Annotated in this window: 96 protein-coding genes, 1 tRNA gene and 5 pseudogenes (1 of these 102 running past the window's edge); 34 read left to right on the top strand and 68 right to left on the bottom strand. The window is 73.7% G+C overall.

All coding sequences use genetic code 11. The features are described from left to right. The 5 genes and pseudogenes from ACTMTB_RS11900 to rsgA all read right to left on the bottom strand — a co-directional run. Window positions 1-248, bottom strand: a pseudogene (locus ACTMTB_RS11900) (C39 family peptidase); the annotation flags it as partial. A gap of 746 nt (window positions 249-994) precedes the next feature. Beyond that, window positions 995-2929: an excinuclease ABC subunit UvrC gene (gene uvrC, locus ACTMTB_RS11905; protein WP_280840764.1), complete on the bottom strand. Its 1935-nt coding sequence runs from the start codon at window positions 2927-2929 to the stop codon at window positions 995-997. Between the two features lie 134 nt (window positions 2930-3063). Then, window positions 3064-3546 carry a Rieske (2Fe-2S) protein gene (locus ACTMTB_RS11910; protein ID WP_350797697.1) on the bottom strand — a complete coding sequence of 161 codons (483 nt, stop codon included), beginning with the start codon at window positions 3544-3546 and terminating at the stop codon, window positions 3064-3066. 160 nt (window positions 3547-3706) lie between these two features. Next, window positions 3707-6652, bottom strand: coding sequence for an excinuclease ABC subunit UvrA (gene uvrA, locus ACTMTB_RS11915; protein WP_441145018.1), 2946 nt, complete (start codon window positions 6650-6652; stop codon window positions 3707-3709). Window positions 6653-6837: 185 nt separating this feature from the next. After that, window positions 6838-7917: a ribosome small subunit-dependent GTPase A gene (gene rsgA / locus ACTMTB_RS11920; protein ID WP_441145020.1), complete on the bottom strand. Its 1080-nt coding sequence runs from the start codon at window positions 7915-7917 to the stop codon at window positions 6838-6840. A gap of 181 nt (window positions 7918-8098) precedes the next feature. Here rsgA and ACTMTB_RS11925 point away from each other — a divergent pair, with 181 nt between their 5' ends. Together ACTMTB_RS11925 and ACTMTB_RS11930 are read left to right on the top strand one after the other, a co-directional pair. Continuing rightward, window positions 8099-8815, top strand: a complete 717-nt coding sequence (locus tag ACTMTB_RS11925; RefSeq protein ID WP_441145022.1) for a maleylpyruvate isomerase family mycothiol-dependent enzyme — start codon at window positions 8099-8101, stop codon at window positions 8813-8815. Between the two features lie 7 nt (window positions 8816-8822). Further along, the gene (locus tag ACTMTB_RS11930; RefSeq protein WP_441145024.1) at window positions 8823-9476 is read left to right on the top strand and encodes an MBL fold metallo-hydrolase; all 654 of its coding nucleotides are present in this window, start codon (window positions 8823-8825) and stop codon (window positions 9474-9476) included. Window positions 9477-9491: 15 nt separating this feature from the next. On the opposite strand, the gene ACTMTB_RS11935 is transcribed toward ACTMTB_RS11930, so the two are convergent. Together ACTMTB_RS11935 and ACTMTB_RS11940 are read right to left on the bottom strand one after the other, a co-directional pair. Then, window positions 9492-10115, bottom strand: a complete 624-nt coding sequence (locus tag ACTMTB_RS11935) for a DedA family protein (protein ID WP_441145026.1) — start codon at window positions 10113-10115, stop codon at window positions 9492-9494. A 100-nt stretch (window positions 10116-10215) separates the two neighbouring features. Next, window positions 10216-10929 carry a class I SAM-dependent methyltransferase gene (locus ACTMTB_RS11940; protein WP_210776698.1) on the bottom strand — a complete coding sequence of 238 codons (714 nt, stop codon included), beginning with the start codon at window positions 10927-10929 and terminating at the stop codon, window positions 10216-10218. Between the two features lie 155 nt (window positions 10930-11084). Between ACTMTB_RS11940 and ACTMTB_RS11945 the strand changes: the two genes are divergently transcribed. After that, window positions 11085-11288, top strand: a complete 204-nt coding sequence (locus ACTMTB_RS11945) for a cold-shock protein (RefSeq protein WP_088961229.1) — start codon at window positions 11085-11087, stop codon at window positions 11286-11288. Between the two features lie 89 nt (window positions 11289-11377). Here ACTMTB_RS11945 and ACTMTB_RS11950 read toward each other — a convergent pair whose 3' ends face one another. Beyond that, window positions 11378-12262, bottom strand: a complete 885-nt coding sequence (locus ACTMTB_RS11950) for a hypothetical protein (RefSeq protein WP_441145029.1) — start codon at window positions 12260-12262, stop codon at window positions 11378-11380. Between the two features lie 324 nt (window positions 12263-12586). Then, window positions 12587-13094 (bottom strand): annotated as a pseudogene (locus ACTMTB_RS11955) (MarR family winged helix-turn-helix transcriptional regulator); the annotation flags it as partial. A 229-nt stretch (window positions 13095-13323) separates the two neighbouring features. On the opposite strand from ACTMTB_RS11955, the pseudogene ACTMTB_RS11960 reads away from it, so the two are divergent. Further along, window positions 13324-13800: pseudogene (locus ACTMTB_RS11960) on the top strand (MMPL family transporter); the annotation flags it as partial. Between the two features lie 50 nt (window positions 13801-13850). On the opposite strand, the gene ACTMTB_RS11965 reads toward ACTMTB_RS11960, so the two are convergent. Next, window positions 13851-15236, bottom strand: coding sequence for a DedA family protein (locus tag ACTMTB_RS11965; protein ID WP_441145031.1), 1386 nt, complete (start codon window positions 15234-15236; stop codon window positions 13851-13853). A gap of 134 nt (window positions 15237-15370) precedes the next feature. Between ACTMTB_RS11965 and typA the strand changes: the two genes are divergently transcribed. Beyond that, window positions 15371-17239 carry a translational GTPase TypA gene (typA, locus tag ACTMTB_RS11970; protein WP_441145033.1) on the top strand — a complete coding sequence of 623 codons (1869 nt, stop codon included), beginning with the start codon at window positions 15371-15373 and terminating at the stop codon, window positions 17237-17239. Between the two features lie 82 nt (window positions 17240-17321). Here typA and ACTMTB_RS11975 read toward each other — a convergent pair whose 3' ends face one another. Continuing rightward, complete coding sequence (locus tag ACTMTB_RS11975) at window positions 17322-17993, bottom strand: class I SAM-dependent methyltransferase (protein ID WP_441145035.1); 672 nt, start codon at window positions 17991-17993, stop codon at window positions 17322-17324. 71 nt (window positions 17994-18064) lie between these two features. On the opposite strand from ACTMTB_RS11975, the gene ACTMTB_RS11980 reads away from it, so the two are divergent. Next, entirely contained in the window at window positions 18065-18931 is an 867-nt protein-coding gene (locus ACTMTB_RS11980) for a serine hydrolase (protein ID WP_441145037.1), read from the top strand. Between the two features lie 11 nt (window positions 18932-18942). Here the strand turns inward: ACTMTB_RS11980 and ACTMTB_RS11985 are convergent, their stop codons facing one another. Continuing rightward, window positions 18943-19740, bottom strand: coding sequence for a tyrosine-protein phosphatase (locus tag ACTMTB_RS11985; RefSeq protein WP_441145039.1), 798 nt, complete (start codon window positions 19738-19740; stop codon window positions 18943-18945). 44 nt (window positions 19741-19784) lie between these two features. On the opposite strand from ACTMTB_RS11985, the gene ACTMTB_RS11990 reads away from it, so the two are divergent. Both ACTMTB_RS11990 and ACTMTB_RS11995 read left to right on the top strand, forming a co-directional pair. Beyond that, the gene (locus ACTMTB_RS11990; RefSeq protein WP_441145041.1) at window positions 19785-20882 is read left to right on the top strand and encodes a mandelate racemase/muconate lactonizing enzyme family protein; all 1098 of its coding nucleotides are present in this window, start codon (window positions 19785-19787) and stop codon (window positions 20880-20882) included. 57 nt (window positions 20883-20939) lie between these two features. Beyond that, window positions 20940-21854: a C40 family peptidase gene (locus ACTMTB_RS11995; RefSeq protein ID WP_441145043.1), complete on the top strand. Its 915-nt coding sequence runs from the start codon at window positions 20940-20942 to the stop codon at window positions 21852-21854. A gap of 62 nt (window positions 21855-21916) precedes the next feature. Here ACTMTB_RS11995 and ACTMTB_RS12000 read toward each other — a convergent pair whose 3' ends face one another. The 3 genes from ACTMTB_RS12000 to pnuC form a co-directional block, all read right to left on the bottom strand. Beyond that, entirely contained in the window at window positions 21917-22915 is a 999-nt protein-coding gene (locus ACTMTB_RS12000; protein ID WP_441145045.1) for a TerC family protein, read from the bottom strand. Window positions 22916-23284: 369 nt separating this feature from the next. Continuing rightward, the gene (locus ACTMTB_RS12005; protein WP_441145047.1) at window positions 23285-24361 is read right to left on the bottom strand and encodes an AAA family ATPase; all 1077 of its coding nucleotides are present in this window, start codon (window positions 24359-24361) and stop codon (window positions 23285-23287) included. Further along, on the bottom strand, window positions 24358-25011 hold the full coding sequence (pnuC, locus tag ACTMTB_RS12010) for a nicotinamide riboside transporter PnuC (RefSeq protein WP_441145049.1): 654 nt from the start codon (window positions 25009-25011) through the stop codon (window positions 24358-24360). Before pnuC ends, ACTMTB_RS12005 begins: the two co-directional genes overlap by 4 nt. 269 nt (window positions 25012-25280) lie before the next feature. On the opposite strand from pnuC, the gene ACTMTB_RS12015 reads away from it, so the two are divergent. Then, window positions 25281-25574 carry an antibiotic biosynthesis monooxygenase family protein gene (locus ACTMTB_RS12015; RefSeq protein ID WP_441145051.1) on the top strand — a complete coding sequence of 98 codons (294 nt, stop codon included), beginning with the start codon at window positions 25281-25283 and terminating at the stop codon, window positions 25572-25574. 186 nt (window positions 25575-25760) lie between these two features. Here the strand turns inward: ACTMTB_RS12015 and ACTMTB_RS12020 are convergent, their stop codons facing one another. From ACTMTB_RS12020 to uvrB, 4 genes are all read right to left on the bottom strand, one after another. After that, on the bottom strand, window positions 25761-26684 hold the full coding sequence (locus ACTMTB_RS12020; protein WP_441145052.1) for a helix-turn-helix domain-containing protein: 924 nt from the start codon (window positions 26682-26684) through the stop codon (window positions 25761-25763). 125 nt (window positions 26685-26809) lie between these two features. Next, a complete protein-coding gene (locus ACTMTB_RS12025) occupies window positions 26810-27178 on the bottom strand; it encodes a VOC family protein (RefSeq protein WP_441145054.1) in 369 nt (122 codons plus the stop codon). A 24-nt stretch (window positions 27179-27202) separates the two neighbouring features. Continuing rightward, window positions 27203-28051 carry a helix-turn-helix domain-containing protein gene (locus ACTMTB_RS12030; RefSeq protein WP_441145056.1) on the bottom strand — a complete coding sequence of 283 codons (849 nt, stop codon included), beginning with the start codon at window positions 28049-28051 and terminating at the stop codon, window positions 27203-27205. 12 nt (window positions 28052-28063) lie between these two features. Beyond that, window positions 28064-30172 (bottom strand): excinuclease ABC subunit UvrB, encoded by a 2109-nt coding sequence (gene uvrB / locus ACTMTB_RS12035; RefSeq protein ID WP_441145058.1) that lies wholly within the window; start codon window positions 30170-30172, stop codon window positions 28064-28066. Between the two features lie 318 nt (window positions 30173-30490). Between uvrB and ACTMTB_RS12040 the strand changes: the two genes are divergently transcribed. Beyond that, the gene (locus ACTMTB_RS12040; RefSeq protein WP_441145060.1) at window positions 30491-32167 is read left to right on the top strand and encodes a hypothetical protein; all 1677 of its coding nucleotides are present in this window, start codon (window positions 30491-30493) and stop codon (window positions 32165-32167) included. A gap of 4 nt (window positions 32168-32171) precedes the next feature. Here the strand turns inward: ACTMTB_RS12040 and coaE are convergent, their stop codons facing one another. Next, window positions 32172-33353: a dephospho-CoA kinase gene (gene coaE, locus ACTMTB_RS12045; RefSeq protein ID WP_441145062.1), complete on the bottom strand. Its 1182-nt coding sequence runs from the start codon at window positions 33351-33353 to the stop codon at window positions 32172-32174. Window positions 33354-33940: 587 nt separating this feature from the next. Further along, the gene (rpsA, locus tag ACTMTB_RS12050) at window positions 33941-35431 is read right to left on the bottom strand and encodes a 30S ribosomal protein S1 (protein WP_088961211.1); all 1491 of its coding nucleotides are present in this window, start codon (window positions 35429-35431) and stop codon (window positions 33941-33943) included. Between the two features lie 427 nt (window positions 35432-35858). Here rpsA and ACTMTB_RS12055 point away from each other — a divergent pair, with 427 nt between their 5' ends. The 3 genes from ACTMTB_RS12055 to ACTMTB_RS12065 are packed head-to-tail and all read left to right on the top strand — an operon-like array spanning window position 35859 to window position 37363. After that, on the top strand, window positions 35859-36662 hold the full coding sequence (locus ACTMTB_RS12055) for a class I SAM-dependent methyltransferase (RefSeq protein ID WP_280840791.1): 804 nt from the start codon (window positions 35859-35861) through the stop codon (window positions 36660-36662). A gap of 58 nt (window positions 36663-36720) precedes the next feature. Then, window positions 36721-36942, top strand: coding sequence for a DUF2945 domain-containing protein (locus ACTMTB_RS12060; RefSeq protein ID WP_441145065.1), 222 nt, complete (start codon window positions 36721-36723; stop codon window positions 36940-36942). After that, window positions 36929-37363: a DUF3140 domain-containing protein gene (locus ACTMTB_RS12065; protein WP_179805808.1), complete on the top strand. Its 435-nt coding sequence runs from the start codon at window positions 36929-36931 to the stop codon at window positions 37361-37363. The genes ACTMTB_RS12060 and ACTMTB_RS12065 overlap by 14 nt, the downstream gene beginning before the upstream one ends. 145 nt (window positions 37364-37508) lie before the next feature. Here the strand turns inward: ACTMTB_RS12065 and polA are convergent, their stop codons facing one another. From polA to ACTMTB_RS12105, 8 genes are all read right to left on the bottom strand, one after another. After that, window positions 37509-40208, bottom strand: a complete 2700-nt coding sequence (gene polA / locus ACTMTB_RS12070) for a DNA polymerase I (RefSeq protein WP_441145067.1) — start codon at window positions 40206-40208, stop codon at window positions 37509-37511. A gap of 138 nt (window positions 40209-40346) precedes the next feature. Beyond that, window positions 40347-41060: an ABC transporter ATP-binding protein gene (locus tag ACTMTB_RS12075; RefSeq protein WP_357614141.1), complete on the bottom strand. Its 714-nt coding sequence runs from the start codon at window positions 41058-41060 to the stop codon at window positions 40347-40349. Continuing rightward, entirely contained in the window at window positions 41047-41988 is a 942-nt protein-coding gene (locus ACTMTB_RS12080) for an ABC transporter ATP-binding protein (RefSeq protein ID WP_357614144.1), read from the bottom strand. The genes ACTMTB_RS12075 and ACTMTB_RS12080 overlap by 14 nt, the downstream gene beginning before the upstream one ends. Then, a complete protein-coding gene (locus ACTMTB_RS12085) occupies window positions 41981-43138 on the bottom strand; it encodes a branched-chain amino acid ABC transporter permease (protein ID WP_357614147.1) in 1158 nt (385 codons plus the stop codon). Before ACTMTB_RS12085 ends, ACTMTB_RS12080 begins: the two co-directional genes overlap by 8 nt. Then, window positions 43135-44118, bottom strand: a complete 984-nt coding sequence (locus tag ACTMTB_RS12090; RefSeq protein ID WP_357913188.1) for a branched-chain amino acid ABC transporter permease — start codon at window positions 44116-44118, stop codon at window positions 43135-43137. The genes ACTMTB_RS12085 and ACTMTB_RS12090 overlap by 4 nt, the downstream gene beginning before the upstream one ends. Window positions 44119-44182: 64 nt before the next feature. Continuing rightward, window positions 44183-45325 (bottom strand): branched-chain amino acid ABC transporter substrate-binding protein, encoded by a 1143-nt coding sequence (locus ACTMTB_RS12095; protein WP_441145071.1) that lies wholly within the window; start codon window positions 45323-45325, stop codon window positions 44183-44185. 252 nt (window positions 45326-45577) lie between these two features. After that, window positions 45578-46741: a hypothetical protein gene (locus ACTMTB_RS12100; RefSeq protein WP_441145073.1), complete on the bottom strand. Its 1164-nt coding sequence runs from the start codon at window positions 46739-46741 to the stop codon at window positions 45578-45580. 55 nt (window positions 46742-46796) lie between these two features. Continuing rightward, entirely contained in the window at window positions 46797-47417 is a 621-nt protein-coding gene (locus tag ACTMTB_RS12105; protein ID WP_154943735.1) for an ANTAR domain-containing response regulator, read from the bottom strand. A gap of 95 nt (window positions 47418-47512) precedes the next feature. Between ACTMTB_RS12105 and ACTMTB_RS12110 the strand changes: the two genes are divergently transcribed. Further along, window positions 47513-47596: transfer RNA gene (locus ACTMTB_RS12110), tRNA-Leu, on the top strand. An 89-nt stretch (window positions 47597-47685) separates the two neighbouring features. Next, complete coding sequence (locus tag ACTMTB_RS12115; RefSeq protein WP_441145075.1) at window positions 47686-48378, top strand: transcriptional regulator; 693 nt, start codon at window positions 47686-47688, stop codon at window positions 48376-48378. Between the two features lie 71 nt (window positions 48379-48449). Here the strand turns inward: ACTMTB_RS12115 and ACTMTB_RS12120 are convergent, their stop codons facing one another. After that, the gene (locus ACTMTB_RS12120) at window positions 48450-49625 is read right to left on the bottom strand and encodes a trans-sulfuration enzyme family protein (protein WP_441145077.1); all 1176 of its coding nucleotides are present in this window, start codon (window positions 49623-49625) and stop codon (window positions 48450-48452) included. Window positions 49626-49708: 83 nt separating this feature from the next. Here ACTMTB_RS12120 and ACTMTB_RS12125 point away from each other — a divergent pair, with 83 nt between their 5' ends. Both ACTMTB_RS12125 and ACTMTB_RS12130 read left to right on the top strand, forming a co-directional pair. Beyond that, window positions 49709-50188 carry an Lrp/AsnC family transcriptional regulator gene (locus ACTMTB_RS12125; protein ID WP_441145079.1) on the top strand — a complete coding sequence of 160 codons (480 nt, stop codon included), beginning with the start codon at window positions 49709-49711 and terminating at the stop codon, window positions 50186-50188. A 98-nt stretch (window positions 50189-50286) separates the two neighbouring features. Then, window positions 50287-51282: an LLM class flavin-dependent oxidoreductase gene (locus ACTMTB_RS12130; RefSeq protein WP_441145081.1), complete on the top strand. Its 996-nt coding sequence runs from the start codon at window positions 50287-50289 to the stop codon at window positions 51280-51282. 181 nt (window positions 51283-51463) lie between these two features. On the opposite strand, the pseudogene ACTMTB_RS12135 reads toward ACTMTB_RS12130, so the two are convergent. Beyond that, window positions 51464-51811 (bottom strand): annotated as a pseudogene (locus tag ACTMTB_RS12135) (rhamnogalacturonan lyase); the annotation flags it as partial. Window positions 51812-51945: 134 nt separating this feature from the next. On the opposite strand from ACTMTB_RS12135, the gene ACTMTB_RS12140 reads away from it, so the two are divergent. After that, window positions 51946-53379: a pyridoxal-dependent decarboxylase gene (locus ACTMTB_RS12140; RefSeq protein WP_441145083.1), complete on the top strand. Its 1434-nt coding sequence runs from the start codon at window positions 51946-51948 to the stop codon at window positions 53377-53379. 13 nt (window positions 53380-53392) lie between these two features. On the opposite strand, the gene ACTMTB_RS12145 is transcribed toward ACTMTB_RS12140, so the two are convergent. From ACTMTB_RS12145 to pyk, 4 genes are all read right to left on the bottom strand, one after another. Further along, window positions 53393-54403 carry a sulfite exporter TauE/SafE family protein gene (locus tag ACTMTB_RS12145; RefSeq protein WP_441145085.1) on the bottom strand — a complete coding sequence of 337 codons (1011 nt, stop codon included), beginning with the start codon at window positions 54401-54403 and terminating at the stop codon, window positions 53393-53395. A gap of 118 nt (window positions 54404-54521) precedes the next feature. Further along, window positions 54522-54992, bottom strand: coding sequence for an RrF2 family transcriptional regulator (locus ACTMTB_RS12150; RefSeq protein ID WP_346539392.1), 471 nt, complete (start codon window positions 54990-54992; stop codon window positions 54522-54524). A 57-nt stretch (window positions 54993-55049) separates the two neighbouring features. After that, complete coding sequence (locus ACTMTB_RS12155; protein ID WP_441145088.1) at window positions 55050-55931, bottom strand: acyl-CoA thioesterase; 882 nt, start codon at window positions 55929-55931, stop codon at window positions 55050-55052. After that, window positions 55928-57376: a pyruvate kinase gene (gene pyk, locus ACTMTB_RS12160; protein WP_357913207.1), complete on the bottom strand. Its 1449-nt coding sequence runs from the start codon at window positions 57374-57376 to the stop codon at window positions 55928-55930. The genes ACTMTB_RS12155 and pyk overlap by 4 nt, the downstream gene beginning before the upstream one ends. 243 nt (window positions 57377-57619) lie before the next feature. Between pyk and ACTMTB_RS12165 the strand changes: the two genes are divergently transcribed. After that, window positions 57620-57787 carry a hypothetical protein gene (locus ACTMTB_RS12165; RefSeq protein WP_441145090.1) on the top strand — a complete coding sequence of 56 codons (168 nt, stop codon included), beginning with the start codon at window positions 57620-57622 and terminating at the stop codon, window positions 57785-57787. On the opposite strand, the gene ACTMTB_RS12170 is transcribed toward ACTMTB_RS12165, so the two are convergent. From ACTMTB_RS12170 to ACTMTB_RS12195, 6 genes are all read right to left on the bottom strand, one after another. Beyond that, window positions 57771-58136, bottom strand: a complete 366-nt coding sequence (locus tag ACTMTB_RS12170) for a YciI family protein (RefSeq protein WP_441145092.1) — start codon at window positions 58134-58136, stop codon at window positions 57771-57773. The two genes, ACTMTB_RS12165 and ACTMTB_RS12170, sit on opposite strands and share 17 nt — an antisense overlap. 229 nt (window positions 58137-58365) lie before the next feature. Further along, window positions 58366-59178: a lipase family alpha/beta hydrolase gene (locus ACTMTB_RS12175; RefSeq protein WP_441145094.1), complete on the bottom strand. Its 813-nt coding sequence runs from the start codon at window positions 59176-59178 to the stop codon at window positions 58366-58368. A gap of 215 nt (window positions 59179-59393) precedes the next feature. Further along, window positions 59394-59789 (bottom strand): effector-associated constant component EACC1, encoded by a 396-nt coding sequence (locus ACTMTB_RS12180; protein ID WP_441145096.1) that lies wholly within the window; start codon window positions 59787-59789, stop codon window positions 59394-59396. Window positions 59790-59801: 12 nt separating this feature from the next. Beyond that, a complete protein-coding gene (locus ACTMTB_RS12185) occupies window positions 59802-62015 on the bottom strand; it encodes a M48 family metalloprotease (RefSeq protein ID WP_441145098.1) in 2214 nt (737 codons plus the stop codon). Window positions 62016-62478: 463 nt separating this feature from the next. Continuing rightward, complete coding sequence (locus tag ACTMTB_RS12190) at window positions 62479-62742, bottom strand: DUF6244 family protein (RefSeq protein ID WP_441145100.1); 264 nt, start codon at window positions 62740-62742, stop codon at window positions 62479-62481. A 101-nt stretch (window positions 62743-62843) separates the two neighbouring features. Beyond that, window positions 62844-63089, bottom strand: a complete 246-nt coding sequence (locus ACTMTB_RS12195) for a winged helix-turn-helix domain-containing protein (RefSeq protein ID WP_441145102.1) — start codon at window positions 63087-63089, stop codon at window positions 62844-62846. A 448-nt stretch (window positions 63090-63537) separates the two neighbouring features. Between ACTMTB_RS12195 and ACTMTB_RS12200 the strand changes: the two genes are divergently transcribed. After that, the gene (locus ACTMTB_RS12200) at window positions 63538-63711 is read left to right on the top strand and encodes a hypothetical protein (RefSeq protein WP_441145104.1); all 174 of its coding nucleotides are present in this window, start codon (window positions 63538-63540) and stop codon (window positions 63709-63711) included. 111 nt (window positions 63712-63822) lie between these two features. Here the strand turns inward: ACTMTB_RS12200 and ACTMTB_RS12205 are convergent, their stop codons facing one another. After that, window positions 63823-64557, bottom strand: a complete 735-nt coding sequence (locus tag ACTMTB_RS12205; protein WP_441145106.1) for a hypothetical protein — start codon at window positions 64555-64557, stop codon at window positions 63823-63825. Next, window positions 64558-67095: an FtsK/SpoIIIE domain-containing protein gene (locus ACTMTB_RS12210; protein ID WP_441145108.1), complete on the bottom strand. Its 2538-nt coding sequence runs from the start codon at window positions 67093-67095 to the stop codon at window positions 64558-64560. Between the two features lie 191 nt (window positions 67096-67286). Here ACTMTB_RS12210 and ACTMTB_RS12215 point away from each other — a divergent pair, with 191 nt between their 5' ends. Continuing rightward, the gene (locus ACTMTB_RS12215; protein ID WP_441145110.1) at window positions 67287-68699 is read left to right on the top strand and encodes an alkaline phosphatase PhoX; all 1413 of its coding nucleotides are present in this window, start codon (window positions 67287-67289) and stop codon (window positions 68697-68699) included. 54 nt (window positions 68700-68753) lie between these two features. Here the strand turns inward: ACTMTB_RS12215 and ACTMTB_RS12220 are convergent, their stop codons facing one another. Next, the gene (locus tag ACTMTB_RS12220; protein WP_441145112.1) at window positions 68754-71432 is read right to left on the bottom strand and encodes a hypothetical protein; all 2679 of its coding nucleotides are present in this window, start codon (window positions 71430-71432) and stop codon (window positions 68754-68756) included. Window positions 71433-71541: 109 nt separating this feature from the next. Continuing rightward, window positions 71542-72339, bottom strand: a complete 798-nt coding sequence (locus tag ACTMTB_RS12225; protein ID WP_441145114.1) for an SGNH/GDSL hydrolase family protein — start codon at window positions 72337-72339, stop codon at window positions 71542-71544. A 198-nt stretch (window positions 72340-72537) separates the two neighbouring features. On the opposite strand from ACTMTB_RS12225, the gene ACTMTB_RS12230 reads away from it, so the two are divergent. Next, window positions 72538-74079, top strand: a complete 1542-nt coding sequence (locus ACTMTB_RS12230) for a M1 family metallopeptidase (protein ID WP_441145116.1) — start codon at window positions 72538-72540, stop codon at window positions 74077-74079. Between the two features lie 274 nt (window positions 74080-74353). On the opposite strand, the gene ACTMTB_RS12235 is transcribed toward ACTMTB_RS12230, so the two are convergent. The 4 genes from ACTMTB_RS12235 to gltB form a co-directional block, all read right to left on the bottom strand. Further along, window positions 74354-74866: a hypothetical protein gene (locus ACTMTB_RS12235; RefSeq protein ID WP_441145118.1), complete on the bottom strand. Its 513-nt coding sequence runs from the start codon at window positions 74864-74866 to the stop codon at window positions 74354-74356. Between the two features lie 302 nt (window positions 74867-75168). After that, window positions 75169-76719, bottom strand: a complete 1551-nt coding sequence (locus ACTMTB_RS12240; RefSeq protein ID WP_441145120.1) for an MFS transporter — start codon at window positions 76717-76719, stop codon at window positions 75169-75171. 254 nt (window positions 76720-76973) lie between these two features. Further along, window positions 76974-78482 carry a glutamate synthase subunit beta gene (locus ACTMTB_RS12245; protein WP_441145122.1) on the bottom strand — a complete coding sequence of 503 codons (1509 nt, stop codon included), beginning with the start codon at window positions 78480-78482 and terminating at the stop codon, window positions 76974-76976. Beyond that, window positions 78475-83130 carry a glutamate synthase large subunit gene (gene gltB, locus ACTMTB_RS12250; RefSeq protein ID WP_441145124.1) on the bottom strand — a complete coding sequence of 1552 codons (4656 nt, stop codon included), beginning with the start codon at window positions 83128-83130 and terminating at the stop codon, window positions 78475-78477. Before gltB ends, ACTMTB_RS12245 begins: the two co-directional genes overlap by 8 nt. A 146-nt stretch (window positions 83131-83276) precedes the next feature. Here gltB and ACTMTB_RS12255 point away from each other — a divergent pair, with 146 nt between their 5' ends. After that, on the top strand, window positions 83277-84119 hold the full coding sequence (locus tag ACTMTB_RS12255; protein WP_441145126.1) for a GNAT family N-acetyltransferase: 843 nt from the start codon (window positions 83277-83279) through the stop codon (window positions 84117-84119). Between the two features lie 117 nt (window positions 84120-84236). On the opposite strand, the gene ACTMTB_RS12260 is transcribed toward ACTMTB_RS12255, so the two are convergent. Then, the gene (locus ACTMTB_RS12260; protein WP_441145128.1) at window positions 84237-85427 is read right to left on the bottom strand and encodes an FAD-dependent oxidoreductase; all 1191 of its coding nucleotides are present in this window, start codon (window positions 85425-85427) and stop codon (window positions 84237-84239) included. A gap of 11 nt (window positions 85428-85438) precedes the next feature. After that, complete coding sequence (gene lgt, locus ACTMTB_RS12265) at window positions 85439-86629, bottom strand: prolipoprotein diacylglyceryl transferase (RefSeq protein ID WP_441145130.1); 1191 nt, start codon at window positions 86627-86629, stop codon at window positions 85439-85441. 103 nt (window positions 86630-86732) lie between these two features. Here lgt and ACTMTB_RS12270 point away from each other — a divergent pair, with 103 nt between their 5' ends. Then, window positions 86733-87269, top strand: a complete 537-nt coding sequence (locus tag ACTMTB_RS12270) for an NUDIX hydrolase (RefSeq protein WP_441145132.1) — start codon at window positions 86733-86735, stop codon at window positions 87267-87269. A gap of 305 nt (window positions 87270-87574) precedes the next feature. On the opposite strand, the gene trpA is transcribed toward ACTMTB_RS12270, so the two are convergent. From trpA to trpC, 3 genes are all read right to left on the bottom strand, one after another. Continuing rightward, window positions 87575-88378: a tryptophan synthase subunit alpha gene (gene trpA / locus ACTMTB_RS12275; protein WP_154943786.1), complete on the bottom strand. Its 804-nt coding sequence runs from the start codon at window positions 88376-88378 to the stop codon at window positions 87575-87577. 4 nt (window positions 88379-88382) lie between these two features. Further along, window positions 88383-89615 carry a tryptophan synthase subunit beta gene (gene trpB / locus ACTMTB_RS12280; RefSeq protein WP_441145134.1) on the bottom strand — a complete coding sequence of 411 codons (1233 nt, stop codon included), beginning with the start codon at window positions 89613-89615 and terminating at the stop codon, window positions 88383-88385. A gap of 120 nt (window positions 89616-89735) precedes the next feature. After that, complete coding sequence (gene trpC, locus ACTMTB_RS12285; protein WP_238451801.1) at window positions 89736-90539, bottom strand: indole-3-glycerol phosphate synthase TrpC; 804 nt, start codon at window positions 90537-90539, stop codon at window positions 89736-89738. Between the two features lie 487 nt (window positions 90540-91026). On the opposite strand from trpC, the gene ACTMTB_RS12290 reads away from it, so the two are divergent. Then, window positions 91027-91305: a hypothetical protein gene (locus ACTMTB_RS12290; RefSeq protein ID WP_154943793.1), complete on the top strand. Its 279-nt coding sequence runs from the start codon at window positions 91027-91029 to the stop codon at window positions 91303-91305. Here ACTMTB_RS12290 and ACTMTB_RS12295 read toward each other — a convergent pair. From ACTMTB_RS12295 to ACTMTB_RS12320, 6 genes and pseudogenes are all read right to left on the bottom strand, one after another. Beyond that, window positions 91298-91885 carry a Trp biosynthesis-associated membrane protein gene (locus tag ACTMTB_RS12295; RefSeq protein ID WP_441145136.1) on the bottom strand — a complete coding sequence of 196 codons (588 nt, stop codon included), beginning with the start codon at window positions 91883-91885 and terminating at the stop codon, window positions 91298-91300. The two genes, ACTMTB_RS12290 and ACTMTB_RS12295, sit on opposite strands and share 8 nt — an antisense overlap. A gap of 20 nt (window positions 91886-91905) precedes the next feature. Then, window positions 91906-93459 (bottom strand): anthranilate synthase component I, encoded by a 1554-nt coding sequence (locus ACTMTB_RS12300; RefSeq protein ID WP_441145138.1) that lies wholly within the window; start codon window positions 93457-93459, stop codon window positions 91906-91908. A 58-nt stretch (window positions 93460-93517) separates the two neighbouring features. Beyond that, the gene (hisI, locus tag ACTMTB_RS12305; RefSeq protein WP_441145899.1) at window positions 93518-93928 is read right to left on the bottom strand and encodes a phosphoribosyl-AMP cyclohydrolase; all 411 of its coding nucleotides are present in this window, start codon (window positions 93926-93928) and stop codon (window positions 93518-93520) included. Between the two features lie 168 nt (window positions 93929-94096). After that, a pseudogene (locus ACTMTB_RS12310) lies at window positions 94097-94915 on the bottom strand (phosphoribosyl-AMP cyclohydrolase); the annotation flags it as partial. Window positions 94916-94932: 17 nt separating this feature from the next. Next, on the bottom strand, window positions 94933-95937 hold the full coding sequence (locus ACTMTB_RS12315) for an aldo/keto reductase (RefSeq protein WP_441145141.1): 1005 nt from the start codon (window positions 95935-95937) through the stop codon (window positions 94933-94935). Then, entirely contained in the window at window positions 95934-96320 is a 387-nt protein-coding gene (locus ACTMTB_RS12320) for a MerR family transcriptional regulator (RefSeq protein WP_088961162.1), read from the bottom strand. Before ACTMTB_RS12320 ends, ACTMTB_RS12315 begins: the two co-directional genes overlap by 4 nt. A 106-nt stretch (window positions 96321-96426) precedes the next feature. On the opposite strand from ACTMTB_RS12320, the gene ACTMTB_RS12325 reads away from it, so the two are divergent. The 3 genes from ACTMTB_RS12325 to ACTMTB_RS12335 are packed head-to-tail and all read left to right on the top strand — an operon-like array spanning window position 96427 to window position 98515. Beyond that, complete coding sequence (locus ACTMTB_RS12325; protein ID WP_441145144.1) at window positions 96427-97167, top strand: ABC transporter ATP-binding protein; 741 nt, start codon at window positions 96427-96429, stop codon at window positions 97165-97167. After that, entirely contained in the window at window positions 97167-97922 is a 756-nt protein-coding gene (locus tag ACTMTB_RS12330) for an ABC transporter permease (RefSeq protein ID WP_441145146.1), read from the top strand. The genes ACTMTB_RS12325 and ACTMTB_RS12330 overlap by 1 nt, the downstream gene beginning before the upstream one ends. Continuing rightward, a complete protein-coding gene (locus tag ACTMTB_RS12335) occupies window positions 97919-98515 on the top strand; it encodes a TetR/AcrR family transcriptional regulator (RefSeq protein ID WP_441145148.1) in 597 nt (198 codons plus the stop codon). The genes ACTMTB_RS12330 and ACTMTB_RS12335 overlap by 4 nt, the downstream gene beginning before the upstream one ends. Window positions 98516-98519: 4 nt before the next feature. Here ACTMTB_RS12335 and ACTMTB_RS12340 read toward each other — a convergent pair whose 3' ends face one another. Next, window positions 98520-99269 carry a DUF2470 domain-containing protein gene (locus ACTMTB_RS12340; protein WP_441145149.1) on the bottom strand — a complete coding sequence of 250 codons (750 nt, stop codon included), beginning with the start codon at window positions 99267-99269 and terminating at the stop codon, window positions 98520-98522. Between the two features lie 69 nt (window positions 99270-99338). Between ACTMTB_RS12340 and rpsD the strand changes: the two genes are divergently transcribed. After that, window positions 99339-99950 carry a 30S ribosomal protein S4 gene (gene rpsD / locus ACTMTB_RS12345; protein WP_357614690.1) on the top strand — a complete coding sequence of 204 codons (612 nt, stop codon included), beginning with the start codon at window positions 99339-99341 and terminating at the stop codon, window positions 99948-99950. Between the two features lie 45 nt (window positions 99951-99995). Here the strand turns inward: rpsD and ACTMTB_RS12350 are convergent, their stop codons facing one another. Next, a complete protein-coding gene (locus ACTMTB_RS12350; protein ID WP_441145152.1) occupies window positions 99996-101801 on the bottom strand; it encodes an ABC transporter ATP-binding protein in 1806 nt (601 codons plus the stop codon). Between the two features lie 55 nt (window positions 101802-101856). Continuing rightward, a complete protein-coding gene (locus tag ACTMTB_RS12355) occupies window positions 101857-103734 on the bottom strand; it encodes an ABC transporter ATP-binding protein (RefSeq protein WP_441145154.1) in 1878 nt (625 codons plus the stop codon). 180 nt (window positions 103735-103914) lie between these two features. On the opposite strand from ACTMTB_RS12355, the gene ACTMTB_RS12360 reads away from it, so the two are divergent. From ACTMTB_RS12360 to ACTMTB_RS12370, 3 genes are all read left to right on the top strand, one after another. Further along, window positions 103915-104544, top strand: coding sequence for a TIGR03085 family metal-binding protein (locus ACTMTB_RS12360; protein WP_441145156.1), 630 nt, complete (start codon window positions 103915-103917; stop codon window positions 104542-104544). A 127-nt stretch (window positions 104545-104671) separates the two neighbouring features. Next, window positions 104672-105613 (top strand): terpene synthase family protein, encoded by a 942-nt coding sequence (locus ACTMTB_RS12365; protein WP_441145158.1) that lies wholly within the window; start codon window positions 104672-104674, stop codon window positions 105611-105613. Window positions 105614-105751: 138 nt separating this feature from the next. Next, a complete protein-coding gene (locus ACTMTB_RS12370; protein ID WP_441145160.1) occupies window positions 105752-107578 on the top strand; it encodes an AMP-dependent synthetase/ligase in 1827 nt (608 codons plus the stop codon). A 58-nt stretch (window positions 107579-107636) separates the two neighbouring features. Here the strand turns inward: ACTMTB_RS12370 and ACTMTB_RS12375 are convergent, their stop codons facing one another. The 3 genes from ACTMTB_RS12375 to yczR form a co-directional block, all read right to left on the bottom strand. Beyond that, window positions 107637-108974 carry a low temperature requirement protein A gene (locus ACTMTB_RS12375; protein ID WP_441145162.1) on the bottom strand — a complete coding sequence of 446 codons (1338 nt, stop codon included), beginning with the start codon at window positions 108972-108974 and terminating at the stop codon, window positions 107637-107639. 72 nt (window positions 108975-109046) lie between these two features. After that, complete coding sequence (locus ACTMTB_RS12380; protein WP_441145164.1) at window positions 109047-110336, bottom strand: low temperature requirement protein A; 1290 nt, start codon at window positions 110334-110336, stop codon at window positions 109047-109049. A 62-nt stretch (window positions 110337-110398) separates the two neighbouring features. Continuing rightward, window positions 110399-111856 (bottom strand): MocR-like transcription factor YczR, encoded by a 1458-nt coding sequence (gene yczR / locus ACTMTB_RS12385; RefSeq protein WP_441145166.1) that lies wholly within the window; start codon window positions 111854-111856, stop codon window positions 110399-110401. Between the two features lie 58 nt (window positions 111857-111914). Here yczR and yczE point away from each other — a divergent pair, with 58 nt between their 5' ends. Then, complete coding sequence (yczE, locus tag ACTMTB_RS12390) at window positions 111915-112568, top strand: membrane protein YczE (protein WP_441145168.1); 654 nt, start codon at window positions 111915-111917, stop codon at window positions 112566-112568. Between the two features lie 57 nt (window positions 112569-112625). After that, window positions 112626-113084 (top strand): hypothetical protein, encoded by a 459-nt coding sequence (locus ACTMTB_RS12395; RefSeq protein WP_154943830.1) that lies wholly within the window; start codon window positions 112626-112628, stop codon window positions 113082-113084. 96 nt (window positions 113085-113180) lie between these two features. On the opposite strand, the gene hisF is transcribed toward ACTMTB_RS12395, so the two are convergent. Together hisF and ACTMTB_RS12405 are read right to left on the bottom strand one after the other, a co-directional pair. Next, on the bottom strand, window positions 113181-113948 hold the full coding sequence (gene hisF, locus ACTMTB_RS12400; protein ID WP_441145170.1) for an imidazole glycerol phosphate synthase subunit HisF: 768 nt from the start codon (window positions 113946-113948) through the stop codon (window positions 113181-113183). A 76-nt stretch (window positions 113949-114024) separates the two neighbouring features. After that, window positions 114025-114152, bottom strand: partial view of an NADP-dependent oxidoreductase gene (locus ACTMTB_RS12405; RefSeq protein ID WP_441145172.1) — the 3' end only. 871 nt of this gene lie beyond the right edge of the window; only the last 128 of its 999 coding nucleotides appear in the window; its start codon lies off the right edge, out of view; the stop codon is at window positions 114025-114027.

Consider the following 114152-nt stretch of genomic DNA (forward strand, 5'->3'; position numbering starts at 1 on the left):
TGTACGGAGAGGGCGTTGCGGGTGGCGGCGGGGCCGCAGTAGTAGAAGTTCGGCTGGGCCTCGTAGCGCACGTTGAGCTCCCGCTCGCCGTGCGACTTACGGTCGCTGCCACGGTCGGCCTGCATGGAGGCGGTGGTGGCGTGGGTGGGGGCGGCGTGCGCGGCGAGGGCCGGGCCGGCGATCCCACCGGCGGTAGCGGCGACACCAGCGACGGTCAGGGCGGTCTTGCGGATCAGATCGGTACGCATGAGGGTGCACCTTTCGATCAGGGGGATACGCGCACACCGCCGGGGGACGGCAGCGCGTGAAAGGAAAAGTCAAAGAAGGGGGATGCCCGGCGGCCGCACAAGGGGGCTCTGCTCGGGTGTGCCGGGGGATGTAACCAACCGGGGCGGGCCGGCATTCCGCCGGGCCTGACTCTCCGGTTCACCCGTCCGGGCCGGGGGGCCACGGCGGTCTGCCATGTACAACGACCCCACCCGGCCGACCATTCCACCGGCCCGGTGACCTCCGAACCTGACGTCGCGGGTCGAACCGGACAGCTGGCCGGCGAACACCCGAGGTAACCCGGACATTTGCGTCGAACAGGCAAAGCGGGGACGGCATCCCGAGGCATATGACGATCGAGCGATATGCCTGTGAGGCATAAATATGACTCACAGGCATATCGCTCACTGTGGCAATTGAGGGGCGGGCACCGACTGTAGCCCCGGCCCCCCGCGCCGACCGGACCCCGCGCCCAGCCGGCCACGCAGGCGGCCCGGTCGCCCGCCAAGCCCCCAGACCGCCCGGCTTCTGCTGGCCGACCGCGCGAGCGCAACGTTTCCACCAATCAACGGCGTTGCTGCCGGTGGTGGAAACTCACGCGCGCCGCGAGTCCGGCAGCCACCGGTGGCCGGGACGGCACGCTCAGCCGGCGAACAGCCGACCTGCAGCCCACCGGTCGGGGTGGCGCGCTCAGCCGGCGAGCGGCCGGCAGGAAGCTGACCGGGGGTCAGCGACCCGCCTTCGTGCCCTCGTCCAGGGCGGCCAGGATCGCCTCGGCGGTCCGCTTCCCCACCCCGGGCACCTCGGTGATCTCCTCCACGCTCGCGGCGGAGAGCCGCTTGAGCGAGCCGAAGTGCCGCAGCAGCGCCTTGCGGCGTACCTCGCCGAGGCCGGGGACGTTGTCCAGCGCGGATTCGGTCATCCGCTTGGAGCGACGCTGCCGGTGGAAGGTGATGGCGAAGCGGTGCGCCTCGTCGCGGACGCGTTGCAGCAGGTAGAGCCCCTCAGAGGTGCGCGGGAGAATGACCGGGAACTCGTCGTCGGGCAGCCAGACCTCCTCCAGCCGCTTGGCCAGGCCGCAGAGCGCCACGTCGTCGATGCCCAGCTCGGCCAGCGCCTGGGCGGCCGCCGCCACCTGCGGTGCGCCGCCGTCGACCACCACCAGCTGCGGCGGGTACGCGAACCGGCGCGGCCGCCCGGTGGTCGGGTCGATGCCGGGCCGGTCCGGGTCGGAAGCGGTCTCCTCGCCGATCTCGCCGCTCTCGGCCCGGGCGTCGAGGTAGCGGGCGAAGCGGCGGCGCAGCACCTCGGACATCGCGGAGAGGTCGTCGGTGGCGCCCCGGACGATGAAGTGGCGGTACTCGCTCTTGCGGGGCAGCCCGTCCTCGAAGACGACCATGCTGGCCACCACGTCGGTGCCCTGGATCTGCGAGACGTCGAAGCACTCGATGCGCAGCGGGGACGTCCGCATGCCGAGCGCCTCGCTGATCTCGTCGAGCGCCTTGCCGCGGGTGGTCAGGTCGCCGGCCCGGCGCAGCTTGTGCCGGGCGAGCGCGTCCTTCGCGTTGCGCTCGACCGTCTCCATGAGCGACTTCTTGTCGCCGCGCTGGGGCACCCGCAGCGACACCCGGCTGCCCCGGTGGCTGGAGAGCCAGTCGGCCAGCGCGTCGGCGTCGGCCGGCAGCTCGGGGACCAGCAACTCGCGGGGCACGTCCGCCTCGCCGTGCTCGCCGCCGTACACCTGGGTGCAGAAGTGGTGCACCAGGTCGCCGGTGCTCAGCTCCTCGGTCTTCTCCACCACCCAGCCGCGCTGGCCGCGCACCCGCCCGTCGCGGACGTGGAAGACCTGCACGGCGGCTTCCAGCGGGTCGTCGGCGAAGGCCACCACGTCGGCGTCGGTGCCGTCGCCGAGCACCACGGTCTGCTTCTCCATGGCCCGGCGCAGCGCGGCGACGTCGTCGCGCAGCCGCGCGGCCCGCTCGAACTCCAGCTGTTCGCTGGCCTCGGTCATCTCCCGTTCCAGCTTGCGGACCATCGTGTCGGTGCGGCCAGCCATGAAGTCGCAGAAGCCGTTGACGATGTCGCGGTGCTCGTCGGCGGAGACGCTGCCGACGCAGGGCGCGGAGCACTTGCCGATGTAGCCCAGCAGGCAGGGCCGACCCACCTGGCCGGCCCGCTTGAACACCCCCGAGGAGCAGGTCCGCGCCGGGAAGACGCGCAGCAGCAGGTCGAGGGTCTCGCGGATCGCCCAGGCATGCGAGTACGGCCCGAAGTAGCGCACCCCCTTGCGCTTGGCGCCGCGCATCACCTGCAGGCGGGGGTACTCCTCGTCGAGGGTGACCGCCAGGTACGGGTACGACTTGTCGTCGCGGTAGCGGACGTTGAACCGGGGGTCGTACTGCTTGATCCAGGTGAACTCCTGCTGGAGCGCCTCGACCTCGGTGGCGACGGTGATCCAGTCCACCGACTCGGCGGTGAAGACCATCTGCCGGGTGCGCTGGTGCAGGTTGACCGGGTCGGCGAAGTACGAGTTGAGCCGGCTGCGCAGGTTCCTCGCCTTGCCGACGTAGATCACCCGGCCGGTGCCGTCACGGAAGCGGTAGACCCCCGGTGACTCCGGGATGGTGCCGGGTGCGGGACGGTAGGTCGAGGGGTCAGCCACCCGTCAAGACTAATCCGCACCCCCGACACGCTCCCCCGACCCGCGGAGGCGCTCCCCCGCCGCCCGGCCGGTGGATCATGAGGCCGGCATCGCCGACCTCATGATCACGCAGGCCCGCTGCCGGCACCGGCGGTTCAGGCCAGGCTGATCTGGTCGCCCTGGACCTTGAGCGGCTTCGGCGCGAGCGGCTTGGTGGCCGGGCCCTGCTTGACCGAGCCGTCGGTGATGGAGAACTTGCTGTTGTGGCAGGTGCAGTTGATGGTGCCGCCGTCGACGTTCGACACCGGGCAGCCCTGGTGGGTGCAGATCGGGTCGAAGCCCTTGAACTGCCCCGGCTCCGGCTGGGTGATCACCACGCCCTGGGCGGCGTAGACCTGCCCCCCACCGACGGGGATGTCGCCGGTGGTCGCCAGCGAGGACGAGCCCTCGCGGTCGCCGCCCTCCGCGTCGCCGGCGGTGGCGCCCGGTCCGCCGCTGGTCGGCGCGGTCGTCCCGTCCCCGGAGTCGTCGCCTCCGCAGGCGGTCAGGAGGACCGACGCCCCCACCGCGCCGGCGCCCGCGAGCAGGGCTCGCCGCGTCTGCGTACCGGGTCCGGTCAACACCTGGTCGTCACTCATCTCCGGCCTTTCTCTCGACTGCCGCCGCCGGTCGTCGACCTCGCGGCCTCACCTCGGCACACGCAACACTGTGCCGGACGGTTCAATCCGGTCGACCCGCGGCTCGCCGGGGAACGGGACGGGCGGGCCGGTTTCCCGACCCGCCCCGCCGTACCGTCGCTCAGTGCGCCGCGGCCGGCACCTTCCGGGTACGCGACTTCGTGGCGCTGCCGTTGGCCTTGGCCGCCCGGCTGGTCGCCGCCTTGGCGCCCTTGGCCTCGCCGTCGAGCTTGAGCACCTGGCGCAGGAACTGACCGGTGTGGCTCTCGGCCACCTCGGCGACCTCCTCCGGGGTGCCGGTGGCCAGCACCGTGCCGCCCCGGTGGCCGCCCTCCGGACCCATGTCGATCAGCCAGTCGGCCGTCTTGATCACGTCGAGGTTGTGCTCGATGGTGATCACGGTGTTGCCCTTGTCGACCAGGCCCTCCAGCACCATCAGCAGCTTGCGGATGTCCTCGAAGTGCAGGCCGGTGGTCGGCTCGTCGAGCACGTAGACCGTCCGCCCGGTGGAGCGCTTCTGCAGCTCGGAGGCGAGCTTGACCCGCTGCGCCTCACCGCCGGAGAGCGTCGGCGCCGGCTGGCCGAGCCGGACGTAGCCCAGGCCGACGTCGACCAGCGTCTTGAGGTGCCGGTGGATGGCCGGGATCGCGGAGAAGAACTCCGCCGCCTCCTCGATCGGCATCTCCAGCACGTCGGAGACGGTCTTGCCCTTGTAGTGCACCTCCAGCGTCTCCCGGTTGTACCGGGCGCCCTTGCAGACCTCGCAGGGGACGTAGACGTCCGGCAGGAAGTTCATCTCGATCTTGATCGTGCCGTCGCCGGAGCACGCCTCGCAGCGGCCGCCCTTGACGTTGAACGAGAACCGGCCCGGGCCGTACCCCCGGACCTTGGCCTCGGTGGTCTCGGCGAAGAGCTTGCGGACGTGGTCCCAGACGCCGGTGTAGGTGGCCGGGTTGGAGCGCGGCGTCCGGCCGATCGGCGACTGGTCGACGCCGACGACCTTGTCCACGTGCTCCAGGCCGCTGACCCGGGTGTGCCGGCCCGGCACCAGTCGGGCGCCGTTGATCTGGTTGGCCAGCACCGCGTAGAGGATGTCGTTGACCAGCGTCGACTTGCCGGAGCCGCTGACCCCGGTGACCGCGATGAGCTGGCCCAGCGGGAAGGAGACGGTGAGGTTGCGCAGGTTGTGCTCGCGCGCGCCGTGCACCACCAGCTCCCGCTCCGGCGTCTGCGGGCGGCGCTGCCGGGGCGTCGGGATCGACCTGCGCCCCGACAGGTACGCCCCGGTGACCGACTCCGGGTTCTCCAGCAGCGCCGGCACCGAGCCGCTGTGCACGATCTCGCCGCCGTGCTCGCCGGCGCCCGGGCCGATGTCGACGATCCAGTCGGCGACCCGGATGGTGTCCTCGTCGTGCTCCACCACGATCAGCGTGTTGCCCAGCCCGCGCAGCCGCAGCAGCGTCTCGATCAGCCGGTGGTTGTCCCGCTGGTGCAGGCCGATGGAGGGCTCGTCGAGCACGTAGAGCACGCCGACCAGGCCGGAGCCGATCTGGGTGGCGAGCCGGATGCGCTGCGCCTCGCCGCCGGAGAGGGTGCCGGCCGGGCGGTCCAGGGAGAGGTAGTCCAGACCGACGTCGAGCAGGAACTTCAGCCGGGCGTTGATCTCCTTGAGCACCCGCTCGGCGATCATCTTCTGCCGGTCGGCCAGCTCGATGCCGGCGAGCAGCTCGGCCGCCTCGCCGACGGACAGGTTGCAGACCTCGGCGATGCTCTTGCCGGCCAGGGTGACCGCGAGCACCTCGGGCTTGAGCCGGGCGCCGCCGCAGGCCGCGCAGGGCACGTCCCGCATGTAGCCCTCGTACTTGTCCCGCGACCACTCCGACTCGGTGTCGGTGTGCCGGCGCTCGATCCACTGCACCACGCCCTCGAAGCCGGTGTAGTAGGAGCGCTCGCGGCCGTACTTGTTGCGGTAGCGCACGTGCACCTGGTCGTCGGAGCCGTGCAGGATCGTCTTCTGCGCCCGCGACGGCAGCGCCCGCCAGGGCGTGTCGATGTCGAAGTGCTGGCTCTCGCCGAGCGCCTCCAGCAGGCGGAGGAAGTATTCGAGGTTGTGCCCGGTGGCCCAGGGCTGGATCGCGCCCTCGCGCAGGGTGCGCTCCGGGTCGGGGACGACCAGCTCGGGGTCGACCTCCTTCTTGGTGCCCAGGCCGGTGCACTCCGGGCAGGCACCGTACGGCGCGTTGAAGGAGAAGACCCGGGGCTCCAGGTCCTCGATCGCCAGCGGGTGGTCGTTGGGGCAGGCCAGGTGCTCGGAGTAGCGGCGCTCCCGGCCGGGGTCGTCCTCGGCCAGGTCGACGAAGTCGAGCAGCACCAGGCCGCCGGAGAGGCCCAGCGCGGCCTCCACCGAGTCGGTGAGCCGCTGCTTGGCGCCGGCCTTGACGCTGAGCCGGTCGATCACCACCTCGATGGTGTGCTTCTCCTGCTTCTTGAGCTTGGGCGGCTCGGTCAGCGGGTGCACCACGCCGTCCACCCGGGCCCGGGCGTAGCCCTTGGCCTGGAGCTCGGCGAAGAGGTCGACGTACTCGCCCTTGCGCCCGCGCACCACCGGCGCGAGCACCATGAAGCGGGTGCCCTCGGCCATGCCGAGGACCCGGTCGACGATCTGCTGCGGGGTCTGCCGGGAGATCCGCTCCCCGCAGACCGGGCAGTGCGGCTCGCCGATGCGGGCGAAGAGCAGCCGGAGGTAGTCGTAGACCTCGGTGATGGTGCCGACGGTGGAGCGGGGGTTGCGCGAGGTCGACTTCTGGTCGATGGAGACCGCGGGGCTCAGGCCCTCGATGAAGTCGACGTCGGGCTTGTCCATCTGGCCGAGGAACTGCCGGGCGTACGACGACAGCGACTCGACGTACCGGCGCTGGCCCTCGGCGAAGATGGTGTCGAAGGCCAGGCTCGACTTGCCGGAGCCGGAGAGCCCGGTGAAGACGATCAGGGCGTCCCGGGGCAGGTCGAGACTGACGTCACGCAGATTGTGCTCGCGCGCGCCACGGATGATCAGTCGGTCGGCCACTGTCCGTGTACTCCCGGGTGAAGAAAGTGAGGCGGATCTGTCCGCTCGGAGCGTGATCTGAGCGGTTTACGGGCGCAGAAATGACGCCTCGGCAACTCTAGCCCCGAGGTACGACAACTTTCCGCGCCCGCACATTCCCCCAGGTCACACCGGTCGGGCCGGGGTAACCCACGCAGGTACGGGGTTCAGAATCCGCCCGGTGACGCCGGCGGTGCCGGACGCGCCGTCCGCCGGCGGCCACCCCGCCACCCGCCGCGCCGCTCGGCCGCCAGCCGGGTCTCCCGGCGGCGGCTCTCGTATGCCACCTCCCGCTGCAACCGGCTCCAGCTCTCCCAGCGCCGCGGGGGCAGCTCCCCGGTCTCCAGCGCCTCCCGCACCGCGCAGGCCGGCTCGGCCTCGTGCGCGCAGTCGGCGTACCGGCAGCCGGTGGCCAGCTCGGCGATGTCGGAGAAGGCACGGTCCAGCCCGGCGGAGCCGTCCAGCAGGCCCACCGCCCGTACCCCCGGGGTGTCCAGCACCGCGCCGCCGCCCGGAACCGGCACCAGCGCCCGCCAGGTGGTGGTGTGCCGGCCCTTGCCGTCCACCCGGCGGATCGCCTGGGTCGGCATGACCGCGGCCCCGGCCAGCGCGTTGACCAGGCTCGACTTGCCGGCCCCGGAGGGACCGAGCAGGCCGAGCGTCAGCCCGGGGGCGACGAGCGGACGCAGCGGCTCCAGCCCGGTGCCCCGCTCGGCGCTGACCGGCAGCACCGGCACCCCCGGTGCCACCGAGGCGAGCTGCCGGGCCACGGCCGCCGGATCGGCGGCCAGGTCGACCTTGGTGAGCACGACCACGGGCCGCGCCCCGGACTCGTGGGCCAGGGAGAGCAGCCGCTCGATGCGGGCGACGTCCGGTTCCGGGTGCACCGGCTCGACGACCGCGGCGGCGTCGAGGTTGGCGGCGAGCACCTGCCCGCTGGCGTCCTTGCCGGCGGTCCGGCGCACCAGCGCGGTGCGGCGCGGCAGCACCGTCTCGACGGTGACCGGGCCGTCCGGCCAGGTGGCGAGGAGCACCCAGTCGCCGGCGCAGGGCAGGGCGGTCAGGTCGCGGGCCGCGGCGGCGAGCACCGCCGGGCCGAGGCTGGCGCGGACGGGTCCGTCCGCGCAGAGCACGGTGCAGACCCCGCGGTCGACCCGGGCCACCCGGCCCGGTCGGCGGTCGGGGCGCCGTCGTGCGTACGCCGCCCGGTCGGCGTCGAGGCCGAGGGCGGTCAGATCGATGGTCATGGCATCCTCATCGGAGTCGGAACTGGTCGTGGTGGTACACGCGTGCTGCTGCTACCGGCATGGCCACCACCTCTCCTCCGATGTCCGGGTGCGCGTTCGATGCCGACGGTAGGTGCCGCGGCGACGCGCCGAAAGCGATTTCCCCGGCGACGGGCCGGCCCGGTACCGCTAGGGTCGGTGCGTGACCACTGATCCGCTTCTGCTGACCGGTGAGGTGGACGACGCCACGACCCGGCTCCTGCGCGCCGCGGCCGCTCTCGACGACGCGGACGTCGCGGCGCCCTCGCTGCTGCCCGGCTGGACCCGCGGGCACGTCCTGGCGCACCTCGCCCGCAACGCCGACGGCTTCGTCAACCTGCTGACCGCCGCCCGTACCGGCGAGCCCATCCCGATGTACGCCAGCCCGGAGGCCCGCGCGGCCGACATCGAGGCCGGCTCGTCCCGGCCGCCGACGGCCCACCTGGACGACCTACGCCACTCCGCCGAGCGGTTCGCCGAGGCGGTCGCGGCCATGCCCGTCGAGGCGTGGTCGGCCACGGTGCAGACCCGGCGCGGCCCCTGGAAGGCCGCGATGCTGGTCTGGGGGCGGCTGCGCGAGATCGAGGTGCACCACGTGGACCTCGACGTGGGTTACCGGGCGGCCGACTGGCCGGCGGCGTTCGCCCACCACCTGCTGCACGAGGTGGGTGCCGGCCTGGCCGCCCGCACCGACGTCCCGGCGATGGTGCTGCGCTTCGACGGCAGCCGACACGAGCTGGTCGTCGGTGAACGTGAGGCCGCGCCGCTGGTCAGCGGCCCGGTAGCCGAGCTGGCCGCGTGGTTGATCGGGCGCAGCCGCGGCGAGGCGCTGACCGTCACCCCCGACGGACCCCTGCCGACTCCACCGGAATGGATATAGCCACGTCATGAGCTACACCGGAGACGTCACCGCCGGCGGCCCGCCCGCCGTGCGGGAGCTGGACCGGCTCACCGTCACGAAGCTGTCGGTGGGCCCGATGGACAACAACGCGTACCTGCTGCGCTGCAAGGGCACCGGCGAGCAGGTGCTCGTCGACGCGGCGAACGAGGCCCCGCGGCTGCTCGACCTGGTCGGCGACGGCGGGTTGGCCGCGGTGGTCACCACGCACCGGCACATGGACCACTGGGTCGCGCTGGAGGAGGTCGTCGCGAAGACCGGCGCCCGCGCCCTGGTGCACGCCGACGACGCCGAGGGCCTGCCGATCGAGGCGGAACGGCTCGCCGACGGCGACACCGTGCCGGTCGGCGACTGCGCCCTGGAGGTGATCCACGTCCGGGGGCACACGCCGGGCTCCATCGCCCTGCTCTACCGCGACCCGGCCGGCACCCCGCACCTGTTCACCGGGGACAGTCTCTTCCCGGGTGGGGTCGGCAACACCGACCAGGATCCGGAGCGCTTCGGCCAGCTCATCGACGACGTGCAGCAGAAGCTCTTCGACCGGCTGCCGGACGAGACCTGGTTCTACCCGGGGCACGGCAAGGACAGCACGCTCGGGGCGGAGCGCCCGTCGCTGCCGCAGTGGCGGGCCCGCGGCTGGTGAGGTGTCCGGCGTCGGTCAGCCCGGCTGGCCAGCGCCGGTCAGGGCGCGCAGCCGGCGCCGGGTGCCCAGCAGCACCACGCCGGCCAGCGCCAGGCCGACCGCCATGGTGACCAGCATCGGGCTGCCCTCCCCCGGCAGCAGCCCGGCCAGCGACCGGGACGCGGTGCCCAGCGCCAGGTAGAGGCCGGCCCAGAGCGCGGCGCCCGCCGTCGCGCAGGCCACGAACCTCCGGTACGACATCCGCAGCCCGCCCGCGGCCAGCGGTAGCAGCGCGTTGAACACCGGCAGGAAGGGCGCGACCAGCACCATCCGCCCGCCGCCGGAGCGCAGGATCCCCTCGGCCGCGGCCCAGCGGGCCTCGCCGATCCAGCCGCCGACCCGGCTGTGCCGCAGCCGCTCGCCGTACACCCGGCCGGCGAGGAAGCTCAGCGACCAGCCGGCGACGCAGCCCACCACCACCGCGGCGACGGTGGCCGCGCCGGTCGCCGGGCGGCCCACCCCCACCGCCGCGAGAACCGCGACGTCGCCGGGGACCAGCACCCCGAGCAGCGGTACGGCGTCGGCGAGCATGACCAGCCCCAGCGCCCCCATCAGCAGGGTGGTGGGCAACTCCCCGACCTGGGCCAACGTGTCCAGCATGGCCATGACGCTATGGGCCGCGGGCGATCCGCACATCGGGTCCGGTCCCCCACCCCGCCCTGAACCCCGGCTCGGGGTCACCCCTGAGCCGGCCGTCGGGTCAGCGCGGCCGGAGCACCTGCACCCGGCGTACCGGCGAGTCGACGTACGGCTCGGTGGTGGGCACCGGATAGCTGGCCACGACCTCCAGGGCCCCGGCCGGCAGGTGCCCCCGGTCGGGGTCGCCGACCAGCACCACCGCCCCGGCGGCGGCGGCCCGACGCAGGAACGGCAGCACCCGTCCGGCCAGCCCCGCGTCGTAGAGCACGTCGCCGGCGAGCAGCAGGTCCACCCCGGTACCGTCGCCGTCGAGCAGGTCGCCCTCGGTGGCCGTGACCGCCACCCCGTTGGCCCGGGCGTTGACCGTCACCGCCGCCACCGCCCACGGGTCGACGTCGTTGGCGACGACCTCGGACGCGCCGGCCAGCGCGGCGGCGATGGCCACCAGACCGGAGCCGGCGGCCAGGTCGAGCACCCGACGTCCGGCGGCCAGCTCGGGGTGGTCGAGCAGGTACCGGGCGAGCCCCTGCCCGCCGGGCCAGGCCGACGCCCAGTACGGCGGCGGGAGGGTACGGCCGGCCGCCGCCTCCATCCGGGCCCACCAGACGATGGCGTCCTCGGCGAGGTGCAGCCACACCTCCGGCACGAACGGGGTGGGCACCAGCCGCAGCCGGTCCAGCCCGTCGCCCGGCGCGCCGATTTCGCGCGTCAGGACGCTCAACGCCGCCGTGCTCGGTCCGCCCACCGGTCGAGCATGCCGGAGCCGGCCGGGCATCGCGCGGCTTTCGCGTCCGACTCGCGATTTTTCCGTTTGCCGCCATGCGGCACTTCAGCCAGCGAACGGGGGGTTCGCCGGTTACGCTCGGGGGAGTACAGGGCGATCATCCGCCGACGCGCGGGTGCTCACCCGTCTTGAACAGGGAGAGATGCATGGCAACCGGCACGGTCAAGTGGTTCAACTCGGAAAAGGGCTTCGGCTTCATCGAGCAGGACGGCGGAGGCCCGGACGTCTTCGTCCACTACTCGGCCATCGCCTCCAGCGGCTACCGCGAACTGAACGAGGGCCAGAAGGTCGAGTTCGAGGTGACCCAGGGGCAGAAGGGTCCGCAGGCGGACAACGTTCGTCCGCTGTAGTTCCGTGCCGGTGGCGGCGGTCGGGGTCGGCCGCCGCCACTGCGCGTCCCCCGGACCGGTCCGACACGGCCGGCCGGTGTCCGGCCTGCTCAAGCGACCATGCGTCGGGCGAGTTCGTCGGCGACCTGTTTGGCGATGGTCGGCGGGATCGCCGCGGCGATCTTCTCCGGCGTGAGGCCGGCCAGGACACCCTGGACGATCGCCGCCTCGTCGGTGAAGTCCTTGTTGGCGAGCGCGGTCAGCGCCGTCTGCAGCGCGGTGAGTTGCGCGCCGAGCGACTTCAGGGTCGGGTGCTGGACGACGAACGCGGGGTCCGTGTGGTCCTCGCCCAGCGCCATCCGGGTGTAGATCTGGCCGACCGGGTTACGTCCGTCCAGCACGGTCAGGTTGCGGTGGACGGTCTGCAGCCAGTTGTGCTCTTCGGGGGTCATGTCGTCGTCCTCCAGGAGTCCGATGGTGGTGAGATAGCGCCGGAACAGCGGTCGCTGGTCCCGGTTCGCCTTCGTGGAGTCGCGGAAGTAGCTGAAGTGGGTGTGGTAGAGGTGCGAATCGTCGCCGCTGCTGCGCCTGCCCAGCCGGTCCCACCGGCGGACGACCGTCCCGTCCGGTGAGTAGATGATTTCGCGCAGGTCGCGGCTGTCCGGCGTGTTCGCCACGCACTGGGCGACACACCAGGTGGAGAACGTGCGCAGGTTGTGCGTCCGGCCGCCGGAGCGGACCTCGAAGATGCCGACGTCCATCGCGGAGGCGTACAGGGTGAGCCCGGTGGAGTCCCGGGTGGACTCGACCACCGAGTAGTCGTTGGTCACCACCCGGTCGGAGCCGCAGTGGTAGCCGCCACGATGTGCGGGATCGCCGACGATGCCGACCTCACCGGGTTCGAGGTCGTCGTCGCGAGACGTGTCGGGGTCGATGTTGAGGTTGTCGAGCAACAGGCGGCGGGCGGCCAGCAGGTTGGCCGGAGCCGTTGTCATGGGATCCCCCTTCCGTAGGGTCAGGGGCCGGGCACGACAGTGACACCGCGTGGCGGTGTCCGGATGCGGGAGCGAGCCCGACCAGGAGATGCACTTCGTCGGGCGTTGGCTGAACGATAACCGGACGAACGGACAACGCCCAGCTCAAATGGCTTCTCTTCAGATGAGACGAAGCTGTGAGCCGGCTGGGACCACCGGCCGTAGGACAGCGCGCCACCCGCGCCGCCGCCCCCGGATGATCCATAGTCCACAACGGAGAGTGACCGGAACGCCGGACGGCGGGTGCGCGGAACCCTTGGCTGAAAAACCTCGCCCCGGCGGCGGGTCAGCTCGTCGGGCGGCGGGCCGACTCGGCCCGGACGGCGTCCCGGTGCGCCCGCATCGAGTCGACCATCGTCGCCATGAAACGGTGCACGATCTCCAGTTCCTCGTCGCTGAAGCGGGCCATCACCTCGTCGGTGCGCCGGCCGAGCGGGCCGAAGAAACTCATCGCCAGCGCGGCGCCCTGGTCGGCGTAGTGCAGGAAGACCTTGCGCCGATCGGCCGTGTCCCGGTCGCGGCGGATGTGCCCGGCCCGCTCCAGCCGGTCGATCAGTGCGGTCACCGAGCCGGAGGAGAGGTTGAGCTGCTCTCCCAGCCGCCCGGGGGTGATCGGGTCGCCGGTCAGTTCCGCGTCCATGACGGCGATCAGGGCGTGCAGGTCGGTGGGGTTGAGCCCGTGCAGGCCGGCGAAGGCGTGCCCGATGTGCTGCGCGTCCACCGAGTACCGCCGCAGGTCGTTGGTGATCTCGGCGACCAGCTGACTGCGTCGGTCGTCCCGCCGTCGATACATGCCCTGCGCTGCCACGTCTGGTCGTTCCCCCTGTCGGACCGCCGCCCGGGTGCAGCATAGAGCAGCCCTCGACAATCTCGCTTGTCAAGATACTCGACAACTTGCACCAGTGCTCTCGCCCGACAAGACTCTTGACAGTCGAGATTTCAAGTTGACGGACCGTGAGGGCATCCGATGTCTGTGTTCACCCGCGTCGCCCGCGGCCGGCTGACCGCCTGGCTCACCGTGCACCGTCATCGCGTCGTTCTTCGCCAGCCTCGGCGCGGCGTGGCTGCTCTTCGACCACGTCCTCGGGTTCCCGGCGCTGGACAGCGGGGTCCTGCTGATCGCGTTCGTGTTCCTGGTGGCGCTCGGCGTGGACTACAACATCTTCCTGGTCACCCGGGCCCAGGAGGACGCCCGCAGCGCGGGCACCCGGGACGGCATGCTCTCCGCGCTCCGGGTCACCGGCGGGGTCATCACCAGCGCCGGCATCCTGCTCGCCGCGGTCTTCGCCGTCCTCGGCGTCCTGCCGCTGATCACGCTGACCCAGGTCGGGATCATCGTCTGCATCGGTGTGCTCCTCGACACCCTGCTGGTGCGCACGGTCCTCGTCCCGGCACTGGCCTTCCTGCTGGGCGACCGGTTCTGGGCGCCGGGCCGTATCCACCGCGATCCCACGCCCGACGCGCCGGTGGAGCCGGAGCCCGTCACCGCACGGCACTGACCGTTTCCGGGGCCGGGGCGCGTCGCGCCCCGGCCCCCGCCGCGCCCCCGCTAACGCCGGCTCGGCTTCTCGCGACGCTGTTGGGGCGGTGGGGCGCCGGTGGCGCGTACCGCCCGGTCCCGGGTGGCCCAGGCGACCACGAACACCGCCGTCCAGGCCACCCCGAGCAGCACCGAGGTGACGGTCCCGCTGGCCGTGCTCCAGCCCAGGTAGAGGCGGGCCCCGCCGAGCACGGCGATGCCGGCCGCCGCCGCCGTCCAGGCGGCCACCGCCACCGGCCAGCGGGCGTCGCGGGAGACCAGCCAGGCGAGCGTGCAGAGGCTCGCGGCGACCACCGCGTTCTGCGTCGGGAACATGACAGCCGCCCGGGCCGACGGGGTGGCGTCGGCGACCACCGCCAGCACCACCAGCGGCAGGAAGGCCCCGACCGTGCCGAAGACGCTGAGCAGGTCCGCCCGCCAGGGCCGGTGCCGCCAGGCGAGCACCCCGGCCACCACCGCCACCAGCACGATCAGGAACGACCCCCGCAGCACGGAGACCGTGGTCAGGGCGGCCTGCATCGCGCCCGGGGTGCGGCGGTGGGCGAACCAGTCCGCGATCGCGCCGTCGACCACGGCCAGCCCGCTGAAGCGCACCACCGCCTCCAGCAGCCAGGCGACGGCGAACCCCGCCGCCGACAGCAGCAGCAGGCCGGCGCCGAGGTTGAGCAGCAGCGCCCAGCCCGGCCCGAGGTGCATGGCGATCAGGAAGAAGAGGATGCCGTACCGGCCGGTGACCCAACGCACAGGCGGCAGGGCGGCGGCCCGGGTCAGCAGCGCCCGCGCCGGGTCGGGATGGCGTCCCAGCCACCGCCCGGCCAGCACGATCGCGGCCAGCACGGCCAGCAGCACCAGCACCACCCCGGTGGCCCGGCCCAGCAGCCGGGAGACCGTCTCGTACGACTCGCCGGCCAGGTAGCCCAGCAGCACCGAGCCGCCCACCCAGGTCGTCACCCCGGCCAGGTTCCACGGCGCGAACCGCCGGTACGGCAGGCCGGCCGCACCCGCCAGCCGGGGCACCAGGGTCCGGGCGAAGGCGATCCACCGGGCCGCGAACACCCCCCGCCCGCCCAGCCGGCCCAGCAGCGCGTCGGCCCGGGCCCACCGCTCGGGTCCCACCCGGGTGCCCAGCCCGCTGGCCCGCAGCCGGGGGCCGTACCGGCGGCCGGACCGGAAGGCGAGTGTGTCTCCCATCACCGCCGCACCTGTCATGACGAGCAGCGCGGGAACAAGCCGAAGCGTCCCCGCGTAGGCTAAGAAGCCGACCAGCAACAGGGTCGCCTCGCCCGGCACCAGCAGACCGAAGATCACCGCGGTCTCCCCCGCGACGATTGTCGCGGCGATCACATAGATCAGCAGGGACGGCAGGCCCTGCAGCGAGGTCAGCAGGTCATGCATCCGGTCCCCATGAACACGGGGGCCAGCATGCCAGCCGCGCGAACGGTCGGAACAGCAGTTCCGGCACAGATCCGGGCCATCTGGGGGTTACCCCGACACGTGCCCCGGCAACCGTAGACAGGAGTATGGAGGGTATGCAGCTTCGCACCGACCTCCGCAACGTCGCCATCATCGCCCACGTCGACCACGGCAAGACGACCTTGGTCGACGCCATGTTGCGGCAGGCCGGCGCCTACGGCGCCCGCGGCGAGGTAACCGAGCGGGTCATGGACTCGATGGACCTCGAACGGGAAAAGGGCATCACCATCCTCGCCAAGAACACCGGCGTGCGGTACATGCCGGCGGACGGTTCCGACCCGGTCACCATCAACATCATCGACACCCCCGGCCACGCCGACTTCGGTGGCGAGGTGGAGCGCGGCCTCACCATGGTCGACGGGGTCGTCCTGCTGGTCGACGCCAGCGAGGGCCCGCTGCCGCAGACCCGGTTCGTGCTCCGCAAGGCGCTCAAGGCCCGCATGCCGATCATCCTGGTGATCAACAAGGTGGACCGCCCGGACGCCCGGATCAAGGAGGTCGTGGACGACACCTACGAGCTCTTCCTGGACCTGGACGCCGACGAGGAGCAGATCGACTTCCCGATCGTCTACGCCTGCGCCCGCGACGGCATCGCCTCGCTGACCCAGCCGGCCGACGGCTCGGTGCCGGACGACAGCAGCTCCCTGGAGCCGCTGTTCCGCACCCTGCTGGACACCATCCCGGCGCCCGCGTACGAGGACGGTGCACCGCTGCAGGCGCACGTCACCAACCTCGACGCCTCGCCGTTCCTCGGCCGGCTGGCGCTGTGCCGGGTCCGGCAGGGCACCATCAGCAAGGGCCAGTCGGTCTCCTGGTGCCGCACCGACGGCAGCACCCAGCGGGTGCGCATCTCGGAGCTGCTGATGACCGAGGGGCTGGAGCGCAAGCCGGCCGACTCGGCGGGCCCGGGCGACATCATCGCGGTCGCCGGCATCCCGGAGATCATGATCGGTGAGACCCTCGCCGACGCGGAGAACCCGATCCCGCTGCCGCTGATCACCGTCGACGAGCCGGCCATCTCGATGACCATCGGCACCAACACCTCGCCGCTGGTCGGCCGGGTCAAGGGCGCCAAGGTCACCGCCCGGATGGTCAAGGACCGGCTCGACAAGGAGCTGGTCGGCAACGTCTCGCTGCGGATCCTGCCGACCGAGCGGCCGGACGCCTGGGAGGTGCAGGGCCGTGGTGAGCTGGCGCTGGCCATCCTGGTCGAGCAGATGCGCCGGGAGAACTACGAGCTGACCGTCGGCAAGCCGCAGGTGGTCACCCGGGAGATCGACGGCAAGATCTGTGAGCCGGTCGAGCGGCTGACCATCGACGCCCCGGAGGAGTACCTGGGTGCGATCACCCAGCTGCTGGCCACCCGGAAGGGTCGGATGGAGCAGCTGGTCAACCACGGCACCGGCTGGATCCGGATGGAGTGGCTGGTCCCGGCGCGCGGCCTGATCGGCTTCCGCACCGAGTTCCTCACCGACACCCGGGGCACCGGCATCCTGCACCACGTGTTCGAGTCGTACGAGCCGTGGTTCGGCGAGCTGCGGACCCGGCAGAACGGTTCGCTGGTCGCGGACCGGGCCGGCGCCGTCACCTCGTTCGCCATGATCAACCTTCAGGAGCGCGGACAGCTCTTCGTCGAGCCGACCACCGAGGTGTACGAGGGCATGATCGTCGGGGAGAACTCCCGCTCCGACGACATGGACGTCAACATCACCAAGGAGAAGAAGCTCACCAACATGCGGGCGTCGACCTCCGACGAGACCGAGAAGCTGATTCCGCCGCGCAAGCTCTCCCTGGAGCAGGCGCTGGAGTTCTGCCGCGAGGACGAGTGCGTCGAGGTCACTCCGAGCGCGGTCCGGATCCGCAAGGTCGTGCTGGACCAGCAGCTGCGCGGCCGGGCCGCCGCCCGCCGCAAGCACGCCGGCTGACCCACCGCACGGCACACCACCGGAGCCCGGACCGCCCCTGCGGTCCGGGCTCCGCCCGTTCCCGCTCCGCACCGGCCGTCGGTCACGACCGGCGGTGTTTGACGGCGAGCAGGGCGAAGAGGTCCGGCACCGGGCCGGACCCGGACTCGGTGGTCCGGGTCAGCGTGAGGCCGGCGGCGGTGACCGCGTTGAGCAGGTCGGCCAGGGGTACGTGCCAGGCGCCGACCCGGGCCCGCACCCCGTGCGTCGACCAGACCCGGAAGCTGCGTTCCCGCTCGGCGTAGCCGCCGTCGACGACGATCCGCCCGGGGTCGGACCGGTCGGCGAACGGGCCGATGAAGCACGGGTGCACGCCGACGTGGACGAAGCGCCCGCCGGGTGCCAGCACCCGGGCCGCCTCGGCGATCACCGCCGGGTAGTCGGGCACGTCGGTGTGGGCGAGCACGCAGGCCACCGCCGGCAGCGCCGAGTCGGCGACCGGCAGCGCGGCGGCGTCGCCCCGGGTCACCGGCAGCCGGGCGCGGGCGTGCCGGAGCTGCCCGCCGGAGAGGTCGACGCCGACCGGCTCCCAGCCCGACCGGCGCAGCTCGGCGGCGTGCGCGCCGGTGCCGCAGCACAGGTCGAGGCAGCGGCCCGGGCCGGGGCCGATCAGGTCGGCGAGCTGCCGGCGGACCCGGGTCATGTAGTCGGCGGCGGTGTCGGAGGCGAACTGTTCGTACCAGTCGGCGTGGGCGTCGTACGCGGCAACCGTCATGTCGGCACGGTAGGTGCCCGGGCCGGGGTCGCGCTGTCCCGCGCCGGGGATGATCGGCTACGGTCACCGGCATGACCTGGGATGATCTCGACGCGCGGCTGGAGCGGGTGCCCGGCACCGTCTCGGCGTACGTGGGGCGGCTGGGCGCGGAGCCGACCTGGACCCGCCGGCCCGACGCCACCCACTACGCGGCCAGCACGATGAAGGTCGCGGTGCTGCTCGCGCTGCACCGGGCCGCCGAGGCGGGCGAGCTGGACCTGGACGCGCCGATCCCGGTGGTCAACGGGTTCGACTCGGCGCAGCCCGGGACGCCCCGCTTCGCCTGTGCCCAGCACTACGACAACGACGACGCGGTGTGGGCGCGGGTGGGCGGGAGCGCCCCGCTGCGCTGGCTCGCCGACCGGATGATCACCCGGTCCAGCAACCTGGCCACGAACATCGTGCTCGGCCGGGTGGGCCTGCCGGCGGTGGCCCGCGCCTGGGCGCTGGCCGGGGCCCGGCACAGCGTCACCGGCCGGGGCATCGAGGACTTCGCCGCCCGGGACGCGGGCATCACCAACCTGGTCACCGCCGCCGACCTCGCGGCGCTGCTCGGCGGGCTGGTCACCGGGGCCGCCCGCCCGGGGCCGCTGGCCTCCCCGGCCGCCTGCGCGGCGATGATGGACGTGCTGCTGGCCCAGGAACACCGCGAGGACCTGGCCGCCGGCCTGCCCGAGGGGACCCGGATCGCGCACAAGAACGGCTGGGTACGCGGCGTCCGGCACGGCGCTGGCGTGGTCCTGCCGGACGACGCCCCGCCGTACGTGATCGTCGTCTGCACCACCACCGACCTCGCCGACGGCGGCGCGACCGGCGAAGAGGTCGAGGACGACGCCTGCCGGCTGATCGCGGAGGTCTCGGCGGCGGTCTGGGCGGCCCGGCACGACCTGGCCGGCTGACCCCGGGCGGGTCACTCCAGCAGGTTGTCCCGCAGCGCGTCGCGCACCTCGTCGGTGACGCCCAGCCCGTCGCGCAGGTACGCGTCGAACGAGCCGTGCACCCGGCGCACCTCCTCGTAGGCGGCGTCCAGGTACTCCGGGCGCACCTCCAGCACCGGGCGCACCGTCTCCGGGTCCAGCGCCGGTTGCCGCCCCACCATCGCCTCCAGCAGCACCTCGCGCAGGCTCACGGTCAGCTCGTTGTGGCACAGGTAGTCGGCGCGGATCGCCGCGGGGTCCACGTCCAACGCGGTGAGCAGCAGCACCGCCAGCCAGCCGGTGCGGTCCTTGCCGGCCGAGCAGTGGAACAGCAGCGGCAGGTTGTCCGCGTCCGCCGCCAGCCGCAGCGCCGTGCCGAACCCCGCCCGGGCCGCCTCCCCAGTGACGAACCAGCGGTAGATCGCCGCCATCGCCGCCGGGGTGCCCTCCCGGGCCAGCTCGTCGTACGCCTCCAGGTCGTGGCCGAGCAGCAGCGCCGAGACGTACGTGAAGACCGGGTGCGCCGGGTCGAGGACCGGCAGGTGCACCACCCGGGGCTCCCCCACCAGCCGGTCCGCCGGGGCGACCACCATCTCGGAGGCGTCCCGCAGGTCCACCACGCAGGCCGGGGCGAGCTTGCCCAGCACCGGCAGGTCGGCGTCGGTCAGCCGGCCCAGCGCCGGGGTGCGGATCAGCCTCCCGGCGCGCACCCGGCGCCCGTCGGCGGTGGGCAGTCCGCCCAGATCACGCGCGTTCGGCGCACCCACCAGCTCCCAGTCCCGCCTGCCCATTCGGCCTCCCCCTGCGCTGCCCGTCTCCGTATAGGGTGCCGCACATGACGATCGCCGCGGTACGCACCCACCGGCTTTCCGCGCCCCTGCACACCCCGTTCGTCACCGCGCTGCGCCGCACCACCACCGTGGACACCCTGGTGGTCGAGGTGATCGACTCCGACGGGCGGTCCGGCTTCGGCGAGGCGCCCCAGGTCTGGAAGGTGACCGGCGCCTCGGTCGCCGGCGCCGAGGCCTGCGTACGCGACATGCTGGCCCCCGCGGTCGCCGGCCGGGACGCCGACGACCTGGTGGCCCGCTGCGCCGAGGTGCGCACGGCGGTGACCGGGAACGAGTCGGCCAAGGCGGCGCTCGACGTCGCGCTGCACGACCTGGCGGCCCGGCGGCTCGGCGTACCCCTGGTGCGGCTGCTCGGCGGCACGACGCTGCGCGTCCCGACGGACGTCACGCTGGCCGCCGGCGACGCGGTGGAGCTGGCGGCGGCGGCCAAGCAGCGCCGCGCCGAGGGCTTCGACGTGCTCAAGCTCAAGGTCGGCACGGACGCGGCGACCGACCTGGACCGGGTCCGCGCGGTGCGGGCGGCGGTCGGCCCCGGGATGCGGATCCGGCTGGACGCCAACCAGGGCTGGACCCCGCGCGAGGCGGTGCGGGTGATCCGGGGCATCGTCGACGCCGGGCTCGACGTCGAGCTGGTCGAGCAGCCCGTGTCCCGGTGGGACCTGGACGGCCTGGCCTGGGTCAGCGACCGGGTGGAGGTGCCGATCCTGGCCGACGAGTCGGTCTTCGGCGTCCGCGACCTGGTCGAGGTGATCCGCCGTCGGGCCGCCGACATGGTCAACGTCAAGCTGGCCAAGTGCGGCGGCCTGCACACCGCCCGCACCCTGCTCGACCTGGCCCGCGCCCACGACATGGGCACCATCGTCGGTTCCATGATGGAGAGCGCGGTCGGCATCGGGGCGGCCGCCAGCCTGGTCGCCGCCTACCGCACCACCGCCGTGTCGGACCTGGACGCCGCCTGGTGGCTGGCCTGGTCGCCGGTGCGGGGCGGGGTCCGGTACGACGGCGCCACCGTCGTGCTGCCGGACGCGCCCGGGCTGGGCATCACCTCCGTCACTGAAGCAAAAGTGCAGGCCCGCAGTTGATGATCGTTGGTTTCTTTCATAGGGTCGGATAGGCGCCCGCCCGAACCGGAGGTCGACGTGAAGCTGCAACCGGGCCGCGAGGCCGTCGTCCGGGTCGCCGTCGCGACGCTCTGGGCCACCCCCGAGGCGGTACGCCCCGTCGACCGCCCCGCCCTCGCCCCACGCACCGACATCCCGGCCTGGGTCGCCGGGATGGACACCGACCAGCGGGTCGGCGAGTGCGTGCTGAGCCAGCTGCTGCTCGGCGAGCGGGTGCTGATCACCGAGCTGCGCCCGGACGGCTGGGCCCGCGTGGTCGCCGTCGAGCAGCCCGCGGCGGAACTCGACCCGCGCGGCTACCCCGGCTGGCTGCCCACCGCCCAGCTGGCCCCCGCCGACCCGAACACCCACGCCGGTGAGCCGCTGGTGGTCGACGCCGGCGTCACCGCCCTGCACGCCGCGCCGGACGGCCCGGTGGTCGTGCCCGGCGTCGTCCTCGGCACCCGACTGACCCCGGCCGGCGGCCCGGTCGACGGGTGGCGTCCGGTGCACGCCCCCGGCCACCCGGGGCCGCTGTGGATCTCCGAGGCGGACGTGGTCCCGCTGCCCACCGGCCGGCCGGAGCCCGGCGAGGTGCTGGCCGTCGCGGAGCGCCTGCGCGACGTGGTCTACATCTGGGGCGGGGTCTCCAGCCACGGCATCGACTGCTCCGGCCTGGTGCACCTGGCCTGGCGCCGGTTCGGGGTGACCCTGCCCCGCGACGCCGACGACCAGGCCGAGGCCACCGCGCCGGTGCCGCTGGGCGAGGAGCATCCCGGCGACCTGTACTTCTTCGCCCGCCCCGGGCGCCCGATCCACCACGTCGGCATCGTCACCGCCGAGCCCGGCGGCGACCGCCGGATGCTGCACGCCTGCTACCGGCAACGGCGGGTGCTGGAGGAGCAGCTCCCCGCCGACCGGGCCGCCACCCTGGTCGCCGTCCGCCGGGTCTGACCCGTACGCGAGAGGGGCACCCCGGCGAACGGGTGCCCCTCTTCTGTGTACGCGGGTGCGGCTCAGCGCCGGGCGTCGGCCAGCTCGCGGCGCCGGTCCCGGGACGACTTGATCAGGCTGGCGGCGGTGGCCACGGCGAGGGTGCCGAGGATGACCGTCAGGGAGAGCCAGATCGGGATGTGCGGCGCCCACCCGACATGCTCCCCGCCGTTGATGAACGGCAGGTTGTTCTCGGCCAGGGCCTCCAGCACCAGCTTGACGCCGATGAAGCCGAGCACCACCGCCAGGCCGTAGCTGAGGTAGATCAGCCGGTCCAGCAGGCCGCCGAGGAGGAAGTAGAGCTGCCGCAGCCCCATCAGCGCGAAGACGTTCGCGGTGAAGACCAGGTACGGCTCCTGGGTGATGCCGAAGATCGCCGGGATCGAGTCCAACGCGAAGATCAGGTCGGTGGTGCCGATGGCGATCATCACGATCAGCATCGGGGTGAACAGTCGCCGGCCGGCCTGGTGCGTGGTCAGCTTCGCGCCGTCGTAGTCCTTGGAGATCGGCAACGCCTTGCGGCTCCACCGGATCAGCATGTTCTCGCTGAACTCGTCCTCGTCCGGCTCGCCCTGCCGGGCGAGGTTCACCGCGGTGTAGATCAGGAACGCGCCGAAGATGTAGAAGACCCAGGAGAACTGGGAGATCAGCGCCGCGCCGGCGGCGATGAACCCACCCCGCATCACCAGGGCCAGCACGATGCCGACGAGCAGCACTTTCTGCTGGTACGGCCGGGGCACCCCGAACCGGGCCATGATGATCACGAAGACGAAGAGGTTGTCCACCGAGAGGCTGTACTCGGTGAGCCAGCCGGTGTAGAACTGGCCGGCCGCGCTCGCCCCTGAGGTGAGCCAGAGCCCGGCGCCGAAAATCAGGGCCAGGGCCACGTAGAAGCCGACCCAGAGGCTCGACTCGCGGACACTGGGTTCGTGCGGTCGTCGACCGACGATGAGAAGGTCGACGAGCAGGACCGCCGTCATCGCGACGAGGGTCCCGGCCCACACCACTCCGGACACGTTCAATGCATTCCTCCGGCAGACACGCGACGTCGGGCACACCGTAACGCCGGTTGGCGGCGAGACGAGCGGCGACGCGGACTCTGGTGACTGTCGGAGGTCTCTTCCGTCAGCGACCCGCGGGCGGGGCGATGACCGACGGCGCCGGGTCGGGCCGCCGGGTTCGGCGGTCGACCGTGCTGACGACTCCGTCGCGGGGGAATACTCCCCTCCTCGCGGGCCATTGTTCCCCATCCCGGCCGGGCACCGCATCTCCAGGTACCTGGATTGCCGGCAGTATCACCTTCCGACACGATCCGTGGCACGCTTTCTACGCCGTCCTAGGAGGCTAGGTGTCATCCTGGGGATCGGCGCCGCCTGCGGTGGATGCGCTGCTCAGCGGGGTGGCAGCAGCGGATCGGCGAGCGACCAGCCGGCGGCCAGCAGCGCGTCGCAGGCCGCCACCGCCCGGGCCAGCCGCTCCGGGTGCGGCCCGGTGAGTTCGATCACCGGCACCCCGCAGCCGGCCAGCTCGGCCCGGAACCGCTCGGTCATCCAGGCCCGCAGGTGCGCGCCGTCGCGCAGCCCGTCGTCGGTGAACGGCACCCCGACGTGGTCGGTCAGCAGGTAGAGCGCGGGCCGGCGGGCCGCCGCCCGGACCGGCTCCGACGCCGAGCCCAGGTAACGCTCCTCCCACACCGCGGTCGCCCGGGCGTCGGTGTCGCAGACCAGCAGCGGGCCGCTGGACCGGGCGGCGGCGTCCTCCGCCGCCTGCTGGGCGCGGACCACCTCGACGAAGTCGTCCCGGTCCCAGGTCACGTCGAAGACCGTCGCCGCCGGCCGCCCGGCGCGCAGCCGGGCCAGCTTGCGGGCGGTCAGCTCCCGGCCGTACTCCGGCACCCAGGCCGTGCCGTAGTGCGCGGCCAGGGCGGCGGCCATCGTGGTGGTGCCGGTGGACTCCGCCCCGACCACCACCACCCGCCGGACGAACCAGGCCCGCACCGCCGGGCTCAGCCGGTCCCAGTGCCCCGCCGGGTCCGCCCGCACCGCCGTGCCGGAGACCGGCACGACCCGCCGGTCCGGGTCCACGCAGACCGCCGTGGCGTCGAACCGCCGGGCCAGTTCCCCGCCGTACGCCTCCGAGGAGAACACCGCGTCCACCGGGCGCCCGCCGAGCGCGGCCCGGAAGACCGCGCAGTGCGCGTCCCAGGCCGCCGGGTCGGCGTAGTCCACCGGGTGGTCGTCGTAGCGGCCGACGAACCGGACCCAGGGGGTGTGCGCGTGCGCCTCGCGCAGCCAGTCCAGCCGCAGCGCGAGCGGGATGGACTCCCGGCGCGACGGCGCGACCACCACGGTCACCGCCGCGCAGCGGCCGGCGGCGGCCTCGATCAGGGCATGGTGCCCGGCGTGCGGCGGGTAAAACTTGCCGACCACCATGCCGTGCCGGAACTCCGGCCGGGCCGGGCCGCTCACGCGGTCGCGGGGGCCGGGCCGGGCGGCACCAGGGTCGGAGCGCCGGCCACCCGCAGGTCGGCCCGCCAGGCCCGCAACCCGAGTACGCAGAGCGCCAGGAAGACCAGGTAGAGCGCGCCGGTGAGCCAGAGCCCCTTGTACGCGTAGAGCGGGATGTAGACCAGGTCGGCCACGATCCAGAGCCACCAGCTCTCCACCAGCTTGCGGGTCTGCCCGTAGGTGGCCAGCAGCGACAGCGCGGTGGTGAACGCGTCGGCCAGCGGCACGGTGGAGTCGGTGGCCCGGTCCAGCAGCGCCCACAGCCCGCCGGTGAGCAGCACCCCGGCGACCGCCAGCCCGGCCCACTCCCGGCCGCTCGTCCGGCTGACCGCGAGCCGGCTGCGCCGCTCGCCGCCAAAGAGCCAGTGGTACCAGCCGTAGAGGCCGAGCAGCACGTAGACGACCTGGAGGCCGGCGTCGGCGTACAGGCCGGCGGTCCAGAACAGCACCATCAGCAGCAGCACGTTGGCGATGCCCACCGGCCAGTTCACGATGTGCTGCCGGGCGACCAGCCAGACGTTGAGCACGCCGGTGGCGAAGCCGAGCAGCTCCGCCCAGGTCGTTCCGACGCCCCCGACGCTGAACGCCACCGTGGTCAACCAGTCCAGCATGATCCGCCCCTCCCCTGGCCCGAGCGATCACCCTAGGGCCTGTGTCAAAGTCCTCGGTCGAGCCGAGGCGGAGTCCAGGCGGCGATCCGGCAAGGCGGAGATCCGTCCGGATACCGGTGTTGTATCCGGACGGATCTCCAACGCGGCCGGTCGTCGTCTGGGCCCGCCGCAGGCCGGCCAGGGGCTTTGACACAGGCCCTTGGGCCGGGGCGGCCGGCGGAGAAGACCCCTCCGTCCGGTTCCACCGCCGGGCGTGCGAGGCTTCGGTCATGGTGCTTGAGGTCGCGCTCATCGACGTACTGCCCGGACACGAGGACGAGTTCGCCGCCGCCTACGCGCAGGCGGCCGGGATCATCACGGCCGTCGAGGGCTGCCGGTCGGTCCGGATGACCCGGGGCATCGAGACCCCGACCCGGTTCGTGCTGCTGGTTGAGTGGGACTCGGTCGAGGCGCACGAGCAGAACTTCCGGGGCACCGAGGCGTTCGACAAGTGGCGGGCGCTGATCGGCCCGCACTTCGCCGGCCCGCCCCGGGTCGAGCACTTCGTCGACGTCCCGGCCTGATCCGGCGGATCCACACCCGTCATTGTCGTACCCCCCGATTACCGTGCGAAGCACGCGCGGCACACCGGCCCCGACGCGTTCGGGGGTGCCGGGTCCGGTGGCCGCGCGGCGTCCTGCCGGCCTACCGCTGACCGGCCAGGTGACCGACCCGGCGGGCGGCTTCCCGCGGCACCGCCGAGCGCCCGTTCACCCGCCGGCCGGCTGACCCGCCGGCTCCCCCTCGGCACCGCCGGGGCGCGCGCCGTTGGCGACCTCGCCGGCCCGGTCGCGCAGCAGCGCGGCGGTCTCCTCCGCGCTCAACGCCACCGCCGACAGCCACCCGGTCATCCGCTCGTAGCGGGCGACGTCGGCGTCGGTCACCAGCCGCACGTCGTTGGTGAGCGTCTCCAGCATCACGGTGCGCGGGTCGGCCGGGTCGGGGAAGGAGTAGCAGGAGTAGGCGGTCAGCGCGTGCACCGCCCCGGGCGGGGCGGCCGTGCGGGGCACCACCCGGATCGTCACGTTCGGCAGGTCGGCCAGGGCGAGCAGGTGCGCCAACTGCTCCTGCCAGATCTCGACCGGGACGCCGGCCGGGTCGCAGACCCGTTCGTCCAGCAGGCCGGTGTAGTGCGGCGGGTCGGGGCGGCGCAGCACCTCCTGGCGGGCCAGCCGCGCCCGCACGTCGGCCTCCACGTCCACGTCGGGGTGCAGCAGCCGGCCGGCGAGGACCCGCAGGCGGGCGTACCCGGGGGCCTGGAGCAGACCGGGTACGACGGCTGGCTGGTACTCCACGATGGCCGCCGCCCCCGCCTCCAGTTCGGCGTACGTGCGCTGCCGCTCGTGCATCTCGCCGAGCGCCTTCCACCACCCACGGCTGGTCGCGGCATCCCGGGCGATGACGATCAGCGCCTCCCGCTGCGGCGACGGCACCTGGTAGACGTCCAGCAGGTCGAGCACGTCGGCGAGGTCGGGCCGGCTCTGCCCCAGCTCGATGCGGGACAGCTTCGACGTGGAGGCCCAGCCCAGCAGCCCACACACCTGTTCCAGGGTGAGCGCCTCCCGTCTGCGCAGCTGGCGCAACTCGGCGCCGAGGCGCGCACGGCGAATGACAGGACTCGATGACAACGGCATCCCGGCCTCCCCACGACGGAGGGTACGCAGGACCGTCACCCAGGGCAATACCTTGCTTGCGCACCGCAACCGCCCGGCGACCCCCGTCGGGTGCGCCCCCCGCGCCGCCGGGCGGAGCGCACCGGTCAGGGCCGGTACGTGCCGAACGACCAGACGTTGCCGGCGAGGTCACGGGCGGTGTAGTCGCGGGAGCCGTAGTCGGTGTCGAACGGCTCCCGGACGATCTCCGCGCCGGCCGCCCCCGCCCGGCCGTGATGGGCGTCGACGTCGTCGACCGCCACGTAGACGACGTAGTCGTCGTCGGCCGGCCGGACCCGCAGACCGCTCCCGGTGGCCAGCATGATCAGATCGCCGCCGTAGCCGAGTTGGGCGTGCGCGACGGACCCGTCGGGCGCGTCGTGCACCTCGTGGACCTGGAAGTCGAACGCCGCGCAGAGCCAGTCGATCGCGGCGCGGGCGTCGGGATACCGGAAGACCGGGTAGATGGTTCGCATGGCCCGAGTCTGCCGCCGGCCCGGTCAGCCGGGATTGGACGAAAGCGATCCGGAGCGCGCCAGCGTGGCCGGCGTCGTACCGGCGAACTCGCGGAAGTCCCGAATCAGGTGGGACTGGTCGTAGTAGCCGCAGCGGGCGGCCACCTCCGCCCAGCCGCCCGGACCCACGGGGGCATCGGCGCCCGGCCGGGGGACGAGGTCGCGGGCCAGCGTGGCGTACGCCCGCTGGAAGCGCAGCAGCCGGGCGGTCGCCTTCGGCGTCAGCCCCAGCTCCGCGCGGAACCGGACGGCGAGGTGCCGGCTGCTCCAGCCCAGCTCGTCGGCGAGGTCACCGACGCCGATCCGGCCGCCGGTGCCGGCGAGCCGGCGCCACGCCCGGCCCAGCGTCGGATCGAGCGGGGCGGAGCCGGCCAGCCGCGCGCCGAGCGCCGCGTCGAGCAGGGCGAACCGGCGCGGCCAGTCCGGCGCGTCGGCCAGCCGGCAGCGCAGCCTGTCCAGCCACGGGTCCGGCAGGTCGCCGACCGGCACCGCCCGGTTGGCCAGCTCGCCCAGCGGCAGGCCGAGAACCCGGCGGGCCGCCGGTGGGGTGAGCACCAGCTGCACGCCGAGCCCCACACCCAGGGTCGAGGTGGTGCAGTGGCCGTCGAAGGGCCCGGCGACGAACGAGTCCACCCCGTACGCCCCGCGCCCGGCCGCCCGCGGGTCGACCACGTCGAGCGGGGCGCCCCAGCCCAGCACCAGCACCACGAAGGCGCCGGCCACCTCGCGGCGGACCAGCGGCAGCGGGGCGGGCTCGCGGTAGCCGAGGTACCGGTCGACGAACGGGCGCAGGCGGGGGTCGGGCAGACCGACGAGGACCTCGATCCCGCCCATCCCCCACTCCCTCTACTTCACGCCTGCGGCGTCCATCCCGCGCAGTTCCTTCTTGAGGTCGGCGACCTCGTCCCGGATCCGGGCGGCCAGCTCGAACTGCAGCTCCCGGGCGGCGGCCAGCATCTGGTCGTTGAGCTCCTGGATGAGCTGCGCCAGATCGGCGCGGGCCATCCCCTCCCGGGACGGGCCGGCCGCGCCGGCCCGACTGCGGCTGCGGGTCTCCTTGACCGGGGCCTTGCCCCGGGAGAGCTGGCGCACCGCCCCGCCGACCCGGCTGTTCTCGGTGTCCTCCGCCTCGCGGTAGATGTCGTCGAGGATGTCGTGGATCTTCTTGCGCAGCGGCTCCGGGCTGATGCCGTTCGCCTCGTTGTGCGCGATCTGCTTGGCCCGGCGCCGGTCGGTCTCGTCGATCGCGGCCGCCATCGACGGAGTGATCTTGTCGGCGTACATGTGCACCTGGCCGGAGACGTTACGGGCGGCACGGCCGATGGTCTGGATGAGCGACCGGCCGCTGCGCAGGAAGCCCTCCTTGTCGGCGTCGAGGATCGCGACCAGGGACACCTCGGGCAGGTCGAGGCCCTCCCGGAGCAGGTTGATGCCGACCAGCACGTCGTACTCGCCCTTGCGCAGCTCGCGCAGCAGCTCGACCCGGCGCAGCGTGTCGACCTCGGAGTGCAGGTACCGCACCCGGATGCCGTTCTCCAGCAGGTAGTCGGAGAGATCCTCGGCCATCTTCTTGGTCAGCGTGGTGACCAGCACCCGCTCGTCGCGCTCGGTACGCAGCTTGATCTCGTGCATCAGGTCGTCGATCTGGCCCTTGGTGGGCTTGATCACGACCTCCGGGTCGATCAGCCCGGTCGGGCGGATCACCTGTTCGACGAATTCGCCCTGCGCCTGCTCCAGCTCCCACGGGCCGGGGGTGGCGGAGAGGTAGACCATCTGGCCGACCCGCTCCAGGAACTCGTCGAAGCGCAGCGGCCGGTTGTCGGCGGCGCTGGGCAGCCGGAAGCCGTGGTCGATCAGCATCCGCTTGCGGGACGCGTCGCCCTCGTACATGCCGCCGATCTGCGGGATGGTCACGTGCGACTCGTCGATCACCGTGAGGAAGTCGTCGGGGAAGTAGTCGAGCAGGCAGTGCGGCGGGCTGCCGGGCAGCCGCCCGTCCATGTGCATGGAGTAGTTCTCGATGCCGGAGCAGAAGCCGACCTGGCGCATCATCTCGATGTCGTAGGTGGTGCGCATCCGCAGCCGCTGCGCCTCCAGCAGCTTGCCCTGCCGCTCCAGCTCGGCCAGCCGCTCGCCCAGCTCGGTCTCGATGTCGCGGATCGCCCGCTCCATCCGCTCCGGGCCGGCGGCGTAGTGGGTGGCCGGGAAGATGACCAGCTGGTCGACCTCGCGGACCACGTCGCCGGTGAGCGGGTTGAGGTAGTAGAGCTTCTCCACCTCGTCACCGAACAGCTCGATCCGGACCGCCAGCTCCTCGTACGCCGGGATGATCTCCAGGGTGTCGCCGCGGACGCGGAAGGTGCCCCGCTGGAAGGCCATGTCGTTGCGGGTGTACTGGATGTCGACCAGGCGACGCAGCAGCTGGTCCCGGTCGAGCTCCTGCCCCACCGCGACCCGGACGGCACGGTCCAGGTATTCCTCCGGCGTGCCCAGGCCGTAGATGGCGGAGACCGTGGCGACCACGATCACGTCCCGGCGGGTGAGCAGCGACATGGTGGCCGAGTGGCGCAACCGCTCGACCTCCTCGTTGATCGAGGAGTCCTTCTCGATGTAGGTGTCGGTCTGCGGGATGTACGCCTCGGGCTGGTAGTAGTCGTAGTAGGAGACGAAGTACTCCACCGCGTTGTGCGGGAGCAGCTCGCTGAACTCCTTGGCCAGCTGGGCGCAGAGCGTCTTGTTGGGCGCGAGCACCAGGGTGGGGCGTTGCAGCCGCTCGACGAGCCACGCCGTGGTGGCGCTCTTGCCGGTGCCGGTCGCGCCGAGCAGCACCGTGTTGCGGTCGCCGCGCCGGACCCGACGCTCAAGATCGTCGATGGCAGCCGGCTGGTCGCCGGCCGGCTGGAACTCGCTGACGACCTGGAAGCGGCCGTCGAGCCGGGGAATGTCGAGCGCCATGACACCAACCGTACGCCGAGGGTCCGACACTCCGTCGCGACTACGGGCGGTCCGTGATCGGCTTCAATATTCCCATTGTGGGCCACATCCCACCGCGCTAGCCTGAACACCGTAGGCCGCTCGCGGCGGCCGACCGGGCAGGCGGCCGGGCCCTCACGGGGCTCCCGCCCCCGGCACAGGAGGGTCGCAGCACCCGGACATCGCCGGCGTGCGCACCCGACGTGGTCGCGCCCATGGCGCAGACCGGCCGCCGCGAGCGCCCCTGCCTCGGCACCGTCTTCCTCGTCACCCACGCCGCCGCCGGGCGTTCAACCACTCGTGGAGACCTCCCCCGACCGGCCGCCGCCCCCGTCCACCCCGACGGGTCCGCCCCCCGACATCCCGGTCGCCGCGCGGCCGCCCACCCGTACCCCCGTCGGCAACGGCGGACGCGGCTCGGCCGGCCACGGCGCCGGACGCCGACGGCCGGGCCGGCGCCGGCGCGAGGCCGCCCGGCACGCGCGGCGCACCCCGCCGGTCCTGGCCGCCGTCGCCGGCTCCCCGGAGGAGCCCGCCCGCCGGCGCACCACCCTGGTCGCCCTCGGCGTGGTCGCCGCCGCCTCGGCCGCGGCGCTGGTCGCCGGCCTGCTGAGCTGGGCGCCCGCCCCCGGGGAGCCGGCCCGGGCGCTGACCGCGGCCGAGGCCGAGCGGCTGGCCGCGACCCGGGTCACCAACCTCCGCGACGTGCGCGCCGGGGTCCGGGTGACGGTCGGCACCGGCGCCGCCCGCACCGACCTGGTCGGCTGGATCGACTGGGCGCGGCCGCTGGCCTACCTCGACGTGGGCGGTCCGGGCGCGGGCGCCGACCGGGGACTGGTGCAGGCGACGCCCTCGGTCGTCGTGCTGCGCCCCGACCCCGCCGCAGTCCCCACGCCGGCATCCCCTCCGCTGGTACCGCCGACGGACCGCTGGCGACTGCGCGACCTGCCCGCCGGCCGGCCACTCGCCGGGGCGCTCGACGTGCTCTTCGGGCTCAGCGCGGACCGGGCGGAACCGGCCGACCCACTGCGCCACGGCGCGGGGCGCTGGGTGGGACGGGAGACCCTCGCCGGCGAGCCGGTGGACGTCCTCCAGGCCCCGCTGCCCAGACCCACCGCCGCCGCCGACCCGACCGCCCGTCCACCCGCCCCGCCGGCGGCAAGCGACGGCGACCCCCGCTGGTGGGTCGACGGCGACTCCCGGCTGCACCGGTGGGAGGGCCGGCTGCCCGGCGGACAGCCGGCCGCCGTCGAGCTGGAACGCAACGACCGGCCCACCATCTGGCCGGTCGACGCGCTGGGCGGCCGACCCGGGCTGCCCCGCGCGCTCACCGACACCGAGGCCGAAAGGCTGGCCCGGCTGCCCGCCCAACTGCGAGCCCAGCCCGGTGCCGCGGTCAGCGTCGCCGTCCCGCTCGGCACCGCCGCCAACCTGCGCGGCTCGGGATGGTTGAGCTGGTCCGGCGGCGTGGCGTACCTGTCGGTGGCCGAGCTGGACACCCTCGGCCGGCGCACCCTGCTGCGGCGCGACCGGGGCGGCTTCGCCCGCGCGGAGGTGCCGGTCGAGCCGGGCGCCGGCGCCACCGGGGCCGCCAACGGCCCGCCGCTGCCACCACCGGCCGAGGCCGGCTGGCGGACCGGCGCCCGCCCGTTGGACGACCTCGACCTGCTGGTCGACGCGGCGCTGCGGGCGGACACCGCGCCCGCCCGGCCCACGGCCGCCGTGCGGCTGCGCACCGACCGGGTCGCCGGCCGGGTGGTGGACGTGGTCGAGCTGCGCGTGCAGGGCCTGCGGCTGCGTTACTGGCTGGACCGCACCGGCCTGCCCCGCCGGCTGGAGCTGCGCACCCGGGCGGGCGCCTGGGCCCAGCTCGACCTCACCCCGGCGCCGGTGCCGGCCGGGATCGTGCCGCCCCGGCCCGGACCGCCCGCCGCGGAGGCGCCGGCGACGCGGGCCGGCACGGCAGGCCGCCGCTGACCGGTCAGGGCCGCCACCCGGTCTGCGCGGCCCACTCCTCGGCCCGCAGGTGCTCCTCGTCGAACCACGGGTCCTTGGCCGTCGCGTACGCGCCGCTGTCCGGGGCCGAGGCCGCCAACTCCCGCTTCAGCAGCAGGTAGGCGGCCCGCTGGTCCGGGTCGGCGCGCAGGTGGTCCCGCATCAGCAGGGCGTACCGCCAGCCGGGCGAGTCGGCCACCCGCAGGTGCAGATAGGCCGGGCGCCCCGGGTCGGCGCTGCCGTGGAACCGCTTGGCCCACCGCCCGCTGCCGGCCGGGCGTGGGCTGTCCCACCAGTCGCCGGGCAGCCGCGGGAAGCCGGCCCGGGCGAGCCGCTCGGCGAGCGGCCCGTCCGCCTCGTCTAGCGACGACACGGTCACCTGGATGTCGATCACGTCCTTGGCGGCCAGGCCGGGCACGGCGGTCGAGCCGATGTGGTCCACCCGCAGGTCCGCCGGGGCGACGGCGTGCCGGATCCGGGCGGCCAGCCGGGCGTACTGCTGGGGCCAGGTCGGGTCCGGCTCGGTCAGCACGACCCGCTCCGGGCGGGCCACCCGGCCCGCCCGGACGTTGCGCTCGTAGGGCAGCAACCGGTCCCGCCAGAGGGCGTCCACGGCGGCGCGCAGCTCCTCGAGGGTGCCGTCGTTGCTGAGCACCACGTCCGCCGCCGCGCGCCGGCGAGCGTCGTCGGCCTGCGCGGCGATCCGCCGCTCCGCCTCCGCGCGGGGCATCCCCCGGTCGCGTTCCAGTCGCTCCAGCCGGGTCGCGACGGCCGTCTGCACCACGACCACCAGGTGGTACGTCGGCGCGAGCCCCACCTCGACCAGCAGCGGCACGTCGTTGACCACCACCGCGTCCGAGGGCGCGGCGGCGGCCAGTTCGGCGGTACGCGCCCGCACCCGGGGATGGGTGATCGCCTCCAGCCGCCGGCGGGCCACCTCGTCGCCGAAGACCACCGCGCCCAGCGCCGCCCGGTCCAGCGCGCCGCCGGCGTCGAGCACCCGGTCGCCGAAGGCGGCGACGATCTCCGCCAGCCCCGGGGAGCCAGGGGCGACCACCTCACGGGCGATCCGGTCGGCGTCGATGACCACCGCACCCCGCTCGGCCAGCCGGGCCGACACGGCGCTCTTGCCGGAGCCGATCCCTCCGGTCAGTCCCACCATCAGCACCGGACCAGTCAACCGGATCGCCACCCCCACCACAAAACCGCGTGGGCGGGGGCGGCGATGTCCGCCGTTTGCGGCGTGTGGCGGTGTCCGGGACTCGGGAAACCACCACACGCCGCAAACGGAGTGGATCAAGTCGCCCTGGCGGCAGCCCCGACCCAGAGCAGCGACGGCGTCTGCGGCAGCAGCCGCTTGGCGGGGCGTCGACGGCGCCGGTCCGCGTGGGGTGGCGGTGGCGTCGCGGATTGCGGCGTGTGGCGGTGTTCAGGGCCCGGGACACCGCAACACGCCGCAAACGGAGTCGATCAAGCCGCCTCTGGCGGCAACAGCCGGCCACGGCGTGGCCGGAGCGGCTGAGCTTCGCCGCGCACAGCGATGCGCACAGCCAGGCGCGCGGCCAGGCGCGCGGCCAGGCGGGGTCAGGCGTGGCTCCCGCGTGAGCGGCGAGGGAGGACTGTCCGGAGACGCGCGAGGGCCCCGCCCCCGCGACCCGGTGATTACCGGATCGCGGGAACGGGGCCCGTCGTCGTCACTGACGGCTCCAGGTCGCTGCGCGGCGTCAGCCGCGCCGAGCTGGAGTTGTCACAGGATCACTTGCCGCCGGCGAGCTTCTCCCGCAGAGCGGCGAGCGCCTCGTCGGTGGCCAGGGTGCCGGCCGGCTCCTCGGCCTGACGGCTCGGGGCCGTGGTGGTCGTGGTGGTGGTGCCACCGGTGACGGCCGGAGCCGGGTTGGCAGCGGCCTCGGCGTCGGCCGCGCGAGAGGTCTGCACCTGCTTGGTGTGGGCCTCCCAACGCTGACGCGCCTCGGCGTACTGGTTCTCCCAGGTCTCGCGCTGCTTGTCGTACCCCTCGAGCCACTCGCCCGTCTCCGGGTCGAAGCCCTCCGGGTAGATGTAGTTGCCCTCGGCGTCGTACGTCGCGGCCATGCCGTAGAGGGTCGGGTCGAAGTGCTCCTCGCCCTCGACGAAGCCCTCGTTGGCCTGCTTGAGCGACAGCGAGATGCGGCGGCGCTCCAGGTCGATGTCGATGACCTTGACCATGACCTCGGAGCCGACCTGCACGACCTGCTCCGGGATCTCCACGTGGCGCTCGGCCAGCTCGGAGATGTGGACCAGGCCCTCGATGCCGTCGTCCACCCGGACGAAGGCGCCGAACGGCACCAGCTTGGTGACCTTACCCGGCACGATCTGCTGGATCGCGTGGGTGCGGGCGAACTGCCGCCACGGGTCCTCCTGGGTCGCCTTCAGCGACAGCGAGACCCGCTCGCGGTCCAGGTCGACGTCCAGGACCTCGACCTCGACCTCCTGGCCCACCTCGACGACCTCGGACGGGTGGTCGATGTGCTTCCAGGACAGCTCGGAGACGTGCACCAGGCCGTCCACGCCGCCCAGGTCGACGAACGCGCCGAAGTTGACGATCGAAGAGACGACGCCCTTGCGGACCTGGCCCTTCTGCAGCTTGTTGAGGAACTCGGTGCGCACCTCGGACTGCGTCTGCTCCAGCCAGGCACGGCGGGACAGGACCACGTTGTTGCGGTTCTTGTCCAGCTCGATGATCTTGGCCTCGAGCTCGCGGCCGACGTACGGCTGCAGGTCGCGCACCCGCCGCATCTCGACCAGGGAGGCGGGCAGGAAGCCGCGCAGCCCGATGTCGAGGATGAGACCACCCTTGACCACCTCGATGACCGAACCGCGGACGACGCCGTCCTCGTCCTTGATCTTCTCGATCGTGCCCCAGGCCCGCTCGTACTGCGCCCGCTTCTTGGAGAGGATCAGACGACCCTCCTTGTCCTCCTTCTGGAGGACCAGGGCCTCGATGTGGTCACCGACCGAGACGACCTCGGCGGGGTCCACGTCGTGCTTGATCGACAACTCCCGAGAGGGAATGACGCCCTCGGTCTTGTAGCCGATGTCGAGCAGGACCTCGTCCCGATCGACCTTGACGACGGTGCCTTCGACAATGTCGCCGTCGTTGAAGTACTTGATGGTCTCGTCGATCGCGGCGAGGAAAGCCTCCTCGGAACCGAGATCGTCGTGGGTGACCCGGGTGGCGCTCGAGGGGGCCTCGATGCTGCTCGTCATGTGGGCGGTTGCTCCGGTCGGATGGGTTGTCACAGCAGGCGTGGTGTCGCGGTGACCATTTCGCGCCAGCGGATCCGCCATCGGGCACACCGAACGATCGCCAAGTGAAGATCATTAGTGGCTCCGGTGACCGCGCACCTGCTCCCTGCCGAGGCACACGATCCGCGAGCGCATCGTCTAGCCTACCCGCTGCATTACCACAGCGTGCAAGGCCTCCCGTGTCCTCGCGACCTCGTCAGCTGCGAAAGCGGAGATTTCGGTGGAAAAGCGTCTCGACTGTCTCTTGCGTCACAGCCGTCCCACCACGCAGAGAAGGTAGCGCACCGCGGCGACGCCCGCAGACCGCCCTCGCCTTCGTGCCGATCGCGGCCGTATCCGCCGGCCGGTCGCCGTCGGCGTCGACCGGGCCAGGGCCTAGCGTGAGCGGGTGGACGACGACAGGGTGACCCGACGGCGGGTCGGCGACGCGGAGACCCGCCGGGCCAACCGGGGCTGGTGGGACACCGACGCCGACGACTACCAGGCCGAGCACGGCGCCTTCCTCGGCGACACGGACTTCGTCTGGTGCCCGGAGGGCCTGCGCGAGGCCGACGCCCGGCTCCTCGGTGACGTCGCCGGACGCCGGGTGCTGGAGGTGGGCTGCGGCGCCGCGGCCTGCGCCCGCTGGCTGGCCACCCAGGGCGCCCGGCCGGTCGCCTTCGACCTCTCCGCCGGCATGTTGCGGCACGCCGCGCAGGCGGCCGACCGCACCGGGGTACGGGTACCGCTGGTGCAGGCCGACGCGTTGGCGCTGCCCTTCGCCGACGGGGCGTTCGACATCGCCTGCACCGCCTTCGGCGCGATCCCCTTCGTCGACGACTCGGCCGCGCTGATGGCCGAGGTGCACCGGGTGCTGCGCCCGGGCGGCCGGTGGGTGTTCTCGGTGACCCACCCGATGCGGTGGATCTTCCTGGACGACCCGGGCGAGGGGGGCCTGACCGCCGTGCACTCGTACTTCGACCGCTCCCCCTACGTCGAGCAGGACGACTCGGGCGTGGCCACCTACGTCGAGCAGCACCGCACCCTCGGCGACCGGATCCGCGAGCTGGTCGGTGCCGGGTTCCGGCTGCGGGATCTGGTGGAGCCGGAGTGGCCGGCGGGGCACGAGGGGATCTGGGGGCAGTGGAGCCCGCTGCGCGGGCGGCTCTTTCCCGGCACCGCCATCTTCGTCACCGACAAGCCCGCCGGCTGACCACGCCGCAGGCCAGGTGGCGTCGTTTCGGGGCATCGACGGCGGGTACCCGCCCGGCATGGCCGAGCAGAGGGAATTCCGCGAGGGTGACCACGTCTCCTGGGCCAGTCACAGCGGCCGGGCGTACGGCGTGGTCAAGGAGAAGCTGATCGATCGGACGCACGTACGCGGGCACGCCGTCAACGCGACGGAGGACCATCCGCAGTACCGGATCCGCAACGACGACTCGGGACGCGACGTGGCCCACCGACCGGAGGCGTTGCGTCATGAGCAGAGGTGACGACGGCCGGGATACGTACCAGGAGTTCGCCGAGGCGGTGAACATGAAGCCCGGCGAGATCTCCTCCTGGCTGGAGACCGACGAGTCGAAGCAGGTCGGCTGGCACAAGGGCGGCCGCTCCGGAGGCGGCGAGTCGGTGGGGCACGAATCCGGCCGGAAGATCATCGACCTGTTGCGGCGCAAGCGCGGCGACCTGTCCGAGGGCGACTACAAGCACATGCGGAAGGTGGTCGGCTACGTCCGCCGGCACATGGCCCAGCGCCCCTCCGGCGACGTGCGCGACACCAAGTGGCGCTGGTCCCTGATGAACTGGGGCCACGACCCCCTCAAGGGCCCGCTTCCGCCCCCGGGTGGCCCGTCCCGACGGGCCCTCGAGCGGCACGGCACCCCGCCCAAGGAGCGCCGGGGACCCGGACGCTGACCCACCACTCAGATCACAGCGCCGAACAGCACCGACCACAGAAACCCCGTCGGGTTCCGGGGGGAGCCCGCCCCGCGCAGGGATCAAGCCTGACCGCCCGGAGCGGGGTGGGCTCCCCCCGGAACCCCCAACCGCAACAAGAGCGTCAGTGGTCGGCGCTGTTCCAGTCCCGCCCCTCGCCGACCGACACCTCCAGCGGCACCGACAGCGGGTACGCCGCACCCATCTCCCGGCGCACCAGCGCCTCCAGGGTCTCCCGCTCGCCGGGCGCCACCTCGAAGACCAGCTCGTCGTGCACCTGGAGCAGCATCCGCGAGCGCAGCCCGGCGTCGCGCAGCGCGGTGTCGACGCGCAGCATGGCGACCTTGATGATGTCGGCCGCGGAGCCCTGGATCGGGGCGTTGAGCGCCATCCGCTCGGCCATGTCCCGGCGCTGCCGGTTGTCGCTGACCAGGTCGGGGAGGTAACGCCGGCGACCGAGGATGGTGGAGGTGTAGCCGTCCTGCCGGGCCCGGGCCACCACCTCGTGCAGGTAGTCCCGGACCCTGCCGAACCCGGCGAAGTAGTTCTCCATCAGCCCGCGCGCCTCGTCGGCGCTGATCCCGAGCTGCTGGGAGAGACCGAACGCGCTCAGCCCGTACGCCAGGCCGTAGTTCATGGCCTTGATCTTGCGGCGCTGGTCGGGGGTGACCTCACCGACCGGCACGCCGAAGACCGACGAGGCGGTGGCGGCGTGGAAGTCGTGGCCGGAGTTGAACGCCTCGATCAACGCGTCGTCCGACGACAGGTGCGCCATGATCCGCATCTCGATCTGGCTGTAGTCGGCGGTGAGCAGGCACTCGTAGCCCTCCCCCACCACGAAGGCCCGGCGGATCCGCCGCCCCTCCTCGGTGCGGATGGGGATGTTCTGCAGGTTGGGTTCGGTGGACGAGAGCCGACCGGTCGCCGCCACCGTCTGGTTGAAGGTGGTGTGGATCCGCCCGTCGTCGGAGACGGACTTGAGCAGGCCGTCCACGGTCGACTTGAGCTTGGCGACGTCCCGGTGGCGCAGCAGGTGCTCCAGCACCGGGTGCGGGTTCTGCGCGTAGAGCCACTGCAGGGCGTCGGCGTCCGTGGTGTAGCCGGTCTTGATCTTCTTGGTCTTGGGCAGGCCCAGCTCGCCGAAGAGGATCTCCTGCAACTGCTTGGGCGAGCCGAGGTTGAACTCCCGGCCCACCGCCTCGTACGCGCCCTGCGCCGCGGCCTTCACCTCGGCGGCGAAGTGCGCCTCCAGTTCCGACAGGTACTGCGTGTCGGCGGCGATGCCAATCCGTTCCATGCCGGCGAGCACCCGCATCAGCGGCAGCTCCACCCCGGCCATCAGCCGGTTGGGCTGCTCACCGTCGCGGGAGAGCTCCGCGTCGATCGCGTCGGCCAGGTCGAGGGTGGCCCGGGCCTGGAGCATGAGGTTCTGCTCGACGACGCCCTCGTCGCCCAGCCCGTCGAGGGTGAGCTGGCCGGTCTCCGGGGCGTCGACCCGCAGCTCGCGGTGCAGGTAGCGCAGGGCCAGGTCGGTCAGGTCGTAGGAACGCTGGTCGGGGCGGGCCAGGTAGGCGGCGATCTGGGTGTCCCGGGCGATGCCCTCCAGCGACCAGCCGTGCGCGGCCAGCGCCAGCACCGCCGGCTTGCTGTCGTGCAGCACCTTGGGGCGCTGCGGGTCGGCCAGCCAGCCGGCCAGCGCCGACTCGTCGCCCGGCTCCAGCCCGGCCGGGTCGAACCAGGCCGCCGCGCCGCCGGCGGTGGCGAGCGCCATGCCGGTGACCGAGGCGGTGTGCCGGCGGTTCGGGCCGGTGTCGAGCTTGACCGCCAGCCCCACCGGGGTGCCGGCCGGGGCGTGCGTGGCCAGCCAGCCGGCCAGCGCGCCCGGCTCGGTCAGCACCGCGCCGGCCAGGTCGAACCCGGCCTCGGCCTCCGGCTCGACGGCCTCCAGGTACTGGTAGAGGCGGTCGCGCAGGATGCGGAACTGGAGGGTGTCGAAGACCTGGTGCACGGCCTCCCGGTCCCAGCCGGTCCAGCGGGCGTCCTCGGGGCGCAGCGGCAGGTCGAGGTCGGAGACCAGGCAGTTGATCTCGTAGTTGCGGATCACCCGGGACAGCTGGGCGCGCAGGTTGTCGCCGGCCTTGCCCTTGATCGCGTCGGCGCTGGCCACCACCCCGTCCACGCCGCCGTACAGGTTGATCCACTTGGCGGCGGTCTTCGGGCCGACGCCGTCGACGCCGGAGAGGTTGTCGCTGTCCTCGCCGACCAGCGCGGCCAGGTCGCGGTAGCGCTCGGGGCCGACGCCGTACTTCGCCTCGACGGCGGCCGGGTCCATCCGGGCCAGGTCGGAGACGCCCTTGCGCGGGTAGAGCAGGGTGACCCGCTCGCCGACGAGCTGGAGGGCGTCCCGGTCGCCGCTGCTGATCAGCACCTCCATGCCCTGGTCGCGGGCCTGGCAGGCGAGGGTGGCGATGACGTCGTCGGCCTCGAAGCCCTCCTTCTCCACCACCGGGACGCGCAGCGCGTCGAGGACCTCCTTGATCAGGCTGACCTGGCCCTTGAAGTCGGTCGGGGTCTCCTTGCGGCCGGCCTTGTACTCGGCGTACTTCTCGGTGCGGAAGGAGCGGCGGGAGACGTCGAAGGCGACGACGATGTGCGTCGGCTGCTCGTCGCGGAGCACGTTGATCAGCATCGAGGTGAAGCCGTAGACCGCGTTGGTCGGCTGCCCGGTCGTGGTGGAGAAGTTCTCCACCGGCAGGGCGTGGAAGGCCCGGTATGCCATCGAGTGTCCGTCGACGAGGAGCAGGCGCGGGGTCGTAGCTGTCACGGCAGCGACTCTAGTCGCAACGCCCGACATCTCCGGGCGGCGGCACCGCGCTCGTAGGAGGGAAACCGACACGCGGGCAGACGCCGGACGGCCGCCCGCCCCCTGGGGGACGGACGGCCGCCGACGCTACGACGCGGCTCAGGCCACGCCGAGGTACGCCTCCTTGACCGCCGGGTCGGTGAGCAGGTCCTGACCGGACCCCTCCTTCACGATCCGACCGGTCTCCAGCACGTACCCCCGGTGCGCCCGGGAGAGCGCCTGCTGGGCGTTCTGCTCCACCAGCAGGATCGTGGTGCCCTGCTGGTTGATCTCCGTGATGATGTCGAAGATCTGCCGGATGACCATCGGGGCCAGACCCATCGACGGCTCGTCGAGCAGCAGCAGCTTCGGGCGGCTCATCAGCGCCCGGCCGACGGCGAGCATCTGCTGCTCACCGCCGGAGAGCGTGCCGCCGGCCTGCTTGCGGCGCTCGGCCAGCCGCGGGAAGAGGGTCAGCACCCGGTCCAGGTCGGCGGCGATGCCGGCGGAGTCCCGCCGGGTGTACGCCCCCATGTCCAGGTTCTCCATCACGGTCATGCCGGGGAAGATCTGCCGACCCTCGGGCGACTGGCACAGCCCCCGGACGACCCGCAGGTCGGCCCGGAGCTTGCTGATGTCCTCGCCGTTGAAGGTGATCCGGCCCCCGGACAGCGCCCGGGTCCCGGAGATGGCCCGCATGGTGGTGGTCTTGCCGGCGCCGTTCGCGCCGATCAGGGCCACCACCTCGCCCTCGTTCACGGTCAGGCTGATGCCGTGCAGGGCCTCGATGCGGCCGTACGCGACGCTCACGTCGTCCAGCTCAAGCAGCGTCATCGGCGGGCTCCCCCAGGTATGCGGCGATCACCTTCGGGTCCCGGCTGACCTCGGCGGGCGCCCCTTCGGCGATCTTGCGGCCGAACTCCAGCACCACGATCCGGTCGGTGACCCCCATGACCAGGCGCATGTCGTGCTCGATGAGCAGCACGGTCAGCCCCTTGTCGCGGATCTTCCGGATCAGGGTGAGCAGTTCCTCCTTCTCCGCCGGGTTGAAGCCGGCGGCCGGCTCGTCCAGGCAGATCAGCTTCGGCTCGGTGGCCAGCGCCCGGGCGATCTCCAGCCGACGCTGGTAGCCGTAGGGCAGGTTGCGGGCCTCGTCGTTGGCCCGGTCGGCGATCCCGACGAAGCGCAGCAGCTCCAGCGCCTTGGCCTCGGCGGCCCGCTCCTCCAGGATGTGCCGCGACAGGCCGAAGGTCTTCGCGCACGACCGACGCACCTGCTGCCAGGTCCGCTTGATCCCGTCCGGGGCGGTGACCTGCGGCAGTTCCTCCGGCTTGGGCCGGACCCGGTAGAGCCGGAACAGCGCCCCGGGCACGCTCGTCTTGTGCCGGGAGTCGGTCCCGACCATGACGTTCTCCAGCGCGGTCATCTCCGGGAACAGGCGGATGTTCTGGAACGTCCGCGAGATGCCCATCCGGCTGATCTGGTGCGGCTTGCGCCCGGTGACCCGCTCGCCGCGGAACCGGACCGCGCCCGAGGTGGGCTTGTAGACGCCGGTCATCACGTTGAAGCTGGTGGTCTTGCCGGCGCCGTTCGGCCCGATCAGGCCGAGGATCTCGCCCTCGTAGATCTGAAAATCGATCTTGTCGAGGGCGACCACGCCGCCGAAGCGGAGCGTGACGTCGTCGACTTCGAGCAGCACCGGCCGGGGACCCGGCTGGGCCGGGATCTTCGGCGTGGCGGTGCTGGTGGTCTCGTCAGACATGAGCGGGCGCCTCCTCTGCCGCCGCCGCGCGGTCCTTCAGCTCACGGGCCCGCCGCCGGCTGGGGATGAGGCCCTGCGGACGCAGGATCATCACCAGCACCATGGCCAGGCCGAAGGCCAGCCACCGGTAGTCGGCGATCTCCCGGAACCGCTCCGGGAGGTAGGCCAGCAGCACCGCACCGAGCGAAACCCCGACCATGTTCCCCGAGCCGCCGACCACGACCATGGCGACGAAGAGGATGGAGAGGTTCGCGTTGAACTGGGTCGGGTCGATGAACGCGTTCCGGCTGGCGAAGAGGAACCCGGACAGGCCGCCGAGCGCCGCGCCGATGGCGAACGCCCACAGCTTGAACTTGAACGGGTAGACACCCATCACCGCGGCGGCGTCCTCGTCCTCGCGGACGGCCAGCCAGGCGCGGCCGACCCGGCTGTGCTCCAGCCGGCGCACCGCGAAGACCATCAGCAGCACCACGGTGATCGCCAGCCAGTACCACGGCTTCGCGTCGATCAGGCCGAACCATTCGTTCTCCGCCGCCGGCGGACCCTCCGGGCCCGGGATCGCGGAGATGCCCTGCGGGCCGTTGGTCACCCCGTTGGCGTTGCGGGCCACGATCCGGATGATCTCGCCGAAGCCCAGCGTGACGATCGCCAGGTAGTCACCGCGCAGCCGCAGCGTCGGCCAGCCCAGCAGCACCCCGAAGACCATGGTGAGCACGATCGCCAGCAGCAGGCAGATCGACCAGGTGACCGCCCAGGTCGGCGGCAGGTCGAACTCGTTCTGGATCCACTTCACCACCGGCGAGTTGACCGAGCCGAACAGCGCCACGCTGTACGCGCCGACGGCGAAGAAGCCGATGTAGCCGAGGTCGAGCAGGCCGGCCAGGCCGACCACCACGTTCAGACCGATCGCGACCAGCACGTAGATGGCGCAGACGAAGAGCACGCCGGCCCAGTTGTTGCCACCGGCGATCGAGTCGGTGCGCAGCCAGGTCAGGCCAGGGATGCCGAGCAGCGGCAGGTAGTACAGGAAGCCCACCAGGGCCACGAGCGCCGCGATCCGCTGCCACTTCGGCAGCGCGCCGAACCGGTCACCGACGGAGGTCAGCATGCCGACCCGGCGGCGGTCTGCGTTCCGAATCTTGTCGATCATGCGCGGGCCCTCCCGAGCGACTCACCCAACAGGCCGGTCGGGCGGAACATCAGCACCACGATGAGGACGATGAACGCGATGACGTCCTCCCAGTTGGAGGCGAAGAGCGTGGCGCCGTAGACCTCGACGACGCCGAGGAACAGACCACCCACCAGCGCGCCCCGCAGGTTGCCGATACCGCCCAGCACCGCGGCCGTGAACGCCTTGAGGCCGAGCACGAAGCCGATGCTGTTCTGGGTGAAGCCGAAACGCATGCTCCACAGCAGCGCGGCCGCGCCGGCCATGATCCCGCCCAGCACGAAGATCAGCATGATCACGCGCTCCTGGTTGACGCCCATCAGCGCGGCCGTCTCCGGGTTCTGCGCCACCGCCCGCACGCCCCGGCCGTAGCGGGTGCGGTTGATGAACCAGTCGAGGAGGGCCATCATCACCACGGCGGAGACGAAGACGATCACCTGGATGTTGGTGATCGACGTGCCGCCGATCTGGAACAGGGTCTCCTGCTTGATGATCGTCGGCATGCCGACGATCTGCCGGGCCCGGCCGAACAGCGACGGCAGCGCGCCGCCCGCCACGTCGGGCAGGAGCAGGCCGAAGACCTCGACCAGCACCAGGGAGAGGCCGATCGCGGTGATCAGGAAGATCAGCGGCGGCGCGTTCTTGCGCCGCAGCGGGCGGTACGCGATCCGCTCGATCGCCAGGGCCGTGCCGCCCGAGGCGACCGCCGCGGCGATCAGGCCGAGCACCAGGAAGAGGATGGCCTGGCCGGCCGGCGGGTTATTTTCCACCCCGAAGGCGGTCCACACGCCCAGCACCGCGAAGGTGCCGACCATGAAGACCTCGGAGTGGGCGAAGTTGATCAGTCGCAGTACACCGTAGACGAGGGTGTAGCCCAGGGCGATCAGGGCGTAGATCGCCCCCTTGGACAACCCGTCGACGGTGTGCTGGCCGAGGTGGCCGAAAAGTTCGTCGAAATTCACCGGGGTCTCCTTGCATCGAGTGCGGCCGGGGACGACACCCCGGCCGCACTCCAGTGCCATGACGTCAGCTGAGCTTGAGCTCCTGCAGAGGAGTGATCTCCGTGCCCTTGATCTGGTACGCCCAGATGACGACCTTCGACGGGTCGACATCGCCCTTGTCGTCGAACTTGATGTACTTCGAGACGCCCTGCTTGTCGTAGGACTTCACGTAGGCGAGGATGTCGGCCCGGCTCTTCTTGCCGTCCTTGAACGCGTCCAGGTAGACCTGCGCCGCGTCGAAGCCCTCCGCGCCGTAGGAACCCGGCGCCTGGCCGAACTCCTTCTGGTAGTCGGCGGAGAAGGTGCCGCCGGCCTTGTCGGCCGGGAGGCAGGGGCAGGTGATGATGGCGCCCTCGGCGCCACCCGACGCGCCCTGCGGGAACGCCGGGTCGTACAGACCGTCCGGGCCGACGAACTTGGCCTGGACACCGGCCGCGCGCATCTGCTTGACCAGCGGGGCCGCCTCACGGGTGTAACCGCCGTAGAAGACGAAGTCCGCCTGCGCCGCCTTGATCTTGGAGATCGTCGCGTCGAACTGCGACTGCTTCTCCTGGATCTTGTCGGTGCCGGCGAGCTGCAGGTTCTTGCCCAGCTCGGCGGTGATGCCCGCGCCGTACGCGCTGCCGTCGTCGATGGCGAAAACCTTCGCCGCGTTCTGCGACTTCATGTAGGTCGCCACGGCGCCCGCCTGGGTGCCGTCGTGGCCGACCACCCGGAAGAAGGACTTGTTGCCCTTCTGGGTCAGGTCGGTCCGGGTCGCCGACGGGCTCACCATGGCCAGGCCGGCGGCCTGGTAGATCGGCATGGTGGCGTCGGACTCGCCGGAGAAGTGCCCACCGATGACGCCGAGGAACGAGTTGTCACCGGCGATCTGGTTCGCGAACGGGGTCGCCACCGCAGGGTCACCCTGGGTGTCGAACTCCTGCATGGTGACCTTGCAGTCCTTGTTCTTCTCGTTGAACTGCTTGACGGCGAGCTTCGCGCCGTTCAGCGACGGGATCACCAGGCCCGCGTTGTCACCGGTGAACGCGCCGAAGATAGCGATCTTGCCACCGCAGTCGCCGGACGCGGTGCCGCTGCCACCGCCAGAGTCCTGGCAACCCGCGGCGCCGACCATCGCCGCAGCGATTGCGGCGGCTCCGAGCACCCGTACATAGCTACGCCTCACGGCTTCCTGACCTCCTCCAGAAGCAGATGGCGACGGCACCGAGAAGGACGGCGAGAGTACAGCCCGCACCACCACCCCACCCGGCAGGGACGCCCCTGCGTTACGGCTCGTGATGGCGGAGCGTACCGACACTCATACGGTCGAGGAAGGGCTTGGGGCGTGGTCTGCCAAACCGTTACGAAGACGCGCGCGATGGATACGGACGCCGTAACAGGTGGTTCCCTGAGCGGTCCTTAAGCCCCAGCTACGCCCTCACCGCGGGACGGCGAGCATCGGGGCCGACCAGGCCGCGGAGCGGACACCGTCGTCAGCGAAGATCCACAGCCGCTCCCCCACCGCCGCCAGCGCCACGTCCCGGTCCGCCCCGGCCGGCACCGGACCGGGCAGCTCCACCCGCCGCCAGGACCCACCCCGGTCGACGGACGTCCAGACCGAACGGGACTTCCCGTCGGAAACCGCCGCCACCAGCCACCCACCCGCCGTGACCAGGCCGTCCACCGACGGCACCTGCGACGGCGCCGCCCCGCCGAAGCCGCCGGCGGCCGCCCACCGGTCACCGTCGCGCCGCCAGGCGCCGAACGCCCCGCCCCGCAGCCCGACCGCCACCGCCGCACCGTCGACCAGGACGACCCGCTGCAACTCCTCGTAACGGTCGGTACCGGGCAGCGCCGTCCGCCGCCAGGTGCGGCCGTCCGCCGACGACCAGGCGACCGGGTCGCGGTCGATCCGGCCCGCCGGCAGCACGCCGCCCACCGCCAGCCACCCCCCGGGTACGCCCACCGCGTCGAACGCCCAACTGACCCCGCGCCCGTCGCTGGCCAGCTCCGGCGCCCCCTCCACCAGGGCGAAGTCCGCCGCGTCCGGCGACACCCAGGCCGCCGCGCCGCTGGACCGGTTGCCGACGATCAACCAGCCGGCCGGCCCGCCCGTCAGGCGGGACACGTTCACCGCCTTCGGCCCGCCGTACGTCTCGAACGAGGCGGACACCTCGACCAGCCCACCGTCGGGGCGCTGCCGCCAGGTGCTCACCCGGGGATAGCCGTGCGCGCCGCCGACCTTCGCGCCGATCACCGCCAGCACGCCGTCGCGGCAACCGGCCGAATAGAGCACGTTCTGCTTGCCGTAGAAGGAATCCGCGGCGATCGGCACGACCGTCCAGTTCGTACCGTCCCGGCTGGTCCAGGCGGCCGGCCGGGTGCCGCCGGCGACGTCCGCGACGCCGCCCACCGCGTACCACCGGCCCGCGCAGGCGGTCGCGTCGCGCAGCAGCGCGCGGCCCGGCGGACCCGGCAGGGTCAGCGCCTGCCACGCCGGGCGGACCGGCTCCTCGGCAGGGCGTGGCGCGGGCGCCGGATCACAGGCGGCCAGCAGCACGGCGAGGACGCCGAGCACCGCGAGCACGCGCCGAGTGGACACGCGTCGATGCTAGCCACCGACGGTGGTTTCCGGGGACCCGGCGGGCCGACCGGTGTCAGGCGGTCGGCTGGGCGACCTCGCCGCCGGCGGTCTCCGCGAGGATCCGCTCGGCGACCTCCTTCATGGTCATCCGGTGGTCCATCGCCGTGCGCTGGATCCACTTGAACGCCTGCGGCTCGGTCATCCCGTACGTGGTCATCAGCGCGCCCTTGGCCCGCTCGACGGTCTTGCGGATCTCCAGCCGGTCGGTGAGGCCGGCGACCTCCGACTCCAGGGCTGCGATCTCCGAGTAGCGCGACAGCGCGATCTCCACCGCCGGCACCAGGTCGCTCTTCTGGAAGGGCTTCACCAGGTACGCCATCGCGCCCGCCGCCCGGGCCCGCTCCACCAGGTCGCGCTGGCTGAACGCGGTCAGGATGATCACCGGGGCGATGCGGGCGCCGGCGATCCGCTCGGCGGCGGCCAGCCCGTCCATGATCGGCATCTTGATGTCGAGGATGACCAGGTCCGGCTTGAGCTCCTCGGCCAGCCGGACGGCGGTCTCGCCGTCGCCGGCCTCGCCGACGACCTCGTAGCCCTCCTCGACCAGCATCTCGGCCAGGTCCAGCCGGATGAGCGCCTCGTCCTCGGCGATCAGTACCCGCCTGCGCTCGGCGTCCGTCTGCGTCTCGGCCACGAGCCACTCCTACCATCGATCTCGGCACGGCTACCACCCATGCTCTCGCATGAGACTAGTCGGGTACAGTGAGCCACACCCTCCGCAGGGGTGACGCCGGGATGATGGAATCGGCAGACATGAATGCCTCAAAAGCATTTGCCCGAAAGGGCGTGCGGGTTCGAGTCCCGCTCCCGGCACTTCTGTCATACACCTGTTCGATGATGCGCGTGTGCACCCTCCTGAGATAAGGGCCCGCGCCCGCAGTCAGTACCTTGCCGGTGTCAGCGTGGCAGCCACCGCCCGCGCCCTAGGTCTCCCCTACCGCACCGTCTGGCACTGGTGCAAAGACCGGCCCGAGCCGAGACAGCACGGCACCCAGCTACGGTGCTTCCGATGCAGGTCCGGCGTCGACAATCCGACAAAGCCGGCCGCCTATGCCTACCTGCTCGGCCTCTACCTCGGCGACGGCCACCTCGTCACCACGGCGCGGGTGCCGGTCCTCCGGATCTACTGCGCCAACGCCTGGCCGCACCTGATCGAGCTTTGCGAACAGGCGATGCGCGACGTGCTGGCGAACTCGGTGCAACGGGTACAGAAGCAGGGCTGTATCGGGGTGCAGAGCTACGGAACGCACTGGCCCTGCCTGCTCCCGCAGCACGGCCCCGGCAAGAAGCACGAAAGGCCGATCGTCCTCGCCGACTGGCAGCGCCAGATCGTCGAGGCCCACCCGGGTGACTTCCTGCGGGGTCTCTTCCACTCCGACGGCTGCCGGGTCAGCAACCGGGTCACCGTCCGCGGCAAGGGCTACGTCTATCCGCGCTACATGTTCTCCAACGAGTCCGCCGACATCATGGGGCTCTGCCAGTGGGCCCTCGACCTGCTCGGCATCGCCTGGAAGATGAACCGCAGCAACTCCCTCTCCGTCGCCCGCCGGGAGGCGGTCGCGGCCCTCGACCGGCACGTCGGCCCGAAATCATGAACGCGACATGACGGACTTCAGGGCGAGTCGCGGGTCGCACAGCCGCGCGCGACAGGAACGGCGAGCGCCGGTCAGAGCACCGCGAGCGCCCGCTCCAGGTCGGCCCGCAGGTCCTCCGGGTCCTCCAGCCCGACGGAGATCCGCAGCAGCCCACCGCCCGGCTTGGCCTCCCCCGCCACCGGCCGGTGGGTGAGCGAGGCCGGATGCTGGATCAGGGTGTCCACCCCGCCGAGCGACACCGCGTGGGTGATCAGTTCGCACGCGCCGGCGACGGCCGCGGCGGCGGGCGCGCCTCCGCGTACCTCGAAGGCGAGCAGGCTGCCGCTGCCGGACATCTGGCGGCCGACCAGGCCGGCCGGGTCGTGGACCGAGGGGTGGTGCACCCGCACGACGGCCGGGTGGCCGGTGAGCCAGCCGGCGAGCTTCTCCGCGCCGGCCTGCTGGGCGCGGACCCGCAGCGGCAGCGTCTGCAGGCCCCGGTGCAGCAGGTACGCGCCGAGCGGGTGCAGCACGGCTCCGGTGACGGCGCGGACCTGGCGCAGTCGGGCGGCCCAGTCGGCGTCGCAGGCGACGACGCCGGCGAGCACGTCGCCGTGGCCGCCGATGCTCTTGGTGGCGCTGTGCAGGACGAGCGCGGCGCCGTGCCGGGCGGGCTGCTGGAGCACGGGCGTGGCGACGGTGTTGTCGACGAGCAGCGGGACGTCGCCGGCGGCGGTGGCGAGCGCGGCGATGTCGACCAGGTCGAGGGTGGGGTTGGCGGGCGTCTCGACGATCACCAGGGCGGTGTCGGGGCGGACGGCGGCGGCGACCTCGTCGGGGCGGGCCCAGGTGACCTCGGTGCCGAGCAGTCCGGTGGCGAGCACGTGGTCGGTGCCGCCGTAGAGGGGGCGGACGGCGACGATGTGCCGTTTGCCGTCCCGGGTGGCGGCGAGCAGCGCGGCGGTCAGGGCGGCCATGCCGCTGGCGAAGGCGACGGCCGCGGCGGTGCCTTCCAGTTCGGCCAGGGCGGTCTCGAAGCGGGCCACGGTGGGGTTCCAGAGCCGCTGGTAGACGGCGCTGGCGCCGGCCGGGAGGGTGCCGCCGGTGGCGAGCAGCTCGTACGCGTCGCCGCCGCCCTCGACCGAGGGCAGCGGGTTGGTGGTGGAGAGGTCGATCGGCGGCACGTGGACGCCGAGGCCCGCGAGATCGTCGCGGCCGGCGTGCACGGCCCGGGTGTCCACGGTCGTCATGCCGGAAGCGTCGAACAATAAGCTGTCTCCGGGCAATAGAATCGAAGATGATTCTGCAGGAGCCGCTATCGTTGTCGCAGCATTCGCGGAAGGATGTTCACATGCCCCCTGCGCCGAATGATGTGCGGCCGTTCGCCGCGCTGGACGACGTCGACCGAGCGATCCTCACCGAGCTGGCCGCCGACGGCCGGCTGCCGAACAACGCCCTCGCCGAGCGGGTGGGAGTGGCCCCCTCGACCTGTCTCACCCGGACCCGGGCGCTGCGCGACTGTGGGGCGATCCGCGGCTTCCACGCGGAGGTGGACCCGGCCGCGGTGGGGTTGCCGTTGCAGGCGCTGGTGTCGGTCCGGCTGATCGCGCACGAGCGGGCTGCGGTGGACGCCTTCCGGGCCCGGTCGGTCCGGCTGCCCGGGGTGGTGTCGGTGTTCCACGTGGCCGGCGCGGAGGACTACGTGCTGCATGTGCGGGCGGCGTCCGGGGACGCGCTACGCGACTTCGTGCTCGACCACCTGGCGGTGGATCCGGCGGTGCAGCACACCCAGACCAGCCTGATCTTCGAGCAGGCACGCGGCATGGGCTGACCGGCGGGCGCCGACGGGATGGACCTCGCCACCCGTACCCGACGAGGGGAACAAATCCGGCGCGCGGCGGGTTGGCCACAGCCGTGATCGACGTACCGATGTCTGTTCTTGATCTTGCGCCCGTCGCCCGTGGGGCGTCCGCCGGGGAGGCCCTGCGGGCCACCACCGAGCTGGCCCGCCGCACCGAGGAGCTGGGCTACCGCCGGTTCTGGGTGGCCGAGCACCACAACATGCCGGCGATCGCCAGCTCCGCGCCGGCGGTGCTGCTGGCGCACCTGGCGGCGCACACCTCGACGATTCGGCTGGGCTCCGGCGGGGTGATGCTGCCCAACCACGCGCCGCTGGTGGTCGCCGAGCAGTTCGGCACCCTGGAGGCGCTGCACCCGGGCCGCATCGACCTGGGCATCGGCCGCGCGCCGGGCACCGACCAGGTGACCGCGCTGGCGCTGCGCCGGACCATGGAGGGGCTGTCGGCGGAGGGCTTCCCACGCGAGCTGGCGGACCTGATGAACTATTTCAGCGGCGACGAGCCGGGGCCGATCACCGCCACCCCGGGGCTCGGCCAGTCCCCCGCGGTCTGGCTGCTCGGATCCAGCGGCTTCAGCGCCCAGCTGGCCGGGCTGCTCGGGTTGCCGTTCTCGTTCGCGCACCACTTCAGCGCGCAGCACACCCTGCCCGCGTTGCAGCTGTACCGGGAGAACTTCCGCCCGTCGCGCTGGCTGGAGCAGCCGTACGCGATGGTGGCGGTCAACGTGGTGTGCGCGGAGACCGACGAGCGGGCCGAGTGGCTGGCCGGGCCGAGCGCGCTGTCGTTCCTGAAGCTGCGCTCGGGGCGGCCGGAGCCCCTCGCCACGCCCGAGGAGGCGGCGGCGTACCCGTACAGCGAGTTCGAGCGGGAGTTCGTGCGGCAGCGCCGCGACGGGCAGGCCATGGGTTCGCCGGAGACGGTTCGCCGACAGCTCGGCGACCTGCTGGCGCGCACCGGCGCGGACGAGCTGATGGTCACCACGATGGTGTACGACGTGGCCGACCGGGTGCGCTCCTTCGAACTGGTCGCCGACGAGGTGGCCGGCGGACTCACGCGGAATGCCTGAAACACGCTCTTCATACCCACGTCACCCCACCGTCGCGTGCCGCGCCTAACTTGGTGATCGGTGGTGGTACGGCACTCCCGGTCGGGACGGGTCGGGGGTGCTGCGGTGTGGAGCACCGGGTCGCCAGTGGTGCGGATTCCGCGGCTGGCGACCCGGTGCCTACCGGATCGGGGCTTCGGCCTCAGCGCAGGTAGATGTCCGGCGTGGGCGGGGTGCCCATGCCGTCGCCGATGAAGTAGCCGGTGTGCGGCGGCTGGTTGTAGGCGGTGTTCTGCCAGGCCACCGAGACCCGGTACTGCGGGTCGTGCATCAGGGTGGGGATGCGCAGGCCGGTCGGGGTGGGCGTGCTGTAGATCCGCAGTGCGCGACTGTCGGTGGTGGGCCAGACGACCTCCTCACGCCAGTCACCCAGCAGGTCGGCGGAGATCGACGGCGTGGCCTTGGTGCCGTTGATCGAGGTGACGCCGCTGCCGGTGAGCAGCCGGGTGTCGCCGCCGGTGCCGTACTTGGTCACGTACGTGCGGTCCAGCGGCGGTGAGCGGACATCCATCGACGTCCGTGTTTCGGCTCCGCGCACCGAGATTGCTAGGACAACCCCTTCCCGCCTGCAACGGCAGCCGGTCACCCCTTGCCCACGCCGGATCGGTTTGGTCGACTCGTCGGATGGCTGAGCACATGGACCCGGAGGAGTTCCGCCGCGCCGGGTACGCGGTGGTGGACTGGATCGCCGACTACTGGACGACGCTCGGGAAGCGTCCGGTCACCTCGCAGGACCCGCCCGGCGCGGTGGCGGCGGCGCTGCCCGCGAGCCCGCCCGAGCACGGCGAGCCGGTCGAGGCCGTGCTCGCCGATCTGGACACCCTGATCACTCCTCGGCTGACCCACTGGCAGCACCCCGGGTTCTTCGGCTACTTCCCGGCCAACACCTCCGGCCCGAGCGTGCTCGGCGATCTGGTCAGCTCCGGGCTCGGCGTGCAGGGCATGCTCTGGGCCACCAGCCCGGCCTGCACCGAGCTGGAGACGGTGATGCTGGACTGGCTGGCCGGGCTCATGGACCTGCCGCAACGGTTCCGCTCCACCGGTCGGGGCGGCGGGGTGATCCAGGACTCGGCCTCCTCGGCCACGCTGGTCGCCACCCTGGGCGCGCTGCACCGGGCCAGCGGCGGCCGGTGGCGCGCGGTGGGCATCGACCGCCGGTACCGGGCGTACACCTCCACCCAGGGGCACTCCTCCATCGAGAAGGCGGCGCGGATCGCCGGGCTGGGCGAGGACGGTGTCCGCCCGATCGAGGTGGACCCGGAGACGCTGGCGATGCGCCCGGCGGCGCTGCGGGCGGCGATCGAGGCCGACCGCGCCGATGGCGACGTACCGGCGATCGTGGTGGCCACCATCGGGACGACCTCCACCACCGCCGTGGACCCGCTGCCGGAGATCGGTGCGATCTGCGCCGAGTACGGCGTCTGGCTGCACGTCGACGCCGCGTACGCGGGCGCGGCGGCGGTCTGCCCGGAGCTGCGCTGGTCGCACGCCGGGCTGGAGCACGCCGATTCGTACTGCTTCGACCCGCACAAGTGGCTGCTCACCGGCTTCGACTGCGACGCGTTCTGGGTGGCCGACCGGGGCGAGCTGATCGAGGCGTTGACGGTGATGCCGGAGTTCCTGCGCAACGCCGCGACCGAGTCCGGCGCGGTGATCGACTACCGGGACTGGCAGGTGCCGCTGGGCCGGCGCTTCCGAGCGCTGAAGCTCTGGTTCGTGCTCCGCTGGTACGGCGTCGAGGGGCTGCGCGCGCACATCCGCGCGGGCGTCGCGCTGGCCGACCGGTTCGCCCGCCGGGTGACCGCCGACGACCGGTTCGACCTCGCCGCACCGCACCCGTTCTCGCTGGTCTGCTTCCGGCTGCGGGCCGGCGACGAGGCGAGCGCCGCGCTGCTGGCCCGGGTCAACGACACCGGCCGGGTGCACCTGACGCACACCCGGGTCGGCGGGCGGTACACGCTGCGCCTGGCGGTCGGCTCGCCGCTGACCGCCGAGGAGCACGTCGACGAGGCGTGGGAGCTGCTGGCGTCCGCGGCGAGCGACGTGCTCGCCGGCTGACCCCGCCGGGGGGTCAGTGGTCGGCGGCGGCGAGTCGGGGCACGGCCTCGACCGGCGCGACGGCCGCCTTCTCCGCGGCCTGGGCCGGCGCGGTCACGGCCCGCGCGGCCGGCCCGGTCGCGGGGTGGGCGGTCGCGGACAGCGCCGCGTCGACGGTGCTGCGGGCCCGACGGGTACGGCGCAGCGCGCGCACCGCCAGCGCCAGCGCGACCGCCCAGCCGACGGCGAGCAGCGCGTAGACCGCCGGGCGGGCGGCGCCGCCCAGCTCGCCGGCGCGCATCAGGGTGCGGGCGTTGGTCAGCACGATCACGCCGCCGATGGTCGCGCCGAGCAGTTGGGCCGGGACGATGCGCACCAGCCAGGCGGCGACCGGCGCGGCGATCAGGCCGCCGACCAGCAACGCGGCCACGGTGGGCAGCAGGAAGCCCTGGCTGCCCAGGCCGATCAGGAAGCCGATGCTGGCCGCGCCGGCGACCACGAACTCGGCGGTGTCGACGGAACCGATCACCTTGCGCGGCTCCAGCCGGCCGGAGACCAGCAGCGCGGGCGTGGCCACCGGGCCCCATCCGCCGCCGCCGGTGGCGTCGACGAAGCCGGCGACCAGGCCGAGCGGGCCGAGGAACCGGCCGCGCAGCCCACCGGCGCCGGCCCGGGGGCGCAGCGGCCGGGAGAAGCGGACCAACAGGTACGCGCCGAGCACGAAGAGGATGCCCGCCATCCACGGCGCGGCCGACTCGGTGGAGATGGCGCTGAGGAAGGTGGCCCCGGCGAAGGCGCCGAGCGCGCCGGGGACGGCGATCCGGGCGACCACCCGCCAGTCGACGTTGCCGAACCGCCAGTGCGCGACGCCGGCGGCGAGCGTGGTGCCGATCTCGGCCAGGTGTACCGAGGCGGAGGCGGTGGCCGGGGCGATGCCGGCGAAGAGCAGCAGGGTGGACGAGGTCAGCCCGTACGCCATGCCGAGCGCCCCGTCGACGAGCTGGGCGGCCAGCCCGACCAGAGCGAGGACCAGAAGCTTGCGCACGCGCGCCCCTCCGAACTTTTCGGCATCTCCTATCGACTTGGTCGACAATGCGGCACGACGGGGGCTGGGTCAAGCCCCCTATCGGTGGGTGGGACGGCACCGGACGGTGCGGCCGGGATCAGCTCCAGGCGCGGGGATCGGCGGCCAGCTCGGTGATCCGGCCCGGCAGCTCCCCGGCGGCCACGTCGGCGATGCTCACCTGCTCCAGGATCTCCCGCTCGCTGGCCCGCAGCGCGATCCAGACCTCCTGCAACGCCCGGGCCGCGCCGTGGTAGCCCAGATCCTCGGGGCGCTGCCCGCGCACGTGGGCGAGCGGACCGTCGATGACCCGGATCACCTCGGCCAGGGAGATCTCCGCGGCCGGCCGGGCCAGCCAGTAGCCGCCCTCGGGCCCGCGCTGGGCGTGCACGATGCCGCCCCGACGCAGCTGGAGCAGGATGCTCTCCAGGAACTTCGGTGGGATCTCCTGGGCCCGGGCGATCTGCTCGGCGGTGACCGGCCGGGACCGCCCCGCACTCGCGCCGTCGGCGACCGAGGCCAGCTCGGCGGCCGCACGGAGGGCATAGTCGACCCGGGCGGAGAGACGCATGACCGCAAGGTTAGTCGGCAGGTCAGCCGGCCGGCCTGCCGCCCCTTACCCTTTTGATCACTCGCCGACGCGGCGGAGCAGGCCCTCCTGCACGGCGCTGGCGATGTGCCGGCCCTCGGTGGTGAACATCCGGCCGGTGGCCAGCCCACGGGCGCCGGAGGCCGACGGGCTCCAGCAGTCGTAGAGGAACCACTCGTCGGCCCGGAACGACCGGTGGAACCACAACGCGTGGTCGAGGCTCGCCCCGACCACACCGCCCGGGCCCCAGACCTCGCCGTGCACCGAGAGCACCGAGTCCAGCAGGGTCAGGTCGGAGGCGTACGTCAGGGCGCACGCGTGCAGCAGCGGGTCGTCCGGCAGCTTGCCGTCGATGCGCATCCAGACCCGCTGGTTCGGGTCGGCGGGGCGGTCGCCGGGGCGTACCCAGCCGGGCTCGCCGACGTAGCGCACGTCTATCGGGCGCGGGATCTGCCCCCAGATGCCGAGCCGCTCCGGGTAGCGGGAGAGCCGGTCGGTCATGGTGGGCACGTCGTCCGGCCCGGGCACGTCCGGCGGGGTGGGGGCCTGGTGGTCCAGGCCCTCCTCCTGCCGCTGGAAGGAGGCCGACATGAAGAAGATCGGCTTGCCGTGCTGGAGGGCGACCGAGCGGCGCACCGAGAACGACCGGCCGTCGCGGACGTTCTCCACCTGGTACTCGATCGGCTCCACCGGATCGCCGGGGCGCACGAAGTAGCCGTGCAGCGAGTGCACGAAGCGCTCCGAATCGACGGTACGACCAGCGGCCACCAGGGCCTGGCCGGCGACCTGCCCGCCGTACACCCGCTGCGGGCCGACCGGCGGGCTCATCCCCCGGAAGGTCATCTCGCCGGTGTTGTCGAGGTCGAGGACCTCCAGCAACTGGTCGACCGCGGCCTGCCCGGCCACCTGGCCCTCGGTCACTGCAGGGCCCGCGCGGAGGCCGCGTCGACCAGCGAGCCGAGCTGGTGCACCCGCAGCGTGTTGGTGGAGCCGGGGGTGCCGGGCGGGCTGCCCGCCACGATCACCACGTAGTCGCCGGGGTTGGCCCGGTTGAGGCCGAGCAGCGCCTGGTCGACCTGGCGGAACATGTCGTCGGTGTGCTCGACGAACGGCATCAGGAAGGTCTCCACGCCCCAGCAGAGCGCGAGCTGGTTGCGCACCTCGGGCACCGGCGTGAAGGCCAGCAGCGGCAGGTCGCAGTGCAGCCGGGAGAGCCGCTTGACGGTGTCGCCGGTCTGCGAGAAGGCGACCAGCGCCTTGGCGCCGATGGCCCGGGCGATCGAGGAGGCCGCGACGGTGAGCGCGCCGCCGTGGGTACGCGGGTCGTGCTGGAGCCGGGGCACCCCGATCGAGCCGGACTCGGTGGTGGTGACGATCTTCGCCATCGTGCTGACGGTGAGCACCGGGTACTTGCCGACGCTGGTCTCGCCGGAGAGCATCACCGCGTCCGCGCCGTCGAGCACCGCGTTGGCGACGTCGGAGGCCTCGGCGCGGGTCGGTCGGGAGTTCTCGATCATGGAGTCGAGCATCTGGGTGGCCACGATGACCGGCTTGGCGTTCTCCCGGCAGAGCTGCACGGCGCGCTTCTGCACCAGCGGCACCTGGTCCAGCGGGAGCTCGACGCCCAGGTCGCCGCGGGCGACCATGACGCCGTCGAAGGCCAGCACGATCGCCTCGAGGTGGTCCACCGCCTCGGGCTTCTCGACCTTGGCCAGCACCGGGCGGTGCACGCCCTCCTCGGCCATGATGCCGTGCACGAGCTTGATGTCGTCGGCCGACCGGACGAAGGAGAGCGCGATCAGGTCGACGCCCAGCCCGAGGGCGAAGCGCAGGTCCTCCGCGTCCTTCTCGGACATGGCCGGGACGCTGACCGCCACGTTGGGCAGCGAGACGCCCTTGTTGTTGGAGACCGGGCCGCCCTCGGTGACCAGGACGCGGATGTCGTTGCCGGTGACGTCGCTGACCTCGACGGCGACCCGGCCGTCGTCGATCAGCAGCCGGTCGCCCGGCTTCACCTCCTGCGGCAGCTTGCGGTAGGTGCAGGAGACCCGCTCCTTGGTGCCCACGATGTCGTCGCCGGTGATCACGACGGAGTCGCCGGTGCGCCACTCGTGCGGGCCGTCGGCGAACTTGCCGAGGCGGATCTTGGGGCCCTGGAGGTCGGCCAGGATGGCGACCGGGTGCCCGGCGGCGTCGGCCGCCTCCCGCACCAGCCGGTACACCGACTCGTGGTCGGCGTGACTGCCGTGGCTGAAGTTCAGCCTGGCCACGTTCATGCCCGCCTCGACGAGCCCCCGGATCCGCTCCGGGGACGAGGTGGCAGGGCCAAGAGTGCAGACGATCTTCGCGCGGCGTGTCACGCCCATCAGGCTAGTCTCTCCTCCGGGTCGGCCGGCGGGCCGACCCCTTTCGGACTGCGGAACAGTTGTCCACCGACGCGACCGCGCAGGGCGCGTGGCCGGCGGGCGCGGAGCCGCACCGGGGGACGTCGTGAGTGGCGGGCATCGGCGACCGCGCGCCGGGAATCGTACCGCCCGCCCGCATCCCCCGCCGGAGGCGCTCCCACGCCCGCGACGGGTGCCCGCCGCGCCGCCACTCACCCACCGCCGGTGGTCGCCGGCAGCGTGGGTACGGCGGAGAAGACCGTCGGTCGGGGCGGGGTGGTCGGCGTCGGCGGGCCGGAGCAACCGGTCGCCGAGCAGCTCACGCAGGTCGGCGGCGGCGCGGGGAAGGTCGGGGATGGCGGCTGGCGACAGTCGGTCAGCTCTGGGACTTGACCAGCGGGAACTCCAGCGAGCCGGCTGGGCAGAGGAAGGTCAGCACGTCCACCTGGTAGAGCCCGGCCTGCACGGCCGGGTCGGCCTCCATCACGCTGCGCACGTCGTCGACCGAGCCGGTGCGGGCCAGGCCGATGCCGATCGGCGGGGCCGGCTCCCGGGCGGGGCCGTCGATCGACCCGGAGACCAGCACGATGCCCCGGCGCTGCAACGCGTGCATGTGCTCGAAGTGCTCGGCCTGCAACCGTTGCACGGTCTCGCTGGGCAGGGCCCGACCGGCCGGCCCCGGGTAGAGCACGATGCACTCGTACGTGTCGAGCGCGAAGTCCAGCTGCGGCATACCCGTCATGGCGCCCCCTCCCACGCTGCCGGCGTCGGCACCGCGCCGGTCTCCCCCGACTCGGCACAGCGTCGCACGCGGCGGCGGGCCGCAGCGGCCGCTCGGGCCAACTGCCCCGCCGACGTACCCGGTTGCCGACCGGCTGGGTCGTTCGTCCAGCCGGTCATCACCGGCGACAATGGCCCCGGCCTGACAGCACGACGGGCGGACGGGGTGCTCCCGTCCGCCCGTCGCTGGTTCACAGGGCGAAGCAGTTGGGGCGAACCGGGGTGTCGGTGAGCACCTGCCGGACCACGGTGTAGGTGGTCCCGTCCAGGATCAGGCTGAGGTGACCGACCAGCCGCAGCGGGCACCAGCTCTGGATCAGCACGTTGGTCGCGCCGTCCGACAGCGCGGCATTGCCGATCGGCCAGACCAGTTCGTCCTGCCAGGTCCGCACGGTCGCCCAGCGGATGGCCCCCGGGGTGTCGTCCCCTCCGTTGAGGGCGGTGAGCAGGTCCGAGCCGATGGACATCTGCTGGCAGGCGACGATGCCGGCGCAGCTGCCGAGGCCGATGAACTTGAGGATGTTGGCGGCGTAGGTGCCCTGCTGGGGGCTGCCCAGGCTCACGTACCGGCCGACGGCGTCGGCGCCGCCGAGGAACTTGACGTACCAGCGGGAGACCAGGCCGCCCTCGGAGTGGGCGACCAGGTCCACCTTGGCCGCGCCGGTGCTGGCGCGGACCTGGTCGACGTACGTCTTGAAGGCGCGGGCGGACTCGCGGATGTCGCCGAAGCCGAGCCCGGGGATCTGGAAGATGGAGACCCGGAAGCCGTCGGCACGCAGCCGCGCGGCGATCGGCTCGTACGCGATGGAGACGCCGATCAGGCCGCCGACCACGATGACCGGGTTGGCGTTCGCGTTCGCGGCGGCGGCGGTGGACGTGGTTGCGGCGCTGGCGGTGGTGGTGCCGGCGGTGGTGGTGCGGTCGGGGGCGGCCGCGGCGGCGGTGGCCGGGACGAGCAGTGTGGCGACGGCGGTGGTGGCGGCGAGGATCGTTCGGAGCAGCATGGCTGCACCTCCGGTGGGAGGTTCCCGGGGAGCCGGGACGGTGGGTGGTGGGATCCGATCGATCGGTGGGACGATGATGCGCGTCACAATTCACACACGTCAATGATAAGTTACGCGCCGGTAACCTGATGTTGCACCGGAGGTGTCTTCCGGCAAAGCGGGCGAAGCACGACGGGGCCGACCGCGAACGCGGTCGGCCCCGGTGGGGTTCCTGGTCAGGCGGTCGGGCCGGTCTCCCCGTCCGCCGCCTCGCGCAGCGCCCGAGTGGTCTGGTCGAGCAGCTTGGTGGGATCCGTCCGGCCGTTCACCTGGATCTCCGCCTCGGCGTCGCCGACCTGGATGCGGATGGTCACCTCGGTGCGCTGCTGGTCCACCCAGGACTGCACCAGGTTGAACAGGCCGGGCAGCAGCCCCTGGGCCACCACCGCGATGATCACCGCGTCGCTGAAGCCGGGCCGGCCGCCCTGGCCGGCGGCGGCGTCGCGCACCGCGGCGCGGAACTCCGGCCGGCGGTGGATCCAGGCCAGCAGCGGCACCCGGGGCGGCCGGGCGGTACGCGGGGTCAGCACCATCCGCACGGGTCGCCCCGGCCGGGTGGACGGTTCGGTCATGTCGGCTCTCCCTTACTCGCCGCTGGGCCGGAACGTCAGCTTGCCGTCCACCACGGACAGCAGCCCGACCACCTGGATCTCCTCGTCCTCCGTGAACGGGGTGGTGCCGAAGAAGCCGGTGGTGGTGCCGGTCGCCCGGGCCGACCCGCGGCCCTCGAACGGCGTCGACACCTGCGCCGTGGTCGGGCCGGTCAGGGTGAGCTGCACCGTCGGGTACCGGGTGATCTTCCAGGCGATCTTCTTCACCGTCTCCCCGGTGTAGTACCGGAACGGACACCCCTGGGGCGCGGCCACCGTCTGCGCCGCGCAGGCGTCCAGGTACGCCTTGACGCTCTCCTCCGCCGTGGCCTGGGCCGCCGGGGCCAGCGTCGGCGTCAGGTCGGGGGCCCCCGCGCTCTCCTGCCCGGGCAGGACGTAGACGACCTGCGACGGCGTCTCGCTGAGGGTGTTGCGCTGGCCGCCGACGGTGTACGCCCCGGGCAGCAGCGCCAGCTCGACGCCCTCTCCAGCCGCCGGTGCGGGTTGGCCGTTGACGGTCAGGCCCGCCGCGCCGGGCAGGCTGAGCCGCGCGGGTGGCGCGGCGATCTGCCACCGGTGGAACAGCCCGAGGGTCGCCGACTCGTCCCGGCGCAGCGGCAGCTCGGCGCTCAGCTTCTGCCCGGCCAGGGTGTAGGCGACCTTGGCGACCGCCTCGTCGCCGTCGCGCTCGACCGACGTGACGTCCACGTCGGTCGGCGGCTGGTAGCCCTCCCCACCGACGATCCGGGCGAGCTGCTCGCCGTCGCCCGCCGCCGCCCTGGCGTCCGGGGTCAACGCCGCCAGGGCGCCCCGGCCGTCCCCGTCGTCGAGCGCCGAGAAGTAGGCGTCCACCGCCGCCTGCGGGCGGAACAGCAGCCACTGCGCCGTGGTGAGCGCGCCGCCGCCGAGGCAGCCGATCAGCGCCAGCGCGCCGACCAGCACCCAGGCGCGCCGGGAGCCGACCGGCCCCGGCCGCCCGAACAGCTCCTCGGTGCCCACCCGGGCGGGGCTCCCCTCGGCGACCGTCGCCTCGTCTGCGGTGGCCGGCGTGAGCCGCTCGAGCCGGTCGAGCCGCAGCTCGGACGGCGGGTGGGTGGCGCAGACCGCCTCGTCCCACCCGCTGCGGCCGGTCTCGAAGGACCGACGCCGTTCCAGCATCGACCGCATGCCGGCCGCGTGGCCGGCGAGGACCGCCCCGGCGTCGGCCCGGTACTCGGCGGCCCGGACGTCGCGGCGGTGGCAGGGCAGCACCACGAACCGCATGGTCAGCAGCACCGGCCAGAAGACGATGAAGACCAGCAGGTCGGTGGCCGGGTGCGGGAACCGGCGCATCAGCCAGGTCGGCACCGCGTGGACCAGCACCAGCGGCAGCCCGACCCCCCGGACGAACGCGCTGGTCACCTCGTCACCGGTACGCCAGTGCACCAGCTCGTGGCTGAGCAGCGCCGCGACGTCCTCGTCCGGCTCGTCGAGCAGGCTGGTGGTCACCACGATGTGCCGGGCGTAGGCCCGGGCGTTGGTGAGCACCGGATCGTCCTCGATCAGCAGCCGGGGCACGCTCGGCAGGCCGAGGCGGGCGGCGCATTCGGACAGGATCGGCCGCAGCCGCTCCGCCTCCCGCCGGCTGAGCTGACGCGCGCCGGAGACGCTGAGCAACCACGGCTCCAGCAGCACCCGACCCAGGGTGTAGACCAGGCCGACCAGGGCGGCGGCCACCACCATCCCGACCAGGCCGGTGAACAGGTTCGCCGGCTCGTCGAAGGCGTCCCGCCAGGGCAGCACCAGCACGACCAGGAAGCCGGCCAGGAAGCCGACCGCGAAGCCGGCGAAGCCGCCGACCACCCCGCCGGACCGGTTGAGGAAGGCGTCGAGCAGGGGGCCGACCAGCGGCGCGTCGCGCACCACCGACGGCAACGCGTCCCCCGCCTGGGTACCCCCGGCGACCAGTCCGAGCACGCCCAGCGCGAGCCCGCCCCACACCGCGGCCAGCAGCGCCAGCGGCACGTAGAACCAGGTGGCCAGGAAGCTGCCGAGCACACCCCGCCAGTCGCGCAGGATGCCGGCGCGCAGCCACACCAGCGCGTTCGGGTACCCCGGTGGCCGGTCGGCCAGCCGCCGGTCGAGTCCGCCCGGTCCGGCCGGGCGGGGCTCGGTCGGCCGCGGCTCGACCGGGGGTCTCACCTGCGGGTCAACGTCCGGGTCGCTCACGGGAGACTCCTCGACGACAGACGCCACCACCCGGGACGGCGAAGGGGCGCACGTTCCACGGGCACGGCGCATCGGACGGCGGCCGGGCCGACCGTCGACGGTATGTGCGCGGGCAGGAATGCGGTGCCGAAATCGATCAGCGGATTTCGACGTCGCAGGACATTACCCGTAGCGAATGGGTATCGCCACCACCAATCCGGCCCGGACCGGCGGCGACAGCGCGCCGCCGTGGCGCGACTCCTCGCTCCACCAGGGCATTCGCGGATCTGCGCCCACGTCGGTGGCGGCGTCGACCGATGCGAAGATAGGGGTTGGCGGAGGCCTTCGGCGAATTGGCCGGGAAACCACGCTCATTGGTCGCGAACCCGCCAGGATATGGGCAGGAGCGCAGGCGGCACCGCCCCGTTCCGGATCAGTTATCCGACACCGGGGCGCGCCATTGCCGGGCCGGGCGGGGCCGGGCTCAGCTGCCCAGCGCCCGTACCTTGGCGATGGTTTCCTGGACCTGCTGGCTGGCCGGCCCGGCACCCTGGGCCGCCTGGATCAGCGCCTGCCGGTAGGCGTCCAGCATCCCGATCAGCGGTCCGGCCGCGACCCCTTCCAGGGCACCGGCGACCAGTTCCCGCGCCTCGGCGGCGTCCTGCGCCGCGGCGGCGGTCTTCGCCTTCGCCTCGTCCAGCTTCTGCGCCGCCGCCGCCAGCCTGGCGATGACCTGTGCTGCGCTCACGCGCCCTCCCCTGGTCGTCCCGGGCCAACCGGCGTGAACCACAATGGAGGGTACGAGATGCCACGCCCTCCGGCGATCACACGACGACGGCCGATTGTCGACTACCGCTCGGCGACGAACACGCCGACGCCGCCGACTCCCTCGACGAGCCTCTCGATCTTGAGCGCGTTGATTGCCTGCCGGACGACGATGGCCGATACATTGTGCTGACGGCACAGCTCGGACGTCGATGGCAGCTTGTCTCCCGGCGCGAGTTCGCCGGACTGGATCTGGGCGCGGATGCCGTCGGCTATCTGCGCCCACTTGGCTTTGGCGGGCATAGGTGTCTCCCAGGTCTGCACCGCCATTTGATCACGTGAAACTTTGTATAGCAAGCAATGTCTGGTCCACTGCTTGCGCTTACATGACCTGTTATATATCTCTGTTTCGGCCGGCTCCCAGGTCTGCAAACCGGTGTTGGTCCTTCCCCACCGCACAGAGCGCCCGGTCGGCCGGTCCCCCTGGACGGCCGGGCGTGCCGGGCCCCGCCCGCGCGCAGCGCCCACGCTGAAGCGATCCCCCACAAGGAACCGCCACCGGATGGGAGCACCCGATGCAAGACCAACCCGACGAGAACCGCTCCATGAACGGGGACGAGGACCGGACGGGTGGAACACCATGGGTGTCACACGGCTCCGGTGACACCCATGGTGTTCCACCGACCGGCCGCGCGCGTCCTGCACCCACCGGAACGACCGGGCGGGGCGACCAGGCGGCGACCACCCACCCGAGCGGCCCGGCCACCCGCAGCGGCTGGTGTCCGCACAGGACGTCGAGGACGCCGACGACATCCTCTTCGCCCATCCCCCGCGCGTGGTCACCCGGTGGCTCTGCGGCTGCGGCGAGGACTACCCCTGCCCCGACGTGCGCTTCGCCCGGCTGGTCAGGGCCGTCCACGCCACCGACACCGGCGTCGACGACAACCGGTGAACGCCGGCGACCTGCGCCCGGGCCGTGCGACGAGCAGCGGGCGGCGCGGTACCGGCTGGCGCACCACGACGGCACGCTGAACGCCCTGCGCGCGGGCCGGGCCGGGCGCGGTCAGCGCAGGAAACGGACCAGCAGCAGGCTGGCGCAGTACGCGGTCGGCACCAGCGCGACGCAGATGACGAAGCCGAGCGGGACGAACCGCGGCGGCTCCACGGTGGCCAGGGCGGGCCGCGCCCAGCGGCCGAGGATCAGCCAGCCGGCGGCGAAGGAGAGCACCGGCAGCCCGGCGCAGATCCAGGCGCCCAGGGTGAAGCCGCTGACCAGCCCCACGCCGGAGGCGACCACCAGGACCAGCATGAGCAGCACGCCTGCGGCGGCGCAGGCGACGTAGACGGCCACCGCCCGGGCCGCCGGCGACCAGGTCGGCAGCAGCTCCGGCCGGGCGGCGAGGGCCTCGACCTCGCGGGTCCGCAGGTCGGCCTCGTCGACCAGCCGGCGGGCCTCCTCCAGCACGACGCCCGGATCGGCGTCCGGGTCGACGTCCGGGTCGGCGTCCGGGTCGACGGCGCCGGTGGCGACCGGGGAGCCGGTGCCGGCATCCGGCCCGTCCGAAGCGGCCGCGGTGGCCGCGGTGGCCGCGGTGGCCGCGGTGGCCGGCGGAAGACCGATCGCCTCGCCGAGCTGGTCCAGCCGCTGGCCCTGGGCGGCGAGCCGCTGGCCGACCTGCGCCACCCCGGCGTGCAGCCGCCGCCGACGCTCCGCCTCGGCGGCGGCGCCCCGCTCGCCCTCGCGTACCTGCACGGAGAGCTGGCGCACCGCGGCGGCGTACTCGTCGAAGGTGGACACTCAGCGCTCCTCGTCCTCGGGCCGGTACTCGGGGCGGACGAACGGCACGATCAGCGCGGTCCGCTGCGCGTGCCGGTCCACCAGCAGCGCCCGGTCGGCCCGCGGGGTGTACGCCAGATCGGTGACGCCGAGGTGCAGGCCGAGGTCGGCGCCGGGCACGTTGAGGGCCACCAGGCAGGCCACGTCGTCGCGGTTCTGCGAGCCGCCGAGGTCGTCGGCGAGCCGGCGCAGCCCGCGCCACCAGCCGAGCAGGTGCACCAGGTGGCCGGGGCCCTGGCGCAGCAGCGCCCGCAGGTCGTCGTGGCCGGAGCGGAAGGTGTCCGGGTCGGTCCGGGCGAGGGTGGCGCCGGCCGCGTCCACCCCGAAGACCACCAGGTACGTCCGGCCCCGCTGCCCCGGGTCGGCGGCGAGTTCGCCGATCCGCCCGCGTAGCCCGGCCGCGTCGACCACGGTGACCGGGTGCCCGGCCGTCTTGATCCCGGCGGCGGTCTCGTCGGCCAGCTCGTCGGCGGCCTCGACCAGCGGCGCGAGCACGAACTCCGCATCGCCCGGGGCGTGCTGGCGGGCCAGGCTCAGCGCGGCGGCCCGCAGCACGTGCGCCCCGGTCGCCGCAGTGCCCACCACGGCAAGGTGCCGCCCGGGGGCGGCGTCCAGGGCGAACCGGGCGGGGCTGCCCGCCACGTCGACCGTGCGGCCGACCAGCACCGACGGGCGGCGCGCGCCGGGCCGCAGCGCGGCGGCGGCCGGCTCGTCCTCCAGGTGCGCCGGCTCGTAGCCGCGGAAGACCGCCGGCGGCGGCCAGCCCTCCGGCCGGTCGTCCCAGAGTTCGTAGCGCAGCCGGGCGACCTGCCGGGCGTCGGCGTGCGCGTCGGGGAAGCGGACCAGCACGTCGGCCCCGGGCGCGCCGGCGGCGGTGTTGACCACGGCGGTGCCCACGGGGCCGGCGGTGCCGGTCGCGGCGCGGGGACCGAGCACGGCCTCGCCGCCGGGCAGCGCCACCCGCAGCGCGAACTGCCCGAAGAGCGTCTCGGCGCGGCCGTAGAGGGCCTCGACGCCGGTGGTGCTCTGGCTGGCCAGCACCAGGTGCACGCCGTACGAGCGGCCCTTGCGGGCCAGTTCCTCCAGCAGGTCGACGGCTTCCCGGGCCAGCCGGTCGTTGCCGGCGAGCAGCACGTGGAACTCGTCCACCACGGTCACGATCCGGGGCACCGCCGCGTCCGCCGGCAGGTCGGCGAGCTTGGTGATCCCGTGCCGCTTGAACTCCTCGGCCCGGCGGCCCAGTTCCCGGCGCAGCTCGCGGAGCACGGCGAGGCCGTACTCGCGGTCGGACTCGACGCCGACGGTGCGGGCGTGCGGCAGGAACGACGGGTCCCGTTCGGTGGGCACGAACTCGGTGAAGCTGACGCCCTCCTTGAAGTCGAGCAGCCAGAGCTGGAGGTCGGCCGGGGAGTAGCGGGCGGCCAGTCCATAGAGGACGTCGACGAGGAAGACGGTCTTGCCGGCGCCGGTGCGCCCGCCGACCAGCCAGTGCGGGGTGGCGTCGTCGAAGGCGAGGGTGACCGGCTCCCGCCCGGCCCGGCCCACCACCGTGCGCAGCCCGGCCCGCGCGGACTCCGTCCAGCGCCGCTCGGGCAGCAGGTCCGCGACGTGCAGCGCCGCGTCGCGCCGCACGGCTGCGGCCAGCCGCCCGGCGAGCGAGCGGACGGCCTCCTGTGGCGGGTCGCCGTCGAGCAGCACGGGTACGGCCAGCCCGGTGCCGTCGTCGCCGAACGGGTACCCGGGCGGGTCGCCGACCCAGGCGTACCGCTCGTCGAGCCGCAGCGTGGTGGTGGCGCCCAGCGGTGGGGCCTGCCCGGGCGGCGCCACGGGATGGCCGGCGAGCAGCACGCAGACCGCGGCGGCGGGCCCGGCGTGGGTGAGCGCGGCGAGCCGGGCCAGCTCGCGCGGGGCCGGCACCGAAGCGGCCACCACCAGCAGCAGCTCGTGGTCGTCGCGGTCGGCCTGCTGGGCGGCGCGGGCGTGCGCCTCGGCGGCGTCGAGCAGCGCGACGATCTCGGCCTCGGTGGTGGCGGTCGCGCCGAGCACGCCGGCGTCGCGCAGCGGCCGCAGCGGCAGGAAGGTGGCACCCAGCGCGGCCGGGTCGATGCCGACCACCCGGACGGCGCCGGGCGGGGCGGTGGCCAGCAGTCGCAGCACCAGCACCCGCAGCAGCACCGCCACCCGGGGGTCGCGGGCGTCGGCGCTGATCGCCAGGTGCCGGCCGGCGCCCAGCGGCAGCAGCAGCGGAAACCGGCCGTCGGCGGTGGTGGCGTCGCCGACGCGCACCGGCGCGGGTTCGCCGGCCGGCCGGGTCGCCGGCGCGGTGGGGGCGGTCAGGCCGGCGGCGAGGCGGCCGAGCCGGGCGACGAGGTCGACGGTGCGTTCCGGCACGGGCTGCCCGGCCAGCCGGTCGAGCAGCGCCCGGGCCCGGGTCCACCGGTCACGGGCCCGCCGGTGGGCGGTGACCGCCTGGCCGTACGCCGACGCGAGCCTGCCCACCGTCTGCTCCCCCACCACGTCCGTCCGGTCGAGGGAACCCTAACGGAGCCGGGCCGGCGACGCACCAGGCGTCGCGGGTGAGCCGTTGGTCCACTGTTCACCTGCCGGTCCGCCGCCGCGCCGCCGGGTGTTCCGCCGGTCCGGATTGCCTGCTGGCGGACGACATGGTGAAAGAACTGGAAGGTGACGACGTGACCTCCTCCCCCATCTCCCGCCGCAACCTGCTGCGCAGCGGCGCGGCCGGCGGCCTCGGCATCGTGGTGGCCGGCAGCCTGGAGGCGATCGCCGGACCGGCCGCCGCCCGGGCCGCCTGCCGCCCGGCCGTCGGCTACGGCGAGCTGGTCCCGGACCCGGCCGGCCTGCTGGCGCTGCCGCCCGGCTTCTCGTACACAATCGTGGCGCAGGCGGGCAGCACGCTGCTGGAGAGCGGCCACCCGACCCCCAGCGATCCCGACGCCAACGGCTGCTTCCGGTCCCCCACCGGTTCGGTGCTGGTGAACAACCACGAAATCGGCGGCAGCGAGCCGTACCCGGTGCCGGCGCTGCCGGGCCTCACCTACGACCCGGGCGCCCGGGGCGGCACCACCACCATCGAGGTGGACGCCGCGGGGCGGCGGCTGCGTGAGTACGTCAGCGTGGCCGGCACCCACAACAACTGCGCCGGCGGGATCACCCCGTGGGGCACCTGGCTGACCTGCGAGGAGACCGAGCAGCGAGCCGGCGGGAGGTTCCTCAAGGACCACGGGTACGTCTTCGAGGTGGACCCGCACGACCGGGAGCAGAACCTCGACCCGGTGCCGCTGACGTTCCTCGGCCGCTACGCCCACGAGGCGGTGGCGGTCGACCCGTACACCCACTCGATCTTCCTCACCGAGGACGCGGGCGGGCCGAACGGCCTGTACTTCCGGTGGACGCCGCCGTCGGGCTTCCGGGGCGGCAAGGGCGCGCTGCGCGCCCTTGCCCTGCGCCCCGACAGCGGCACCGCCGGCGAGCTGCAGGCGATGAACTGCTTCCAGGACAGCCGGCACATCGCCGACCTGTCCGAGGCGACCACCCCGGGCACCCGGTACAAGGTGCGGTGGATGGACGTGCCGGACCGGGACGCGAAGACCGTCTCGGTGCGCAAGCAGTTCACCGACGAGCAGGTGACCCGCAGCCGCAAGCTGGAGGGCGCCTGGTGGGCCGACGGGGGTGCGTACTTCGTCGCCAGCTTCGCCCGGCATGCCGACGGCAGCGTCAACGAGCACGACGGCCAGGTCTGGTTCTACGACCCGCGCTCGGAGACGGTCACCCTGAAGACCATCTTCGGGGTCAACCCGGACCCGTCGGTCGCGGGCGGCTACGACGGACCGGACAACATCACCGTCTCGCCCTACGGCGGGGTGATCCTGGCCGAGGACGGCGACGGACTGTCCCACCTGGTCGGGGTGACCGCGCAGGGCAAGGCGTACCCGCTGGCCCGCAACGAGCTCAACGACAGCGAGTTCGCCGGCCCGACCTTCAGCGCGGACGGCACGGTGCTGTTCGCCAACATCCAGTCCCCCGGCTACGTCTTCGCGATCACCGGGCCGTGGGGGCGGCCGAGCAACGCCGACCCGGCCTGATCCCGGCGGCGGCTGCGGCCGGCGTCCCCGACCGGGACGCCGGCCGCCCGGCCCTCACGCGGGACGGCACGCCGGATCGGGCGGGCCGTCGGCGGCGCCGCAGTGGTACACCTCCACCGGCTCCGCGGCCACGTCGGGCACCTCCGCCACCCGCAGCAGCGCGATCCGCTTCGCGACCGGCTCACCGGAGTCCGGGGCGTACCGGACCACCCCGGCGACGCCCGGGTAGCCGCCGGCGGCGTTCTGCCGCAGCACCTCGGCGTGCACGCCGGCCGGGTTGACCGCGCGGGGTTCCCAGCGCCGGCCGGTGTCGGCGTGCCGCAGCCGGGCGGCGAGGCTCTCCAGGGCCCGCACCATCATCATCGACGCGTCGTAGGCGAGGCTGACCCGCTCCCCGACCGGCGGGCCGGCGTCGTCCCGGCAGCGCGGCGGCTCCAGCAGGTCGTCGGCGCGCACCCAGCTCAGGAAGGTGCCCCGGGCGTCGTCGCGGCGGGCCTGCGCGGCCCGCAGCGCGCCGCAGGTGGCCAGGGCGGCCTTCGACACGTACGTCACCGGCAGGTTGCCGGGCGCGCTGGCCCGCAGCCCGGGGTTGGCCATGTAGCGGTTCACCGAGTCGTCGGCGAGCAGGTGCCGGGGCGGGTTCGCGCCGCACTCCTTGAGCGCGCGCAGGAACCCGTCGAACTCCGACCAGCGGCCGGCGAAGACCAGCACGCCGGGGTAGCCGCACTCCTGGGTCAGCCGCCGCCCGGTACGCCACTCGTCCAGCCGGGTGAGCCGGTCGCCGAAGCGTTCCCGCAGGCCGTCGACGAGGGTGGAGACGTAGAGGTCGTCGGCGAGCGAGCTGCCCTCCCCGGTGGTGTGGTACACGTGCGCCTCGGTCACCTTCAACACCTGCCGGGCGTACGTCTCCAGCATCCGGGCCTGGTCGGAGTTGGGCGCCGACATCTGCAGGTAGAGGCTGGAGTTCTGGTCCATCCGGTCGGCCGACAGGGTGGGCGCCAGCACCGGCAGGCCGACCCGGTTGAGCTCCCGCAGCGCGGCGGCGGTGCTGGTCCGGCTCTCCACCAGGCCGACCACGCCGAGCAGGGTGGGGTCGTCGCGGGCCAGACCCTCCAGCATGGTCACCGCCCGGCCGGCGTGGCGCATCTGCCGGCCGCCATTGGCGACGACGATGTGCAGCAGGGCGGCGCCGTCCGCGGCGGCGGACTCCTTGAGCAGGGCGTACTGGGCGGTCGCCATGCCCTCCAGCTCCTCCCGCTCGGAGACGTAGGACTCCTCGTCCGCGCGGGTCCGGTTGCCGGTCAGCGAGCCCAGGTAGACCAGGGTCAGGTACGGACGGCGGTGCTCGCTGCGCCGCCAGACCTCCTCGGCGGCGCGGTTCTGCGCGAAGATCCGCCGTTGCACCGCCCGGAGCCGGTCCTGGCCGGGGTCGCTGTTGAAGAGCTGCCCCGCGCTGTCGCTGTAGCCGACGCACTCACCATCGACCATCTGCACCCGGACCTGCCCAGTGAGGGACGGGTGACAGTCGGGCGCCCACCGTCGGTCGGCCCACGCCCCGGCGGCCAGCAGCAGCACCAGGACCACCGCCGCCGGCAGGAAGCGCCGCGACCACCAGGGCGGGTCCGGCGCCACCAGCGCCCGGGGGGTGACCCCAGGCGGGGGTACGACGTCCCCGGCGTCCAACCGCAGGACGAGCAGCCAGGCGGCGGCCCGGCGCAGTCGCCGGGTCTCCGGCAGCGCCTCGGCCCACTCCTCGTACGCCTCGTCGGCCTCGCGCAGCGCGCGGGTGGCGGGCAGTTCCGGCGGCGGCTCGTCGGCGACCGCCACCACCAGCAGCGGGTCGTTGCGACCGGTCTCGTTGCGGACGTCGTTGAGCAGCCGGACCAGGGTGTGCCCGACGGTGCCCACGGCGACCCCGTCGAGCAGCAGCACCGGGTACGCGGTGCGGCGCCAGTCCCCCGGCCGCCAGAACCGCCGGCGGTACGCCTGCCGCAGGTCCTCCAGGAAGGCGTGCAGCAGCAACTTGTCCACCTGGGCCGGCTGTTCACCGTCCCGCCAACCGGCGGTGAGGCGTTCGGCGAAGCCGAGGAAGGTCACCGACTGCCGGGGCGCGAGGTACTGCTGCCGCATGAACCACCGGTAGCGCCGACCGACCACCGGCACCCGCCCGGAGACGGCGATCCGGAACACCGCGCTGGGCACCGCGCGGCGCAGCAGCCAGAGCAGCACCTGCAGGGCGGTGCCGAAGCCCGACTCGCCGGTCACCGGGGGTTCCTCGGCGGAGCGCCGGCCCCGCCGGTCGCGCAGCCGCCGCACCAGCGCGGCCCGGCCGCTGTCGGCGGCGTCGACGCCGTCGGCGAGGGTCTGGTGCATCAGCCAGTCGGCCAGCGGGTAGTGCCGGAACCGCAGCCGGGCGGTGCCGAACGCCTCCAGGGACAGCTGCCGGTGCAGCTCGCGCAGCACGGCGGGGATGTCGTCGGCGCCGGGCCGGGTGGCCGGGTCGAGCACGGCGTGCGGCACCCGGCGGCCGGCGCCCTGGCCGACGAAGCGGCGCAGCAGCCCGGCCACGTCGCCGGCGCCGGCCGCGCGGACCAGCCAGAGCAGCGGCAGCCGCCGGTCACCGCGCCGGGGCCGGCGCAGCAGCCGGGCCAGCAGGGAGAGCAGCTCCGGCCCCCCGGTGGGGAGCCGGTCCTGGGCCGGCCGGGGTCGCTGCCGGGTGGTTGGTTCTCGCATTGCGCACCTCCGCCGGGTCCGGGCAGCCACGGACTCTCCATTGTCGGCGATGGATGCAACGGCGGCCGGCGGCCCGGGTACGGGACCGCCGGCCGCCGGGGCGCGTCGGTCAGCCGAGCACCGCGTTCAGCGCCGGCAGGTAGCCGTACCGGTAGCCGGCGGCGTTCGGGTGGTAGGCCTCGATGACCCCGGAGACGTCCCGGATCCACGGGTCGGCGGCGCAGACCCCGTGACCGGCGAAGAAGGGACGGGTATCGGCGAAGGTGGCGCTGGCCGCGCGGGCCCGGTCGGCGATGACCGTGGCGAGCAGGTCGGCGGCCTCGTTGAGGATGGTGCGCTTGTACGTGCTCATGGCCAGCAGACCGCAGTAGTTGGTCTCGAACAGCCGCGGGTAGCCGAGGACGACGAGCCGGGCGTTGGGGGCCCGGCTGCGGATGGCGGCGTAGGTGGCGTCGAGCCGGCCGGGCAGTGTCGAGGTCGCGAAGCTCTTGGACTCGTTGACCGCGTTCACGCAACTGGTGGTGCTGCCGAACCGGCAGCTGGTGATGACATCGGCGAAGCCGGCGTCGTTGCCGCCGATGGTGACGGTGACCAGCGTGGTGCTGGCGCTCAGCGAGTTGACCTGGCTGTTGATCACGTCGGCGGTGACCGCGCCGCCGCAGGCCGGGAACCGGAAGCTGGTCACCGCGTTGGCGGCGGCCCAGAGCGGGGCGTACGACTTCTCGCTGCGCAGGCAGGTGGAGAGGTCGTACGGGCCGGCGCCGACCCCGGAAGAGTAGGAGTCGCCGAGGGCGACGTAGTTGACGGTGGCCGCCTGGGCGGTGCCGGGGACGAGCACGACGCCGAGGACGGTGGCGAACAGGGCGACCAGCGCGGTGACGGCGCGGGCCAGGGCGCGGTGGGGCATCAGGGACCTCCACGGAGCAGGGGTGGTGGGATCCTCGTGACCGCGCGCTGGCCAGGGGTGTGGGTCTTGTTACTAGCGAGTAATACTATCGAAACATTTAGATCAAGTGAACAGCTGATCTCGTCGGGCGGGGCGGACACGTTCACAAACGTCGATTAGGTTCGTCCTGCGAACACCCCGACGGAGGGAGTCCACCTCGTGCGACGTGTTTTCACGGCGGCCATCGCCGCCCTGACCGTCACCACCGCCGGCACCCTGGTGACCGGCACCCCCGGCCAGGCCGCCCTACCGGGTTGGGGCCGGCCGGTCCCGGTCGCCGCCGCACCGGCGCCCGGCAGCCCGGGCCTGGGCGACAGCTACTTCCCCGACTACGGCAACGGCGGGTACGACGTCAGCCACTACGACGTCCGCCTGCGCTACGAGCCGGCCACCGACCGGCTCACCGGCACCACCACCATCCTGGCGACGGCCACCCAGGACCTGTCCCGCTTCAACCTCGACTTCCTGCTCGACGTGGAGTCCGTCCGGGTCAACGGCTGGTCGGCCGCGCACACCCGCGAGGGCACGCACGAGCTGGTGGTCACCGCGCCGCGCGCCATCGTGAAGGGCCAACTGCTGACCATCGTGGTCAGGTACTCCGGCGTGCCGTCGGAGACCCTGGTCGGTGGCTACACCGGTTGGACCCGGACTGACGACGGCGCGCTGGCGGTCAACGAGCCCGAGTCGGCCTGGTGGTGGTTCCCGGCCAACGACCACCCGCTGGACAAGGCCACCTTCGACATCTCGGTGTCGGTGCCCACCGGGGTCGAGGTGATCAGCAACGGCGTGCAGCCCCGCCCGCCGCTGGCCGAGCCCGGCAACCGGATGCGGTGGGGCTGGCGCAGCACCAAGCCGGCCGCCACCTACCTGGCGTTCCTGTCGATCGGCCAGTACGACATCGTCACCGACACCGCGCCGAACGGGCAGCCGGTGATCAACGCGTACAGCGCCACGCTGGGCGAGCGCGGGCCGGCCGCGCGGGCCAGCATCGAGCGGACCGCCGAGATCGTCGACTGGGCGAGCGGGCTGTTCGGGCCGTACCCGTTCGAGGCCCAGGGCGGCGTCGCCGGGCCGATCGACGGCATCGGCTTCGCGCTGGAGACGCAGACCCGCCCGGTGTACGGGCCGGGCTTCTGGCGCCGCGGCGCGAACACCTACGTGGTGGTGCACGAGAACGCCCACCAGTGGTTCGGCGACTCGGTGTCCGTCGCGCAGTGGCGGGACATCTGGCTCAACGAGGGCTTCGCCTCGTACGCCGAGTGGCTCTGGTCGGAGGAGCAGGGCGAGGGCACCGCGCAGGAGCTCTTCGACTTCACCTACGCCGCCTATCCCGAGGACTCCGGGTTCTGGCAGGTGCGGCCGGGTGACCCGGGCGCCGACCGGGTCTTCGACGACGCGGTCTACGACCGGGGCGCGATGGCGCTGCACCAGCTCCGGCTGGCCGTCGGCGACGAGGCGTTCTTCGAGATCCTGCCGGCCTGGACCGCCGAGCACCGGTACGGCAACGGCACGGTGGCGCAGTTCCAGGCCCTCGCGGAGCGGATCTCCGGACTGGACCTGGACGAACTCTTCACCACCTGGCTGTTCACCGCCGGCCGTCCGGAACTGACCACGGCCGCCCGCGCAACGGCGGCGGCCGCCCCGGCGCAGCCGAAGTCGTGGACGAAGATCCGCGAGGCGCACCAGCTCCTGCAACGCTGACCCCCGGCCCGGCCGGGTGCCCGCCCCCCTTCCGGGGGGCCGGGTACCCGGCCGGTGCGCCGTTTCGGCGGCGACGCCTCGCCGGGCGGGCGCAGGTTGCGCGAACACCCGGGCGCGCGGCACCGCTCGGCGCGGAAGCCGCTCGGGGCAGGGCCGATGGGCGCGGAGGCCGGCAGGTGCAGAGGCCGCTCGACGCGAGGGCTGCCTTGGGCGCACACCGTCAAGGACGCTACCGACCTGATGACGTAGCCGACTCACGGCGCCTGGAGGGGCGTCAGGCCGTCGGCGCCGACACCGGCGGCGCGCCGGCGGCCTCGATCGCCCGGATGTGCCGGTAGGCGAACCAGAGCGGTGGGAAGGCGCCGACCGCGAAGGAGAGGTCGACCAGCGTCCAGAACCACGGGATGTCCCGGATCGGCCCGCAGATCAGCGCCAGCGGCACGATCCCGGCGCAGGCGATCATGCCGAGCTGTACCACCCAGACGTTGCGCACCGGATCCCGTAGCGGTCCCCAGAAGGCCACCGCCAGCACCAGGTGGGCGAAGGCGAGCCAGTCGGTGCCGTAGAGCATGAACGGGTAGCGGTCGTCGGTCTCCACCAGCCCGGTGTGCACCCGCTCGATCCAGCCGACCAGCGCCGGCAGGTCGTCGGCGAGCGGGTCGAGCGCGCGCAGCAGCCAGCGCACCTCGATCTCCAGCGGGAACGCCGTCGCTCCACTGAGGAAGAGACCCACCAGCACGATCCACAGCCACCGGCGGATCCGCCGCAGCCGCTCCTCGGTATCCATGGCCGGAGCGTAACGATGATCTTCGCGCCGCTCGGTCCCGTGGACGCCTTATCCACCGGCGAACCTCATGACCTGGCTCACCACGCCCGGTGACTCCACCAGGAACGGCCACGCGGCCACCGGAGGAATCCGCATCGCCACCCTGAATCGTCTACGACATCAGGTCCGTAGCGTCCGGACACCGCTCGGGGTCGCACCGGGTGAGGTCCCGGCGCAGCCGGGTCGGCGGGCTCGCCCGAGGCAGGTGTGCAGGCGACACCGACAGTCCTTCCGCCCGCGCCCTGCCCCGGCGTCGAGCCGCCTCAGGGCAGGCAGTCGCCCGGGGGCGCCTCGATCAGGGCCGCGCCGCCGGCCAACCGGGGGCGCGGGCGGGACCGGGCCGGCGCCCCGCCGGCGCAGTCGGCTGCGGCCCGGACCAGTCGGCTGGACGGCAGCCGCCCCGCCCCCGGCCGGCGCACCGCCGCCGGGTACCAGCCGGGCGGCGGGCTCCCCGCCGGGCGGGGCGTCGTGGCCGGGCGGGCGGTCGCCACGGGCCGGGTCGCGGGCCGGACGACGCGGGTGGCGATGGCGGCGACCCGGCGGGCCGGGCGGCGCACCACGGGCGCGGCCAGCACCAGGGTGACCCGGCGGCGCAGCCGGTGGTCGCGCAACCCGTCGAGGGCGACGCCCGCGGCGGCCGTGGCGACGGCCGCCACCGCGCCGGCCAGCACCAGGGTCTGCCGGGGGCCGGCGTGCTCGGAGAGCCAACCGAGCAGGGGCGCGCCGACCGCCGCGGAGACCGAGCCGGTCACCGCCAGGGCGGCCAGCACCCGACCGCGCATGGCGTAGTCGGTGTCGAGCTGGGCGCGGGCGCCGACCGTGGTGTCGATGACCACCGCCGCCGCGGCCACCGGCAGGATCACCGCGGCGAAGCTGACCGTGCCGGGAGCCAGCCCGGCGGCGATCTGCAGCACGCTGGCCAGCAGGCCGGCGCAGATCAGCACCCCGTAGCCCAGCTCGCGGCGCCGGGCCGCCACCAGCGCGCCCAGCACCGTGCCGACCGCGAAGACGGTGGAGAGCACGCCGTAGCCCGACGCCCCGGCGGCCAGCGGGCCGTCACTCATCGCCGCCATGGTCACCTGGTAGTTGCGGCCCAGGCTGCCCAGCACGAACGACAGCGCCAACGCGACCAGCACCACCGGCTGGCGCAGCAGGTAGCGGAAGCCGGCCCGGATGCCGCCGTCCGCCGGCACCGCCTCGGCCGCCGCCGGCTCGCCGGTGTGCCGCTCCCCCTCGCGTACGGCGAACAGGGCGCCGACCACCGCGACGAAGCTGGCCGCGTTGACGGCGAAGAGCAGTGCGGGGCCGACGGCGGCGACCACGACGGCGCCGGCGCTCATGCCGAGGATGCGGCCGGCGGAGTTGGTCAGCGAGCCGAGCGCGAGGGCGTTGCCGAGGTCCTCCCGGTCGACCAGCGTCGAGGACCAGCGGCCCGACACCGGCCCTTCGATCGCCGACACCGCCCCGGTCACCAGCGCGATCGCGTAGATCGCCGGGAGGCCGCCGACGCCGGTGACGGCGACCACCGCCAGTCCCGCGGCGAGCAGAGCGTGTACCGCCTGGGCGGCGATCAGCACCGGCCTCGCCCGCAGCCGGTCGGCCAGCGCCCCGCCCCAGACGCTGAGCAGCAGCGTCGGCAGGGCCTGGAGCAGGACGGCCAGGCCCATCGAGGTCGCCGAGCGGGTCTCCTCGAGCACGTACCAGTTGACGCCGAGCACCTGCATCCAGGTCCCGATCACCGATACGAAGCCGGCACCGGCCCAGATCCGGTAGTTGCGGTGACGCAGTGCGGCGAACGTGCTTCCGAGGGCCACGGGGGCCTCCCCGTCCAGACGACGACATGACGAAGCCGAACCCACGGCGGGTTCGGCAGCGGCCAAGTCTGCCGCGCGCTAAACCGATTTGCGGCTTTCGTGAGCGGACTCACCGGGTCGACGGCGCCGGCGTGGGGCACGCCCCGCCAGCCCGGCAGGACCCGGGACGGACCGGACGCCGACGACGGACACCCCGGTCGGGACGGGCGCGTCCGGACCGGGGCGTCGGTGCGGCGGGGTCACCGCCGGGGTCGTCAGCGGGCGGCGAGCGGCTGCCGCGCCGGGTCCACCGGGGCCGGCAGCTCGCCGACCCCACCGAGGTAGGTGTGGATCGCCGCGGCGGCGGCCCGCCCCTCGGCGATGGCCCAGACGATCAGCGAGGCGCCCCGGTGCATGTCACCGGCGACGAAGACGCCGTCGGCGTCGGTCTGCCAGTCGGGCCGGGCGTCGACCGCGCCCCGGGTGTTGCGGCGCACCCCGAACTGCTCCAGCAGTGGCTGCTGCTCGGTGCCCTCGAAGCCGATGGCGAGCAGTACCAGGTCGGCCGGGAGTTCGCGCTCGGAGCCGGGCAGCGGGGTGACGATCCGCCGGCCGTCCCGCTTCTCGACGCTGACCTCGGCGATCCGTACGCCCTTGACCTGGCCGGTGCCGTCGTCGACGAACTCCTGCACCGCGACGGCGAAGACGCGCTCGCCGCCCTCCTCGTGCGCCGGGTAGCTGCGCAGCACCCACGGCCAGGTCGGCCACGGGTCGCGGGCGGCGTCCCGGGTCTGCGGGGGCTCCGGGTAGAGGTCGAGCTGGTGCACCCCGGCGGCGCCCTGCCGGTGGGCCACCCCGAGGCAGTCCGCGGCGGTGTCCCCACCGCCGATGATCACGACGTGCTTGCCGGCGGCGTCGATCGGGGTGCCGTCGGACAGCACGGCGAGGGCCGGTCGCCCGTCGCCGGCCGCCGCCACCACGCGGTTGGCGGCGACCAGGTGCGCCATCGCCTGGTGTACGCCGCGCAGCTGCCGCCCGGGGGTCTCCGGGGTGTCCCGGCCCTGGAGCGCGCCGCAGGCCAGCAGCACCGCGTCGTGCTCGGCGCGCAACTGCTCGGCGGTGACGTCCACGCCGACGTCCACCCCGGTGCGGAACTGGACGCCCTCGGCGGCGAGCTGGGCCAGCCGCCGGTCGATGTGCTGCTTCTCCAGCTTGAAGTCGGGGATGCCGTACCGGAGCAGGCCACCGATCGCGTCGTCGCGCTCGTACACGGTCACCGCGTGACCGGCGCGGGCGAGCTGCTGCGCGGCGGCGAGGCCGGCGGGGCCGGAGCCGACCACGGCGACCGACCGGCCGGTCGGCGCCGGCACCGGGCGGGGCCGCAGCCCGCCCCGGGCCACCGCCGCGTCGGCGATCTCCACCTCGACCTGCTTGATGGTGACCGGCTGCCCGCCGCCGATGCCGAGCACGCAGGCGGCCTCGCAGGGCGCCGGGCAGAGCCGGCCGGTGAACTCCGGGAAGTTGTTGGTGGCGTGCAGCGACTCCACCGCGGCGTCCCAGTTGCCGGTGCGGACCAGGTCGTTCCAGTCCGGGATGCGGTTGCCCAGCGGGCAGCCGTCGTGGCAGAACGGGATGCCGCAGTCCATGCACCGGGTGGCCTGCTCGCGGATCAGCTCCTCGCCGGCCGGCGGGTAGACCTCGCGCCAGTCGCTGATCCGCACCGGCACCGGGCGGCGCGCCGGCAGCCGCCGGTCGTAGCGCAGGAAACCGTTCGGGTCAGGCACGAGCCACCTCCTGGGCCGCCACCCGCGGGGCGGGCGGCACCGGCGCGGTCAGCGCAGACATGACCGCGTCGTCGACGTCACGGCCGGCGGCTTCGGCGGCCCGCATGATCTCCATCACCCGGCGGTAGTCCCGGGGGACCACCGCGGTGAACTCCTCCACCGCCTCCGGCCAGCGCTTGAGCAGCTCCGCGCCGAGGACCGAGTCGGTCTCCGCGACGTGCCGCTGCACCAGCTCGTGCAGCAGGTCGCGCTCGGCGTCGCGCAGCGACACCAGGTCGACCAGCTCGGCGTTGACCCGGTCGGTGTCCAGCCGGTGCACGTACGCGGTGCCGCCGGACATGCCGGCGGCGAAGTTGCGGCCGGTCTCGCCGAGCACCACCACGGTGCCGCCGGTCATGTACTCGCACCCGTGGTCGCCGACGCCCTCGACGACGGCCACCGCGCCCGAGTTGCGCACCGCGAAGCGCTCCCCCACCCGGCCGCGCAGGAACAGCTCGCCGCCGGTGGCTCCGTACAGGATGGTGTTGCCGGCGATGATCTGGTCCTCGGCCCGCGCCCCGGCGGCGGCCTCCGGGTCGGCGAACGGCGCGGCGGCGTCCGGGCGGACGACGATCCGGCCACCGGAGAGCCCCTTGCCGACGTAGTCGTTGGCGTCGCCGTGCAGCCGCAGGGTCACCCCGCGCGGCAGGAACGCGCCGAAGGACTGGCCGGCGGTGCCGCGCAGCACGAACTCGATCGTGTCGTCGGGCAGGCCGGCGCCGCCGAAGCGGCGGGTGACCTCGCCGCCGAGCATCGCGCCGACGCTGCGGTGCTCGTTGCGCACCGCCACCTCGACCCGGACCGGGCTGCCGTCGCGCAGCGCCGGCTGCGCCAGGGCGATCAGCTCGTTGTCCAGGGCCAGTTCCAGGCCGTGATCCTGGGCCCGCACGCCGCGCCGGGCGGCGTCCGCCGGCAGCTCCGGCACGTGCAGTACGCGCCCGAGGTCCAGCCCGTGCGCCTTCCAGTGCTGCACCGCCGGGGCGACGTCGAGCAGCTCGGCGTGCCCGATCGCCTCGTCGATGCTGCGGAAGCCCAGCTCGGCGAGGTAGCCGCGGACCTCCTCGGCGAGGAAGAGGAAGAAGTTCTCCACGAACTCCGGCTTGCCGGTGAACCGCTCGCGCAGCACCGGGTTCTGGGTGGCGATGCCGACCGGACAGGTGTCCAGGTGGCAGACCCGCATCATCACGCAGCCCTCGACGATCAGCGGGGCGGTGGCGAAGCCGAACTCCTCGGCGCCGAGCAGCGCCGCGACCAGCACGTCCCGGCCGGTCTTGAGCTGGCCGTCGACCTGCACGGTGACCCGGTCGCGGAGCTTGTTGAGCAGCAGCGTCTGCTGCGCCTCGGCCAGGCCCAGCTCCCATGGGGTGCCGGCGTGCTTGAGGGAGTTCAGCGGGGACGCGCCGGTGCCGCCGTCGTGCCCGGAGATCAGGATGACGTCGGCCTTGAGCTTGGCGACGCCGGCCGCGACGGTGCCCACGCCGACCTCGCTGACCAGCTTGACGTGCACCCGGGCGGCCGGGTTGACGCACTTCAGGTCGTGCACCAGCTGGGCGAGGTCCTCGATCGAGTAGATGTCGTGGTGCGGCGGCGGGGAGATCAGGCCGACGCCCGGGGTGGCGTGCCGGGTACGGGCGATCCACGGCCAGACCTTGTTGCCGGGCAGCTGCCCGCCCTCGCCGGGCTTGGCGCCCTGCGCCATCTTGATCTGGAGGTCGTCGGCGTTGACCAGGTATTCGCTGGTCACGCCGAAGCGACCGCTGGCGATCTGCTTGACCGCGGAGCGGCGGGCCGGGTCGTACAGCCGCTCGACGTCCTCGCCGCCCTCGCCGGTGTTGGACTTGCCACCGAGCCGGTTCATCGCGATGGCCAGGGTCTCGTGCGCCTCCGCCGAGATCGACCCGTACGACATGGCGCCGGTGGCGAACCGCTTGACGATCTCGGTGGCCGGCTCGACCTCGTCGATCGGCACTGCCGGGCGCACCCCGGTACGCAGGGTGAACAGCCCGCGCAGCGAGCCGGCCCGCGCGGCCAGCTCGTCGACCTTGGCGGTGTACTGCCGGAACACGTCGTACTGGCGGCTGCGGGTGGCGTGCTGGAGCAGGAAGACCGTCTCCGGGTTGAACAGGTGCAGCTCACCCTCGCGGCGCCACTGGTACTCGCCGCCGACCTCCAACCGGTCGGAGGTCTCCGCGCCCGCCGCCGGCCAGGCCAGCGCGTGCCGGGCGGCCACCTCGGCGTGGATCTCGTCCAGCCCGATGCCGCTGATGGTGCTGGGGGTGCCGCGGAAGTAGCGCTCCACCAGCCGGGTGTGCAGCCCGACCGCCTCGAAGACCTGCGCACCGCAGTACGACGACACCGTCGAGATGCCCATCTTCGACATGATCTTCAGGACGCCCTTGCCGAGCGCCTTGACGTAGTTGCGGATCGCCTTGCCGGGGTCCACGCCGACCAGCGCGCCGGTGGAGATCATGTCCTCGACCGACTCGAAGGCCAGGTACGGGTTGACCGCCGCCGCGCCGTACCCGATCAGCACGGCCGCGTGGTGCACCTCGCGGCAGTCGCCGGACTCGACGATCAGCGCCACCTGGGTACGGGTCTGCTCGCGGACCAGGTGCTGGTGCACCGCCGCGGTGAGCAGCAGCGACGGGATCGGCGCCAGGTCGGCGTTGGAGTCCCGGTCGGAGAGGACGAGGATCCGCACGCCGTCCTCGATCGCCTCCGAGACGTGCCGGCAGATCTCGGTCAGCCGGGCCTTGATGCCGGCGCCGCCGTCACGGACCCGGTAGAGCCCGGAGACCCGGACGGCCTTGAAGCCGGGCAGGTCGCCGTCCTCGTCGATGGAAAGGATCTTGGCCAGCTCGTCGTTGTCGATCACCGGGTACGGCAGCACGATCTGCCGGCAGCTCGCCGGGCCCGGGTCGAGCAGGTTGCCCTCCGGGCCGATGGTCGACGACAGGCTGGTCACCAGCTCCTCGCGGATGGCGTCCAGCGGCGGGTTGGTGACCTGGGCGAAGAGCTGGTGGAAGTAGTCGTAGAGCAGCCGCGGCCGGGTCGACAGCGGGGAGATCGGGGTGTCGGTGCCCATCGAGCCGAGCGGCTCCGCGCCGAGCCGGGCCATCGGCGCGAGCAGGATCTTCAGCTCCTCCTCGGTGTAGCCGAAGGTCTGCTGGCGGCGGCGTACCGAGTCGTGGGTGTAGACGATGTGCTCGCGCGGCGGCAGGTCGGTCAGGTCGATCAGCCCGGCGTGCAGCCACTCGGCGTACGGCCGGGCGGCGGCCAGCTCGGCCTTGATCTCGTCGTCCTGCACGATCCGCCCGTTGACGGTGTCGACCAGGAACATCCGGCCCGGCTGGAGCCGCCCCTTGGCGACCACGGTGGCAGGGTCGAGGTCGAGCACGCCCGCCTCGCTGCCGAGCACGACGAGTCCGTCGGAGGTCCGCCACCAGCGGCCCGGGCGCAGCCCGTTGCGGTCCAGCACCGCGCCGACGATCTCGCCGTCGGTGAAGGCGACCGAGGCGGGCCCGTCCCAGGGCTCCATCAGGCTGGCGTGGAACCGGTAGAAGGCCCGCTTGTCCGCCCGCATGCCCGGGTCGTTCTCCCAGGCCTCCGGGATCATCATCAGCACCGCGTGCGGCAGGCTCCGCCCGGCCAGGTGCAGCAGTTCGAGGACCTCGTCGAAGTTCGCCGAGTCGGAGGCGCCCGGGGTGCAGACCGGGAAGATCCGCCGGATGTTGCCGGGGATCTCGGGGCTGCGCAGCAGCGCCTCCCGGGCCTGCATCCAGTTCCGGTTGCCGCGGATGGTGTTGATCTCACCGTTGTGCGCGATGAACCGGTACGGGTGGGCCAGCGGCCAGGACGGGAAGGTGTTGGTGGAGAACCGGGAGTGCACCAGCGCGATCGCGCTTTCCACCCGCTCGTCGGTCAGGTCCGGGAAGTACGCCGGCAGCTGGTCCGGGGTGAGCATGCCCTTCCAGGTCATGGTCCGGGAGGACAGCGACGGGAAGTATGCCGGCACGCCCCGCTCGGCGCTCTCCCGCTCGGCCTGCTTGCGCACGCAGAACGCCACCCGGTCCAGGTCGAGGCCGGTCAGCGGCGAGCCGGCCGGACCGGCCGGGGTGTCGGTGAGCCGGTGCGCGGCCAGGAAGAGCTGACGGATCCGGGGCATCGCCGCGAGCGCCGTCTCGCCCAGCCCGCTCGGGTCGACCGGCACGTCCCGCCAGCCGAGCAGGTCGGCCCCCTCCACCAGGGCGTACTTCTCCACCACCTGCCGGGCGCGGGCCTCCGCCGCGTCGTCGTCGGGGAGGAAGACCAGGCCGGTGGCGTACTGGCCGACCGGCGGCAGCGGGAAGTCGACCACCGCGCGCAGGAAGGCGTCCGGGACCTGGATCATGATCCCGGCGCCGTCACCGGTGTTGTGTTCCGCGCCCCGGGCGCCCCGATGGTCCAGGCGACAGAGCGCGCCGAGGCCGCCCGCCACCACCGCGTGGGAGCGCCGGCCGTGCAGGTCCGCGACGAAGGCCACGCCGCACGCGTCGTGCTCGTTGGCGGGGTCGTAGAGACCGGCCGGGGGCGGGGCCGACTGCGGGCTGTGAGGGTACGGAAAGGCCACCGGGCCTCCTGTCGTCACTCAGGTTGGATCATGGTCGGGACGACGTCGGCCCTTGGCGGTTTATTGAGTCTACGTTAGGGAGACCCGCGCAAGGCCAGTGCAGATTGATCACACCTTCCAGACTCTGGGACAGGTAGTCTCGCGCGGTGGATCCCCTGCGCAGCGAAATCCTCGCCCGGCTGGAACGCTTCTACGACGCGGTGCCCCGCGACGTCGCACGCGGCGAGGAGCACGGCGCGCTAGTCCTCTTCGTGCGGGAAGGGGTCGGCTGGCCGTTCTACGCCCGACCCCGCCTCGACGCCACCGCACCCCCGTCGCTGGCCGACGTGACCGCCGTCCGCGAGCGGCAGCGCGAGCTGGGCCTGCCCGAGGCCCTGGAATGGGTGCACGAGACCACGCCCGACCTGCTGGCGGTGGCCCGGGCGGCGGGGCTGAGCGTGCTGGAGGCGCCGCTGATGGTGCTCGACCCGGCCGCCCTGCCCGACCCGGCGACGCTCACCGACGTACCGGTGCGGGTGCTGGACCCGGACGCGCCCGGCTTCGCCGCCGACGTGGCCGCCCGCCGCGCGGTCGCCGCGGTCGGTTTCGCCGCCGCCGGCACGGCCCGCGGCGACGCGGGCCCGGCGGAGCGGGACGCGGCGATCACCGAACTGGACGTGGCGGCGCTGGACGAGGAGCGGACCCGGCTCGCCGACGGCCGCCGGCTGTCGGTGCTGGCCGGCACGTCCGAGGAGGGGGCGCTGGCCAGCGGGATGGCGATGCGGGTCGACGACGTGGCCGAGATCGCCGGGGTGGCCACCCTGCCGGCCGCCCGCCGCCGGGGCCTCGGCGCGGCGGTCACCGCCACCCTCGCCGACGAACTGCTGGCCGCCGGCACCGACCTGGTCTTCCTCTCCGCCGGCAGCGAGGAGATCGCCCGGGTCTATCTCCGGGTCGGCTTCCGCCGCGTCGGCACCGCCTGCATCGCCGAACCCACCGCCCTCATCTGACTCCCGACCCCCCGGCCTCCGGCCGCCTACGTTGATCATCAGGTTGGCGGCGCGACACGCCGGGCGGCGTCAAGTGGTGAGTGCAATCGTCAGGGGGCGGTGAGGGGGCGCGGTGGGTCAGGGGGTTGGGGGGCGCCACTGGGCGGCGGACGAGGCGGCGCTGGAGAGTAGGCGGGGGCTTATCGTGCCGAGGGCGGCGTCGCGGGCGCGCAGGGCCAGCCGGCCCCGGGCCTGCAGGACCGCCGACATCCGGCGGGTCTGCCGGACCACCGTCGCCGCGCGCGGGCGGCGCAACCGGTCGTACGCCTGCACGGCGTCGGGCAGTCGGGATTCGCGCAGCAGCGAGGAGAGGGTGGCCGCGTCCTCGAAGGCGAGGCAGGCGCCCTGCCCCAGGTGTGGCGGCATCGCGTGCGCCGCGTCGCCGAGCAGCACCACGCCACCGGGGCCGGCCGGAAAGCCGTACGTCCGGGGCAGCGGGCGCAGCTCGCGGACCTCCTGCTGCACCAGGTCGGCCGGTTCGGTGGCGTCGAGCAGCTCGCCGATCGGCGCGGGCCAGCCGGCGTACCAGCGCTTGAGCAGGGCGAGCTGGGTCTCCGGCGGCTCGGGCCGGGGCGCTCCGGCGGCGGTGGCGACCCAGTAAATGCCGCCCCGGCGGGAGGCGCCGGAGGAGCCGCGCTCGCCCAGCGAGGCGGCTACGAAGCGGTAGCCCGCCCCCAGCACCTCCCCGCCGAGCGGCTGGTCGGCCGGCAGCCGGGGCGCCCGGTACCAGGGGATCACCGCGCGCCAGGCCGCGCAGCCGGAGCTGATCACCGCCGAGGAGGGGGCGAGCTGGCGGCGTACCGCGCTGTCGGTGCCGTCGGCCGCCACCACCAGGTCGGCCTCGAACAGGTGCCCGGCGGTGCCCACCGCGGGCCGCTGTCCGGGGCGGACCCGGACGGTGTCCACGGCCACGCCGGTGCGCAGCTCCACCCGGTCGCCGAGCCCGGCGATCAGCGCGTCGTGCAGGTCCTCCCGGTGCACCACCACCGGCATCCGGTCGGCCGGCGTCGGGCGCGGCTGCACCAGCCAGTGCCCGTCCGGCCGGCGCACCCCGGCGTCGGGCAGCGGGGTGGCGATCGCGTCCAGGCCCGCGCCGAGGCCGAGCGCGTGCAGCGCGCGTACCCCGTTGGGCCAGAGCACCACGGCCGTGGCTTCCGGACGGACCCGGTCCGCCCGTTCCAGCAGGGTGACCTGCCAGCCGGAGCGGGCCAGCGTGCCGGCCACCGCCAGCCCGCCGAGCCCGGCGCCGACCACCACCGCGGTGCGCATCCCCGCCCCGCTCAGCTGTCCCGGTCGGCGGGCCGGGCGCCGGCGGCGCCCGCCCGGTCGTCCCGCTCCGGGACGTCCTCGTCGCCCACGGGCGGCGCCTCGTCGTCGGCGTGCGCGGCCTCGTCGTCGGCGTCGGTCGGGGTTTCGTCGTCGGTCGCCGTGGTCTCCTCGGCGGCGGGTTCGTCGGGGACCTCGCCGGTCTCCCGGTACGCCTGGAACTGCTCCTCGCTGACCGTCCGGTAGCCCTCCGGGGCGACCGCCCGGGGCCCGTTCTCGGTGCGGGAGAGGTCGACCTGGGAGATGTCCCCACCGGCCGGCGGCACTTCCGTGGTCGGCACGCCCACCGGGATCAGGTACTCGCGGGGGCCGCGGACCCGGAGGAAGTAGATCAGCGCGCCGAGGAAGACCAGGGCGGCGGTCCAGACGTTGAGGCGCACGCCGAGGATCTGGTTCGCCTCGTCGGTGCGCATCAGCTCGATCCAGAACCGACCGACGGTGTAGCCCATCACGTAGAGCGCGAAGGCCCGACCCCTGCCCAGCTTGAACCGGCGGTCGAGGGCGAACACCAGGGCGGCGACGCCGACGTTCCACAGCGCCTCGTAGAGGAACGTCGGGTGGTAGAGCCCGGGCTGCAGCACCGGCTGGCCGGCGGGGTCGCGCTGCGCCTGACCCGGGTCGGCCGGGTCCATCTTGTGGATCTCCAGCCCCCAGGGCAGCGTGGTGCGGCCGCCGTAGAGCTCGTTGTTGAACCAGTTGCCGAACCGGCCGACCGCCTGGGCCAGCGGCAGGCCGGGGGCGAGCGCGTCGGCCACCACCGCGAACGGGATGCCGAGCTGCCGGGCGGCGATCCAGGCGCCGACCGCGCCACCGGCGACCGCGCCCCAGATGCCCAGCCCACCCTCGTGGATGTAGAACACCTTGAGCCAGTCCCCGCCGGCGCCGAAGTACTTCTCCGGCGAGGTGATCACGTGGTAGATCCGAGCGCCGACGATGCCGGCCGGGACCGCCCAGACCGCGATGTCGAGCACCGCGCCCGGGGCCACGCCGCGCTGGCGCAGCCGGCGCTCGGTGACCCAGCAGGCCAGCACGATGCCGAGGATGATGCAGAGCGCGTAGGCCCGGATCGGCACCGGCCCGAGCTGCCAGACCGCGGTGGTCGGGCTCGGCAGGGCCGCCTGGGGGCTCAACGAGGCGAGGGTCACGGCTGCAAAGGCTACCGTTGCCGACCGCATCCGCGGCACCCCGGTCCGGCGAGGTTCGCGCGCCGGCTGACTTCCGGTTTGCCGGCCCGTACGCTCTTTGTCCATGAGCACGCTCACCTGGGCGGTCGCCGCGGTCCTGACCGACGAGGCCGGTCGGGTGCTGCTGTGCCGGCGCGACCGGGGCGGGCGGTGGGCGTTGCCCGGTGGGCGGCTGCACCGGCCGGGGTGCCCGACCGCAGCGGTGGCGGGCGAGGTCCGGCGGGAGACCGGGTTCGCGGTCGATATCGTCGATCTGGTCGGCCTCTACCACCTCAGCGGCTCGCCCTGCGGCGGGCCGTCGACGCCGGACCCGCAGCCCGACGTCCTGGTGCACGTGTTCCGGGCGCGTACCGGCCGGGACGCGGCCGAGACGCCGCCGGCCGGCTGCACGCTCTCCTGGCACCTGCCGGAGCGGCTGCCCGCGGAGGTCACCCCGGTCACCCGGGCCGCCGTCGCCGACGCCCGGGCCGGGTGCTCAGGGGTGCTGCGCGACCTGCGCCCCGACCCGGCCACGACGACCCCGGTGGGTCCGCAGTCCCGGGCGGGCGATTCCGTGCCGCCCGCGCCGCGCACCGGGTCGGCCGTCCGGCCCACTCCCTGACCGGGCGCCCGAGGACGCCTCCCCGTTTGCGGCGTGTCGCGGTGTCCCGGCTTCGGGATACCGCGACACGCCGCAAACGGTGTCGATCATGCCGGCCGTCGCCGAACACCGGCCCGGTCGCGAGGGCGCGGGCACGGTCAGGGAACACCGCCACGGGCACGGGCGGCCGGGGCGCCGGGACGGGCCGCCGGGACGGGCCGCCGGGGCGCCGGGACGGGCCGCCGGGGCGCCGGGACAGGAAGCCGGGGCGCCGGGACAGGAAGCCGGGGCGCCGGGACAGGCGGCGGCGACGGGGGCGGTGCGGGTCAGCGGACGGGGTGGCGGACGCCCTCGGCGAGTTCGGCGCTGAGCGTGCGCAGGGCGGTCAGCCCGGCGGCCGGGTCCGGGGCGTCGAGCACGCAGCGGACCAGGGCGCTGCCCACGATCACGCCGTCGGCGTAGCCGGCGACCGTGGCGGCCTGGGCGCCGGTGCCCACGCCGAGGCCGACGCCGACCGGCAGGTCGGTGACCTCGCGGAGCCGGGAGACCAGGACCGGCGCGGCCTCCGAGGTCTGCGCCCGGGCGCCGGTGACCCCCATGATCGCGGTGGCGTAGACGAAGCCCCGGCAGTGCTCGACGGTCATCTTCAGCCGGGCGTCGGTGGACGACGGCGAGACCAGGAACGTGCGGTCCAGGCCGTGGGCGTCCGAGGCGGCCAGCCACTCGCCGGCCTCGTCGGGGATCAGGTCCGGGGTGATCAGGCCGGTGCCGCCGGCGGCGGCGAGGTCGCGGGCGAACGCGTCGACGCCGTACTGCTCGATCGGGTTCCAGTAGGTCATGGTGACCACCGGGGCGCCGGTGGCGGCGACCGCCTCGACGATCCGCAGGGTGTCCGCGGTGCGGACCCCGCCGGCCAGGGCGATGTCACTGGCCTTCTGGATCACCGGCCCGTCCATCACCGGGTCGGAGTAGGGGATCTCCACCTCGATGACGTCGACGCCCGCCTCGACCATGGCGGTCATCGCGGCGATGCTGCCCTCGACGGTCGGGAAGCCGGCCGGCATGCAGCCGACCAGCAGGGCCCGCCCGTCGGCGCGGGCCTTGTCGAAGGCCACCCCGATCCGACTCACGCTGTCACTCCTTGTCGAGGATGCCGAAGTACTCGCCGGCGGTGTGCACGTCCTTGTCACCCCGACCGGACAGGTTGACCACGATGACCGGCTCCCGGCCGAGTTCGGCGGTGAGTCGGGGAGCGATCCGCAGCGCGCCGGCCAGCGCGTGCGAGCTCTCGATCGCCGGGATGATCCCCTCGGTACGGCAGAGCAGCTCGAACGCGGCCATCGCCTCCGCGTCGGTCACCGGCTCGTACGTGGCCCGGCCGCTGTCGTGCAGCCAGGCGTGCTCCGGCCCGACGCCCGGGTAGTCCAGCCCGGCGGAGATCGAGTGCGACTCGATGGTCTGGCCGTCGGCGTCCTGGAGCACGTACGTGCGGGTGCCGTGCAGCACGCCCGAGCTGCCGCCGGTGATGCTGGCCGCGTGCCGGCCGGTCTCCACCCCGTCGCCGCCGGCCTCGAAGCCGTACAGCCGCACGTCGGTGTCGCCGACGAAGGCGTGGAAGATGCCCAGCGCGTTGGAGCCGCCGCCGACGCAGGCGGCGACCGCGTCCGGCAGCGCGCCGGTCAGGTCGAGGCACTGCTGGCGAGCCTCCTCGCCGATGCCCCTGACGAAGTCCCGGACCATCTCCGGGAACGGATGCGGGCCGGCGGCGGTGCCGATCAGGTAGTGGGTGTCGTCGACGTTGGCCACCCAGTCCCGCATGGCCTCGTTCATCGCGTCCTTGAGGGTGCGCGAGCCGGTGGTGACCGGGACGACGGTGGCGCCGAGCATCCGCATCCGGGCCACGTTGAGCGCCTGCCGCTGGGTGTCGACCTCGCCCATGTAGACCACGCACTCGAGGTCGAACAGGGCGGCGGCGGTGGCGGTGGCCACGCCGTGCTGGCCGGCGCCGGTCTCGGCGATCACCCGCTTCTTGCCCATCCGCCTGGTGAGCAGCGCCTGACCCAGCACGTTGCGCACCTTGTGCGCCCCGGTGTGGTTGAGGTCCTCCCGCTTGAGCAGCACCCGGGCGCCCACCTTGGCGGAGAACCGCTCGGCGGAGTACAGCAGCGACGGGGTGCCGGCGTAGTCGCGCAGCAGGGCGTGGAACTCGGCGAGGAACGCCTCGTCGGTCATCGCCTTGCGGTACGCGGCGTCCAGCTCGTCCAGCGCCGCGACCAGCGCCTCCGGCACGAACCGGCCGCCGAAGCGGCCGAAGTGACCGGCGGCGTCGGGAAGCTGACCGGCCGGGGCCGAGGCGTTGGCGCTCATGCCGTCACCTCCCTACGGTCGGCGACGCCATGAGGCACTGGCGCACCGCGCCGGATGATTCGCTCGCTGCGCTCGCTCAAGGCGGTGTCCTCTCGCTGCTGACGTCTCCCGGGCGCGGGCTCAGCGCACCGGGCGGGGCGTGGCCGGGTGGTTGCCGGCGTTGACCAGCTCGGCGACCGCCTCGCGGGGGCTCTTCTGGGTGACCAGGCCCTCGCCCACCAGCACGGCGTCGGCGCCGGCCGAGGCGTACCGGATGAGGTCGTGCGGGCCACGCACGCCGGATTCCGCGATCTTGACGACGCTGCTGGGCAGGCCGGGCGCGATCCGCTCGAAGACCGACCGGTCGACCTCCAGGGTACGCAGGTCGCGGGCGTTGACCCCGATCACCTGCGCGCCGGCCTCCAGGGCGCGGTCGGCCTCCTCCTCGTCGTGCACCTCGACCAGGGCGGTCATGCCGAGCGACTCGATCCGCTCCAGCAGACCCATCAGCACGTTCTGTTCGAGGGCGGCGACGATCAGCAGCACCAGGTCGGCGCCGTGCGCGCGCGCCTCGTGCACCTGGTAGCTGGAGACCACGAAGTCCTTGCGCAGCACCGGGACCCGGACGGCGGCCCGGACGGCGGCCAGGTCGTCCAGCGAACCGCCGAACCAGCGCCCCTCGGTCAGCACGCTGATCGCCCGCGCGCCGCCGGAGGCGTACTGCCCGGCCAGGTCGGCCGGGTCGGCGATCTCGGCCAGCCGGCCCTTGGACGGCGAGGAACGCTTGACCTCGGCGATCACGGCCACCCCGGGCCGGCGCAGGGCCGCGTACGCGTCCAGCGGCGGCGGGGCGGCGGCGGCCAGCTCGCGGATCCGCTCCAGCGGAACCTGCTCCTGCCGCCGCGCCACGTCCTCCCGGACGCCGGCCAGGATCTCGTCGAGCACGCTTCCGGACGCCGCCGAACCGGCCTCGTCCCCCTCCGCGTGCCCATGCTCAGCAGTCACCAACGGACTCCCCTCTCCGGGTGTCATGGGCCGATGCTAGGGGGCGCCTGGTGACGACGGGTGCCGGGGGTATGGCGCTCCTCACGAAATGGGCTGTGGCATGATGGCCGACTTCCGGTGAACGCGATGTCACGCAGCGCCACGATGTCCATCGACCGGCCCTTACGCCCCGCTCCGGGTCGTCGCGCGAGCATCCACCGTGGCCCATGGACCATGAGAGCACGGCCGCCCGGTCCCCGCATCACGGCGACGCCCGTCGATGCTGTGACGAAGGTCAAGGAAGAACGGCCCTACCCTGGTCGTTCGCTCCGACGGACAGTTGATCCGCCCGTCACCACGGTGAAACGTGAGCCGGGCAGCGTGTCCACCGGGCAGACTCGATGACGCGCCTGCCGAGACGTCGGACTCCTCCTGTTGGGGTGACCTCATGAGCACGACCGGGCCGAACTCCACCGCCCTCGGACTGACCACCCTTTCGCGCACCGTCGCCTCGTTGGCCGTCGGCGTGGTGCACACCCTGGAACGCGCCGTGGTCGGCGAGGGCCGGGTGCGTACCGCGCGCGGCAACGCCTGGGAGGCGGTCTGCGCCGACCGGGCCCGCGCCGACCAGCGGGCCGAGCTGGACCGCCTGGTGGCCGAGCTGGCCGCCGCCCGGGCCGCGGCCCGGGACCGCCGCGAGGTCCGCGAGCGCCAGCCGGTCAGCTGACCGTCGGGTCCTCGCCCCGGTCGAGGGCATCCCACGCCTCGCGGGTGCCCCGCTCGGTGGCCGGGCGCCCGTCGGCCCCCGCCGGCGCCCCGGCGCCGGAGTGGCGCTCGTACCGGGCGCCCATCGCCGGCCAGCGCTGACCGCGCGCCGCGGTGAGCGCGCCGCCGAGCGCCGCCAGCAACCCGCCGAGCAGGCAGAGCGCCGGCCAGTGCCGGCTCACCTCGCCGTCGAACGCGGCGACCAGCCCGTACCCGCCGCCCGCCGCCACCGCCGCGCCGAGCAGGGCCAGCAGCCCGCCCAGCAGGCGCCGGACCCGGCCCCTGGTGGCCAGTACCGCACCGCCCCCGGCCAGCCCGACCAGCGCCAGCGCCGACAGCCACGGCAGCAGGTCCGCGCCGGTGCGGCCCGGCCGCGCCGACGGCAGCGATCCGCGCGGGGTCACCTCCACCGACCAGGTCCGGGTCGCCGCCCAGAAGGCGAGGCCCGCCCCGGCCAGGCAGAGCAGCACCGCGTACGTCAACTCGCGCCGGCCCGACCCGGCCGGCGTACCCGCCTCGGCGGGCGTGTCCGGACCGCTCACCGGGCCACTCGTCGGGCCGCTCACCGGGCCGGCCGGAGGGTTTCGGCGGCGGCAATGGCGGCGAGCACCGCGGCGGCCTTGTTCCGGGTCTCCTGGTCCTCGCCGGCGGGATCGGAATCGGCCACCACCCCGGCCCCGGCCTGCACGTACGCCCGCCCGTCGCGGATCAGCGCGGTGCGGATGGCGATGGCCATGTCCAGGTCGCCGCCGAAGCCGAAGTAGCCCACGGTGCCGCCGTAGATGCCGCGCCGGACCGGCTCCAGCTCCTCAATGATCTCCATGGCGCGCACCTTCGGGGCACCGGAGAGGGTGCCGGCCGGGAAGGTCGCGGCGAGCGCGTCGAAGGCCGTCCGGTCGTCGCGCAGCGTGCCGACCACGGTCGAGACGATGTGCATCACGTGGCTGTACCGCTCGATGGTGGCGAACTCCGGCACCTCCACCGTGCCCGGACGGCACACCCGGCCCAGGTCGTTGCGGCCCAGGTCGACCAGCATCACGTGCTCGGCCCGCTCCTTGGGGTCGGCGAGCAGCTCGGCGGCGAGCCGGGTGTCGGCGTCCGCGGTGGCGCCGCGCGGCCGGGTGCCGGCGATCGGGTGCAGCAGCGCCCGCCGCTGGCCGTCCGGACCGGCGTTGACCTTCAGGTGCGCCTCCGGCGACGAGCCGACGATGTCGAAGCCGTCGAAGCGCAGCAGGTACATGTACGGGCTGGGGTTGGTGGTGCGCAGCACCCGGTAGACGTCCAGCGGGTCGGCGCGGGTGTCCCGCTCGAAGCGCTGGGCGAGCACGATCTGGAAGCACTCTCCGGCGCGGATCGCCTCCTTGGCCGCCTCGACCGCCTTCGGGTAGCCGCCCTCCGGGGTACGGCTGACCACCTCGCCGGCCGGCGGTCGGCCCACGGTGGAGATCATGGGCGGAATCGGTCGGGACAGCGCGGTGGTCATCGCGTCGAGCCGCCCCACCGCGTGGTGGTACGCCGCCGCGACCAGCGGCTCCCGATCCGGCGCGTCCAGCGGCGGCAGCACCGCGTTGGCGACCAGGATCGCCGAGCCGTCGTAGTGGTCGAGCACCACCAGGTCGGTCGCGAGCATCATGCCCAGCTCCGGCACCCCGAGGTCGTCCTCGGTCAGCTCGGGCAGCCGCTCGAAGCGCCGGATCAGGTCGTAGCCCAGGTAGCCGACCATGCCGCCGGTCAGCGGCGGCATGTCGCTGGCCGGGTCCCAGACCGGGCCGGCCAGGGCCTCGACGGTCTCGCGCAGCACCTCGACCGGGTCGCCGGAGGACGGCACGCCGACGGGGGGCTGGCCGGTCCAGACCGCGACGCCGTCCCGCTCGACCAGGGTCGCGCCGCTGCGCACGCCGATGAACGAGTACCGCGACCAGGACATCCCGGCCGAGCCGACGCCCTGCTCGGCGGACTCCAGCAGGAAGGTGCCCGGGCCGCCGGCGAGCTTGCGGTAGACCCCGACCGGGGTCTCCGCGTCGGCCAGCAGCCGCCGGGTCACCGGCACCACCCGCCAGCGGGCGGCCAGCTGGGTGAAGCTGCCCAGGTCGGGGCTCAGGGTGCCGTCGGTCATCGCCGGGCCTGCCTCTCGTCCGCGCCGGCGCGGTCCGGCCGCGCCCCGCTGTCCGCGCTCACCGCTGGGTCCCCGCGCCGCTGACCGGCAGCTCGGTGAAGAAGCAGGTGCGGTGCCCGGTGTGACAGGCCGCCCCCACCTGGTCGACGTTGACCAGCAGCGCGTCACCGTCGCAGTCCAGCGCGACCGAGCGGACGTACTGGTGGTGCCCGGAGGTGGCTCCCTTGACCCAGTACTCCTGCCGGCTGCGCGACCAGTAGGTGGCCCGGCCGGTGGTCAGCGTGCGGTGCAACGCCTCGTCGTCCATCCAGGCGACCATCAGCACCTCGCCGGTGTCGTGCTGGCGCACCACCGCGGCGACCAGGCCGTCGGGGGTGCGGCGCAGCCGGGCGGCGACGGCCGGATCGAGACGCGACGGGCGCACCGCGCCAGCGTCGGCGTCGCTCGGGGAAGAGTCAGTCACGGGCACAGTGACCCATTGTCCCGCACGCGGTGCGGGGACCTGCGGGGCGTACCCGCCCCGGCGGGCGGGCCGGGCGAGCTGGGCGACGTAGCGGTCGAGCCGCCCGTCGGCGAGCGCCGCCGCCAGGTCCGGCCCGGCCACCTCCGCGACCCGGTCGGCGTACGGGCGGACCAGCGGGAGGACCCCGGCGACCAGGCGCGCCGCGGCGGCCCCGAGCTGGCCGGTGGAGGCGGGGCGCAGCCCGAGGCAGAGCAGCATGTCGTCGCGGTAGCCGGGCGGGGCGACCGGCAGCGTGAGCGCGGCGGCGAAGGCGCCCCGCCGGGACACCACCCGGACGCTCGGGTTGGCCAGCCGCAGCACCGAGGGGCAGAGCCGGGCCAGGTCGGCGGCGGCCAGGCGTACCCCGAGCTGGTCGCCGGCGGCGCGGGCGGCGGCCACCTTGCCCAGCGTGGCGACCAACTCCTCCAGCCGGGGCTCGCCGGCGGGCTGGCAGAGCACCGGCAGGTCGATCCGGGGCCGCCAGCCCTCCTCCGCCCAGAGCAGCCGGACCGGCGCGGTGACCGGCAGGCCGAACGCCCAGTCGGCCGGCTCGCCGAGCCGGTCCACCCAGGAGCGGACGTCCCGGGCGGCCACCGACACGTGCACCAGCCGGCCGTCCACCTCGACCAGGTACGCCTGCCGCGCGGCGTACGGGGTGGGGCCGGGGCCGGTGGACCGGCCCGTCTCGCCGGAGGTCGGCGAGGCGGGGCGGTCGTCGTCGGCGACGAGCACGTCGAGGTCGACGTCGCTGTGCGCGGTGGCGGCCCGTCGGGCGTGGCTGCCGCGCAGCAGGATCCCGACGACGGGGCGTTCGGCGCCCTCGCGCAGCCGGGTCGCCCAGTCGTCGAAGAAGGTGCCCGCCAACAACGGAGCGTGATCCACCGCGCCATCCTGCCGCTGCGCGCCATCGGGCCGCAATGCCCGATGACGGACACGGTGTCCGATGACGGACACCGTGTCCGATCAGGAGGCTAGTGCCCCACGGTTCGCATTGATGCCTCGGGATACCTTTCGCCGGCCACCGCGCCGGCGGGAACCGCCGCGCCCAGCCGGTCCCGCTGTTCCGGGGTGAGCCGGATGTCGGCCGCCGCGGCGTTCTCCTCCAGGTAGCGGACCCGCTTGGTGCCGGGGATCGGCAGGATGTCCTCGCCCTGGGCCAGCAGCCAGGCCAGCGCGGCCTGGGCCGGGGTGCAGCCGATCTCCTCGGCCACCGCGCGCACCGCCGCGACCAGCCGCAGGTTGGCGTCCAGGTTGCCCTCGGCGAAGCGCGGCACGCCGGCCCGCCAGTCGTCGGCGGCGAGCTGGTCGCGACCGCTGATCGCCCCGGTGAGCAGACCCCGCCCGACCGGGGAGTACGCCACCAGCACCACTCCCAGCTCCCGGCAGGTGGCCAGCATCTCCCCCTCGACGTCCCGGGTGAACAGCGAGTACTCCATCTGGACCGCGGTGACCGGGTGCACCGCGTGCGCCGCCCGCAGCGTCGCCGGGCTGACCTCGCTGAGCCCGATCAGGCGGACCTTGCCGGCCTCGACCAACTCGGCCAGCGCGCCGACGGTCTCCTCGATCGGGGTGCGCGGGTCGCGCCGGTGCAGGTAGTACAGGTCGATGGTGTCGACCCCGAGCCGGCCCAGCGAGGCGTCGCAGGCCTCCCGGGCCCAGGCGGCGCTGCTGTCCACGTACGCGCCGGGGGTGCCGGTGCCACCGAAGCTGTCGCCGCTGGTGCGGTTGCCGAACTTGGTGGCCAGGAAGACCTCGTCGCGGCGGGCCCGCACCACCGGGGCGAGTAGCCGCTCGTTCGCGCCGGCGCCGTACATGTCGGCGGTGTCCAGGTGGTTGACGCCCAGGTCCAGGGCCCGGTGCAGGGTACGGGTGGACTCGGCGTCGTCGCGACCGCCGTAGGCGAAACTCATCCCCATGCAGCCCAGCCCGATGGCCGAGACCTCGGGGCCGGTGGCCCCCATCCGGCGGCGGATCATCGGCCCTCCTCGGCCCGGCGGTAGAGGTCGATCTTGTAGTTGAGCACCTTCAGGTCCTCCTCCAGTTCGGCCATCCGGGCCAGCACCCGGGCCCGGTGCGCCTCGAACAGCGCCCGCCGGGCGCCGAGCGTGCGGTCGCCCTGCCGGGCCAGTTCGGCGTACCGGCGCATGTCGCGCACCGGCATCCCGGTGCGGCGCAGCCGGGTGAGCAGGAGCAGCCAGTCCAGGTCGGACTCGGTGTAGCGGCGGCGCCCCGCCGAGTCCCGGCCGACCGGGGCGACGAGCCCCTCCTGCTCGTACCAGCGCAGCGTGTAGGTGGTCAGGCCGACCCGGGCCGCCGCCTCGCCCACGGAGAGGGCCGGTTCCTGCGTGCTGATGTCCACGCCACCCAGGCTTCCAGTTCGAGAGCACTCGAAGTCAACCGTTGCGTCGGTCCGGGTATCTCATCTAGCGTTGAGTTCAACAGCTGATGAGTTTTGGAGGTGGGCGGTGGAGAACGCGATCACGGTCCGCGACCTGGTCGTCGACCGGGGCCGGCGGAGGGTGCTGCACGGCATCGACTGCACCGTCCCCCGGGGCTCGGTGACCGGGCTGCTCGGGCCCAGCGGCAGCGGCAAGACCACCCTGATGCGGGCGGTGGTGGGGGTCCAGGTGATCGACTCGGGCACGGTCACCGTGCTGGGCCGGCCGGCCGGCTCGGCCGACCTGCGCCACCGGGTCGGCTACCTGACCCAGGCGCCCAGCGTCTACGCCGACCTGACGGTCCGGGAGAACGCCCGCTACTTCGCGGCGCTGCAGGGCCGGCACGCGGCCGACGCCGACCGGGCGGTCGCCGACGTCGGGCTGGCCGACGCGGCCACCCAGCTGGTCGGCACCCTCTCCGGCGGGCAGCGCAGCCGGGCCTCGCTGGCCTGCGCCCTGGTCGGCGACCCCGAGCTGGTCATCCTCGACGAGCCGACGGTCGGCCAGGACCCGGTGCTGCGGGCCGACCTGTGGGCCCGGTTCCACGAGATGGCGGCGGCCGGCACGACGCTGCTGGTGTCCAGCCACGTGATGGACGAGGCGGCCCGCTGCGACCGGCTGCTGCTGATCCGGGAGGGTCGGCTGGTCGCCGACGACACTCCCGACGCGGTCCGGGAGCGCACCGGGGTCGACGACCTGGAGGAGGCGTTCCTGCGGTTGATCCGGTCGAGCGAGGCGGGCCAGCAGCCCGCCGCCAAGGAGGCGTGATGAGTGCGAGAATTCTGGCCGTCACCACCGGGCGCATCCTGCGCCAGCTGCGGCACGACAAGCGCACGGTGGCGCTGCTGGTGGTGGTGCCGACGGTGCTGCTGACCCTGGTCTACTACATGTACGCCGACCAGCCCACCGTCCCCGGGCAGCCGTCGACCTTCGACCGGATCGCCCTGATCATGCTGGGCTTCTTCCCGTTCATCGTGATGTTCCTGGTGACCAGCATCGCGATGCTGCGCGAGCGCACCACCGGCACGCTGGAACGGCTGCTCACCACGCCGCTGCACAAGCTCGACCTGCTCTTCGGCTACGGCATCGCGTTCGGGCTGGCCGGGGCCGTGCAGGCGACCATTGCCGCGGGCGTGGCGTACTGGCTGCTCGGGATGGAGACCGCCGGCAGCGCCGGGCTGGTCATCCTGGTCGCGGCGCTGAACGCCGTGCTGGCCGTGGCGCTCGGGCTGTTCTGCAGCGCCTTCGCCCGCACCGAGTTCCAGGCGGTCCAGTTCATGCCGGTCGTGGTCGCCCCGCAGCTGCTGCTCTGCGGGCTCTTCGTGCCGCGCGGCCAGATGGCCGGCTGGCTCCAGGCGGTCAGCGACGCGCTCCCCCTGTCGTACGCGGTCGAGGCCCTGCAGGAGGTCGGCGCGCACGCCGAGCCGACCGGGACCATGTGGCGGGACGTGGCGATCGTCGCCGGCGCGGCGGTGGCGGCCCTGGTGCTCGCGGCGGCGACCCTGCGGCGGCGCAGCGGATGACGCCGCGCCGCACCGGCCGGCGCCCCGGCAACCCGGACACCCGGCAGGCCATCCTCGCGGCGGCCCGGACGACCTTCGCCGAGCGCGGCTTCGACGCGGCCTCGATCCGGGTCATCGCCGCCGCCGCGGGGGTCGATCCGGCCCTGGTGCACCACTACTTCGGCAGCAAGGAGGAGCTCTTCCGGGCCACCGTCGAGATCCCGCTGGACCCGGCGGAGCTGCTCCCCGTCGTGCTGGCCGGCGGGGTGGACGGCGTCGGCGAGCGGCTGGTCCGGACGTTCCTCGGGGTGTGGGACTCGCCGGCCGGCAAGGCGGCGGTGGCCCTGCTCCGCTCGGCGGTGAACAACGACTGGACGGCCCGGCTGCTGCGCGAGTTCCTGGTCACCCAGGTGCTGCGCCGGGTGCTCGACCACCTCGACGTCCCGCCGGCGGAGCTGCCGCTGCGCGGCTCGCTGGTGGCCACCCAGATGATCGGCCTGGCCATGATGCGGTACGTCATCCGGCTGGAGCCGGTGGCCTCCACCGACCCGGAGACCCTGGTCGCGGCGCTCGGCCCGACCGTGCAGCGCTACCTCACCGGCGACCTGGCCTGAGCGGTCAGCGCCCGTCGGCCGCCGGGCGGGCGCTGGCCGCGCGCGGGCAGAGCATCGGGTGCAGCAGCCGGGACAGCTCCGCCGGGTCGGCCACCGGGTGCGGGAAGGCCAGCCGGGCCCGCCGCCGGTCGCCGGGCCCGCCGTACGCGACCACCAGGCCGTACCGGTCCAGCCGCACCACCCGGGGCCGGCCGCCGGTCAGGTCGAGGTGGTCGCGCAGGTACGCGGTGACCTGCGCCTCGTGGTGGTCGGTGAGGTCGGCAAGCAGCTCGGGCTCGATCGCGTGCAGCGGGTCCGGCTCGGCGGCGGCGTACTCCCCGGGGTCGACGCGGCGCACGGAGTCGGCGCCCTCCAGGCGGGCCTCGACCACCTCGAACCGGTGCAGCCGGAACCGGGTGCCGACGTCGAGCAGGTCACCGGTCGGGTCGACGGCCGCGAAGTCGGCGGCGCCGCGCCGGGCCTCCGCGCCCCGCAGCGGCGCCGCCCAGCCGGAGATCCAGGCCCGGCCGAGCGACGGCGCGCCCGGCGCCGGGGGCAGGTCCAGCACGTCGAGCACCACGGCGACGTCGTCGTCGGCCCCGGGGTCCAGCTCGGCGGCGAGGTCACTGACCACCGGCACGAGCATCAGCACCCCTCCCTCCGGGTCGGTGGCGTGCCGGACGTGGTACGGGCCCGGGCGGTGCGCGAGGTGCACCAGACCGGGCAGCCGACCGGCGACCAGGGTGCGGACGATCTCGGCGGGGCTCGGTCCCATCGGGGCTCCTCCTGCATAGGTTAGGCTTACCTAAGTAGCAGCCTAGAACACCCGAGCGGAGACGTCCACGTGAACCACCCCCGCCCCAAGGCCCGCCTCTCCCGGGCCCTCGGCATCCCACTGACCCGCAAGTGCGTCCAGTACCTCGAACGCCGCCCCTACCCGCCGGGCGTGCACGGCCGAGCCCGCCGGCGCACCTCCGACTACCAGGTCCGGCTGCTGGAGAAGCAGCGGCTGCGGCACCAGTACAACGTCAGCGAGGTACAGCTGCGCCGCGCCTTCGAGGAGGCGGCGCGGGGCGCCGGCAAGACCGGCGAGACGCTGGTCGCGCTCCTGGAACGGCGGCTGGACGCGGTGGTGCACCGCGCCGGCCTGGCCCGCAGCATCTACCAGGCCCGGCAACTGGTCGCCCACGGGCACCTCACCGTCGACGGGCGCAAGGTCGACCGGCCGTCGTACCGGCTGCGGCCCGGTCAGGTGGTCGCCGTCCGCGAGCGCAGCCGGCAGCTGCCGCCCTTCCAGCTCGCCGCCACCGGGGCGAACGCGGACGAGGGGCCCGGCCGGCCGTACCTGTCGGTCGACCTGACCGGCCTGCGGGCCACCCTGCTGCGCGAGCCGGCCCGGCACGAGGTGCCGGTGATCTGCGACGAGCAGCTGGTGGTCGAGCACTACTCCCGGTGAGCCGCCCGGATCCGGCGCGCGACGCGCCGGATCCGGCTCAACGGTTCAGCGGGTCTGCTCCAGCCAGGAGGCGTAGAGCAGGGCGTAGACCGACTCCGGGTCGCGGACCAGCTCGTCGTGCGGGCCGCGCTGCACGATCCGGCCCCGGTCCACCACGATCACCTCGTCGGCCGCCTGCGCGGTGGAGAGCCGGTGCGCGATGGCCAGGGTGGTCCGGCCGCGGGTCACCGCGTCCAGCGTGCGTTGCAGGCGTACCTCGGTGGCCGGGTCGACGGCGCTGGTGGCCTCGTCGAGGACCAGCAGGTCCGGATCGGCCACGTACGCCCGGGCGAGCGCGACCAGCTGCCGCTCACCCACGCTCAGCGACTCGCCCCGCTCGCCGACCGCGGTGGCCAGCCCCGACGGCAGGCCGTCCAGCCAGTCGGCCAGCCCCAGCTCGGTGAAGGCCGCGGTGAGTTGCGCGTCGGTCAACTCGGGGCGGGCGAAGCGGACGTTGTCGCCGACCGTGGCGTCGAAGAGGAAACCGTCCTGCGGCACCATCACCACCCGGGCGCGCAGCGAGTCGAACCGCACCCGGTCCAGCGGCACCCCGGAGAGCAGCACCTGCCCGTCGGTGGGGTCCATCAGCCGGGTGAGCAGCTTGGCGAAGGTGGTCTTGCCGCTGCCGGTCTCGCCGACCACCGCCACCCGGCTCTTCGCCGGGATGTCGAGGGTGACGTCGTGCAGCACCGGCGGGCCGCCCGGGTACGCGAACGTCACCCCGGCGAAGCGGATGTCCAGCGGGCCCGGCGGCAGCTCCCGCCCCTGCTCGCCCGGGTCGGCCACGTCCGGCGCGACGTCGAGCACGTCCAGCACCCGACGCCAGCCGGCGATGGCGTTCTGCGCCTCGTTGAGCACCTCGGTGGCGATCTGCACCGGCTGGATGAAGAGCGTGACCAGGAACAGGAACGCGGTGAGCTGGCCGATGGAGAGCGAGCCGTCCACGCCGAGCAGCACCCCGAGGACCACCACTCCGGCCAGCGCCAGGCCGGCGGCCAGCTCTCCCACCGAGCTGCCCAGGATGCTGATCCGGATCGCCCGCTGCTGGGCGTGCTGCTGCCCCTCGATCGCGGTGTCGAGCCGCCGGGCGGTGCGCCCCGCGATGCCGTACGCCCGGATCACCGGCGCGCCGACCACGCTCTCGGCGATCGTGCCGAGCAGGGTGCCCGTCCGCTGCCGGACCACGCCGTAGGCGGCGCCGAGCCGACGCTGGAGCTGCCGGATCACCAGCACCGCCGGCGCGAAGGCGACGAGCACCACCAGGGTCAACTTCCAGGAGTACGCCAGCATCACGGCCGTGGTGACAACGAGCTGGCCGAGGTTGACGAGCAGGATCACGCCGCCCCACTGGAGGAACTGGGTGATCTGGTCGACGTCGCTGGTCACCCGGGAGACCAGCGACCCGCGCCGCTCGGACTGCTGGTGCAGCATCGACAGGTCGTGCACGTGCCGGAACGCCCGGGTCCGGACGTTGGCCAGCGCGGTCTCGCTGACCGTGAACAGCCGGCGCATCATCAGGTACCCGCAGCCGGTGGTGACCACCAGCACCGCCGCGGTGATCGCGACCACCCGCCACACCACGGCCAGGTCCAGGCCGCCGACGATGCCGCCGTCGATGCCCCGCTGCACGGCGACCGGCACGGCAACCCGGCCGACCATGTACACCAGGGCCAGCGCGAGGGTGCCGGCCAGCCCGATCCGCAGCTCCGGGGAGAGCGCCAGGCCGCGCCGCAGCGTCCGCCAGGTCGTCTCGGGACGCTCCTGCGGCTCCTCGCGCCGCTCCGGCTCCGCCGTTGTCGCGCTGGCGCTCACCGGGCCGACCTTTCGTTCGCGACTGCGGGGCTCCGCTCCGCTGCACTCCTCGCGCTCACCGGTCCACCTCGATCTCCAGGCCCGAGGTCAGCGGCGCGACCTCGTCGTACGTGCGGTTCTGCTCGCGTTCGTGCTCGGCCTGCTCGTACGCGGTCACCAGATCGGCGTAGCCGGGCACGGTGGCGAGCAGCTCGGTGTGCGTGCCCCGGGCCACCACCCGCCCCTGCTCCACGTAGATCACCTCGTCGGCGAGGGCGATGGTCGCCCGCCGGTACGCGACCACCAGGATCGACGCGGCGGCGCCCTGCCCCCCGGTCGGAGCGCGCAGCCCGGCCAGGATGGCCGCCTCCACCCTCGGGTCGACGGCGCTGGTCGCGTCGTCGAGCACCAGCAGCCGGGGCCGGCCGGCGAGCGCCCGGGCCAGGGTGAGCCGCTGCCGCTGCCCGCCGGAGAGCGAGGTGCCCCGCTCGCCGACCATGGTGTCCAGCCCCTCGGGCAGCGCGGCGACGAAGCCGTCCGCCTCGGCCAGCCGCAGCGCGGCCCACACGTCCTCGTCGCCGATGCCCGGCCGGTCCAGCGTGATGTTGGCCCGTACGGTGTCGTCGAAGACGAACGGCACCTGGGCGACCAGGGCGACCGTCGCCGCCAGCGAGTCCGCGGCCAGCTCGCGCACGTCGACGCCGTCCAGGGCCACCGTGCCGGCGTGCGGGTCGACCAGGCGCACGGCCAGCGAGGCGATGGTGGACTTGCCGGCGCCGGTCGGGCCGACCAGGGCGACCGTCTTCCCGGCCGGCACGGTGAAGGTGACCTCGCCGAGCACCTCCGTGCCGGGCAGGTGCGCCTCGGCCGGCTCGTAGGAGAAGCAGACGCCGGCGAAGGCGAGCGTGGCGGGTGTCGGCTCGGCCCGGTCGAGCCGACGCTCGCCGTACGGCATCTCGCCGGTGGCGTCCAGGACCCGGCGGACCCGGTCCCAGCCGGCGACGCTGCGTGGCAGCTCGGCGAGGACCCAGCCGATGGCCCGCACCGGGAAGGCCAGCACGGTGAAGAGGAAGGCGACGCTGACCAGCTCGGCGACGCTGATCGCGCCCGCCCGCAGCCGGAACGCCCCGACCACCAGCACGGCGAGGGTGCCGAGGCTGGGCAGGGTCTCCAGCAACGGGTCGAAGACGCCGCGCAGCCGGCCGACGGAGATCAGCGCGTCGCGCAGCTCGCCGGCCCGGGCGGAGAACCGGGCGGTCTCCTCGGCCTCGCGGCCCATCGTCTTGACCACCAGGGCGCCGTCGAAGCTCTCGTGGGCGATGCCGCTGACCTCGGCGCGCAGCCGCTGGGCGCGGGCCTGCCGGGGCGCCATCCGCCGGGAGTAGACCACGTTGAGCGCGAAGAGCGCGGGGAAGACGGCCAGCCCGACCAGGGCCAGCGCCCAGTCGGTGAGGAAGAGCGAGACGACCGCCCCGACCAGCATGACCAGGGTGCCGACGGCGAACGGCAGCGGGGCGATCGGGTACCAGGCCGCCTCCACGTCGGAGTTTGCGTTGGACAGCAGGGTGCCGGTGGCGTTGCGCTGGTGCCAGGCCAGCGGCAGGTCGAGGTAGCGGCGGGTGACCCGGCGCCGGTACGCGGCCTGGAGGCGGAACTGCATGTAGCCGGCGCCGAGCCGGCGGCCGAAGATGCCCACCACCCGCAGCACGCTGATGCCGAACAGCGCCGCCGCGGCCAGGACCAGCGCACTCGTCCCGACGTCGCCCCGGGCGACGGCCGGCACCACCACCTCGCCGACCACCGCGCCCACCACGTACGCGCTGGCGATGACCATGAGGCCGAAGAGCACGCTGCCGCTCACCGCTACCGCGAAGATCCGCGGTTGTTCCCGGATCGCCCGCCCGAGGACCCACAGCCCTCTGCCGAGCACGTCCCGACTTGTCCCGCTCGCCACACTGTCCCCCGCCGTAAGCCGCACTGTTCCCCCTCATCCTTACCGCTCCCGGCCACCTCCGCCGACCCGGACCCGGTATGTCCGCCGTCACGTGCGCTCCGGCACGCTCCGGCGCACCCCGGTCACCACGGCCCGCGCTCCGGCGCGCCGACACCCGCCGGCGCGCCTACCATCTCCCTCATGCCGCGGTACGCCCGATCGGAGCGCGAGGCGCTCGTCGATCTCATGCTGGAGCTGGGACCGGACGCACCGACCGTCAACGAGGGATGGACGACCCGCGACCTCGCCGCCCATCTGGTGGTGCGCGAGCGCCGCCCGGACGCCGCCGGCGGCATCGTGCTGCCGCCTTTGCGCGGGTACGCCGAGCGGGTGCGCCGGCGGATCGCCGCCCGCCCCTGGGCGGAGCTGGTCGGCCTGGTGCGCCGCCCGCCGCTGTGGAGCCCGGTGAGCAACCCGCTCACCGACGAGCTGGCCAACACCCTGGAGTTCTTCATCCACCACGAGGACGTCCGCCGGGCTGCGGCGGGATGGCAGCCGCGTGACCTGCCGGCCGGCCTGCGGGCGCGGCTGTGGAAGCGGGCCTCCCTGATGGCCCGGGCGGCGTTGCGCCGGTTCCCGGCCGACCTGCTGGTGCAGGCGCCCGGTCACGGCGAGCTGTCGGTGGGGCGGGGCGGCGAACGGCTCCGGCTGGTCGGGTCGCCGGGCGAGTTGGCGCTCTTCCTCTCGGGCCGGCAGCGGGTGGCCCGGGTCCAGGTCGACGGCTCCGCTCCCCTCGCCGACCGGCTCCGCCACGCCTCGCTCGGCCTCTGACCTCCCGGCCGGTGGAACCGGTCAGGAGGAGTTTTCCCACCATGCGCGCCCAGCGATTCCCGCCAATGTGAGGTGTCGTACTCTTCTGCGCGCCGATCCCGTTCCGGGCGGCGGACAGGGGGGCACCATGCGCGGCATCGCCGGGTCGGGACTGCACGAGCCCCCCTTCCCCGCCCGGCGGCACCCCGCCACCGGCCGGGTCGGCGCGGAAAGCCTGAGCTGGGCCCGGAGCCTCGGGCTGGTCGAGGACGGGCCGCGCTGGCACCGGCTGCGGGCCGCCGACGCCGCCGAACTCGCCGGCCGGGCCTGCCCACGGGCGCCGGTGGACCGGCTGCGGCTGCTCACCGACCTGATCACCTGGCTCTTCGTGGTGGACGACAGCTGCGACGAGGACGACCTGGGGGCCGAGCCGGGCCGGCTCGCGCCGACCGTCGGCGCGCTGCTGGACGTCCTCGACCGGCACGGCGCCGACGGCGGGGCGGCGCCCGCCGACGGTCCGCTGGGCGCCGCGCTGGCCGACATCTGCTGGCGGGTACGCGAGCACCGCCGCCCGGCGCTGCTGCTGCGGCTGGTGGCCCAGTTGCGCGAGTACCTGCTGGCCCTGCTCTGGGAGGCGGCCAACCGGCAGCACCGGCGGGTGCCGGAGCTGCCCGAGTACCTCCAGCTGCGCCGGCACACCGGCGGCGTACGCCCCAGCCTCACCCTGACCGACCTGGCGTACGACGTCCGGCCGGGCCCGGGAGGGCGCACCGACCCGGCGGTGCTCGCCCTCGACGACCTCACCACCGACCTGGTCTGCTGGTGCAACGACCTCTTCTCGCACCGCAAGGAGCTGCGCGGCGCGCCCGACCCGCACAACCTGGTCACCGTCATCGCGGCCCGCACCGGGCAGGACGTCGACAGCGCCGTCCGCACGGCGGCCGGACTGTTCAACGACCGGCTGGACCGCTACCTCGCCGGCGAGGCGGCGCTGGCCGGTGAGCCGGCCATGGCACCCTTGCTGGAGGTCCGCCGGTCCTGGATCCGGGCCACCTACGACTGGTCGCTGCGAGCCGTCCGGTACGCCTGAGCGTTCCACCTCGCGGGACACAGGCGGCTCGCAGCTTTCGGGGCTAGCCGAGGCCCGGGTGCAGGCAATACTCTTCGGTAACCGCAGAACGGCGTGACCCCCGTCACGTCCATCCACCCCCTGAAGGCGGCTACAGCGATGGTTCTCGATGTACCGTACCGTTCCATTCCCGACATGTTCCTCAAGCGCGTGGCCGCCAGCCCCGACCGGCACGCTTTCGCCCACCCGGGCCCGGACGAGTCCGGCCCCGTCTGGCTGACGTGGGAGCAGGTCGGCCAGCGGGCCAAGGCGGTCGCCGCCGGCCTGCACGCACTGGGCGTCGGCCAGGAGGATCCGGTGGCGATCCTGGCCAACACCCGGCTGGACTGGGTGATCGCCGATTTCGGCATCATGTGCGCCGGCGGCGCGACCACCACGGTCTACCCCACCACCGAGCCCGAGGACGCGGTCTACATCATCGCCGACTCCGGCTCCCGGGTGCTCTTCGCCGAGAACCCGGCCCAGGCTGCCAAGATCGCCGGGGCGGAGCTTCCCGCGCTCACCCACGTGGTGCTCTTCGACGGCGCCGTCGACCCGGCCGCGGCCGTACCCCAGCTCACCCTCGCGGAGCTGGAGGAGCAGGGCGCGGCGCGGCTGGCGGCCGAGCCGGACCTGGTCGAGCGCCTCGTCGCCCCGATCGGCCCGGAGCACCTGGCCACCCTGATCTACACCTCGGGCACCACCGGCCGACCCAAGGGCGTCGAGCTCCTGCACGGCGGCTGGTGCTGGGAGGGCGTGGCGCAGGCCGAGATGGGGCTGCTGCGCGACGACGACCTGCAGTACCTCTGGCTTCCGCTGTCGCACTCGTTCGGCAAGACGCTGCTCTGCGGCGCCACCCACGTCGGCCTGCCGACGTACGTGGACGGGCGGGTCGACAAGCTGGTCGACCTGCTCGGCGTGGTCCGGCCGACGCTGATGTGCGGCGCGCCCCGGGTCTTCGAGAAGGTCTACAACAAGGCGGTCACCACGGCCCAGAGCGCCGGCGGCGCGAAGGCGAAGATCTTCGCCTGGGGGGTGCGTGTCGGCAAGGAGAAGGTCGCGCTGGAGCAGGCCGGCCAGCCGGTCCCGGCGGGGCTGAAGCTGAAGTACGCGCTGGCCGAGAAGCTGGTCTTCAGCAAGCTCCAGGCCCGTCTCGGCGGCCGGATGCGGGTGCTGGTCTCCGGCGCGGCGCCGCTGAGCAAGGAGATCGCCACCTTCTTCGCCGCCGCGAACCTGCCCATCTCCGAGGGGTACGGCCTGACCGAGACCAGTGCCGGCAACTTCGTCAACCCGCCGGAGGGGCTGCGCATCGGCACCGTCGGCAGGGCGATGGGCGACCTGGAGTGCCGGATCGACACCGACGGCGAGATCCTGGTCAGGGGCACGCCGGTGATGCGCGGCTACCACAACCTGCCCGAGGAGACGAAGGCCGCGTTCACCGAGGACGGCTTCTTCCGCACCGGCGACATCGGCAGCCTCGACGACGACGGCTACCTCCGGATCACCGACCGCAAGAAGGACCTGGTCAAGACCTCCGGCGGCAAGTACATCGCCCCGTCGCACATCGAGGGCATGTTCAAGGCGATCTGCCCGTACACCTCGCAGGCGATCGTGGTCGGCCAGGCCCGCAACTACTGCACCATGCTGGTCACCCTGGACCCGGACGCGATCAAGGGCTGGACGGCCGGCGGCCCGCTGGAGGGCCGGGACTACGCCGAGGTCGTGGCCTCCCCCGAGGCGAAGGCCATGGTCGAGGAGTACGTCGCGCAGCTCAACGCGAAGCTCAACCGGTGGGAGACGATCAAGAAGGTCACCATCCTGCCGCGCGACCTGACCATCGAGCACGGCGAGATCACCCCGTCTCTCAAGATCAAGCGACGCGGCGTGGAGACCAACTTCGCCGCCGAGATCGACAAGATGTACGAGGGCACGCTGGCCGAGCTCTGACCGTCTCGGGTGGCCGTGGCCGGTTCCTCCGCCGGGCACGGCCACCCGGGGCGTCCGCTCACAGGCGCTCGCCCCGCCACCTGCTCTGCTCTGCCTCCGACGCCTCCTGCTCCGCCAGCGCCACCTGCCGGGTCCGGCGCCGGCGCGGGCCGTCGACCATCGTCTGCGCCCCGGTGGAGGCGACGCAGACCAGCGCCAGCAGCCCCACCGCGGCCAGTTCCGGCACCCGGCTGGACAGCGGCCCGAGCGCCGCGAGCAGCACCACCGTCGCCAGCGGCACCCACCGCACCTCGCCCCACGCCCGCCACCCCAGCCCGGCCAGGCCGAGCAGGTAGGCGGCCACTCCGCCGTGCAGCACCAGCACCCAGAAGCCGCCCAGCGGCTCCCCCCAGGCCGGCGTGCTCGGGTCCGCACCCTCGGCCAGCAGGTCCTTGAGCCCCAGGGCGACGAAGATGATCCCGGCGATCAGCGGCAGGTGCAGGTAGGTGTAGGCGTCCCGGGCGAGGCGCGCCCGCACGGCGGGTTCCCGGGTCCCGTGCAGCGCCTGCTCCAACGCCAGGGCGAGGGTGTCGAAGTAGGCCCACCACAGCGCCGAGATGACCGCGATGCCGAGCACGGCGGTCACCATGACCGGCCAGGTCAGCGGCAGCTCGGTGAGGAACCGCGGGCCGAAGCCCAGCGCGATGACCGACTCGCCGAGCGCGACCAGCACGATCAGCGCGTGCCGTTCCGCCCAGTGCCCGGCCGACAGCACCGCCCAGTACGCGCCGCCCAGCAGCACGCCCGCCCCGTACTCGACCAGGAGGGCCGACGACCACAGCAGCAGCCGGAGCCACCCCTCGGCGGCGCCGTCGGCCAACCGGTGCGGCAGCAGGGCGGCGGTGACCAGCAGCGCGGTCGCGATCACCGGCGGGCTGGCCAGCAGCAGCCACCGCCGGCGACGGGCCGGGTCGGGCCACTCCACCCAGCCGAGGACCGCCAGCTGCGACATCCGGACCACGAAGTAGCAACCGGCGAAGACGAGCGGGCCGTTCAACCCGCCCGGCCGGTCCACGAACGCCGTGGGCATGCTCAGCGCGAGCAGGAAGGTGGCGGCCAGGGTGACGAAGCCGATCAGCGGCAGCACCCCCCGGTCGGTGCGGACCGCGTTGCCGACCGTGGCGAACCCGGTCCAGCACCACCAGAGCAGCGACAGCACCAGCAGGCAGCCGATCAGGTTGGCCACCGACGGCCGGCTCGACGTCACCGTGGTGACGGTGAGGAAGGCGAACACGAAGACGACGTCGTAGTACAGCTCGAGCCGGGTGGTCCGGGACCCGGGCGCGCCGGGGCGGACCCTGCGCGACCACCGTTGGCCGCCGCCCGCCGCACCCGGCCGCCGGTCCGCTGCCCCCACCCCCGCAGTGTTCCAGCGGGCCCGGCGCGGCCGGTGTGGATCGGCGCAACCCCACCCGGGCGGGCGGCCGGTCTAGTGGTCGGACGCCGGGGCGGATCCGCGCTCGGCGAGGAAGGCGTCGCGCAGCTTGCGCCGGGCGTCGCCGAAGAGCACCACCTCGACCGCGATCATCCCGACGCAGACCACGGCGAGCAGCCCGAGGGCGGCCAGCGCCGGCAGCCGGTCGGCGACCGGGATCAGCAGCACCAGCAGCACGGCGGTCACCGCCCGCGGCCGGTTGACCGAACGCATGTTGCGCAGCCGGAAGCCGAGGTGGCCGAGGAGGTAGAGGATCACCCCGCCGTAGAGGGCGTACAGGCCGATGCCGTGCAGCGGGTCGGTCAGCTCGTGTTCGGTGCCGTCGCCCACGTACGACAGAACCTTCTTGAGGCCGAGGGCGAGCAGGATGATGCCGGCCACCATCGGCAGGTGCAGGTACGTGTAGGAGTCGCGGGCCAGCGCGGCCCGCTCGGCGCCCTCGGCCCGGGCCAGCACCCGCTCGGCGGCGATCGACACCACGTCGAAGTAGGCCCACCAGAGCGCCGCCGCCACCGCGACGCCGAGGAACGAGGCGACGATGATGGGCCAGGAGATCGGCAGCGCGGTCACCCCGACCCCGATCGCCACCAGCGACTCGCCGAGCGCGACGATGATGATCAGCCCGTGCCGCTCGGTCCAGTGGGCGGCCGAGTAGACCCGCCAGCCGCTCGCGCCGATGGCCATGATGCCGCCGTAGTCGAGGGCGAGGGCGAGTCCCCAGAGCGCCGTCCGGATGACGTCCTCCTGGCGCGGGGAGTCGGCGAGCTGCTGGGGCAGCAGGGCGGCGGTGAACAGCAGGGTGGCCCCGGCCAGCATCGGCAGGGCCGCCCGCAGCAGTTGCCGGCGCAGCGCGGCGTCGTCCCGGGCCCGGGCGGCGCGCCAGTAGATCACCAGGTGCAGCACCCGGACCACCAGGTAGCCGGCCGCGAAGACGGCCGGCCCGGAGAGCCCGCCGGGCAGGTCGGTGAACGCCTCGGGAATGGTCACCGCGACGACGAACATGGTGCCCATCACCGCGAACAGCGCCACCCGGACCACCCCCTCGTCGGCGCGCACCGTGTTGCCCAGCCAGGCGTAACAGCACCAGCACCACCAGAGCAGGGCCAGCAGGAGCAGCCCGTGCAGCATGCCCCACCAGGTCAGGTCCTTCGCCATCAGCGCGGTCACCTGGGTGAGCGCGTAGACGAAGACCAGGTCGAAGAAGAGCTCCAGCGGGGTGACCGAGGCGCCCTCGGTCACGGCCCGCATCCGCGGCGCGCGCCGCGTCGTACCGCCGTCCGTCACGGCGCACAGTCTGGCAGCCGGGACCGTGGCGTGGCGGCCCCGGTGGGTCCGCCGCGCCGGGCTCAGGCGATGACCGTCGCCTCCCGCCACTGCGGGCGCCCGGCCCGGTCCAGGTCGTAGCGGACCGCGGCGAGCCGGCCCACCGCCTCGACCAGGTCGGCGGCGGGCAGGGTGAAGGGCAGCCGCAGGAAGCGTTCCAGCGTCCCGTCCAGGCCGAACCGGGGGCCGGGCGCCAGGCGTACGCCGACCTCCTCGGCGGCCCGGGCCAGCGCGCTGGAGATCGGCCCGTCCAGCTCGGCCCAGAGGGTGACACCGCCGTGCGGCGCGGTGACCCGCCAGTCGGGCAGGCGCTCCGCGAGCGCGTCGAGCAGGGCGTCGCGCTGCGCGGCGAGCTGGGCCCGGCGGGCGGCGACGATGGTCGGCGCGTCGGCGAGCAGGTGCACCGCGACCAGCTGGTCCAGCACCGGGCTGGCCATGTCGACGCCGACCCGGGCCGCGGCCAGCCGCTGCACCTGCGGCGCGGAGGCGCGTACCCAGCCGATCCGCAGCCCACCCCAGTACGGCTTGCTCATCCCGCCGATGCTGATCACCCGGCTGTGCCGGTCGAAGGTGGCCGCCGGCGGGGGCAGCTCGGTGCCGTCCAGCGGGAGATCCACGAACGACTCGTCGACGACCAGGTCGGTGCCGGCGGTGTGGGCGGCGGCGACCACCCGTTCGCGCAGCTCGGCCGACATCAGGTGACCGGTCGGGTTCTGGAAGTCGGGGATCAGGTAGGCCAGCTTGGGTCGGACCTGGCGGATGCTGCCCAGCAGCAGGTCGGCGTCCCAGCCGGCCCCGTCGACGGCCAGCCCGTGGGTGGTGATCCGGGCCCGCCGGGCGGCCAGGGCGGCCAGCGCGTTCGGATAGGTCGGGGACTCCACCAGCACGCTGCCGCCGGGTGCCAGCGCCAGCCGGAGCACCAGGTCCAGCGCGTGCTGAGTACCGCTGGTCACCATGATCTGCTCGGCGCTGGTGGGCAGCCCCCGCGCGGTGTACGACCGGGCGACCGCCTCCCGCAGCTCGATGATCCCGGTCGGGTGGTAGCCGGCGCCGCCGAGATAGCGGGGCAGGTCCTCGGCGGCGGCGCGGGCGGCCGGCACCAGCTGCGGCGGGGCGGCCAGCGCGGCGACGCCCAGGTCGATCATGTCGCGGTCGTCCAGCGGGGTCCACAGCCCGGTGCTGGCCACCCGGTGGGTGCCGGGCAGCATGGTCCAGCTGCCCGCCCCGCGCCGGCTGGCCAGGTGCCCGGTCTCGCGCAGCTGCCGGTACGCGGCGGTGACCGTGGTCCGGCTGATCCGCAGCGCCTCGGCCAGCTCCCGCTCGGCCGGCAGGCGTACCCCGAGGGGGAGCCGGCCGTCGGCGAGCAGGCCGCGGACCGCGGCGGCGAGCGCGGCGTAGTCCGGGCTGCGACGGCGGCCCGGCAGCGCGTGCCACTGCCCCAGCAGCCGAGCCAATTGGGCCCCCCGCACCTGGCTGGTCACGACCACCCCTCCCAAATTGGCTCTTCTCTCGCCACGATTGGCACCTAGGGTGGCATGCATGGCAGCGATTGGCAATCTGCGGCACCGGCCGGTCCGACGGCTCACCCAGCTCTACGTCGGGCTGGTCCTCTACGGCGTCAGCATGGCGCTGATGATCCGCTCCGGCCTCGGGCTGAACCCGTGGGACGTCTTCCACCAGGGCCTGTCCCGACAGACCGGCATCTCGGTCGGCACGGCGAGCATCCTGGTCGGCGCGGTGGTGCTGCTGCTCTGGATCCCGCTGCGGCAGCGGCCCGGGCTCGGCACGGTCAGCAACGTGGTGGTGATCGGCCTGGCCGTGGACGCCACCGTGGCGCTGCTCCCGGAGGACCTGCCGCTGCCGGCGCGGATCGGCCTGCTGATCACCGGCATCGTCGCCAACGGCGTCGCGACCGGCCTCTACCTCGGCGCCGACCTCGGCCCCGGCCCGCGCGACGGCCTGATGACCGGGCTGGTCGCCCGGCGTCCGGGCAGCTCGGTCCGGCTGGTCCGCACCGGCATCGAGGTGACCGTGCTGGCCCTGGGCTGGCTGCTCGGCGGCACGGCGGGCATCGGCACCGTCGCGTACGCCCTCGCCATCGGTCCGCTGGCCCAGTTGTTCACCCCGCTGTTCACCGTCCCGCCTCGGTCCACCCCCGACACCCCGGTGGCCACCCTCGCTGAGCTGCGCTGACGTCACGGCGGGAAAGTAGGTGTTTCCTCCGCCGACCCCGCCGGGCATCATTCGTGCATGGGGGAGAGCGGATGGCGCTGGAACGACGCCTGGATCTTCGTGTCACTGGTGATCGCGAGCGGCGCCGGACGGCACCGCCGCGCGGCGGACACCCGACGGCCGGAGGGCGTCCGGCTGACCGACGTCCTCTCCACCGCGGAGCACCTCAACCAGGCGATCCCGGAGCGGGAGGACGTCGAGGCGGCGGTCCGCCGGCTGGCCGGCGCCGGCCTGGTCAGCGTCTCCGACGGCTGGTTCCGGATCACCCCGGACGGCGAGCGGCTCTGGCGCACCCGGCCGAGCGCGGGCGTGGGGACCACGGTGGACACCGTGCAGGGGGTACTGGTCCGGCGGCACACCCCCGGTAGCGCCGAGTGGCACCTGCCCGAGGAGGACCACGCCGCCGCCGTCCAGGAGTACATCGTCCGGTCGATTCCGGCCCCGCGCCGCTCGCCGGAGGGGCGGACCGGTCGCTGAGCCGCGGCGGCGCGGCGGCGCGGAGGCGCCGGCGGTGGGGCCGGCGGCGCGGGCGGGCTGGCGCGGCGGGGTGACGGCGGGGCCGCGCCACGCGCCTCAGCGCACCGGGTGGCCGGCGGCCTTCAGCGCGTCCTTGACCTCGCCGACGGTCAGCTCGCCGAAGTGGAAGACGCTCGCCGCGAGCACCGCGTCGGCGCCCGCGCCGATGGCCGGCGGGAAGTGCGCCACCTCGCCGGCGCCGCCGCTGGCCACCACCGGCACGTCCACCACCGCGCGGACCGCCTGGATCAGCGCCAGGTCGAAGCCGGCCTTGGTGCCGTCGGCGTCCATCGAGTTGAGCAGGATCTCCCCCGCCCCCAGCTCGGCACCGCGCCGCGCCCACTCGACCGCGTCCAGGCCGGTGCCCCGGCGGCCGCCGTGGGTGGTCACCTCGAACCCGCTGGGCGTGGTGCCCGCCGGAGCCCGGCGCACGTCCAGCGAGAGCACCAGCACCTGCCGGCCGAACCGGTCGGCGATCTCGGCGATCAGCTCGGGGCGGGCGATCGCGGCGGTGTTCACCCCGACCTTGTCCGCGCCGGCCCGCAGCAGCGTGTCGACGTCGGCGACCCGCCGTACGCCACCGCCCACGGTCAGCGGAATGAAGACCGACTCCGCGGTGCGCCGGACCACGTCGAGCATGGTCCCCCGGTCGCTGGAGGAGGCGGTGACGTCGAGGAAGGTCAGCTCGTCCGCGCCGGCCCGGTCGTACGCCGCGGCCAGCTCCACCGGGTCGCCGGCGTCGCGCAGGTCGACGAAGTTGACCCCCTTGACCACCCGCCCGGCGTCCACGTCCAGACACGGAATCACCCGTACCGCCACCGTCATGTGGCGAGCCTATCCAACGGGCACGCGGCGGCGACCGACCTGTGAGGCCGGCCACCGCCGCGCGCCGGATCGGGACTCACACCCGGACGAGCATCTTGCCCAGGTTCTCGCCGCGCAGCAGGCCGAGGAACGCCTCGGGGGCGTTCTCGATGCCGTCGACGATCGTCTCGTCGTACGCGAGCTTGCCGTCGCGCAGCCAGCCGG

This window comes from Micromonospora sp. L32 (assembly GCF_052068055.1).
Taxonomy (GTDB): Bacteria; Actinomycetota; Actinomycetes; order Mycobacteriales; family Micromonosporaceae; genus Micromonospora; species Micromonospora purpureochromogenes.

Excerpts from the sequence above, each read along its gene's own strand:
- ACTMTB_RS11910 (WP_350797697.1), bottom strand. The coding sequence starts at position 3,546 with ATGAGTGACGACCAGGTGTTGACCGGACCCGGTACGCAGACGCGGCGA.
- rsgA (WP_441145020.1), bottom strand. The coding sequence starts at position 7,917 with ATGACCATCGATCTGACCGCCCTCGGCCTCGACGCCGACCGGGCGGCG.
- ACTMTB_RS11930 (WP_441145024.1), top strand. The coding sequence starts at position 8,823 with ATGAGCTACACCGGAGACGTCACCGCCGGCGGCCCGCCCGCCGTGCGG.
- ACTMTB_RS11935 (WP_441145026.1), bottom strand. The coding sequence starts at position 10,115 with ATGCTGGACACGTTGGCCCAGGTCGGGGAGTTGCCCACCACCCTGCTG.
- ACTMTB_RS11940 (WP_210776698.1), bottom strand. The coding sequence starts at position 10,929 with ATGCCCGGCCGGCTCCGGCATGCTCGACCGGTGGGCGGACCGAGCACG.
- ACTMTB_RS11945 (WP_088961229.1), top strand. The coding sequence starts at position 11,085 with ATGGCAACCGGCACGGTCAAGTGGTTCAACTCGGAAAAGGGCTTCGGC.
- ACTMTB_RS11950 (WP_441145029.1), bottom strand. The coding sequence starts at position 12,262 with ATGACAACGGCTCCGGCCAACCTGCTGGCCGCCCGCCGCCTGTTGCTC.
- ACTMTB_RS11965 (WP_441145031.1), bottom strand. The coding sequence starts at position 15,236 with ATGCATGACCTGCTGACCTCGCTGCAGGGCCTGCCGTCCCTGCTGATC.
- typA (WP_441145033.1), top strand. The coding sequence starts at position 15,371 with ATGCAGCTTCGCACCGACCTCCGCAACGTCGCCATCATCGCCCACGTC.
- ACTMTB_RS11975 (WP_441145035.1), bottom strand. The coding sequence starts at position 17,993 with ATGACGGTTGCCGCGTACGACGCCCACGCCGACTGGTACGAACAGTTC.
- ACTMTB_RS11980 (WP_441145037.1), top strand. The coding sequence starts at position 18,065 with ATGACCTGGGATGATCTCGACGCGCGGCTGGAGCGGGTGCCCGGCACC.
- ACTMTB_RS11985 (WP_441145039.1), bottom strand. The coding sequence starts at position 19,740 with ATGGGCAGGCGGGACTGGGAGCTGGTGGGTGCGCCGAACGCGCGTGAT.
- ACTMTB_RS11990 (WP_441145041.1), top strand. The coding sequence starts at position 19,785 with ATGACGATCGCCGCGGTACGCACCCACCGGCTTTCCGCGCCCCTGCAC.
- pnuC (WP_441145049.1), bottom strand. The coding sequence starts at position 25,011 with ATGCTGGACTGGTTGACCACGGTGGCGTTCAGCGTCGGGGGCGTCGGA.
- ACTMTB_RS12015 (WP_441145051.1), top strand. The coding sequence starts at position 25,281 with ATGGTGCTTGAGGTCGCGCTCATCGACGTACTGCCCGGACACGAGGAC.
- ACTMTB_RS12020 (WP_441145052.1), bottom strand. The coding sequence starts at position 26,684 with ATGCCGTTGTCATCGAGTCCTGTCATTCGCCGTGCGCGCCTCGGCGCC.
- ACTMTB_RS12025 (WP_441145054.1), bottom strand. The coding sequence starts at position 27,178 with ATGCGAACCATCTACCCGGTCTTCCGGTATCCCGACGCCCGCGCCGCG.
- ACTMTB_RS12030 (WP_441145056.1), bottom strand. The coding sequence starts at position 28,051 with ATGGGCGGGATCGAGGTCCTCGTCGGTCTGCCCGACCCCCGCCTGCGC.
- uvrB (WP_441145058.1), bottom strand. The coding sequence starts at position 30,172 with ATGGCGCTCGACATTCCCCGGCTCGACGGCCGCTTCCAGGTCGTCAGC.
- rpsA (WP_088961211.1), bottom strand. The coding sequence starts at position 35,431 with ATGACGAGCAGCATCGAGGCCCCCTCGAGCGCCACCCGGGTCACCCAC.
- ACTMTB_RS12060 (WP_441145065.1), top strand. The coding sequence starts at position 36,721 with ATGGCCGAGCAGAGGGAATTCCGCGAGGGTGACCACGTCTCCTGGGCC.
- ACTMTB_RS12065 (WP_179805808.1), top strand. The coding sequence starts at position 36,929 with ATGAGCAGAGGTGACGACGGCCGGGATACGTACCAGGAGTTCGCCGAG.
- ACTMTB_RS12075 (WP_357614141.1), bottom strand. The coding sequence starts at position 41,060 with ATGACGCTGCTTGAGCTGGACGACGTGAGCGTCGCGTACGGCCGCATC.
- ACTMTB_RS12080 (WP_357614144.1), bottom strand. The coding sequence starts at position 41,988 with ATGTCTGACGAGACCACCAGCACCGCCACGCCGAAGATCCCGGCCCAG.
- ACTMTB_RS12085 (WP_357614147.1), bottom strand. The coding sequence starts at position 43,138 with ATGATCGACAAGATTCGGAACGCAGACCGCCGCCGGGTCGGCATGCTG.
- ACTMTB_RS12125 (WP_441145079.1), top strand. The coding sequence starts at position 49,709 with ATGCCCCCTGCGCCGAATGATGTGCGGCCGTTCGCCGCGCTGGACGAC.
- ACTMTB_RS12130 (WP_441145081.1), top strand. The coding sequence starts at position 50,287 with ATGTCTGTTCTTGATCTTGCGCCCGTCGCCCGTGGGGCGTCCGCCGGG.
- ACTMTB_RS12140 (WP_441145083.1), top strand. The coding sequence starts at position 51,946 with ATGGCTGAGCACATGGACCCGGAGGAGTTCCGCCGCGCCGGGTACGCG.
- ACTMTB_RS12150 (WP_346539392.1), bottom strand. The coding sequence starts at position 54,992 with ATGCGTCTCTCCGCCCGGGTCGACTATGCCCTCCGTGCGGCCGCCGAG.
- pyk (WP_357913207.1), bottom strand. The coding sequence starts at position 57,376 with ATGGGCGTGACACGCCGCGCGAAGATCGTCTGCACTCTTGGCCCTGCC.
- ACTMTB_RS12170 (WP_441145092.1), bottom strand. The coding sequence starts at position 58,136 with ATGACGGGTATGCCGCAGCTGGACTTCGCGCTCGACACGTACGAGTGC.
- ACTMTB_RS12175 (WP_441145094.1), bottom strand. The coding sequence starts at position 59,178 with ATGCTGCTCCGAACGATCCTCGCCGCCACCACCGCCGTCGCCACACTG.
- ACTMTB_RS12180 (WP_441145096.1), bottom strand. The coding sequence starts at position 59,789 with ATGACCGAACCGTCCACCCGGCCGGGGCGACCCGTGCGGATGGTGCTG.
- ACTMTB_RS12195 (WP_441145102.1), bottom strand. The coding sequence starts at position 63,089 with ATGGCGGTGCAGACCTGGGAGACACCTATGCCCGCCAAAGCCAAGTGG.
- ACTMTB_RS12220 (WP_441145112.1), bottom strand. The coding sequence starts at position 71,432 with ATGCGAGAACCAACCACCCGGCAGCGACCCCGGCCGGCCCAGGACCGG.
- ACTMTB_RS12225 (WP_441145114.1), bottom strand. The coding sequence starts at position 72,339 with ATGCCCCACCGCGCCCTGGCCCGCGCCGTCACCGCGCTGGTCGCCCTG.
- ACTMTB_RS12235 (WP_441145118.1), bottom strand. The coding sequence starts at position 74,866 with ATGGATACCGAGGAGCGGCTGCGGCGGATCCGCCGGTGGCTGTGGATC.
- ACTMTB_RS12260 (WP_441145128.1), bottom strand. The coding sequence starts at position 85,427 with ATGCGCACCGCGGTGGTGGTCGGCGCCGGGCTCGGCGGGCTGGCGGTG.
- ACTMTB_RS12270 (WP_441145132.1), top strand. The coding sequence starts at position 86,733 with ATGAGCACGCTCACCTGGGCGGTCGCCGCGGTCCTGACCGACGAGGCC.
- trpB (WP_441145134.1), bottom strand. The coding sequence starts at position 89,615 with ATGAGCGCCAACGCCTCGGCCCCGGCCGGTCAGCTTCCCGACGCCGCC.
- ACTMTB_RS12290 (WP_154943793.1), top strand. The coding sequence starts at position 91,027 with ATGAGCACGACCGGGCCGAACTCCACCGCCCTCGGACTGACCACCCTT.
- ACTMTB_RS12300 (WP_441145138.1), bottom strand. The coding sequence starts at position 93,459 with ATGACCGACGGCACCCTGAGCCCCGACCTGGGCAGCTTCACCCAGCTG.
- ACTMTB_RS12315 (WP_441145141.1), bottom strand. The coding sequence starts at position 95,937 with ATGATCCGCCGCCGGATGGGGGCCACCGGCCCCGAGGTCTCGGCCATC.
- ACTMTB_RS12330 (WP_441145146.1), top strand. The coding sequence starts at position 97,167 with ATGAGTGCGAGAATTCTGGCCGTCACCACCGGGCGCATCCTGCGCCAG.
- ACTMTB_RS12335 (WP_441145148.1), top strand. The coding sequence starts at position 97,919 with ATGACGCCGCGCCGCACCGGCCGGCGCCCCGGCAACCCGGACACCCGG.
- ACTMTB_RS12340 (WP_441145149.1), bottom strand. The coding sequence starts at position 99,269 with ATGGGACCGAGCCCCGCCGAGATCGTCCGCACCCTGGTCGCCGGTCGG.
- ACTMTB_RS12360 (WP_441145156.1), top strand. The coding sequence starts at position 103,915 with ATGCCGCGGTACGCCCGATCGGAGCGCGAGGCGCTCGTCGATCTCATG.
- ACTMTB_RS12365 (WP_441145158.1), top strand. The coding sequence starts at position 104,672 with ATGCGCGGCATCGCCGGGTCGGGACTGCACGAGCCCCCCTTCCCCGCC.
- ACTMTB_RS12370 (WP_441145160.1), top strand. The coding sequence starts at position 105,752 with ATGGTTCTCGATGTACCGTACCGTTCCATTCCCGACATGTTCCTCAAG.
- yczE (WP_441145168.1), top strand. The coding sequence starts at position 111,915 with ATGGCAGCGATTGGCAATCTGCGGCACCGGCCGGTCCGACGGCTCACC.
- ACTMTB_RS12395 (WP_154943830.1), top strand. The coding sequence starts at position 112,626 with ATGGGGGAGAGCGGATGGCGCTGGAACGACGCCTGGATCTTCGTGTCA.
- hisF (WP_441145170.1), bottom strand. The coding sequence starts at position 113,948 with ATGACGGTGGCGGTACGGGTGATTCCGTGTCTGGACGTGGACGCCGGG.